Raw genomic sequence first — 115,343 nt, 5'->3', positions numbered from 1 at the left:
GTCAACGGCCTCTGGTATCCGCTGAAAAACCCGGGAGATATCATTCATCAGGATGAGATCCTTGGCGAGATCCGGGATTATGAAGGCAATGTTCAGGAAATCTGCCGTGCTGATATGGATGGCGTGATCCTTTACCAGGTATCCAGTCTTCAGGTTGTGGAAGGCGGCCCTGTGATCACCTACGGAAATATTGTGCGCGAAAAAGATGAGCGAAAAACAAGGATCGCCCAGTACTGGACAAAACGAAGTGACAGTTTCCTGGAACAGAGAAGAGCTGAGCTTCACAGTGAACTTGCAGGCAGATGGCTTATCGAGCTTAAGAAACACCTGCCTGAGAAAAAGAATCTTAAGATCCTGGATGTGGGATGCGGAACAGGATTTTTTACCATTCTTCTTGCAAAAGAGGGTCACGATGTAACCGGTATCGACCTGACACCGGATATGATTGCCCATGCAAAAGAGCTTGCGGAGGAAGAGAACACGGTCTGCCGGTTTGCAGTGATGGATGCTGAGAATCCGGATTTTCCGGATGAGGAATTTGACGTGATCGTATCCCGAAATCTGACCTGGACGCTGCCGGATGCAGAGCATGCTTACCAGGAGTGGTTCCGTGTGCTGAAACCAGGCGGAGTGATGATCAATCTGGATGCCAACTACGGTGCAGCAGATTTTGCAGATACTGCGGATCTTCCGGAAAACCATGCACATCATCAGATCCAGGATGATCTGATGCAGGAGTGTGAAGACATCAAACGCCAGCTTCCCATCAGCTCGTTCCTTCGCCCTGCCTGGGATCTGGAAACTCTGGGACGCATGGGAGTCGAGGAGTTTTCTTTTGACCTGGGAATCAGTAAACGTATTTATATAGAAAAAGATGAGTTTTACAATCCTACCCCGATGTTCCTGATTTTTGCGAAGAAACAGGGGTAGAAATATGCTGAATATCAAACAGATTCAGTATTTTGCAGCCTGTGCCAAAACAGGTTCTTTCAGCCAGGCTGCAGAGATACTTTTTACCACCCAGTCCAATGTAAGCAAGGTGATCCGCTCCATGGAGGATGACATGCGGACTCAGCTGTTTGTCCGCCATGCAAAAGGTATCGAGCTGACTCCGGAGGGAGAGCGTGCATATGGTCATGTGCAGAAGATCCTGGAAAATATGAATGAATTGGAAATGCAGCAGCAGCCTCTTGCAAAAAGCAGTCTGAGTGTATGCTTTCATCCCAGTTCCTGGTTTGCGGATACTTTTGTAGAATATTATGAAACACACAAAAAGGACGATCTCCATTATCAGGTTTATGCAGCAGATACACATGAGATCGTAAGAAGAGTGAAATCGCGCCAGGATGATATGGGCTTCGCTTATGTGATGCAGAACCAGCTGGCAGCCTTTCAGTATTTTCTGTTACGGAATTATCTGGAATTTGAACCACTGACTGAGACGGAGGTAAATATATATACCGGGGAAAAAAATTCAGTGTCAGAGGTGGGAGAGTTTAAGATGTCCCAGCTGAGACTGATACAGAGATTCCCGGATGAATTTTCATCGGATAATTATCGGAATCTTGTGGGGGAAAACGGACATTCCGCAGTGGAAGCAGAGATGGTAGTGGTGACCAACAGTGACTATATCGTAGAACGTCTTCTGGGTTCCGGCGAGCTGTGCAATATAAGTGGAGCGGATCTTTCAGGTCGTGATCCCGGGTATTCCAGAGTGAAGTATACATTTCCGGGAGAAGGCCAGAGACTTGTTTATGGATGTATCAGAAGACGAGGTGAGACACTTAGTGACCAGGGAAAAGATTTCCTGGAATTTGTAAAGGGAAGATTTTAAACGTTATAAGCTGCAATAAAAATAAAGAAAAGACCAGCCGGGATTTTTCTGTGCAGAATAAGATTCTGCTGCAGGAAGATGCCGGCTGTTTTGTGTTTAACGGTATGGAATAAGAAAATTGGAATGCACATCTATGCCAAACCCGACTGACCCAATATCCCCATACCGGGGTTGTTCAAATATCATTAGATGATAAAATAATATCAACAGCACAATCCGCGTGCTGCATATTAAACACTGTAATGCACACAACCTCCGCGCACTCCTGTTTGTGCATGCAAATGTTTTGTCGAATAATAACACGACCCTTTCAAAAGCAGTTATGGTTTTTGATACCATAACTGCTTTTGAAATATGAACGCAAATCGCAAAGCGATTGCGTTCATGAGCATGCAGCAGAATGGAATGCGAATATCTGTCTCGCATGTAAGTAATGGGACGTGGGAAAGGGAAATTATGAACAAAGAAAATAAGATAGGTGCCCGGATCCTGAAACGGATCATTTTGTTTGCAGTAGTTATGTTTCTGCTGTCTGTCGTGGTTTTCTGGATGGCAAGACTTGCGCCGGGAGATCCTCTGCAGTCCTTTTACGGGGATTCTCTTGAGATGATGACCAGTGAAGAGATAGCTGCTGCCAGGACAAGGCTGGGACTTGATCAGGGAATCGCAGTACAATATGTAAAATGGCTCACCAATGCAGTTCATGGAGAGTTCGGACTGTCCTTGAAGTACAGGCAGCCGGTCATGAATGTGATAAAACCGCTGATCGGGAATACTCTGGTATTGGGGGGAGTCGCCTATGTAGTGATCTTTACGCTGGCAATCCTGATCGCAATATTCTGTACTCTTCATGAAGATCAGTGGATCGACCGTCTGATCTGTAAGATAGGAACAGTAGCCTTTTATGTGCCGGCTTTCTGGCTGGGGGTGGTACTGATACTGATCTTCAGCATAAATCTGGGATGGTTTCCGAGCAGTGGCGCTTATGATGTCGGAATGGCAGACAGCATTGGCAATCGTATCAGACATATGGTACTTCCGCTTGTGGTTATGATCTTAAGTCATCTGTGGTATTACGCATATATGATACGAAACAAATTTCTGGATGAGGTGCGGAAAGATTACGTATTGCTTGCCAGGGCCAAAGGGCTTTCCAAAAGAAAAATTCTGTGGAAACACTGTCTCAGAAATGTAATGCCTACCATTGTAAGTATTATGGCGGTTTCAGTCCCTCACGTAACCGGTGGAACAGTGACGGTCGAGGCAGTATTCAATTATGCAGGTATTGGAAATCTGGCAGTGGAATCTGCCAAATATCATGACTATAATCTTCTGATGGTAGATGTGCTGATCACGGGCTTTATCGTATTTTTAAGCAGTTTTATTGCACAGACTGTTAATGAGGAGATTGATCCGAGAATGAAGGATTCAGAGGTGAGAGTATGGTAGATAACAGTATGATTTCCGAAGAAGAGCTTTTCCAGGTGGTAGGTCCTGGGTGGAAAACGTATGAAGTTCAAAAAAGAAAGAAAACATTCAGGGAAAAGCTGAAGGGAAAACCGGTTTTCTCCATGATTCTGCTGCTGATAGTTGTGTTGGGATGTGTATTTGCGAATCTTGTAGCAAATCATGATCCTTCAGGATTTTATCTCCGGAATCTGAATACACCGCCTGGAAGGGAATTTATTTTTGGAACGGATTCTCTTGGAAGAGATATCTACTCCCTGATCTGGTATGGAGGAAGAGTATCTCTGGTGATCGGAATTTCAGGAGCAGCGATCATTACTGTGATCGGTGTTACCTACGGATGCATCAGCGGAACGGCAGGACCAAAGGTTGATTCGGTTCTGATGCGATTTACGGAAATGTGTGGAAGCATTCCGACACTTCTTATGATACTGATCTTATCTGCTGTTTTTCAGGCAGATGATGTGATCAGCATTTCCGTTATCATTGGTATTACCGGATGGTTTGCACTGGCCCGTATCGTAAGAAGTGAAGTGCGGCAGATACGGAACAGCGATTATGTGATGTATGCAAGACTCTGCGGAGGAGGCTTTGGATATGTGATGTATTATCATCTGATACCGAATTTTGTTTCAGCGATCATGTTTGTGGTGATCTCATCTGTCAGCAGCTGTATCACTATGGAATCTACTTTAAGCTTTCTGGGACTGGGACTTCCGGCAGATGTAGTTTCCTGGGGAAGCATGCTTTCCCTGGCTAATAAAGCACTGATCATGAATACCTGGTGGGTGATCGTGATACCGGGAGTTTTTCTGGTGGTTACTCTGATGTGTATTACCAATGTGGGAAGCTTTGTAAGAAGCGAAGTGAATAATAAATACAGCAATCTCTGATGGAAAATGATATGTGGAATGGTGCCGGTATCTGACAGGATATGGATAAAGCCAGACGAAGTGTGGATAACCGGTTCGAAAATAAGGAAAGATGAGGAAAACAAAAATGAAAAAGAGAACAAGGAACAGTTACGGAAAGAAATGTGCAGCAGTAACGCTTGCGGCAGTGACAGCAGTATGTACAGGAGCTGTAACAGGGGGAACAGTAACTGCATTTGCAGCAGAAGAAAACAAAACACTGGTTTATGCAGGAGAGTCGGAAAGTACGATCAATCCGCTTCTGAACAATCATGATGAGCTTCCGGATCTTATTTTTTCCGGTCTGATGAAATATGATGCAAATGGAAAACCTGTAGAGGATCTTGCAGAGAGCTATACCTTTGATAAAGATACCAATACTTATACTTTTAAACTTCGTGATGGTGTGAAGTGGCATGACGGAGAAGCTTTTAATGCTGAAGATGTTGTATATACTTACAAAGAGCTTACAGAGGATGAAACTCTGGGTGCAAGCATTACCAGCAATTATCAGGATATCACAGATATCGAGGCACCGGATGATAAGACCGTAGTATTCACCCTTGACCAGTATGATGCGGCAATGCTGGATTATTTTACCATGGGAATCCTTCCGGAGCATCTTCTTGAAGGTGAAGATATAAATACAACATCTTTTAACCAGAATCCGGTAGGAACAGGACGTTATAAATTCGAAGACTGGGATGCCACAGGTGGAATGATCACATTGAAACGAAATGAAGACTACTATGGAAAAGTTCCGAATATTGAAACAGTAGTATACCGTACCGTATCTGATGAGACTACCAAGGCAACTATGCTCCAGTCCGGAGAAGCTGATCTTGCATGGCTGAATTCCAACTATGCTTCCCAGTTTAAGGACAAGGACGGATATAATTACTGGGAGTTCACAACAGCAGATTACCGTGGAGCTGCCATGGATATGAGCACGGATTTCTGGAAAGAAAACGGAGATTCCATTGGCGTTCTGAACTATGCACTGGATAAAGATTCCATTATCGCAGGTGTTCTGGCAGGTCAGGGAGAGCCGGCGTACAGCCCGATCCAGAGAAATCCTCTTGGAACTGACAAAGAAGCAAATATTTATTCCTATGATCTGGATACTTTTGCAAAGAAGATGGAAGAGCTTGGCTGGAAAAAAGGTGATGATGGCATCTATGAGAGAAACGGGCAGAAATTCCATTTCACTATTCAGGTCCGTGACTATGAAGAGGAGCGTGTGGATATTGCCAATGTTATGTCAGATATGCTGAAACAGGCTGGCGTGGAGATGGAAGTAAAACTGGTGACAAAATTTGACTGGGATGCAGGATATAATGGATTCCTTGCAGGCTATTCAACACAGTTTGATCCGGATATGGCATATGTAAATTTTGTGACAGATGCAAGTGGAAACAATATGCATTATTCCAATGCAGATGTCGACAAATATCTTGAAGAAGGACGTCACGGTGAAACAGAGGAAGCACGAAAAAAATCCTACGGTGAGTTTGAAAAGGCTTATGCGCAGGCACCTGGAATTCTTCTGGTAGCTTATCTTCAGGGTGATTATGTAGGTGTTTCCGGAATTTCCGGACTGGATACCACACGTGTTCTCGGACATCATTCCGTAGGCGTTATGTGGAATATTGAAGACTGGACTATTACAAAATAAGGGAAAAAATATGCAGGAAACCGTTTTGGAATTAAAAAACTATTCGGTAAGCTTTGACACACCGGACGGCGAGGTACAGGCCGTCCAGAATGTGGATCTTTCTGTGAAAAAAGGAGAGATTCTTTGTATCGTAGGTGAATCCGGATGCGGAAAAACAGTGATGTGCCGCAGTGTGATGAAACTGCTGCCGCCAAATGCCAGGGTGAAAAATGGAGAAATCCGGCTGTGCGGAGAAAACATTACAGATTATAAAAGAAAAAAGATGGAGAAGCTGTGCGGAAGCAAGGTAAGTATGGTGTTTCAGGATCCTATGCTGACTCTGAATCCTACGATCCCTGTCGGAAAACAGATCACAGAAGCGATCATCAAAAATCAGAAGGTATCCAGAGGTGATGCTGAAAAGAAAGCGATAGAAATGCTGAAGCTGGTAGGCATTTCAGATGCAGAGCAGCGATACGGACTTCAACCTCATTTTTTTTCAGGCGGAATGAGACAGAGATGTGTTCTTGCTATTGCGCTGGCATGTAATCCACAGATTTTGTTTGCGGATGAAGCTACCACAGCTCTGGATGTAACTGTGGAAGCCAAAATCCTGGATCTGCTTCTGGAAATTCGGGAAAAAACAGGAGTCAGCATCGTATTTGTATCACATGATCTGGGAGCTGTTGCAAGGATCGCAGACAGGGTTGCCGTAATGTATGCAGGAAAGATCGTTGAGATCGGAACAGCAGAAGAAGTTTATTATGATCCAAGACATCCGTATACATGGGGACTTCTTTCTTCCCTTCCATTTTTTACAAATGAAAAAGGTGTGTTGAATCCTATTCCGGGAATGCCGCCATCACTTCTGAATCCCCCACAGGGGGATGCTTTTGCTGTCCGGAATTCTCAGGCACTTGCCATTGATTATGAAAAAGAGCCGCCGATGTTTAAGGTCAGTGAAACTCATTATGCTGCGACATGGCTGTTGGATGAAAGAGCTCCGAAAGTAGAAAAACCTTCATTTCTGAAAAAAAGGCAGCAGGAGCCTTGCGCCTGTAGTCAGGATAACCGGACATGGGAAAAAGCAACGCCTGATTTAAAAAGAAAAGATTATGCGCAGAAGGAAATACTGATAGAAGCTAAAAATCTGAAACAATACTTCCGGGTTCGTTCAGATTATACTATACGGGCAGTAGATGATGTTTCTTTTGAAATCCGGGAAGGCGAGATCATGGCACTGGTTGGCGAGACCGGATGCGGAAAATCCACAACAGCCAGAACCCTGGCTGGAATTTATCACCCCACAGGTGGAGAACTCTTTTACAGGGGAGAGAAGCTTTCGGATAAAAAAAGTCCTTTCGGACTGAGGCGAACAGGTGACAACGATATCAGAAAACGGATGCAGGGAGAAATCCAGATGATTTTTCAGGATTCTGGTGCGGCTTTAAATCCAAGAATGAACATCCGGCAGATCATGCTGGAACCGATAAAGATCAGCCGAAGGATCAGGGATCGGGAGCTTCTGGAAAATAAGCTTCAGGAAATTCTGAAAGAAACCGGACTGGATGAAAGCATCCTTTCCAAAAGACCCGGAGAGCTTTCCGGAGGCCAGAGACAGAGAGTGGCGATCGGAAGAAGCCTTCTTATGGAGCCACGCCTTATTATTGCAGACGAACCAATTGCCTCTCTGGATATTTCCATTCAGGCGCAGATCGTTATGCTGTTTAAAAAGCTTCAGAAAGAAAAGAAGTTTTCATTTCTGTTTATCGCCCATGATCTGTCGATGGTGCGGTTTTTGAGTGATACAGTTGGTGTAATGAAAAACGGGAAATTGGTTGAGATGGCACCAACGGAGGAGCTTTTTGGAAATCCGTGTCATCCATATACAAGATCTTTGCTTTCGGCAATACATGTTCCGGATCCGGTGTCAGAGCGTGGACATGCACTGATCGAATACAATGAGATACAGAGTCAGGAAGAAAACTGGCTGGAAATATCACCGGGACACAGAGTACGAGGTGAAGTATACAATGGAGCAGAATGTTATTCATAAAAGGAATACATATACATGACAGAATGGAATATGCGGAATCCCCCCACGGGGGTTGTGACAGAGCAGGAGGTTTGTTAAACTTTTATTATCTGAACATTTAAAATGCGGAAAGGAAGAAAATGAGAAGATATATTTTTAAAAGACTTCTGCAGTTGATCCCGGTCCTGATCGGGATCACATTTCTGTCATTTGCCATGATGAGGCTGGCCGGTGGAGATGCAGTGACGTATATGTATGAAAATGCAGGCTCTTCAGTATCGCAGGAAATTATTGATAAGACAAAGGCGGAATATGGTCTTGATAAGCCGTTTCCTGTTCAATATGCAAACTGGTTTGCAGGGATGGTCACAGGTGATATGGGAGAGAGTTATGTTTCCCACAGAGATGTTTACGAAACTTTCACTTCAAAGCTTCCTGCAACGATCATGCTGACATTGTCATCTATCATTCTAACTGTTCTTCTTGCGGTTCCCCTTGGAATTTTATCTGCGGTGAAACATAATAAATGGATCGATTATGTGATCCGGTTCTTAAGCTTTGTGGGAAATTCCATGCCGAATTTTTTTGCGGCAATGGTTCTGATGTATTTTTTATCTGTTAAACTGGGAATTTTACCGGTAGTAACGAATTCTGATCTTGGGCAGAGCATCATTCTTCCTACACTGACGCTGGCTGTTTCTATGGCTGCCAAGTATACAAGGCAGGTACGTGCCACGGTTTTGGAAGAGCTGAACAAGCCGTATGTGATGGGGGCGAAGGCTCGGGGAATCAGAGGAAGCGTGATCATATGGAAAAGTGTTATGAAAGCATCAATGCTGACGATCATCACTCTTCTGGCCTTATCCATCGGAAATCTTCTGGGAGGAACAGCCATTGTAGAGAATATTTTTATGTGGGACGGAGTTGGAAAGCTGGCTGTAGATGCCATCAATATGCGAGATTATCCCATTATACAGGCTTATGTGGCATGGATGGCGGTTATCTATGTACTGGTAAATCTTGTGACAGATATCGTTTACCACTATCTTGATCCGAGAGTAAGGCTTGGAGGTGACAGAGCATGAGTGGAGAAAAAAAGATAACTGTCCGGAAACAGAAGATCAGGAAAAATCATACCAGGGCCAAACTGATATTTTTTCTGATACTGACTGCAGTACTTTTGCTGATCGCAGCGTTTGCAAAATATCTTTGCCCTTATGATCCTTATGCGCAGGATCTGACACTGGCACAGAAGGCACCATGCCCGGAGCATCTTCTGGGAACAGACCGTTATGGCAGAGATATGCTGTCAAGAGTGATTACAGGAAGTACTGTGAGTATTTACGGAACACTGATCCTGGTAGCTGTGATCACGGTTGTGGGAACTGTGATCGGAATTTTATGTGGCTGGAGAGGCGGAAAAACAGAGGCAGTCCTTATGCGTATTTCAGATCTTTTTCTTGCATTCCCGGGACTTGTTTTTGCACTGGCAGTAGCTGCTGTGCTGGGAGGAGGAATCCAGAATGCGATCATCGCCCTGGCTGTGATCAGCTGGCCGAAATTTGCAAGGCTTGCCAGAGGACTTACCCTGACACAGAAAGCTTCTCCGTATCTGATGGCAGCGAAGCTTTCCGGCAGCAGTACAGGAAAACTTCTGATAAAACATATTTTACCCAATATTGCAGGACCGATTCTTGTGACAGCAGTTCTTGATATCGGAACCATGATGATGGAGCTTGCAGGACTTTCCTTCCTGGGACTTGGAGTGAAGCCGCCAATGGCTGAGTGGGGAAGTATGATCAATGACGGAAGAAGTATGCTGCAGATCGCACCGTGGATGGTGCTGGCTCCGGGAGCCGCGATTTTTATTACAGTTATGATATTTAATCTGCTGGGCGATACAGTCCGGGATTATATGGATCCAAGAGAACGGAACAGAGGAAAATGACATCAGAGTAAAAGAAAGCGAGAGAGAAAAAATATGAAGAAAAAAATAATGGCAGCGACACTTGCGGCAATGCTGGTTATGGGCATGACAGGAGTGTCTGTAAATGCGAAAAGTGAAAATAAGGATAAAACAGAAGGGACAACTTTTGTTTACGGAACAACCGGATACAGTGAGGAGATGGGAGATGCAGGTTTGAACCCACATGATAATTATTCCGGCTGGAGCTGCCTGCGTTATGGTGTAGGTGAGACCTTGTTTAAATATAATGACAACATGGAGATCGAGCCGTGGCTTGCTACAGATTATGAATTTACAGATGATAATACTGTGAAAATTACGCTTCGTGATGGCGTGAAATTTTCCAGTGGCAGAGATATGGACGGAGAAGCAGTTAAAGAATGTCTGGATGATCTGATCGCGAATCACGACCGGGCACCGTCAGATATGAAGATTGACAAGATCGAGGCAGACGGAATGACGGTGACGATCCATACAACAGAAGCATGTCCTGCGATCATCAATTATCTTGGAGATCCATATGGGGCTATCATAGATATGGATTATGGTGTGCAGGGAGAAGGCGGTTCCGCCAATGTTGCAGGTACAGGACCTTTTATTGCAACAGAGGTTTCCCCTACAGAAATTAAGCTGGTGAAGAATGAAAACTACTGGGGCGGAGAGGTAAAGACTGATAATGTGATCGTGAAATCTTTTTCTGACGGAAGTGCACTGACAGCAGCTCTGCAGACAGGAGATATCCAGGGAACTTACGGACTTCAGTATGACAATTATGCCTTATTTGACGGAAATCCTGATTATCAGATCAGTTCTGTTGCAACAAGCCGCTGCTTTTTCGGTCAGTTTAATATGGAATCTGAACTGATGCAGGATAAGAATGTAAGGGAAGCCATAGAGATGGGAATCGATAAAGACGGCTTCTGTAACGTGATCATGGAGAATCGCGGCGTTCCGGCAGTGGGAGCTTTTCCGAGCAGCTTTTCTTATGGAAATGATGCAGTGAAAGCACCGTCCTATGATCCGGAAGAGGCAAAAAAACTTCTTGAGGAATCCGGATGGAAGGATACAGATGGTGATGGATATGCAGATAAGGATGGAAAAAAACTCTCTGTTACATGGCTGACTTATCCGACACGTCTGGAACAGCCGAAGCTTGCTGAATATGCACAGTCTACTTTAAAGGATATTGGAATTGAGGTTAATGTAAATAATACGGCAGATCATGCAACCTATGCGAAGAATGGAGATTTTGACGTATATGTAAGTTCTCTTACAACTGCACCGACCGGTGATCCGGAGTACTTTTTCACAAGCACAGTTGTATCCGGGGCAGCAAAAAATTATGGCAAATACAGTAACTCAAGTCTGGATGATATCATAGCAAAAATGCATGAGACCTTTGACACAGATGAGAGAGCAAAGCTTGCCATCGAAGCACAGCAGACGATTCTTGATGATGATGCGTATTTCTTTGTTTCTCATCTGAATATGGGACTGGTATCAAAAGCAAATGTGTCAGGGCTGACTGCACATCCATGTGATTATTATGAGATCACGGCAGATCTGGAAGTGAAATAACAGCTGGGAGATTTTAAATGGAAGCATTGCTGAAACTTGATCATGTGACGATCTGTTATAATGGAGAAACTGTTGTTCAGGATATAAATCTGGAACTGAATAAAGGAGAGATCCTTGGGGTGGTAGGTGAATCCGGAAGTGGAAAAAGTACTATTATTAAGGCTGTTATGGGACTTCTGGGAAATGAAGGCATGGTTACGGAAGGTGATATCTGGTACATGGGAAGGAATGTAGTGGATATGCCGGAAAAAGAACTCCGAACACTCCTGGGACCGGAGATTGCCATGGTTTTTCAGGATTCCGGTGCTGCGCTTTGCCCGATCCGTACAGTTGGTGATCAGATTTACGAAAGTATGCGGGAACATGAAAAGATCAGCCGCAGGGAATGTGAAGAACGTACAATAGAAATGATGGAAAAGATCGGGCTGAAGGATGGCAGGCGTGTCCTGAAGAGTTATCCTTTTGAACTGTCCGGTGGTATGAACCAGCGTGTGGGAATCTGTATTTCCATGCTGCAGCATCCATCTCTCCTGCTTGCAGATGAGCCGACCAGTGCCCTTGATGTGATCGTGCAGAAACAGGTTGTTGAGGAAATGCTGCTTCTGCGTCGGGAATATCATACAGCCATGATTGTTGTCACGCATAACATCGGAGTAGTTGGAAAAATGGCAGATAAGGTTCTGGTGCTGAAGAACGGCAAAGTGATGGAATACGGAGATACCAGGCAGATACTGGACGATCCGCAGGATCCTTATACAAAAGAGCTTATGAATTCTGTGCCGCGTCTGAACAGAGGCAAGCTGGAGAGCATTTGTACAGGCTGAAACAAGGAATGGAGAGAAGAAGTGGCAGAATATATACTGGAAGTACGTCATTTAAAAAAGAATTTTATATCAGGGAAAAAATCCTTTACAGCTGTGGAAGATGTGAGCTTTTTTCTGAAACAGGGAGAATGTCTTGGAATCGTAGGTGAGTCCGGATCAGGAAAAAGTACGGTTGCAAAGATGATCACTCATCTGACGGAACTGACCGGTGGAGAGATTTTTCTTCTGGGAAAAAATATTACACAGGTAAAGGGAAAAGAACTGCGGGAAACGTACAGAGAAATTCAGATGGTATTCCAGACTCCGGGAGAATCCTTTGATCCAAGATGTACACTTGGGGATGGAATAGGGGAAAGTCTCCGGAATATGGGGATAAATAAGAAAGAAACTAGGAAACATGTGGAAAATCTTCTTATTAAATATGGACTGAGTGCAGATTATGCAGACCGGTATCCTCATCAGGTCAGTGGTGGAGAATGTCAGAGAGCAGCCATTGCAAGAGCCCTGGCTGTGGAGCCGAAAATTCTGATCTGTGATGAAGCCACCAGTGCTCTTGATGTGACTGTACAGAAACAGATTATGGAGCTTCTCATAAAGCTGAAAAAAGAAAAGAATCTGGCGTTTATTTTTATCTGCCACGACCTGGCTCTTGTTCAGATGTTCTGCGACCGGGTGATCGTGATGCACGACGGACATGTAGAGGAAGAAGGAACACCGGAGGAAATCATTGAGAGGCCGAAGACGGAGTATACGGAGAGGCTGATCGAGTCGGTGTTGTGAGACGTTGAAATTAATTTTCAGTGAGAAGTATATTGCTCTGCCTCAAAGCACATGCTATAATGCCAACAGGCAAAAGAAAGAATAAGTCTGGCAAAGACGAAAGAATGAAGCCCTCAGTAGTGTGAATACTGGGGGCTTTTCGATATCTGGCTATTTACCTCACCTTCTCTCGCTGCCGGGTTTCGGATGGACAACATTGTCAGTATATTACAGTTCACGACAAACTGGATTATAAAAAAAGCCTGAGGTTGAACGTTGACGCATTTTCATTCAGCCGATATAATTAAAGAAATATTGATTTTAAAAGATTGTATTAGTTTCAGGAGGAAATATACATGGCAGAGAATTTACAGATCAGACTGGCGCATCCAGAAGAAGCAGACAGGCTGGCCGAGATCGAGGCAATCTGTTTCCCGCCGGCGGAAGCAGCAAGCCATGAGGATGTAGTGAACCGTATGGGAGCATTCCCGGAGAATTTTGTGGTAGCAGTGAAAGATGATAAGATTGTAGGATTTATCAACGGAGGGACCACAGATAAACCGGTACTTCCGGATGAATTTTATCACGACATCACACTTCATAAGAAAGACGGAGAGATCCAGACTGTATTTGGACTGAACGTGATCCCGGAATACCGTCATCAGGGAATTGCCGGAGAACTTGTGGAATACTTCAAGGATCTTGCGAAAGAACGTGGAAAAAAAGCTCTTATCCTTACCTGCAAGGAGCATATGATCCCGTTTTATGAAAGCCACGGAATGAAGAAACTGGGAGTTGCAGATTCCTGCCATGGTGGAGCCACCTGGTACGATATGCAGATCTGGTTCTGAGAAATAATAAGATAACCTGAGAGAAAAAACTGCTGCCGGGAATGCAGCAGATAAACAGAAAACCAGAGGGAAAGTAAATGAGAATACGAATGTACAATGTAGGATTCGGAGACTGTTTCTGCATCCGCGACAGAAAAGGCAGCCTGCTTGTGGATTTCGGTGCAGTTAACAGTAAGATCGAGGGAAGACCGCGAAGGGAAGTTTTTGATGTGATCATCTCAGACCTTACCACCATCCGCAAAAAAAATCTCCTTCTCACACATTTTCATCCGGATCACGTATCCGGGCTTCTTTATATGATGCGGTACAGGAGAGATGCCTACGAATTTGAAAAAATTTATCTCCCGGATGTATTTTCTGATCCGGAAATGAAATATACACTGACACTGCTTCTCCTTGCAGATGTCACGAAAAAAGCCAGTCTGCCGGGAAGACGTGTCAGTCTTTTGGCCCTGGCAGAAGCACTTTGCGCCAGAAAAGTAAAGATCGATCTTCTGTCAAGAGGATCGGAGTTTGAAGGGAAATATACAGCCCTCTGGCCGGATGTGAAAATGGTGAACAGAGAAACTGAGGATGTATTTAACTCTCTGATCGAAGATAATGAAAAAGCCATGACTGAGCTTGTGAATATCGCAGAGGAAGTACGTCAGCTGTTTATGTCTATGACTGTGGATGAAAACGGGGCAGACAACCTGGGGGCAGAGAAAGAAGCTGTAGATGCAGCTGCGAATGGAACAGTTGGAGCTGAAACTGCAAGCACAGCAGGAACAGGAGTAAAATCAGCAGTTAAATCAGCTGAGCAGGAAGATATTGAGAATTCACAGAAAGAAACCCAGCGCCGTTTAAGACCAGAGAAATTAGAAAAGAAATTCCGCGAACTTCAGGTCACACCGGAATTTCAGACACTTCTGGAATGTGCAGAAAAACAGGGTCATCTTTTACGCCAGTTCCGCCACAAAATCAGCCTTGCATTCCAGAACACAAGTGACAGCGAACTGAACCTTCTGTTTACCGGAGATGTGCAGCCACAGTATATGAAGATGATCGTGGAAGATTACGATGGAAAGATCCCTCTCCACGAGCATTACTGGTGCATCAAGGTACCTCATCACGGAACAGAATCACACTTCTTTGATTTCAGCAGATTTTCCCCGGAAAATATGATGATCCCAAATGGAGCCTACTACGATAACAGCAAGAAAAAATCCAAGAATCAGCGTACATCCATGCAGTACGGCGGCCTGTTTTATATTAATGATGCACACATGTACTGTTCCAACTGTGACTGCTGCGACAGCTATGAAAATGGCTGCTCCTGTCGTGAATATGACGTAATTTCACCATCTTATTACAAAGACATCTAAGTTTAAAAAGTGCTCTTTCAGAGAAAAATAAATCTCTTAAAGATGATTTCCAACATTCAATTATCCACGTATCCTGTTGAAAAAAGGAGATGGATTACGAATGAAAGACGGATTATTAGGTGATACGATCCGCAGAGCACGAATGGATAACAAGATGACTCAGGAACAGCTTGCAGAAGCGATCAACATCAGCCCTACACATATGAAACACATCGAAAGCGAACACAGAAAGCCATCCGTAGAAGTACTCTTTTTACTGGCAGATGTCCTGAACTTTTCCATGGATGCCATGCTCATGGAGAAACAATCCGATGAACATGCGAAACGCGTAAACGAGATGAATCTTATGATGAACAAATGCACAGACGTGGAACTGGATGTATTTCTGGCTGCGCTGCGTGAGATGATGAAGCATAAGCGTTAGAGTCAGGAAGCAATAAAGGCTAAAAATGAGAAAAGCCACGACAATCTCTGAGTATTGAGACGGTCGTGGCTTTTTGTGCCTGCTTTGTTACTGTTTACTCTGTTCTTCGTAACTTGCTTCGCGGAATATTACCAGTGAACGGTAACAAAATGTCAGGAGAAATATAGATACATACTGATTATAGTTGTGAAAACAAAAAGAAAATAGTAAAATTATAGAAAAATTACAGGAGGTATTCGGATGAAGAAGAAAACAATAGCAGTATTTATGACTATTTTATTGAGTTGTCAGCCTGCTTCGGCTTATGCAGCAGAAATAGCATATGATTTTTGTGATTCACCGGAAAGCACAGTGACAGATGATGTGAATATCTGGTCAGATGGTGATGAAGAGGAGCTGTTTTCCGAAGGAGATGTGGTTGATGTGCCGCAGGCCAAGGCGTCCGGAAACTGTGGAACAGGTGTGAACTGGAATCTGGATACAGACGGAACGCTTACGATCAGCGGTTCCGGACAGATGGAAGATGGGTTTGGAGAATCTTTTCTTCCAAGTTATTATCAAAATGCAGTAAAAAAAGTAATCATACAAAATGGAATTACGAGAATCGGAGGGGCTGCATTTTTTGGACTTACGAATCTGAAGGAAGTAACGATTCCTGAAAGTGTTACAAGCATTGGATATCAGGCTTTTTCAGGATGTGGAATGTCAACTATTTTGATTCCGGCATCTGTTACAACTATTGAGGAAGGTGCGATTAACAGCAACTCATTGACAGCAATAGCTGTAAGTGACAAAAACAAAAATTTCACTTCAGTAGACGGAGTGCTTTTCAGTAAAGATAAAACAGAATTAGTAGCATATCCCGGTGGAAAATCAGCAGCAAGCTATGCAATACCAGAAGGAACAAAAAAGATTGGGATTATGGCATTTTTTGAATTAAATTATCCGAAGTCCATTATAGTTCCTGCAAGTGTAGAATATATAGGCGAGCAGGGATTCGGGTACATGGGGAAAAAGCTGGAAAGCATATATTTTAAAGGAAATGCGCCTGTGTTTGACAATAATTCTTACAGCGATGTGTTCAGTTATACTACAACAACTGCGTATTATCCCGAGAATAACAGTACCTGGACAGCCAGTTCCTTTATAGGAAGCAATGTAACATGGAAAACCTGGAAAGTGTCGGGAAATCCGATACCGAAACCAACAGAAAAACCGGATATATTAGATTTGACAAATGAAACATTATCCAGCTGTTCAGGATCTAAAGTTGGTCATATGTGGGAACTGGAATCCGGAACAACGAAATATTATAAATGCCGATTCTGCAATACAGAAAAAAGTCTGATGAATGCAGCTGGTGATGTAAGGGCTATGGGAATCTGCGGTGAGCATTGCTATTGGTCAGTAGATCAGAAGGGCGTATTAAGAATCTGGGGATCAGGAGATATGTTTATCTATGGAACGCCCAACAGTTCAAAAAGTTACAGCAAGGGAGAGATGGGGCTGGGAATTGCTCCGTGGATGAAATACTGGACTAAAGAAATAAATTCTATAAAAGTAGAAAGCGGGGTTACAGGTATTTCAGATGGAGCATTTGCCTGCGTGGATCTGGATAGCAGCACTCCTTTTTCCTATGAAAAAAAATTTACAGATATTTCATTTACAGACACAATTGAGAAAATTGGATATAAGGTATTTTGGGGTGTATGTTATGATAATCTGACCATTCCTAAAAGTGTGAAAGCATGGACAGAAGATGTCCTGAGTGCATCAAATATAGATACAGTTACCTTTGCGGAGGGAATTCGCGAGATACATAAAATCGGTTCAAATAATGTGAGAAAATTTGTTTTGCCATCAAGTGTTACTTCTCTTGAAGATAAAGCTTTTATGGGCAGTGGTTCATTGGAAGAGATTAATCTGCCATATGGCATTACAGAGATACCGCAGCTGGCTTTTTCCGGCTGTAAAAAATTAAAAAGTATTACAATTCCGTCCAGTGTAACGAAAATTGGCCAGGAGGCTTTTGGAAACTGTGATACTTTAACTACAGTTACTATTCCATCAGGGGTTACAGCCTTAGCATTTCGGACATTCTTTCAGTGCAAAAACCTGGAAAGTGTTACTATTCCGGAAAGTGTAACTGTACTGAATTATTTCAATGTTTTATGTGATAAACTGAAAGATATTTACTATCAGGGAAGCGAAGCTTCATGGAAAAAAGTTACGATTTATGGGACAGAATACTTAGATAAGGTAAAAGTTCATTATGCAAAACCAACGGCGACACCAACAGCAACGCCGAAGCCAACAGCAACGCCGAAGCCAACAGCAACGCCAAAGCCGACGGTGACACCAACAGCTACACCAAGGCCAACAGCGACACCGAAACCAACGGCGACACCGACACCGCAGCCAACAGTAACAGCTACACCAAAACCAACCGCAACACCAGCCCTTCCAACAGGCAAATTCACCGTTAAACTTTCGGCAGCTACAGTAGCCTATAACGGTAAAACACAGACTCCATCCATTACAGTAACCTACAAGGGCAAGAAGCTTTCCGGCAAATACTATACAGTGAAATGTACCAATAATAAAAATATAGGTACAGCATCAGTTACTGTAACCGGAAAGGGAAATTACAAGAAGTGCTCCGGAAAAGCAACCTTCAAAATTGTGTTAAAGAAAAGTACTTTATCCAGCTTGAAAACAGGTAAAAAGTCAGCAACACTCAGCTGGAAAACAATAACAGGAAGTACCGGCTATCAGATCCAGTACAGCACAAGTAAAAACTTTTCCAAAGCTAAAACTGTAAAAATAGCAGGTGCAGGAAAACGTTCCACAACGATCAAAAAACTGACATCAAAGAAAACATATTATGTGAGAATCCGGGCATATAAGATTGTAAATAAAAAAACAGTATATGGCGCATGGTCAGTCAGTAAGAAAGTTGTTGTAAAATAGAAAAAAAGTAAACAGACGAGAAAAAGCAGAAGCAGAAGCTTTTCCCAGACGGGGAATCAGCTCCTGCTTTTTGCTATGCTTTCTGTAAAGGACTTCAGAAGGAATTTGTCTGATTACAATGTGGCAGATGATTTCATGACAGACAGTATAAGAATGAATTGTTATTTGCGAAAAAAACAGCTATACTAAAAACGTAACTTCTCAATAAATTTCAGAAAACATGGAAGGAGAAAATAATTTATGAGAAAAAGAAAAAATGTGTTTATTACTGTTTTGGCTGTCATTATGGCTGTATTTGCCATGTCTGTAAGTGTCTGTGCGGCACAGAAGAATCCGCTCAGTCAGATGCCGAAAAAGACCAGCACTGTATTCAGATCAGCGGCGACAGGAATGGGATGTGATTTTTTCACACCGGAGTATACAACAAAGGTGAAAATAACCGCGAAGAGCTATAACACAAAAGTAGTAACAGTAAAGACTTATGCATTTACCAGAAACGGTAAAAGCTTTGCAGGATATGAGACAACACCGAAAGGACCGGGAAGTACCCAAATTAAAGTTACAGTTAAAATCGGATCAAAATCATATACAAGAACATGCCGCTATACAGTCTATAAATGGGAAAATCCATTAAAGACATTAAAAATCGGTTCTAAAGCTTATACTGCCAAACTGAACAGATCAGGAACTGCTGTACTGCCGAAAAACTCACTTAATGGAAAATTTACATATAAACTAAATCCGAATTATAAACTGGAATCCATTTACTGCTATAACAAAAAAGGTGTAGTTACAAACATAAAAAACGGAAAAAATCTTCCGAAAGGTACCAACAGAATAATGATGCGAATGAAATCCAGAAAGAATAATAATTTTTACAATGTGCTTGTTTATGTAGCACAGCCATAATATCGGCCTGAACTGAACGTAAAAAATAACCTGGCAATACGCCGGAGATGGAAGGAAAAGAATAAAAATGAAGAAAAAATTTATAGCTATCGTTCTGACAGCAATGCTCGGTGCAGAACCATGCAGCATGGTTTATGCAGAAGAAATTTTTGCAGATAAATCCGTGGAAAATGATAATACAGCAGAAGTGAAAGTAACAGAAGAAACGGAGACAGAACAACCGGAGGCAGAGCAGGAAGAAACAACAGAAGAAAACGAAAGCGATGTGCAGGCGAATGAAACAGATGCTTCAGATGCAGATGAGATCGAAATGCAGGAGTCTGAAATAGCACCAGAAGAATTATCCGAAGAGCTGTCAGAAGGTGATGTTTTCAGTGCAGGAGATTCGGAGGCAGAGATAGAAGAAGTCAGTATTGTATCTGAGCCGAACAAGAAAGAATATGACTATGGAACTGTTAAATCTGCCAGTGACTTTGACCTGACAGGTCTTGTAATCAGAATATCCTACAGTGATGGAAAAGAGGAAACACTGAGCTTCACCAGAGATAAAGAAGAAAAAAGCGATTCCAGAGGAAATACATTTTATCCGCTGATCTATTTTGATGAAGAGGATGGGGGAAATGACGGAGATCTGGGAGAGTATGATTTTGTTATCGTAAGTGAAGAAGAGGGGGAAGTTGCATCTTCTGAGCTCAGTATAGTTCTTTCTGCTGCTACCCCTCATCTGGAAAATAAAGGAAAGGGTGTTTATTCCAGAACAGTTGGAGCAGAAACATATACTAAATTTATTCCGGAAGCAGACGGGGAATATATTGTAAGAAGAACTTTTACAGAAGATTCACAAAAATCCACTTTAAAAGAAGAGATTTATGATTCTGAATTTAACAGAATAGATGTAGTAAACTATGATACAGGCAGTGTAAAACTGAAAAAAGGAAATGTATATTACATAAAACCATTCAGACTTAAAAATACAGTTACAGCAGAATATGTATGGCCCATAAAATCAGTGGCACTGCAGGGAAAATTCAAAACAGCGGTTTTTTATACACCGGTGAATTTCTGGAGCAGTGGAAAGAATAAATATACGCTTGAAAAAGCACCGTGGCACGGACAGAAACTGAAGATCACATATACCAATGGTGAAACAGAAAGCGTTGATATCTATAAATCAAATCATTACGGACAGTATATCAATGCGTATATTAATTATTCCGGCAGCAAAAAATCCCCGGAAGCAGGAACTTATGATGTACATTTCAGGCTGGGTGAATCTGGTGCAGAAGCTGTATTGAAAAAAGGCATTCAGGTAAAAAATCTGTCACAGATGCCGGCAATCGTCGGTAAAGGAACGAAAGTAATGCCAGTTACAGGCTCCATTGTATACAGCTGCCTGAAAACTACAAGTGCCGGCAAATATACTATTAAATGCAAGGATTGGGACAGCTATTCATATCTTACAGTTTCACAGCTGAAGAACGGAGAGCTGAAACAGATCCTTTCAGTTGAAAACGGAAAAAGCTGTACTCTGAAAGCAAACAGTGTTTACTATATCGGGCTGAATATCCACAGTGGTGTGATGAGTCTTGATAATATGACATTTTCGGTATCACAGGGAACTGCTAAAACGCAGATAAGCAAAACAAAGATAACAGTTGGAACATTATCCTATACAGGAACTAATGTAAAACCGGCGGTAACAGTTAAAAATGGAAAGAAAACATTACGTCAGGGTGCTGATTATACAATTTCATACAACAAAGCTTCAAAAATCGGAACAGCAGTGAAAGTCACGATCACCGGAAAAGGCAGCTATACCGGCAAGATAGCTAAAACAGTTTACATTGTCCCGGCAAGATCGACGGTATCTTCTGCAATCGGTGGAAAGAAAAGACTTACGGTTTCTTTCAAAAAAGCGACAGGAGCAAGTGGCTATCAGATCGCATATTCAACCAGTCAGAACAGAGGTTATAAATATACATATCTGAACAGCAAAATCTTCAGAAAAACAATAACCGGTCTCAGCAGTGGAAAAAAATATTATGTCAAAGTAAGGGCATATAAAACTGTCAATGGCAAAAAATATTATGGAAATTACAGTGCGGTAAAATCTGTGAAAGTGAAATGATATAGTATATTTGACAAAAAACAGGGAGGAAAAGCTTTGAAGCAGATCGCAGATTTACACATACATTCCAGATATTCCATGGCAACAAGCAAAGACGGGACACCTGAGATGCTGGATCTCTGGGCACGGAAAAAGGGGATTACGGTTCTTGGAACAGGAGATATGACACATCCTGTATGGCGGCAGGAACTGAAGGAGAAGCTGGTTTCGGCCGAACAGGGATTGTTCCGCCTGAAGGACGAGTTTGTTTTGCCGGAGGCGGCACGTTATCCCGGAATTGCGCCAAGATTTGTGCTGTCGGGTGAGATCAGTTCTATCTATAAAAAAGGCGGAAAAACCCGGAAGGTGCACAGCCTGATCCTGCTTCCCGGATTTAAAGAGGCAGATGCTTTTGCCGCGAGGCTGGAAAAAATCGGAAATATCCATTCTGACGGAAGGCCCATTCTGGGCTTTCCCTGCCATGATCTTCTGGAAATGATGCTGGAAGTCAGCGAGGAGGGGATGTATATTCCTGCGCATATCTGGACACCGCATTTTTCACTGTTTGGAGCGAAGTCAGGATTTGATACCATAGAGGAGTGTTTTGAAGAACTGACACCTTATATTCATGCACTGGAAACGGGGTTGTCCTCAGATCCCGCGATGAACTGGCAGATTTCTGCACTGGACGGATATCAGCTGGTGTCCCATTCGGATGCACATTCGCCATCCAGACTTGGAAGGGAAGCGAATCTTATGGATATAGAGCTTTCCTATCAGGGACTTTGGAATGCGGTGCAGAAAGGTGAGGGGCTTGAGGGAACGATCGAGTTTTTTCCGGAGGAAGGAAAATATCATTTCGACGGACACCGGAAATGCGGCGTATGTTTAAGTCCGAAAGAAGCAGAGAAATATCAAGGAATCTGTCCTGTGTGTGGAAAGAAACTGACCATGGGTGTGGATCACAGGATTCTGCAGTTATCCGACCGTGATGAGGGTGCTTTTGCCATGCCGGAAAGTGGCCGTCCGTATGAAAGCCTGGTTCCTTTGCCGGAAGTGATATCAGCCTGTGTGGGATTTTCCACAGCAAGCAAAAAAGTTCAGAGACAGTATGAGATGCTTCTCGAAAATCTGGGTGCGGAATTCCGGATTTTGAGAGAAATTCCGTTGGAAGATATCAGGCTTACAGGCGGTGATGTTCTGGCAGAGGGAATCCGGCGGCTGAGAAAGGGAGAAGTTATACGGAAGCCGGGATTTGACGGGGAATACGGAAAAATAGAGCTGTTTTAAAGGAACGGGAAAAAATATGAAAGAAAAAATCGGCATCATATCAGACACTCACGGCCTTCTGCGGCCTGAGGTGCTGGAAATTTTAAAAGACTGCAAATATATTCTTCATGCAGGAGATGTAAATAAAGATGAGATCCTGGATGTACTGCGCAATATGGGGAATCTTTATGTTGTCAGAGGAAACAATGACAAGGACTGGGCGGAAAATCTCCGTATCAGTTTAAGCTTTACCATTGGCGGTGTGAAATTTTTTATGGTTCATAATAAAAAAGATGTAGCCTGGGAGCTTGGAGATACTCAGGTGGTGATTTTCGGACATACACATAAATATTTTGAGAAGATAATAGATGACCGTCTGTGGCTGAATCCGGGCAGCTGCGGACGAAGCCGTTTCGGAGGGGAAGTCACAATGGCTGTGATGACCGTGGAGGACGGACACTATCAGATGGAAAAGATTATTTTGGCGGAAAATTCCAGGAAATGATCAGAACCCTGTTTATGGATCCTTTTGTGCAGATATGTTTCTGTAGATTACTGGAACACGCTGATGTATAAAAGGTTTTTTTGTATTTTATGGGATACAATCCTTGTAATTTAGGATTTGTAGCGTATAATTAGAAAACGTTTAAACCCAAAGTGGTCTTACCACTTTTGAGAAATTTGTCTGAGCGCAGACTGTGAGGTGACTGCGTTCATGAGTATGCAGTAAAGCAAAATGTGAATATGCGCTTTACATGAATCAGGAGGGACGCAACATGAAGTACGTGCAGCAGTTCAGCATCATCCTGCTGATTTCCGTCATTGGAGAATTACTGAAAACCTTTCTTCCACTTCCGGTACCGGCCAGTGTTTATGGACTGATCATTATGCTGGTGGCACTGCTTACAGGCATTCTGAAGCTGGATCAGGTGAAAGGTGCGGCAGATTTTCTGGTTGAGATCATGCCGGTAATGTTTGTACCGGCAGGTGCGGGGCTGATTACAGCCTGGAGCACTCTGAAACCGATCTGTGTACCGGTTCTTATCATGACGTTTATCAGCACGGTGATCGTAATGGTCGTAACAGGAAAAGTAACGCAGGGAGTGATCCGAATGGGAAAGAGAGGAACTGAAAAATGATGGAATTTATAAAAAACTCCGCATTTTTCGGAGCGATGATAAGCCTGATCGCTTACGAGATTGGTCTTATCCTGAAAAAGAAATTCAAAATGGCGATTTTTAATCCTCTTTTAATTTCGATCATCTGTGTTATCGGAGTGCTTGTGATTTTTCATATTGATTACAATGATTATAATGAAGGCGGCAAATATATCAGCTATCTGCTGACACCGGCAACGGTATGTCTGGCAGTGCCTCTTTATGAGCAGATTCATCTGCTGAAAAAAAATCTCAAGGCAGTTGCAGCCGGGATCATCTCAGGAACGCTGGCGGGACTTTGCAGCGTCCTGCTTATGTCAAAGCTGTTCGGATTCAATCATCAGGAATATGTTACCATGCTTCCGAAATCCATCACAACAGCCATTGGAATGGGCGTTTCCGAGGAACTTGGCGGTATCGTGACTATCACAGTTGCCGTGATCATCATCACAGGAGTCCTGGGAAATATGATCGCAGAGGTTGTTTATAAAATCGCAAAGATCGAGGAGCCGATCGCAAGGGGTCTTGGACTTGGAACATCTGCCCATGCCATCGGAACTGCCAAAGCCATGGAGCTTGGTCCTGTAGAAGGAGCCATGAGCAGTCTTGCTATTGCAGTTGCCGGTCTTCTTACCGTTGTAGGTGCATCGGTGTTTGCCGGAATGATGTGAGCACAGATCATGAAAGGATTGTGTTCATGAGTATGTAGCAGTAAGAAGTGTGAATTTTTGTTTTATATGTTAAATCCATAGAAAAAAATATGTGAAAGGTCTGTCGTCTGTGGCAGGCTTTTTTCTTTTTGACCAAATAAATCGCGAAGGAGGTTTTTGCCGCCTGACTGAAAAACGAACATATTTTTGTGCAAAATAAACAAATGTTCGGAAAAACAATATTCGTACCGTTTTATTGTACTGAGCATGCGCTATAATACCAATATACAGAAAATATGTTCGGAAAATATGTTCGAAAAAAATCACGAGCCGGACATATAACAGGGAGGAAGGATCTTATGTGGAATACAGAGAATAGCAGGAAGATAGCACTGGCAGAGGGAAGATATGTGGAGACAGGTGACAGTCATTACAGGAAGAAGAAACTTTCTTCCGGAATGGCTATGATACTGGGAGCACTTCTCACAATAGAGATCATGATTGGAGGGGCAATGCTTTTTAATTTTGATTTCCGGGGAGCTGATATCGTTGCCGTTGTACTTGCATTCATGGTATTATATTTTGCAGTAGTAGCTTCGCTGACAGATAAGTAGAACAGGAGGAATGCAGATGCCCAGGGTTTTTAACCAGAAAATAAAAATTTTATATCTGATGCGTGTTTTTCTGGAGAGAACCGATGAAGAACATCCTATGTCTGTGAAGGATTTGATCATTTATCTGAACAGTCTGGGAATCAGTGCAGAGCGTAAGACTATATATGATGATATTGAGACATTGCGGAATTTCGGCATGGATATCCTGAACCGGAGGGAGAAGCCGGCCGGCTTTTATCTGGCCAGCAGGGAATTTGAGCTTCCGGAACTGAAGCTTCTGGTAGATGCCGTGCAGTCCTCGCGATTTATTACCAGTGGTAAATCACGTCAGCTGATCGGGAAGCTGGAGAGTCTTGCCAGCGTGTATGAGGCCAGACAGCTTCGAAGACAGGTCTTTGTGGAGAACAGGGTCAAGACCATGAATGAGAGCGTGTATTATAATATTGATGAGATCCACAGGGCACTTACCGATAACAGGCAGATATCTTTTCAGTACTGTGAATGGACAGTGGAGAAAGAACTGCGGCTTAAGAAGAACGGTGATCGGTATTGTGTCAGTCCGTGGGGACTTGTCTGGCAGAATGAGAATTATTATCTTGTAGCTTATGATGAGAAATGCGAAACAGTGAAGCATTACCGTGTAGACAAGATCCTGCAGATCCGAATTGAGGAGGCTTCACGTAATGGTCGGGATATTTTTGAGAATTATGATGTAGGAGAACTGACATCCAGAACCTTCGGGATGTTTGGCGGCAGAGAGGAAACCATATGTCTTGAAGCACACAACCGTCTGGTGGGAGTTGTGCTGGACCGTTTCGGAAGAGACATTATGATACAGAGGAAGGATCATGAACATTTCAAAACGCTGGTTCGTGTAAACGTCAGTAGTCAGTTTTTCGGCTGGATAGCCAGTCTTGGACCGGATGCAGTGATCGCGTCACCGGATCGTGTGCGCGATGAGTACCGGGAATTTCTTGAGAAAAGTCTTTCTAATTACAAATGATAAATAATATTTACTTGATGAGGAATCTGCATATTATAGTGATTCAGGAAATTTTACCCTGAATCAGCAGATTTTCATAGAAATTATCTCTAAAAAAAGATATTAAAACAGACAAAAATGAGAAAAATCATATAATAACCGTATTTGAAATACAAAATTAATATGGAGAGCATGTCTAAAAAAGATAATAGACATTGCGATGTTTAAGTGCTATAATGCTTTCGTCTCTTAGAAGGGAATAAATTTTGCCATTTCAGGCAGATTATGGACGGTGAAGATATGACTGTAAAAGCAAGAATGCTGAAGCTTCTGGAGCAGCACGAGAATGAACTGATATCCGGAGAAGCGGCAGCAGCAGAACTGAACTGCACAAGAGCGGCCATCTGGAAAGCTGTGAAATCCCTTCGGGAAGAGGGATACACCATAGAAGCAGGACCAAACAAAGGCTATGTGCTTTGCGGCGGCAGCCGGTTATCTGAAGAAGGGATCCGGCTTTATCTCAATCATCCAGATGCTTCTGTAAAGATATACAGGGAACTGGATTCTACGAACAGAGCAGCCAAGGAGGCTGCATTTTCAGGAGAAGCAGGGCATGGCGCACTGATACTGGCGCGTCAGCAGAAAAATGGAAGAGGCCGGAGAGGCCGGAGTTTTTATTCCCCTGAAAATGCAGGACTGTATATGAGTATCGTTCTAAGACCGGAGCGAACGCTGAAGGAAGGACTCCTGATCACTACAGCAGCGGCAACTGCAGTTTACCGGGCTGTGAAGAAGATCTGTGGAATCGACCTCGGGATTAAATGGGTTAATGACCTGTATCTTCATGATAAGAAGGTGTGTGGGATACTGACAGAGGCTGTTACAGACTTTGAGAGTGGAAACATTGAGTTTGCTGTTGTGGGGATCGGCCTGAATCTGTATATACCGGAAGACGGTTTTCCGGAAGAGATACAGGGAACAGCAGGAGCATTGTTTGGAGGCAGGAAGGAAGCAGAACATATAAACTGCAGTCTTCTTGTTGCAGAAATTGTCAACCAGCTTCTTATGGAAGCAGAAACTCCGGAACTTTCCAGAGAATATACAGAAAATAATATCATTCCTGGAAATATGATCGTGATCACTGACGGAACGCGTACACGGGAAGCTTATGCAAAGACGATTGCTTCTGATGGAAGGCTGCTCGTTAGAGAACAGGATGGTTCAGAAACCCTGCTTTCTTATGGAGAAGTATCTGTGCGCAGGAAACCGGAAGAAGATCAGTCAAATTAATTGTTTATTTTGTATAAAAAAAAGATTCTTTTTTGTACAAAACAGGCAAAAATAATATTGACATTCTGGAAATGCGGAGTAAAATAAAGTCAACTACAAGGCGTGGTCATACCAATTATAAAAAGATGCGATCAGCGCCAAGAGAAAAGGAGGGAGAAAAACGGGAGATTTATCAAGTACACTGGCAGAAGAGCTGAACAGTAAGACAGCCTTTACCATTCCTGTGTTTGGTGGAATACCGATTGCAGAATGTGTAGTAGTCACATGGGTCATTATGGCGGTTCTTGTGATCCTGTCTCTGATTCTGGTTCGGAATCTCAGTGTGGAAAATCCGGGTAAGAAGCAGTTACTTCTTGAGTCCGGAGTAAGTTTTCTTCAGGATTTCTTTATGGGAATTCTTGGAGAAGAAGGCAAACAGTATGTGCCTTATTTGATGTCAACCGTAATTTTCATCGGAATAGCCAATATCGCAGGCGTGTTTGGATTTACACCACCTACCAAGGATATGAATGTGACCATTGCGCTGGCGCTTATGAGCATTATTCTGATCGAGTATGCAGGCTTTCATAAGAAAGGCCTGAAGGGCTTCTTGAAAAGCTTTGCGGAGCCGGTTCCGATCATGCTTCCAATCAACATCCTGGAAATCGCGATCAGACCTACATCTCTCTGCATGCGGTTGTTTGGTAATGTTCTGGGAAGCTTCGTAGTTATGAAGCTGCTGGAGTTTGTTTGTCCGGCTATTCTTCCCATACCATTCAGTCTGTATTTTGATTTCTTCGACGGATTCATACAGGCGTATGTATTTGTATTCTTAACATCCTTGTTCATCAAGGAAGCAATTGAGTAATCAGGCATTAAAAATGAAAAAAATTGTATTTTACAGGAGGAAAAAACTATGTTAATCGCAATTGGTGCAGCTATCGCAGTTCTTACAGGTATCGGAGCAGGTATTGGTATCGGTCTTGCAACATCTAAGGCAGTAGAAGCTATCGCAAGACAGCCGGAGGCAGAGAGCAAGATCAGTAAAGCACTTCTTCTTGGATGTGCTCTTGCAGAGGCAACAGCTATTTACGGTTTCGTAATCGGTCTTCTGATCATTATCATGCTTGGCTAATAGGTAAAGACGAGATACTAATTCAGGATTAAGAGAGGCAGGTGGACCAGGTGATTAAAATTGATATCAACCTTGTCTTTACTATTATAAACCTGATCGTTCTTTATCTTTTAATGAAAAAGTTCCTGTTCGGCCCAATCATCGGTGTCATGGAGAAGAGAAAAGCCATGATCGATGAGCAGTTTGCTTCAGCAGAAAAAACAACAACTGAAGCAAACCAGCTGAAAGGACAGTATGAGGATGCACTGAAATCTGCGAAGGAAGAATCCTTCAACATTGTAGAGCAGGCTAAGGACGAGGCAAAAGTACAGGCAGACAGCATCGTGAAGAGAGCTAATGATCAGGCTGGCGAGATTCTTGAGAAAGCAAGAAGAGACATCAGTACTGAGCAGGAAGCTGCTATGAAAGCGATGGAAGGCAAGGTAGCTGAGCTGGCTATGGATGCAGCATCCAGAATCATGGGAAAAAAGAACGACGAAGCACAGGATATGTCCCTATATGACCAGTTTTTAGAAGGAGCAGGTGATCCTCATGACAGAGACGTCCATTAATTATGCAAAAGCATTATACGGTCTTTCTGTCCCTGAGGAGGCAATCTGTGAAACCGAAAAGATTTTTGAGAATACCCCTGAAATAGGAAAAATGCTTGAAAATCCCCTGGTTTCTCTCAAAGAAAAAGAACAGGTAATAGAGCGGGTTTTCCCGCAGGAAATGAAGAATTTTCTTAAAGTAACCTGCAAGTATCAGAAGATAGACAGCATTCAGGAGATCATCGAGGCTTATGATGCTTACAGCCGGGAACAGAAAGGAATTCTCAAGGCAGAGCTTCTTTATGTGACATGTCCTACCGAAGCGCAGGAAGATAAGATGAAGGAGTTTCTCCGTAACCAGTTTTCTGCCAGCGAAGTAGAGCTTACCCTTACAGAGGACAAGAATCTCGTAGGCGGATTTGTTCTGCGGGCAGGAGATCGTGAGTACGACTGGAGCCTCATCGGACGTTATAAGAAACTGAAACAGAAATTAACCCGGAGGTGAAATTGAATTGAGTGCAATAAATCCAGATGAAATCATTTCGATTCTCAAGGAAGAAATAAAGAACTATGACGAAATCAGCAAGGACCAGGAAGTAGGCACCGTCATCTCCGTGGGAGATGGTATCGCAACTGTTTATGGCATTGATCATGCCATGTACGGTGAGGTCGTGACCTTCGAGAATGGTCTGAAAGGTATGGTACAGGATGTTCGTGCCAACAGCATGGGATGTATTCTTTTCGGAAAGGATACAGGAATCAAGGAAGGCACCAAGGTTGCCAGAACTGGCAAACAGGCAGGTATTCCGGTAGGTGATAAATTTATCGGAAGAATTGTGAACGCACTTGGTGAGCCTATTGATGGAAAGGGAGAGATCGAGGCGGAGGAATACCGGCCAATCGAGAACCCGGCTCCTGGAATCATTGACCGTAAATCTGTAACTGTACCGATGGAAACAGGAATCCTTTCCATTGATTCCATGTTCCCGATTGGCCGTGGACAGCGAGAGCTGATCATCGGCGACAGACAGACAGGTAAAACTTCTATTGCAACAGATACGATCATCAACCAGAAAGGTAAAGATGTAATCTGTATCTATGTTGCTATCGGACAGAAAGCTTCTACCGTTGCAAAGGTAGTTTCCAATCTTGAAAAATATGGTGCAATGGAGTATACAACAGTATTCTCTGCAACAGCCAGTGACTGTGCACCTCTTCAGTACATCGCTCCTTATGCAGGTACTGCTCTTGCAGAGTATTTCATGTATCAGGGTAAAGACGTACTGATCGTATATGATGATCTTTCCAAGCATGCAGTGGCATATCGTGCATTGTCACTTCTGCTTGAGCGTTCTCCGGGACGTGAGGCATATCCTGGTGACGTATTCTACCTCCATTCCAGACTTCTGGAGCGTTCCAGTCGTCTGAGTGAAGCGGCAGGCGGTGGATCCATCACGGCACTTCCGATCATCGAGACACAGGCTGGTGATGTATCTGCATACATTCCTACTAACGTAATTTCCATCACAGACGGTCAGATTTTCCTGGAGAGTGATCTGTTCTTCTCAGGTATGCGTCCGGCAGTTAATGTTGGTCTTTCCGTATCCCGTGTTGGTGGTGCCGCACAGACCAAGGCTATGAAGAAAGCTTCCGGTAGTGTACGTATCGATCTGGCACAGTACAGAGAGATGGAAGTGTTCACTCAGTTCAGTTCTGATCTGGATGAGGCCACAACTGCACAGCTGAAATACGGAAGTTGTCTGATGGAGCTTCTGAAACAGCCACTTTGCAGTCCGTTAAGTCTTCATCAGCAGGTAATTACTCTCTGTGTTGCGACTCACAAGCTGATGGTAGATGTAGAAAAGAAAGAGATCAAGAAATATCAGAAAGATCTTCTGGAGTACTTTGATAATGTATATCCTGAGATCGGCAAAGAGATCGAGACTACAAAGCAGCTCTCTGATGAGCTTGTAGAGAAAATCGTAAAGGCGGCAGAAGAATTCAGAGATAAGAGCAGGTAGGTGTTGATATGGCAAATGCAAAAGAAATACAGACTCGTATGAAAAGCATTCAGGACACCATGAAGATCACCAATGCGATGTACATGATTTCTTCTTCCAAGATGCAGAAGGCGAAGAAGATCCTGCAGGACACAGAACCATATTTCTATAATATGCAGGCTGCCATTGCCAGAATCCTCCGTCATATGCCGGATATCCAGCATCCTTTCTTCAGTGAACGTCATCTTGTTCCGAAGGACGAAAGGAAGATAGGTACCATTGTCATTACAGGCGATAAAGGTATGGCTGGTGCATACAATCATAATGTACAGAAAATGACAGAAGATTTCATGGAAGAAGTACCGGGACATCATAAACTGTATGTCTTGGGTATGGTAGGGCGTCAGTATTTCGGCAAGAGAGATGTGGACATGGACGGCAGTTTCCACTATACTGTGCAGAAACCGACCATGCACAGAGCACGCCTTATCACTGAAGAGATCGTACGAGCATTTCTGGAAAGAGAGCTGGATGAGATTCACATTGTTTATACACAGATGCAGAATGCAATGGCAATGGAGAATGTGAATATGCAGCTTTTACCGCTGAAAAAAGCTGATTTTAAAATGGGTCAGGTTCCGGCAGATATCTATCAGGAGGAGATTGTGTTATCTCCGTCTGCAGATGTGCTCCTGGATACTATGATTCCGAACTACCTTACAGGTGTGATTTATGGATGTCTTGTAGAGGCATATGCCAGTGAGAACAATGCGAGAATGACAGCAATGCAGTCCTCTACAGATAATGCGAAAGCGATGCTGAAGGATCTTTCCATTCAGTACAACCGTGCACGTCAGGCTGCGATCACGCAGGAAATCACAGAGGTTATCAGCGGTGCTAAAGCACAAAAAAGGAAGTGATGACTATGAATAAAGGTAAGATTGTACAGGTTATGGGACCTGTTGTAGACGTTGTTTTTGAAGATGGACAGCTTCCGGATATCAAGGATGCCCTTGAAGTCGAGAACAACGGTAAGAGATGCGTTATGGAGGTGTCCCAGCACCTTGGAAATAATATCGTACGCTGCATCATGCTGGGAGCCAGCGAAGGTCTGCAGCGAGACAGAGAAGTAACAGCTACCGGAAGCGGTATTAAGGTTCCGGTTGGAGATAAAACACTGGGTCGTCTGTTCAACGTTCTTGGAGATACCGTAGATGGCGGTGATTCCCTGGACGGTGAAGAGCATTGGGTCATCCATCGTGATCCGCCTTCATTCGAAGAGCAGAAACCGGCTGTAGAGATCCTGGAAACAGGTATCAAGGTTATCGACCTTCTTGCACCATATGCCAAAGGTGGTAAGATCGGTCTGTTCGGTGGTGCCGGTGTTGGTAAGACAGTTCTTATTCAGGAGCTGATTCAGAACATCGCAACTGAGCATGGCGGATATTCTATTTTTACCGGTGTCGGAGAGCGTTCCCGTGAAGGTAATGACCTTTGGACCGAGATGAAAGAATCAGGCGTTCTCGAGAAGACAGCCTTAGTGTTCGGACAGATGAATGAGCCGCCAGGAGCACGTATGCGTGTTGCCGAGACAGGACTTACTATGGCAGAGTATTTCCGTGATCAGGAGCACAGAGATGTACTTCTTTTCATTGATAATATTTTCCGTTTTGTACAGGCAGGATCTGAGGTTTCCGCTCTGCTTGGTCGTATGCCGTCCGCAGTAGGATATCAGCCTACACTGGCAACTGAGATGGGTGAGCTTCAGGAACGAATCGCATCCACCAAGGAAGGATCTGTTACATCTGTACAGGCTGTATATGTACCGGCCGATGACTTAACTGACCCGGCTCCGGCAACAACATTCGCCCATCTGGATGCAACAACCGTTCTTTCACGTAAGATCGTTGAGCAGGGTATTTATCCGGCTGTAGACCCACTTGAGTCTACTTCCCGTATCCTGGAGGCAGATATTGTCGGTGAGGAACATTACGAAGTAGCACGTAGAGTACAGGAGATTCTTCAGAAATATAAAGAGCTGCAGGACATCATTGCTATTCTTGGTATGGAAGAGCTCTCAGAGGAAGATAAGCAGACTGTATTCCGTGCAAGAAAAATCCAGAAATTCCTTTCTCAGCCGTTCCATGTAGCTGAGAACTTCACCGGTATCAAAGGTAAATACGTACCACTGAAAGAGACGATTCGTGGATTTAAGGCGATCATTGACGGTGAGATGGATAATTATCCGGAGAATGCATTCTTTAATGTTGGAACCATTGATGACGTAATTGCAAAAGCAAAAGCCGAGGAGAACCGGCAGTAAGGAGCGGCTATGAGTGAGACATTTGGCCTGGAAATCTATGCCAGCAATAAACTGGCTTATGCAGGACGTGCCCAAAAGCTTATCATCCCGGCAGTGGATGGTGAGCAGGGATTTCTTGCTCATCATGCAAATGTCGTAGCAGCCATCATTCCCGGTGAGATGCGTTTTGAGGATGCAGAAGGCAATGAGCACGTTTTTGCAGTGAGCAGCGGTTTTGTTGAGATGATCAATAACCGTGCCAAGCTGTTCTGCCTCAGCGTAGAGAGCCCGGAGGAGATTGATATCCGCCGTGCCCAGGAAGCCAAGGAGCGTGCAGAAGAGCAGCTTCGTCAGAAGCAGAGCATCCAGGAGTATCATATGAACCAGATGGCTCTTGCGAGAGCGATGACACGTCTTAAAGTAACACATAAGCAGTAAAAAATATATTACAGAAAGCACCTGTTGAATAGTAAAATAAACGTAGATCATAAGTTGGTTACGTTTATGACCATGTGACAGAGCGGAATGAGAACAGCCGCTTTGTACAGAGAATATTCAAAAGGTGCTTTTTTATTATACTGATATAAAAAAGCCAGAGTATGCAAAGAAAAAGGAGGAGAAATAATGAAGAAAGGAAGAGCAAAAAAATTACTGGGTATCTGTATATTTCTTATGGGTTTCATGATCTTTTCCGTACTGCCAGTGCAGGCGGCAGCACCCAGGATGTATACAATTCAGCCGGGAAAAACCTGGACAAGGTATGATATCACCGGCGATGGAAAGAAAGACAAGATTAAGGTTGTCCGGAAAAAAAGTCAGTATGATGGGTGCTGGAACGGTGCAGATATTTATGTAAATAATACAAAAGTCTGTGCAATAAATAAAGCTTTTATGGATATGTCCATTCGTATTATTACATTATCTAATGGAAAACCTTTCCTGTGTCTGAGAGGTGGTACGGATAATGATATCAGTGTATTCCACGGACTTTATCAGTACCGTAACGGAAAAATCGTTCAGGTTGTAAATTTCATTAATGAAACATATGGACGACCGGTAAATGAAGCGAAAATTTACCTGAGTGGTAATACAGTTCGTGTAAGAACGGAGGCTATGTCATATTCTCTTGGATATTGTACAACAGAATTTACGTACAAATATCAGAAAGGAACATTACTTCGTACATCCAATTACGGAAAATATATAAAACTTAATGCTGCTAATAAGAGAACAGGACTTTTTGCAGCGGCAAAGAACATACAGGCGTACACAACTCCCACTTCCGGAAGTAAAGCATTTGTGATCCGCAAGAATACTGGCGTGAAAATTCTGAATTTCTGGACCGCTGGGAATAAGATGTATATCCGTGTAAAAAATGGTTCCAAAACAGGCTGGATCAAAGCAGTAACATTTAAGGAATCACAGGGCTATGCAGGGTCACCGCAGTTTTCCAGGGTTATGTATACAGGCTGATGAAAATAAAAAGATCCGTTGTCGGGAGACTTCGGATCTTTTTTTGAAGTTACTGATTATTCAGAGGGAGAGGTATCTTCCTTATTTTCGGAAAGGACAGTATTTTCAGAAGGAATACTATTTTCAGAAGAAATATTGTCCTGAGAAGAAAAGGTCTCAGGATTTTTTTCAGCAGCTTCTGAATTATCATCAGGGGAAGCTATTTGCTGATATGGACGGTACGGTTCCCAATAATGCTCATCTTTATTTTTTTCTTCCTCCAGTTTCTTTTTTTGTTGAGTGAGCAGATAAATACCTGCAGCAATGATACCGATAGCAATGGCAATCTGAGGAAGACTGTTGCAGATATTGTATACATAGTCTTCCAGATCATACGGTACAATGAGGTACAGAAGACTTGTGAAACGACTCCACAGGATACAGATACCAAACAGGATCAGGATCCAGGCAGTTGTATTTCGATGCTTCTGTAAGAATTTTCCGATATCACCGGAAAACTGATCCATGTGAAGAATGTAATTATCATCTACAGAATAAAATTCTTCTTCTGACAGTGACTTCAGATTATGGACATTGAAAAAACTGTAGAACCATATCACAGGGAGAAACATGGCCAGCCATCCAAGGCCGGTAATGGAAGCCAGCGCAATTGCTCCCCAGAACAGCAGCATAATACTGATTCCCTGTTTTTTGAATCCCATATACATTTCTCCGGCACCGGGGATCAGGGAAAAGATAAATACCCAGAAACCATGTTTTTGTTTTTTCATATATTTACTTGCCTCCGTTTATAATTTTATTCGTAAGATCACTCAGATTATCACTGATATTCTGAGAATTTTCACTGAGCTGGGAACCTACCTTCCTGGAAAGCTGGCTCAGATTGAAACCAATGTCAAGGGATGAAGATATCTTAGCTTTTGTTTCCGGTGAAGTATGAAGAGCTGTAAAATCTGTCTGTGATACAGAAAAAAGCATGATCAGCGCAAGACCCATACCCACTGCAGTACGTAAGCCTGTGCAGAGAAGCTTCATCCAGTAAGCAGTTTCATGTATTTTTCTGGAAGTTTGTACTTCAGGAGAAGCTGCTTTTTTCAGAATTTTATCCTGAAGATAGGCAGGAGCATGTTCAGAAGAAGTTTCTTCATCCTGAAGCAGCTGTTCCAGGCAGAAATCACATTGATCTATATGTTCCAGAAAATGGATCATTTCGTCTGTATTCATAGTCCCATCTTGAAATTTCTGTAATTCATCCTGTGGTATATGCATCTAATCACTCCTTTCCAACAGTGCCTTCAGCATAGATCTTGCACGGTAGATCTGAGTCTGGACTGTCTTTGTATTTTTATTTTGTGAAGCTGCAATCTCGGCTGCAGTTTTTTCTTCACAGAAATGAGCGGTGGCCACTTCTCTGTAGGGACTTTTCAGATCGGAACAAAGCTGTCGGATCCGATTCTGGAAATCTTTGTCCAGACAGGCCTCTTCTGGGGAGAATTCTTTATCACGGAGCTGTTCAAAATAAGTATCCTCTGTGGGAATGGTACGTCTGCCGGCAGCCTTCAGGTGATCCAGGCATTTTCGAACTGCGATTTTGCTGAGCCAGGCTTTTTCGTAGGTACCGTCAAAACGGGAGAGATTTTTGTAGGCGGAAAGAAAAACATCCTGTGTCAGATCTTCGGCGTCAAACGGATTGCCCACCGATTTCAGACAAATGGAAAATATTAAATTTTGGTATGTATGTATCAGATATTCCAGATATTCTTCCCGTGTAATGTGATCAGCTCCTTTCTCATCCCGTTCACTTATTATAACGCGTAAGACAGGGATAAAACTTCATTTTTTAAAAGCAATTTTTGAAAAAATTGGAATTCTTATAGCAGGGAGCCCCAAATTGGTCTATACTATAAAACGTCAAAGCAGAGATGCAGAAAGGATGGGACAGATGACAGAGACAAAACGTTTATATTATGAAGATGTATATAAAAAAGAATTCACAGCTAAAGTCCTGGAGTGCAGAGAAGCGAAAAAAGGTTTTCACATTATTTTGGACGAAAGTGCTTTTTATCCGGAAGGTGGCGGACAGCCAAGTGACATCGGATATCTGGGCGATGTGAAAGTAAAGGAAGTTCACGAAAAAGACGGGGAGCTTCTTCATTATACAGATAAGCCGTTAGAGGTGGGAGCTGAAGTTCAGGGACAGATCGACTGGGCAAGAAGATTTGACCTGATGCAGCAGCATTCCGGTGAGCATATGGTCAGCGGTCTGATCCATGAGGCTTATGGATATGATAATGTAGGATTTCATATGGGAAGTGACACCATTACTGTAGATCTGAACGGTCCGCTGGATGAGGCACAGCTTGCTGAGATTGAACGAAAAACAAATGAGAAGATATGGGAAGATTCTGAGGTGAAAATTCTTTATCCTACTTCGGAAGAACTGGAAAAGATTGATTACAGAAGCAAAAAAGAGCTTACAGGGCAGGTGCGTATCGTAGAATTTCCAGGTGCGGATATCTGTGCATGCTGCGGAACCCATGTGACACATACCGGAGAGATCGGCATGGTGAAGCTTCTTTCTGTGGAAAAATTCCGCGAAGGAGTCCGTATTGAAATGATCTGTGGAAAACGTGTTCTGGATTACCTCAATATGGTTAATGAACAGAATCATCAGATCTCAGTGAAACTTTCTGCGAAAATTGATAAAACCGCACAGGCAGTAGAGCGTCTTCAGGATGAAAACTTCCGTCTGAAAGGACAGGTCAATCAGTTTGTGGATGATATGTGCCGTAAAGAAGCGGAACGTTATGCAGGAAGCGGAAGTGTTCTGTTATTCGTAGACGGAATGGACAATGATGGAGTGCGTAAACTAGCAGATGCCGTGACACAGACATGTCAGGGTTGCTGTGCAGTATTTTCCAAAAATCCGGATGGAAGCTATAAGTACGCAATGGGCGAAAAAGATGGCGATCTCCGTCAGTTTACAAAAGAAATGAATACGAAATTAAACGGACGCGGAGGCGGTAAGCCATTCTTCGTACAGGGGTCCGTACAGGCAGCGGAGGAAGAGATCAGAAGATTTTTTGAGCAGTGATAAAAATGTTTGGAGAATGTCATGCACATATATTTCTCAATGGCTATGATTACCGAAAAGCTGTTGAGACACAGAAAAACGGACCGCAGGACGAGCTGATCCGTGCTCATCTTGAGGAATACCGGAAGCGTGGAATCCGTTTTGTAAGAGACGGAGGGGATCATTACGGTGTGTCAAAGCGGACTGCCAGACTGGCTCCGGAATATGGAATTGACTATCGCACACCGGTTTTTGCTATTTATAAAGAAGGTCATTACGGGAAGATCGTTGGAAAAAGCTTCTCAGACATGAAGGAATATCACAGAAGAGTTCTGGAAGCTGCCGCTGAAGGTGCGGATTTTATCAAGATCATGACTACAGGGCTTCTGGATTTTGAAGATCATGGAAGGATAACGGGAACTCCGCTTTCTGTTGAAGAAGTAAAAGAAATGGTACATATTGCTCATGAAGAAGGGTTTGCCGTGATGAGCCATACCAATGGTTCTTATGGTGTACAGGCAGCAGTGGAGGCTGGCGTTGACAGCATTGAACACGGAAATTATATGGATGATGAGACGATTTCCATGCTGGCAGACAGCGAGAGTGTGTGGGTGCCTACACTTGTAACGGTGAGAAATCTTAAAGGCTGCGGAAGATTTGAAGATACGATCCTTACTTCTGTTATCAGGACAGGTGCGCAGAATCTGAAGAAAGCTTTTGAGAAAAAAATCCATGTGGCAGTGGGAAGTGATGCCGGTGCATACCAGGTTCTTCACGGACAGGGTGTGCAGGATGAATGCAGAGCTTTTTTTGACATACTGGGTGATACACCGGAGGTACGAAGCTGGATGGAAGACGGGGAAAAAAGGATCCGGACCATCTTCCGTCACGGGTCTTCGAATTTAATACAGGAATAAATATTGGAGGTGCGTGATTTCGCAGGGTTAAAAGTAACCCGGAGGTCCGCACCTTCTTCCATTCCGCTGGTGGAAAGATCCTGGGCGTTTTCGCGGTCGCAGAGGATTTTTACTCCATCGTAAGTCTGGATCAGGACAGTATTGGCCGTTGTTCCAAGAATAGTTCCGGTTACAGTGGAAGAGATATTGCGGACAGAAAGTGTATCCGGATCTTCTCCTGTAACGCCGCGGATTTTCATTCCGCTGGTGGATTCTCCATTGAAATTCCCTGTGTAAGTAATGTTTACATAAGCTCCGGGAGCAATTCCACCTTTGAAATATACGGGAACAGAAGAAACAGGAACATTCAGTTCTGTATTTGCGGTCTGGGGAACAACAGTTATGGTATTGGTGCTGACACTTACAATTCTGGCCCGGAGATGCTGCTCTTTTTTCTTCGGCTCCGGCGAAGGGGTCGGAGTAGGCTCAGGAACTTTCATGGGATCTACATCAGAGACGCTGATTACTTTTGTGAAGCTTCCGTCATACTGTTTGGTGTCTATCTGGGATGAGCCTATGAATTTTCCACGGAAGTGAACATAAACCCACCGGCCTGCTTTGATGCCTTTTTTATAATACTGTTTTACGCCTGTTACCGGGAAGGTGACGGTATTACCTTTTTCTGTTACCATGACAAGAGCGTTGGCTGTAAGACGTTTTATTTTGCCTTTCAGGGTGCGGTCTTCCAGAGGAGTTTCATTGTGATACTGATCGGTTACTTTGATGGGAGCAATCGTGCTGATGTCAGTTCCGGAAAGCTGTCCCTCATAGATTATGCTTACATTATCACTGAGTACAATGCCATATTTACATTCAAGCCGTGTTTGTGAAACATCAAATGTATAAGTTTCTCCGTTACTGGAAATGGTAAGGTGGCTTCCGTCAAAATTCTGCAGAGAACCGGAAAGTTCATCCATATAGACACGGTCGTCCTGGGAAGAATTTCGGGTTTCCTGCTGTGCAGAAACAGAATCTGCTGCATCTGAAATTTTGTCCTGAAGAGAAATAATATGATCATCAGCGTGATCGTTGCTGCAGCCGCCCACAAAAAGGGAAATGCCGAGAATTATACATGCAGCAGACAGTTTTTTCATTTGTGTCCTCCGACCCTGGAATAACGGTCAGTCCTGTTTTTCTGTAAGATCTGGGGGCTCCGGCGTGAAATCAAAAATCTGCCGGAAAGAATCCCACTGCTCACGGCTGTCTATTCCATGGTTGATCAGACCCGTGCACTCAGTACAGGCATTGGTATCCAGATAATTTTTATATTGAATATGATAGGGATTTTTTGTATTTTTTTCCTGTGGATCTTTCATATGATCATTCTCCTTATATTTGATAAGGAGTAGTGTATGAAGACAGGAAGAATATTATGTAAGATAAAAGTATTATAGCAAAAAGAAATTTGAATTTCTACAGGGAGTTGGGGAAAAATCCCCACAATCCCTGACTTACTGAAAACGCGTTCCCACAGGCTGGACGCGGAACCAATATGTGTAAAAATACCGGAATCCAAGCGAAGCGTAAAGTTTTTCAGCGGAATCATTATTTTTGACCACCTGGAGGTAAGCGTGGCTGGCACCTCTTTTTTTGCCTTCTTTGAGAAGTCCGGATACGATCTGACGGGCGTAGCCTCTGCGGCGGTAATCTTCACGCACATGAATAGCATAGATGCCGATATGATCACGATCCAGAATTCCAAGACCGGTGGCAATAATCTGGCCGTTTTTTGTAATAGAAGCGCAGACTGTTTCCTTGAGGATAGCGCGGTACATAGAAGGAACAACGGTTCTGTGGACCGGATTTGTAGTTCCTTTCAGATCAAACAGGCTGCGGATCCAGAAATCAGGGATTTCATTGGTAAAAAGAACGTCTGTGACAGGCGTATCCAGAACTGCTTTGTCCAGGTCTACAGTCATAACGTTGGTTACGTGCTGTACGGAATATCCACGGTTTTCCAGCATATAGTCGAAGTCCGGGGATACGAGAGGGCTGATCTTGAAGATGGCAGGTGTTCCCAGACGTTTGTAAACATCTTCACAGTAGGGGATTTTTTCCCTCCAGGGAAGAGTGGAGGTTCCGAATTGCTCCACGCTGTTGGTTCTGTGTGTATAAAAATAAGAAAAACGGAGGATCCAGCCATCGTAAAGCTCCATCTTGTGAGAGGGCCAGGCATTCAGAGACATATCCTCGATTTTTTTGATTGCTGTTTCCATATTTAAAACCTTTCTGTGATTGATGAATAAATTTTTTCAGCAAGGAACTGATGTCCCAGGGGTGTAAGGTGAATACCGTCGATGGTTATGGCATCCATCCCGACCCGGGAGGCTTCCTTTATCAGAGCATCCTGCAGAGGGACAAAAACGGCTCTGTATTTTTTACTGATTTTCAGAATCTGACCGGACATCTGCGTAAGAAGCGGCATCCAGGAGATGTAGCATTGCGGCCATGGGAAGATAAACGGTTCCAGAACAAAGAGCTTCCGTGTCGATGGTGAAGGAGTTGTGTGCTGTATTGCAGAGAGATTACGGATCAGTATTTCATATCGCACAGAAAATTCCTTCATGAGAGTCTGCTGCTGTTGGGGAGTACGGCGGGTGTTCATCATGATACCAATATCATTGATTCCGATAAGAACAGTGACAATATCCGGATCACAGGCAGTTATCCAGCCATCAATATTGTGGAGAAGCTTCTCGAGGGTAAAACCATCAATACCTTTATTCTCTATGGAAAAATGTCTGCCAGCAGCATGCAGCAGGACTGAAAGCTGTTTTACATATCCATTACCCAGCGGATCAGGAGAAAAAAGACGGCCGCAATCAGTAATACTGTCACCGAGGCACAGAAGATGAGTCATGGCAATTCCTTCTTTCTTGTGTTTTGATAGTAGCACTAACAACCACCGCGGTCAAGCATGAGAAATCCCTGAAAATGGGTAAAAAACGAATAAACATGAAAAACGTGAAAATTTTTAAAAAAAATTAAAAAAAGTACTTGCATTTTGAAAGAAAGTGTTATATACTAACGAAGTCGGTTGAGGGAAACAACAAATAACGAAATCAAGCGACACAAAAATATGAATATGGCCAGTTGGTCAAGGGGCTAAGACGCCGCCCTCTCACGGCGGAAACACGGGTTCGATTCCCGTACTGGCTATTAACTGAAAGCAGTTAGAATTTTATTCTGACTGTTTTTTTGTTGTTTCGAAAGAGATAAAAAACATAGGTGTCATCAAAAGTGTAATACAGATATTTGTGTTACTTTGGTATGGTCGGAATTTGTCGAACGAAAATGCTGGACAAAGCATTTGCAGAGTCCTATAATAAAGCTCACCAGAGGTCTTCTGGTATCGATCACCGCCAGGTCAGGCGGGAATTTCCACTATTATTTATTATAATTGAGGTATGTTTTTGGGTGAAAGGGGGCGCGTATGTCTTTTTATACGATTTTACCTGTGGTTATCTCCGCAATGGCTGTCTGGATGGACTTTAGAGAGGCATCTGTGGACAATGGATGGATTCTTTTTTCCTTTGTAACAGGGTTTCTGATCCAGATTACCGAAAGAGGACTGAAAGGCGGAGCCATATTCCTGACTGGCGTAGCAGTTCCGGTTATCCTGTTAGGGATTCTGTTTGTGTTCCGGATGCTTGGAGCTGGTGATATTAAGCTTTTGTGTGCTTTGGGCGGGATTATGGGACCGCGGACAGTTACAGAATGTATCTTTTATTCTCTGCTTGCAGGTGCAGGCATTTCTCTGGCAATTCTTATTTCTACAGGCGGTATCCGCCAGCGATTCCTTTATTTCTATCAGTATATGAATGAATTTTACTGTACAGGTGAAATGCGCCCTTATTACAGAAAGGGGACAGGCTTTCCGGAGAATTTTCATTTCACAGTACCGATATTCTTGAGCGCAATGCTTTATGCAGGAGGTGTGTATTGAAGAAAAACATATTTGCAGTCTGTGATCTGGAAGTAGATTATGCCTTCAATTTCATGGATTATCTGAACCAGAAAAAGAATCTTCCTTTTGAGATTCAGGCATTTACTACAGCGGAGAGTCTGCTGGCCTATGGAAAAGAAAACCATATTGAGTTGCTGCTGATTTCTGACAAGGCCATGCGGAAGGAGATCCGTGAGCTTGGAATTGGCAAGATTATTATTCTTTCGGAGGGAGTTCACCCGCCGGAATTGGATCAGTATTCAAGTGTGTATAAATATCAGTCATCCTCCGATGTAATAAGAGAAGTAATGGCCTGCTATGGAGAGGAAAAGGCATTAAATCCAGTGGCTTTTCCTGTGCTGAAAAGGACGATGGAGGTTATCGGCGTTTATTCACCTCTTGGCAGATGTCTGAAAACCTCTTTTGCACTTGCTCTGGGACAGATCCTGGCTAAGGACAAGGCTGTTCTTTATCTGAATCTTGAAGAATATTCAGGATTTGAGGAACTGCTTGGTAAGAAATTTCCTACGAATCTCAGTGATCTTTTTTACTATGTGAGACAGGGAAATGAGAATCTTATCCATCGTATGAACGGGATGATCCAGACGGTAAATAATCTGGATTTTGTGCCGCCGGTAAGGACTCCATCGGATATCCGGACTGTGTGTTGGGAAGACTGGGAGCAGCTTTTACAGGAGATTACTTTGCACAGTTCCTATGAGGTGTTGATCCTGGATATGGGAAGTGGTATAGACGAGAATTTTCAGCTGCTGGATCTATGTGGGAAAATTTATATGCCAGTTCTTAAAGATGCCGTATCTGTGTGTAAAATGACTCAGTTCGAAAATCTTCTGCGTATCTGGAACAAAGATAAGATTCTGGAAAAAACCGAAAAACTGCATCTTCCTTTTCATATGGACAGCATATCTTCGGAATCTTATGTGGAACAGCTGGTGTGGAGTGAACTTGGCGATTACATACGGAAGCTTCTGAGAAAGGAGTATTCATGAACAGAGAAAAATTCCGGAAGCTCCATGATCTGCTTATGGGACAGCTGGATGTTTCCAGGGAATTATCTGATGAGGAAATCCTGGAGGTGATCGATGATCTGATATTAAATCAGGTAAGAGAAGAATTTTTTTCGCTGAAAGAAAAAGTGGATCTCCGGCAGGAACTGTTCTGTTCTGTGCGAAAGCTGGATGTATTGCAGGAGCTTATTGAGGACGAAAGTGTAACGGAGATCATGGTTAACGGACCTGATGCTATTTTTGTGGAAAGAGCCGGTAAGCTGGCCAGGTGGAACAAGGTTTTTACATCCAGAGAGAAGCTGGAAGATGTGATCCAGCAGATCGTAGGACGATGTAATCGCGTTGTAAACGAATCGTCACCAATCGTTGATGCAAGGCTGGAGAACGGGGCACGTGTCAATGCTGTAGTCTATCCGGTAGCTTTGAATGGGCCGATCCTCACGATACGGCGTTTCCCGGATGATCCGATCACAATGGAGAAACTGATTTCCCTGGGAAGTATTACCTGGGAATGTGCAGACTTTCTGAAAAAACTGGTGCAGGCCAGATATTCCATGGTAATCGGCGGAGGAACCGGAAGTGGAAAAACTACTTTTCTTGGAGCTGTTGCAGAATATATTCCAAAAGATGAACGGCTGATAACGATCGAGGATAATGCTGAACTGAAAATCAGAGGAATTGATAACCTGGTGTGTTTGGAAGCGAAAATGGCCAATATGGCAGGAGCAGCTTCTGTAACAATACGTGATCTGATCAAATCGGCCTTGAGAATGCGACCGGATCGGATAATCGTTGGAGAAGTCCGCGGCGGGGAAACCGTAGATATGCTGCAGAGTTTAAATACAGGTCATGATGGCAGTCTTTCCACACTTCATGCCAACAGCAGCCGGGATATGCTTTCCAGAATTGAGACCATGACTTTGATGGGGATTGACCTTCCGTTGGAAGCAATACGAAGGCAGATTGCGTCAGGTGTGGACATTCTGGTACATCTTGGAAGGATGCGTGATAAAAGCAGAAAGCTTCTGGAAATCACAGAGGTATGTGGGTTTGAGAATGGAGAGATCCAGACACATCCACTGTATCGTTGGGAAGAAGAAAACGGGCTTGTAAAGGCAGGAGAACTTTTACATTGTGAAAAATTGGAACGGGCAGGAATTAAGTTATGAAAGAACGGAAAGGAAAAAATCAAAGATGGGAATTTACGAGGAAAGATTACAGGACGTATCATTTTACGGCGAAGGAGATTGTAAGATATCTTCTGGAGGGAGCTGCCGTATGCGCTGCAGCCGATTATCTGTTTTATCAGAATATTCTGGCACTGCTGTTTATGATTCCGGTATCAGTGCTGTATCTGAAGATGCAGAAAAAGAAATGTATTGCCAGACAAAAGCGGGAGCTGAATTACCAGTTCCGGGATGCGCTGACCGCTATGAATGTAGCAGTTCAGGCAGGATATTCAGCGGAAAATGCAGTGCGGGCCAGTGTAAAGGATCTGGGAAGACTCTACGAGAACGGAAGTGATATTCTGGATGAATTTCGATATATTGAGAGCCAGATCCGCTTAAGTGTTCCGGTAGAAGATTTATTTATAGATCTTGGAAAACGAAGTGGTGTGGAGGATATCGAGAATTTTGCGGCAGTGTTTTATACAGCGAAACGGACAGGTGGAGATATGACACAGGTAATTCAGAAAGTAGCCAGAATGCTGGGCGATAAGATTGAAGTAAAAAAAGAGATCGAGGCAACACTGGCTGCAAAAAAATCAGAACAGATGGTTATGAGCATAATGCCGGCAGGTATTATCTGCTATCTGAAGCTGACTTCTCCGGGTTTTATGGATGTACTGTATGGAAATCTTTTTGGAATCTGTGCCATGACAGTATGTATGGTAATTTATGGATTTTCCTACTGGCTTGGCGTAAAAATCGTAGATATAGAAGTGTAGGTGTTGATGATGTGGGTACATATTGTGATATTTATGTTGATTCTGGGAGCTTTTCTTGCGGGAAAGCTGGGGCGGCTGCCTCCGTGGGCTGACAATGCAGAGGGACAGAAGCTTTTTGTACTGGTAGCACTTGCCGGAAATATCATAGGAATGCTTCTGACATTTCAGAGTGGCGGTGGTACGGTGTATTCATCCGGATACCGTATGGAAAAAGAGGAGACAGGTGCTTATGAAGAGAAATTTATGGTATCTGTAGACGGAAAAAAATCCGGTTCTCTGTATGTGCAGGTACCGGAAAAAGAGACGGAAGAATCGGGCGAAGAGCCGGAAACAAAAAAAGAACTGAGTGAGGAGCAGCAGCGCGAGAAAGAACTGCAGGATATGATCGTACAGTACAACCAGAAAAAGAATGATCCTGAGTATTATTATCTACCGGATGAATGGAACGGCAGACATCTGGAATGGCAGCAGCCAAAAGACACTACGGGAAGTCTGATCTCAGGGTTGGGACTGATTGCGGCGGCAGTGCTGGTGATCGCAAAAAAACGGGAAGAACAGAATGTTCAGATAAAACGAAGAGAACAGATGTTGATGGATTATCCGGGGCTGATCATGAAATTTACACTTCTTGTGCAGGCAGGCTTAACTGCAAAAAAGGCATTTCAGAAAATTGCCTTAGATTACGGAAAGAGAGAAGATGAAGGAAAACGTGCAGCTTATGAAGAAATCCGGACAGCATGTTATGAGATGGACAGCGGGATTTCTGAAGCAGAGGCCTATCGGAGATTTGGAGAGCGATGTGGGCAGGTGAAATATAAAACCTTGTCAACGCTTCTGATTCAGAATCTTCAAAAAGGAAGCCGGTATCTGTCCGATCTGCTGGAAAAAGAGGCTGTAGAAGCCTGGGAGGAAAGAAAAAGAAAAGCAAGAGTACTGGGGGAGGCAGCTGCGACGAAACTTCTTCTGCCAATGATCCTGATGCTTCTTGTAGTAATGGCTGTGATCATGCTTCCGGCCGGTCTTTCCTTTTACAGTGGAACATAACTGTTAAAGAGCATGGAAATGTGAGGTGACAAATGAAAAATCTGTGGAAATATATGAAAGAGTTTGCGATGGAAGAGGATGCAGTAGGAGTTGTGGAGATTATCCTGATTCTGGTGGTTCTGATCAGTCTGGTCGTCATCTTTAAGGAACAGCTCACATCTCTCGTAAAAAAGATCCTCTCAAAAATCACAAAACAGAGCAATGCGATCTGACAAGACTAAAAAACGGTAAGTTCTGATCTGCCGTTTTGGAAAGGAGAAGTACCCCTTGGCGAAAAAACTCAAAAAAGGCAGTATTACCATTTTTCTGGCTCTGATCCTGAGCCTCATACTTTCTCTTGTATGCGCCAGTATTGAATCTGTGCGGATGGCAGCTGCCAGAACCCAGATAATCAACAGTATGGATATCGGACTTTACTCTCTGTTCGGACAGTATGACAGGAATCTTCTGGAAGATTATGATCTGTTTGCTTTGTATGCGGGTGGAAAAGAAGAACCGGATATGGCATCAGTGTATGATAATTTTCAGTCTTATATGAAACCTGTATTAAAACAGAACAGTCAGAAACTTACTCTTCTTCAGGGGGGATTTAACGGATATCAGCTGTTGACAGATGGAAATGGAGAAGTTTTTTATCAGCAGGCTGTGAAAACTATGAAAGAGACTCTGGGGAGCCAGGGGGTACAGGTCCTTCTTCGTAAATTGAAAGATCAGCAGAAGAAAACTGATGAAGCAGAGAAAAAAGGGCAGCAGGCAGAGAATGGAGGAACATTAAAATCTTATGATTCTGAAATTTCTGACGCTGCACAAAAAAGTGAGGAAGCAGAAAAAGAACAGCAAAATCAGACAGATTCGGGTGAACCTGGAGATGGAGGAGATGCAGATGATTTTACAGGTGGTATAAATACAGAGGTGGAGAATCCAATTCCTGTTATTCGCAAAGTACGAAAAATGGGACTGCTGGATCTTGTAGTTCCGGCAGAGAAGGGAATTTCTGATTCTTCTGTTAATAAAAAATACCTGGCATCAGGCAGAAAACTACAAACGGGCCTGGAAATGGATACTAATATACAATCCGATAGTTCGTATACGTCTGGAATACTTTTTGATCAGTATCTTCTTAACAAACTTGGAAATTATACAAAGCCAGCTTCGTCAGGCCTGAAATATCAGGTGGAGTATATTCTTGGTGGAAAAAATAATGACAGGGAAAATCTGAAATCGGTTGCTGCGAAACTTCTTCTGATCAGACAGGGAGTAAACATGGCCTATCTTATTTCAGATGGAGGAAAGAGGATTCAGATAGAGACACTTTCCCTGGCTATTGCATCCGGTTTTCTGGTTCCGCCGGCAGCAGTTGTGATAGAGGCGGCATTGATATTCTGTTGGGCATTTGCAGAGAGTATTCTGGATGTGAGAGAACTTTTTGCAGGAGGCCATGTACCGCTTGTAAAAACTGCATCTGACTGGCAGCTGTCTCTGAGTAATCTGTCCAATATTCTGGACAGTTTGGATTCTTCAAGAAAGGATTCGGGAGCCGGTATGTCTTATGAAGATTATCTTCGGATAATGCTTATGACAACAGGAAAACATCAGCAGGTTACGAGAGGAATGGATATGATCGAATGCACGATCAGAGATAAAGGAAACAGACCGCAGTTCCAGATGGATCACTGCATCGTTGCTCTTGAAGCATCAGCAGATGTGAGGGCAAATAAAAAGAAGATATTTACAGTTACAAGACGATATGCTTATGAGTAGCAAAGAGAGGTGCGCAGGGATGCTTTTTCAGAAAGAAAAGAATGATAGTAATCAGATAGACAGACTGGATCAAAAAAGAGAAAGGCGCTCTCCGAGAAGAAGATATTTCCTGTTTCCCCCGATAATCAGGAATCTGCTTTCTGGAAAAGTATCCCTGTGTACCTTTCAAAATAAGCTGAAAAAGGCAAGTCTTACAGTTGAGGCTGCTCTGGTACTTCCGCTTTTCTTTTTCGGAGTGATCACTTTGCTGTCCTTTATGGATATTTATAAAATTCAGACAGAGCATCTGACAAAGCTCTGCCAGAATGCAAAGGAAGCAGGAATGTACGCGTACGGAGCAGGAGGTTCAACAACGGACAATATTATACTGCCGGATGTGTATAGCTATCAGCCTGTGGGCGGACTGATTCCTCTTCCGAAAATCTGGTTTCATAACACTGTGAAAGTTCATGCATGGACAGGTGTTCAATATGAAAATGAAAAGAATGAAACTGCAAATCAGCCTATGGTGTATGTAACAGAATCAGGAACCGTCTATCACAGGAAACTTGGATGCAGTTACCTGAATCTTTCTGTACAGCAGATTTCCGGGGCAGTTGTAAAAACAATGAAAAATACTTATGGTGAGAAATATCAGGCCTGTGAACTATGCAGTCGTGGACAGGAACCGGCAGGCGTAGTGTATATAACGAAAAAAAGTAACCGCTACCATAACAGGGAGAATTGCAGCGGGTTGAAAAGATCTGTACGTATGGTAAAGGAATCAGAAGTTTCCGGTGAAATGAGTGCCTGCGGACGGTGTGGCTGAGAGGAGATGCAGACAATATGAGCAGCAGTGAATTATGTATGGTGGTATTTCTGGGAATTAATACATGGACAGATATTCGAAAGAGGGAGATTTGTCTTCCAGTGTTTTTAATGTTTCTCGCAGGTGGGATTTTGTGGAGAATAAAAGCTGGAACTGTGTATCCGGAGGGAATATTTTCTCTGGGAATTGGAGTTGTAGCAGCAATAGCATCTGTACTGAGCAGAGGAAAAGTGGGTATGGGAGATGGAGTGATGATCTTTGCCATGGGTTCGGTACTAAATGCAGGAGAATTAATGGAGATTCTTTGCCTGTCATTTCTTTTGTGTGGAATTTATGCAGGACTTCAGTTATGTGTATTAAAAAAGAAACGTAATACAGAAATACCATTTGTTCCGTTTTTATTGGTGGGTTATCTGGGAGGAATTCTCACATAGTGAACCTGTTTAATGGTATTCCCACCTGAGAAAAGAGGTGCACCTGCATATCAACAACAAAACAGGCGGGCAGATCTGATATTGATGCCGGGATGCCTTAATAATCGAGGTGACTGTAACAAGATTTCATTACTATCTGTGCCGACGACTTGGCGGCTGAATGGAGATTTTTATGAGAAAGATTAAAAGAGGAAGTTTTACAGTGGAAGCGGCACTTCTGATGCCTGTAATTTTTCTGGTACTGATGGGACTTTTGTATCTGAATTTTTATGTACATAACAGAGCGTGGCTGACTGCAGCTGCTTATGAAGCAGCAGTCAGCGGAAGCATGGAAGGATACAGTAAAAATGGAAATAGCTATGAAAAAGCAGATAATCAGGGAAGAATGTTGGGAAGTGCAGGGCTGCCAGGTGGCGAAAACCTTCGTATGCAGATAAGTACAGGTAAAAGCGTACAGGTGACATATCGGATGGAGATACCGGCAGGCTTTCTGGGACTGAAATGGAAAATAAAAGCAACGGGGAAAGCAGTACCTTTGCGTCCGGTCGGATGGATACGAAAAGTAAAGAGTTCCAGGGATGCGGTGGAAGAGGTGAGGCAGTAAAATGAAATCAGAGTATAAAAGAGATATGAACCATAATTACCTGATCCTGACTGGAGAAGATGTAATTGATACAGATTCCTATCAGGTAAGAATGATCGTGGCTAATGTAGTTCCGGATCTTCTTCAGTGCAGGATACAGGGAATAGATGGGAAATTTATGGTGTATTATGATGTGACCTCCAGACATTCGCTTACTGCACTTTTTGAAGACAGAAAACTGGGGATAGAAGAACTGCAGGTGATTCTTGGAGGGTTTATACAGGTGATGGAAGAAATGTCAGAGTATCTTTTAAATCCCTGCCAGCTGATTCTGGAACCGGAATATATTTATATGGATTCAGAAAAGAAAAATGTTCGTTTCTGTTATCTTCCGGGATTTCATGGAGAAGTACAGAAACAGTTTCAGAATCTTGCGGAGTATTTTCTGCCAAAACTGGATCATGAGGACGGAAAAGCGGTTATGCTGGGATATGGGGTATATCGCAGGGCTTTGGAGGATAGTTTTCACCTGGAGCATATCAAAGAAGAACTGTATAAAGTACGGGAAGGCAAGGAGTCCGATTTTATGGATTATGAAAAGAAAATAGTACAGCAGTCGGAGAAGATAGATTCCGGAAAAGAAGAACAGCAGAAGGAATTATGGGAGAGTGGCAGCTGGGAAAGAGAAAACAATGTAAATTCAGAAAAGAAAACACAAAAAAGGAGGAGCGAGAAGAAAGATAAAACTAAGAAAACAAAAGATGTCAAAATATGGAAATCCGTGGCTGGATTTGCAGGAGCACTTTTGATTTTACTTGGTATTACAACAGGAATGGCTGGAGGATATCTTCCACGGGTAAGTACAGAAATTCTTCTTGGAGTGATTCTGTTGTTAATGGTACTGGGAATGTTAGTGTATATTTTATTAAAAAAAGTTTCAGGAAACGAACAGAAAAAGAGCGATATAGAAGAAAAGGTACAAAGTACTGGTGAACGATATAACAGACAAAAAGAAATGATGTTGCAGACTTGCGAAGCAGGCGAAAAGAAAAACAGGATGGAAGAAGCAGCTGTCGTCGGAGAAGGTATTACAGAAAAGAGGAATCCTGTAAGTGAAAAGTTAACAAAGGATGTAGAGAAAAGAAAGAAAACAGAAGAAGTTTCGGAGGGATTTGGTGAGACGGTGGTTCTTTCTTCAGGGGCAGTAAAAGGTCCGGCCACACTGGTGAGCAGGGAACCAGGAGAACTTGCCACGATCTATCTGGATCAGGATATCACTGTAATAGGAAAACTGAAGACTGCAGCAGATGCAGTTATCAATGTTCCCACGGTAAGCCGTATTCATGCAAAAATAAGAAGAAGGGATGGTGAGTATTATCTGACAGATCTGAATTCCAGAAATGGAACATCTGTAAACGGACAGATGTTGAAAACAGGAGAAGACTATTTCTTAAAAGATGAAGACGAAGTAGATTTTGCACAGGCGCGTTATATTTTTTTGAAATAGAAGAGAGAAAATAGAGCTGTTTTGTCGTATTATATAAGAGACACAGGTTGTGCAAAAATCCAAAATCTGTTAAAATGTCCAAAAATCTGTTAATTATCAGAAATGGAAAAGAGGATTTAAGTGGAAGAAATAAAAAAAGAGCCTGTGACTGTATTACTGATTCTGTTAAATACACTGATCTTTCTAATCGTAGAATTCACCGGTGGCTCAGAAAACGGACAGCATATGCTGGAATGCGGAGCTGCCTATGCGCCTCTGATCCTGGAACAGGGACAGTGGTATCGAGTTTTTTCAAGCATGTTTCTACATTTTGGGGCACCCCATCTTATTAATAATATGCTGGTTTTGTTTGTACTTGGACAGCGGTTGGAACCAGCTGTTGGCAGACTGAGATTTTTACTGATTTATATTGCAGGAGGTCTGGGTGGTAATTTTATTTCTCTGTTCTGGGATATGCGTACAGGCGATTATTCTGTATCAGCAGGTGCATCCGGGGCTGTTTTTGCAGTTATGGGAGGTATGATCTATGTGATCATCCGGCACAGGGGAAGAGTTGCAGACCTTACTATGAAACAAATGCTTATCATGGCCGCATTCTCTCTTTATTTTGGCTTTGCAAGTGAAGGTGTAGATAATGCGGCGCATGCAGGTGGTCTACTGTGTGGTTTTCTGGCAGCGGTAATATTTTATCATCCAAGAAAAATATGGAAAACAGTTCCCTGATCTGGGGTGCTTTCAGCAGAGATAGAACCATGATGTGCTTCAACGATCTGTTTTACAACAGGAAGGCCCAGTCCGGTTCCGGATTCTTTGGTTGTGAAAAAGGGTTGAAAAATAGTTGCCTGATCTTCCGGTGAGATTCCGCATCCGTTGTCCTGAATATCGATGGCGATGCCGTGATTTTTCGAATAGGCGGATACAGTTATTTTTCCACCAGGAACAGGAACTGCTTCCCAGGCATTCTTCAGAAGATTAATCATCATCTGTCGGATTTTGATCTGATCGAGCATCATTACAGGAAGAGAATCCGGGATATCTGACTCCAGTGTGATTTCGAGGTAGTCCAGAGTAGGTTTGACAGAAGAGAGAATCGTTTTCAGATAGGCACAGGTGTCTGTGGCTTTGGGTGTGATACGGTTTGCATTGTTAAATGCGGAAAGCTCATCAAGAAGATCTCTGACATAGTCAAGATTATCTATGACATCGTCCCATTGTTTATATTCCTGTACTTCAGGATGAGCAGCTGCGATCATCTGAAGCTCACTGTTGATGAGCGTTATAGGATTTCGGATCTCATGAGAAAATTTCGAAAGAGTATAATGGAATTCATTTTTTAATTTGTCAACTGTATTATCGTTGCACATATTATCACCTCGAAAAAATATTAACATCAGAAATTTTAAATATCAACAAGAACAGTATTGAAAAAATCGAGAAAATACGACAAAATAAGGATAACCAGAAATCTATTTTCAGAAGAGGAGGATACAGAAATGGGAGACTGTATATTTTGTAAAATAGCGAACGGAGAGATTCCGTCAGCAACACTTTATGAGGACGAAGAATTTCGTGTGATTCTGGATCTTGGACCTGCGAGTAAGGGACATTCTCTGATTTTGCCGAAGAAGCACGCTGCCAATATTTATGAACTGCCGGAAGAGACTGCTGGAAAAGTTATGATACTTGCAAAAAAAATGGCTGGGAAGCTGACAGATGCACTGAACTGTGATGGTTTCAACATTGTTCAGAATAACGGAGAGATTGCAGGACAGACAGTATTTCATTTTCATATGCATCTGATTCCGCGATATGAGGGAGATGGTGTAGGTCTGACCTGGAAACCGGGACAGCTCAGCGATGAGGATAAGGAAGAAATCCTGAATAAAGTAAAAGAGTAACTGTAAATTTACCAAAGAGAAAAAATGAACGAAATTGAATATGAAGAATTTTATTTGAAATATCGTCAAATAGCTAAATCATATGCATATGGAATTCTGGAGGATTGGTATCTGGCGGATGATATCAGTCAGGAAGTACTTTATAAAATGTACACCATAAGAAATGATCTGGATCTCGAAAATGAAAAAATGCTATATGCGCTGATCCGGAGAGCTGCTGTAAACAAAGCTCTGGATTATAAAAAGAAATCCAGCACAAAACATGAATTCTCCTGTCACGATGATGAGACTGCATCGGTTCTGGATCGGAGAATTCATGTGAATGCAGAAGATCAGATATTGAGGCAGGAAGAAAATAAATTTATGCATATGATACTGGAAAGATTTCGCGCTGAACAGCCAATTAATTATGAAATTCTGATTCAGACAAAGTTTATGAATGTTCCTGTTGAAACAGTGGCAGAAGAGTTCGGACTGACAAAGAGTGGTGTGAATAACAGGATCTATAAGGCGAAACGCTGGTTGAAAGAAGAGTATGAGAAAACTTATGAATAAAAGAAAACTCTGCCAGCTCCCAAATGGGCAGTGGCAGAGTCTTTCATACAGGAATATTAATATTGCTGTCAGGAGCGGGCACATTCTTCAATAAGATCTGTGATCTTACGGATGGAGTCTACGTGACCGTTTCCTGCCATGGCATCAATATATTTCTGGCGGTCTGTATAAAGCTGGCGGATAGTATCCAGAAGCTTGGCTTCTGTGATTTCTTCTTCCTCAAGAACCATGCTGAATCCCTGACGTTCAAATGAACGTGCGTTAAGAATCTGGTCACCTCGGCTGGCTTTTGCTGAAAGGGGAATCAGAAGATTTGGTTTATGGAGTTCGCTGATCTCACAGATTGCATTGGCACCTGCACGGGAGATTACGATGTCGGCAAGAGCAAACAGATCCGGAAGTTCATCTTTGATATATTCATACTGAACGTAACCGGCAGTTCCGTTTAAACTTTCATCGGTTTTTCCTTTTCCACAGAGGTGCACAACCTGGAATTCTTTCAGAAGGTCAGGAAGGATCTTGCGGATATTGTCATTGACGGAAGCTGCTCCAAGGCTGCCGCCAATAACCATAAGAACAGGTTTGTCAGCATTGAAACCACAGAATTTACGACCGGCTTCTGCATTTCCGGAAAGGAGTTCCTGACGAATTGGAGTTCCGGTAAGAACAGCCTTATTAGCAGGAAGATTGGATACTGTCTCCGGGAAATTGCAGCATATTTTTGTTGCGGAAGAGAGGCAGAGCTTGTTGGCAAGACCAGGAGTCATATCAGACTCATGAATAAGTGCCGGAATTTTCAAACGGCTGGCTGCGATTACAACAGGAACCGTAACAAAGCCTCCTTTTGAAAAAACAACATCCGGTTTCAGCTGTTTCAGAATTTTTCTGGCCTGGCTGAATCCTTTCAGTACGCGGAATGGATCGGAGAAATTCTTGAGATCAAAATAACGTCTCAGTTTTCCTGATGAAATTCCGTAATAAGGGATACCAAGCTCTTCAATGAGCTTTTTCTCGATTCCTTCATAGGAACCGATATAGGAAATTTTATAACCAAGCTCCTGGAGTCTTGGAATCAAAGCAATATTAGGGGTTACATGGCCGGCAGTACCACCGCCGGTAAGTACGATGTGTTTCATTTGGATTCCTCCTGAATAGTCATATACTATCATTAAATATGAACTCTAAAGAGGAAATTGTCAAGAAAAGATGGGTTTACAGGTGAAAAATAATGGGAAATTTCAGCGATGAAGAACTGAAAAAATGGTTGACTGAGGAATATAATAAAGAAATTGATGAAATGGAAAAAATTATGTTTCCAGATGGCAATATTCCTGAGGATGGTGAAACCGAAGAAGAAGCCAGAGCTGCATATGCAAGGCTTGTAGAGAGACTGAAAGCAGATGGCATTTATGAAGAAGAAAATGTCAGTGAGAAAGCTGATAATCATAGAAAAATTAACGAAAAGGCAGAAGAACCGGAGAAGGTAAAAATTGTTTATCTTCCTGCAAAACCTGAAAAAAGAAATAGGCTTGCCCGTGTAGCGGCAGTGATGTTGGTATGCGCTGCCGGAGTATTTGCAGCGAGTATGACTAGCCAGGCTAATAGAAGTTATTTTATTGATTCCGTGAAGCTTTGGACTGGGAATGATACTAGTATTAGTGTGGATAATGAGGTAACAAATGAAGAATTGGCTGTTGATCAAGTTGAGAGAGATGCAATTGATAATATAAAAACGAAATTAAATTCAGATTCAGTACCTAAATTTATGTATAGACCAGAAGGTTTTGAATTTAAAGATTATAAAGTAAGTAGTGATGCAGGTTATGCTTGGTTGGAGTATAATTATAAAAATACAATTGTTAGTGTATATATGAATAATTATAACGATGATAGGAAAAGTAGTAATCAATTTTTGGATGGAAAAGTATTAGATATTATAAATAAAGAGGATGATGAAATTGAAATAACGATAATTAAAGTCAGAGATAAAAAAGACAAGAAAGAGAGTTATGCAGCCTATTGGAAGATGAATGATATATTTTATCAAATTAGTGGAAAAATGAAAAAACAGGAGTTTTTAAAATTGATTGATAATATGTATTTTTAAAGAGAAAAAAATATATTTATTTCGTATTAATATAGTAAGTTAACTGGAAAGCGAGGAACAAGTATGAAAGAAAAAGGAAAAAAATTAGTTAAAGTTATCTGCATGATAATTTGTCTTAGTCTTGTGAATTTCATTCCTGTAATGGCTGATAATACAATTACTGATTTGGAAACGGAGGCAGATTTTGCAGAAGATACTACGTATAGTGTTTTACGAGGAAATAATCTCAATTTTGGAACAACTACAGTAAAAAAGTTAGCCAGCAATAAAGTATTGGTATCAGGAATAACACAATGCCATCATAATTGCGCTACAGTGTATTTAAATTTGTATCTGGAGCGAAAAGTAAATGGTACTTATTCTACATATAAAAATTGGACCTTTACAGCGTCAAATGTAAGTAATTTGACCAAAGACATTACAGTGATTGTTCCAAAGGGTTACTACTATCGTGTTCGCGGCTATCATGCGGCTAAAGACGGTAGCAAAGAGTCTGTAAGAACAGTAACCAAAGGCGTTTTAGTCAAGTAATCAAGTAAAGCTCATCACCATCCCAGCGATGCCCAAACCCCCATTAAAAAAATCCAGTAAACTTACATTACCATCGCTGGGAAATCTTAAAAAAATCTGAAAAATAAAACAATTCTAATCGAATTTTACAATCTCCGTTAATTCTAAGAGAAATCAATACAAAAAATCATATATATCTCACAAAAAGACTATTAAAAATCACGAAATTCATGTATAATAAATACAATAAAATAACAGTTAATAAACGAAATATCTATCATTTGCTTTCATAGTTGTAAATAGACGGACAAAAGGGGGCTTGTTCATGAAGATAATGTTTATCGGTGCAACGCATGAGGTGACCGGAAGTTGTTATTATCTGGAAGCTGCAGGAAGGAAATTTCTGGTGGATTATGGTATGGAGCAGGGACCGGATTATTATGAGAACAAGGATCTGCCTATAGCTCCGGGAGATCTGGATTTTGTACTTCTAACACATGCGCATATGGATCATTCCGGAAATCTTCCGGCATTATATGCCAAAGGATATCAGGGACCAATCTATGCAACAGAAGCAACCTGTAATCTTTGTGATATTATGCTTCGTGACAGTGCGCATATCCAGATGTTTGAGGCTGAATGGCGAAACCGTAAGGGGCGAAGGGAAGGTAAACCGGAATTTATTCCTGCATACACAATGGAAGATGCCATGGGGGTTCTGCGTAATTTTGTCAGATGTCCTTATGATAAGATTATTAAACCTGCGGAAGGAATTGAAGTACGTTTCGTGGATGCCGGTCATCTTCTCGGTTCCAGCAGTATTGAGATTTGGATGACAGAAGACGATAAGACAGAGAAAATTGTATTCTCAGGAGATATCGGAAACGTAAATCAGCCGCTGATCAAGGATCCTGTATATATTAAAGAAGCAGATTACGTTGTTATGGAATCCACGTATGGTGACAGAAGCCATGGAGAACGTCCGGATTATCCGGTGATGCTGGCTGAGATTATCCAGAGAACTTTTGACAGAGGCGGAAGTCTGGTAATCCCGTCTTTTGCAGTGGGCAGAACTCAGGAGATGCTTTATTTTATACGGCAGATCAAGGAACAGGGGCTTATCCACGGGCACGATGGTTTTACAGTATATGTAGATAGTCCGCTTGCTAATGAAGCTACTACGATTTTCAGTGAGAATGCGTATACCTGTTATGATGAGGAAGCGATGGATCTTCTGAAAAAGGGAATCAATCCGTTGTTTTTTCAGGGCCTGAAGACATCTGTTACAACGGATGATTCCAGAGCTATCAACTTTGATGCAGATTGCAAGGTTATTATTTCCGCAAGTGGCATGTGTGATGCCGGACGTATTAAGCATCATCTGAAGCATAATCTGTGGAATCCTAAGAATACAGTACTTTTTGTTGGATATCAGGCAATTGGAACCCCTGGCCGTGCTCTTCTGGAAGGTGCAACGGAAATGAAACTGTTTGGTGAAACTGTTCAGGTAGCTGCTGAGATATGTAAAATGCCGGGAATCAGCGGTCATGCAGATGTGAACGGACTGCTGGACTGGGCCAGAGCATTTGATAATAAGCCGAAGCATGTGTTTGTTACACATGGTGACGATACAGTGACAGAAGTTTTTGCACAGAGACTGAAAGAAGATCTGGGATATGATGCTACAGCACCATTCAGTGGAACGGAGTATGATCTTCTTGAGAATAAATGTATCCATGAGGCTCCGGGAATCCGTATTGTCAGGGCTACGGCATCTCCGAAAGCAAGTCGTGCTACACGTGCATACGAGAAGCTTCTTGCAATGGGCCGCCGTCTGATGACAGTGATACGCAAGAATGAAGGCTGCCCGAATAAAGATCTGGACCGTTTTGCAAGAGACATACAGTCGCTGTGCGATAAATGGGACAGAGATGATATCTAAATAAAAAGAGCACACTGTCAGGGATTATTCGCTGACAGTGTGCCCGAAATATTACAAGGAATTCTCTTAATTCTCTCCAATAGCCTCGCGGATAGCCTTAGCGAGCTGATCCGGACATGAAGTTGGCTTGAAACCGCAGCGGATACCTTCCAGACGGCTGATAACCTCATCTGCATCCATACCTTCTGCAAGCTGAGCGACACCCTGGGTATTTCCGGAGCAGCCGCCTGTGAATTTTATGTTGTGAACTTTCTTATTATCATCGATCTCGAACTCAATTCCCTGAGCGCAGACACCTTTTGTCTTATAAACCATTCTATTTACCTCCATTTTGATATTTATTAATACGATATACGTTACTGTTCACTCCGTTCTCAGCAACACGCTTCGCGATGCACAGAATTTATGCTTATCGCATAAATTCGCGCGGCATGTCTCGGGTTTTCTGTGACCTTCGTTCACAAAAAACACCTCGCGGGATATTACCAGTGAACAGTAACCGATATACGTCAATGATTATATCATCTCCGAAAAAAAGTTTCCATAAAAAATAAAATTTGTTATAATGAACGTTGTAGAAAAAGAAAATGAGATGCCAGAAAGAAAATTTTAGCCCATCTGGTACTATAACATACAGGCAGAAAGAGAGGATTTGACAATTATGAAATGCGTTGGAATCATAGGTGCAATGGAACAGGAAGTTGCCAGACTGAAAGAGGTCATGGAGAATGTAAAGATCACAACAAGAGCAGGAATGGATTTTTATGAGGGTATTCTGGAAGACAAGAAGGTAGTTGTAGTACAGTCCGGAATCGGTAAGGTAAATGCAGGTATGTGTACACAGATTCTTGCAGATCTTTTCCAGGTTGAGGCTGTGATCAATACAGGTATTGCAGGAAGTCTGAATAATGATATCAATATTGGTGATATTGTTCTTTCCACAGATGTACTTCACCATGACATGGATGCGACAGGTTTTGGTTATCCCAAGGGACAGATTCCACAGATGAAAGAGTTTTCCTTCCAGGCCGATGAGGGTCTTCGTAAGATCGCTCATGAGGTGTGTGCAGAGGTAAATCCGGAGATCCAGGTATTTGAAGGCAGAATCGCTTCCGGAGACCAGTTTGTATGTGATCAGGGAGTGAAAGATAATATTGTAAAAGAGTTCAGCGCATATGCAGTTGAGATGGAAGGCGCAGCGATCGGACAGGCAGCAGCACTTAATGGGATTCCGTTTCTGATCATCCGTGCGATTTCAGATAAAGCTGATAACAGTGCAAATATGGATTACCCTGCTTTTGAGAAACTTGCCATTGAGCACAGTGTCCGTCTGACTCAGGGAATGCTGAAACGTATGGCTTAAGGCCGGATAAAAGAAGCACCGTCATATTTCTGCTGCATATACTGTAAGAGATAACAGTGAGAGGACAGCAGAATAGTTATGCTTTATCAAGAGTTTTATCCGTTTTATGCTGCACAGGGAAATCCTGGTTTTTATAATGAAGAGAGAGAGCAGGAAAGAGAATTTGACCTGATGAAATCTTATTATCCGGATACAGCCAGAAAGATCCAGGAGAAAGCAGAAGCACAGTGCCAGCTTCTGGATTATGAAGGCAGCCGGCTTTATGATGAATGTCCGGATCGTTTCATGCTGTATCATATATGCAGCCAGGTAAAAGAAGAAATATCTTCTGACACCAGTGCGCAGGAGATGCCAGGAAGTTTTCTGGACGATCTGATCGAAGTGCTAGTCTACCAGGAGATTTCCAGAAGACGGTGCAGACGGCGCAGATGCAGACAATGTCGCGTGTTATGACAGATTCTGCTAACATCTGTCCATATACAGGAAAATAGAAAATGAATATAATGGGAATATGATGAAAACAATAAGGGAATTTTTAGAAGAACAAATTAATGAACAGCTGATCCAGGCTGTTTTAAGCGGCCGCAGGACTGGCGAAGGCCCTTCAAAGGTGAAGCTTCGTCCTGTGGAGCTGAAAGGAAAGATTTGCTACCAGGCCTCTATGACAGAAGGCCCTAAGGTTTATCATAAGAATTATTCAAGAGAAGAGATTATTGATTATCTGGAGAGCTCCATGGAGGAATTTCGTCAGCTGCAGACAACAGGACGCAGACAGGACGGAAGCATTCTTATCAGTAAAAAAGGCAAGGCAACCATTAAGACGAAGCACCACGAAGCTGTACAGAATGCGAAGATCGCTCCGCATAATCGTGTGAAGCAGTATATTCTGAAAGAAGGAACTGCAGCTCCGTTTCTGGTAGATCTGGGAGTTATGACAAAAGATGGAAAGATTGTAGCTTCCAGGTATGATAAATTCCGCCAGATTAACCGTTTTCTGGAATTTATCCGTGATATTCTTCCGAAACTTCCGAAAGACAGGGAGATCACTATCCTGGATTTTGGCTGCGGGAAATCTTACCTGACTTTTGCAATGTACTATTACCTCCGGGAGCTGGAGGGATTTGATGTGAATATCATAGGCCTTGACCTGAAGGAAGATGTGATCCGTCACTGCAGTGAGCTGGCCAGATCTTACGGCTATGAGAAGCTTCATTTTTATCAGGGAGATATTGCCGGTTATGAAGGCGTATCTTCTGTAGATATGGTTGTTACGCTTCATGCCTGCGATACAGCTACTGATTTTGCTCTGGCAAAGGCTGTGGAATGGGGAGCACAGGTGATTTTGTCCGTTCCATGCTGCCAGCATGAACTGAACAGACAGATCAGAAATGATGTGCTGCAGCCTGTTATGCGCTACGGTATCCTGAAAGAGAGGATGGCAGCGCTGATCACAGATGGTTTTCGGGCAGAACTTCTTGAGAGTAAAGGTTATGAGACTCAGCTTCTGGAATTTATTGATATGGAACATACACCTAAGAACATTCTGATCCGTGCAGTAAAAACCGGAAAGAAAAAGAGCAGAGACAGTTTTGCTGAGTCTATGAAAGCACTTCATGTAAATCCTACTCTGGATCGTCTTCTTTATCCGGAAGAGTCGATCTCACAGAAGGGAGAATGACATGAAGAAGATCATATGCAAAGGAGCAGTATTACTGGTGCTTTTCGTAGTGGTTGTGGCTGGAAGTTCTCTTCTTATGAATAGCCAGTCTACAGATAACCGCTCGGATATGAACGATGCTACGCTTCCGGAAGTCATGGTAAAAATTGGAAGTACCCAGGCAAATAAGATGTATGGCTATAAACAGGCTATGCAGACAGACTTTATGCGAGGCAGTATTACACCGCTGGATACGACCAAGAAGCTGACTTTTGAGATTAATCCTTATGCGGATTCTGTGACAGGACTTGCTTATGAGGTACGTACTTCTGACGGCAGCAAAGTCATGGAGAACCGTAAGATCAAGAATCTTACAAAGGAAGAGAATGGTTATCTGAGTGCAGAGATCGAGATTGGAAGTGACCTGAGAATGAACCAGGAATATTCCATGCAGATCACTTTGGATACCAGCGAAGGTGAGGTTTATTACTATACAAGAGTTGTTTCCAGAACTCAGCTGAATACAGAATCTTATCTGCAGTTTGTAAAAACGTTCTCTGCCAATTGTCTGGATAAAGAGAAGGCCGATAAACTGACAGGTTATCTGGAGGCAGAAGATACCTCCGGTGGAACCAATTTCAATAATATTACTATTAATTCCGGACTTTCCAATATCAGCTGGGGTTCACTTGCTCCGAAGCTCTATATGGAAGGTGTGCCGCTGATTGATGATATTAATGAGACAACTGCCAGTATTACACTGAACTATCAGGTTTCGGCAGAGGATGATGAGGGAGAAACAGAAATCTATGATGTTACGGAATTCTATCGTATGCGTTACACAGAAACCAGGATCATGCTGCTTGATTTCAAGCGTTCCGCTACGAAAGTTTTCGATCCGTCACAGACAGTTGTTTCAGATGCGGGACTTCTTCTTGGAGTCAGGGACAAAAATGTAACCTATTCTGCGAACAGTGATGGAACGATCGTAGTTTTTGAGCAGGATGGAGATCTGTGGTCCTATGCGCCGGCCGGTGGTAAGATCACCAGAATTTTCAGTTTCCGTAAAGAAGAAAACAACGATTCCAGATATGTGCGTAATGAACATGACATCAAGATCATTCGAGTGGCAGATAATGGAGATGTGGATTTTGTGTTATATGGATACATGAACAGAGGAATCCATGAAGGATACAGCGGTGTCTGTGTTTACCATTATAACAGTGACCGGAATGTGGTTGAGGAGAAGGTTTTCATACCAAGCACAGAATCCTACGAATTTCTGAAGGAAGATCTTGGAACTCTTACTTATGTAAATAAAGATAATCAGCTGTTCTTGCTTTTCGCGCAGAAGCTGTATCAGGTAAATATAGAGGAAGGAACTTCTGAGATTCTTGAGGAAGGTATCAAGCAGAACTGTTTTGTGGTTTCTGACACGAAAGCTCATGCAGCATGGCTTATAACATCAGGTGATGATGAAGGAAAGATCAGAGAGATTGAGTTCGATTCCCTGAAGACAAGGGATATTGCCCCTGAAAGCGGACAGAAGCTCCGTGCACTTGGATTCATGAACGAAGATTTTATTTATGGAATTGTTGCAGATGGAGATATCCTCACAGATGAGAATGGTCATGAGAAAGAGGGAATCAGTACTTTCCGTATTGAAAGTTTTGAAGGAAAACTGAAAAAAGAATACCATCAGGACGGGCTTTACATTACAAATGTAACGGTTGGTACAACAATGATGGAATTCGAACTTTCTGCAAAATCCGGAAATACTTATACAGCCCAGAAGAAAGACAATATCATGAACAATAAGAAGGTATCCGGAAGTCAGATAGATGTGGCTTTGATTACAACAAACCGGGCAGGAACGCTGATTCGTCTCACGATAGGCCAAAAGCCGGAAACAGATGATCCACTTCTTGTTTATTCCAAGATCGAGAGTATGGAGGATGTCTCTGTAACGTTGGATACAACGGTTCCGCAGGGTGAACTTTATTATGTTTATGCTTATGGATCTCTGGATTGTATCTATACAGATCCGGCAGCAGCTGTGAAACGTGCTGACGATCAGACCGGTGTTGTACTTAACCGTGCACAGCAGTATGTCTGGGAGAGGGGAAATAAGAAAACGAAGATCCAGCTTAATATAGAAGATGTACCGGAGATCATCCGCACAGCGAACTGGAAGAAACAGGAACTTCAGGATGGACTTGGCGATGCGGGAACTGTAATTGATCTTACAGGCTGCAGCCTTGATAATGTTCTTTACGAGGTAAGCGCGCAGCGTCCGGTAATTGCAAAAACAGGGGATAATTCAAGTGTTGTGATCGTAGGCTATGATGAATACAACACATATCTTTATGATCCGTCAACAGGGCAGACAAGCCCATATGGAATGAATGACAGCACGGCATTGTTTGAGAGTGCAGGAAATGTATTTTTGACCTATATAGAAAACGTTACAGAGTAACGGGGATCCTGTGATCCGGGTATGGATAATGGGATGAAGCAAAGACAGCGAAACGGAATTATCCGTTTAGCATAAAAGGCGGACAGGCTGAATACCTGTCTGCCGAAGCAAAAGCGCGACAGGAAAGGGGAAAATGCAATGTTAAGTGAAAGTATCAAAAAACTGGTGCAGTATGGAGTAGAAAGAGGAATCACACCGGAGTGTGAGAGAATCTATACGACGAATCTTCTTCTGGATGTTTTTGGTGAAAGTGAGTATACAGAACCGGAAACAGAGTATGCTAAAATTGACTTGGAAGAAGTATTGAATGAGCTTCTGGATGAAGCTGTAAAGAGGGGAATTATAGAGGACAGTGTTGTATACAGAGATCTTTTTGATACAAAACTTATGAATTGTCTGATGCCCCGTCCGGCACAGGTTCAGAAAGAGTTCTGGGATGCTTATAAGGAAGACCCGGAGAAGGCTACCGATTATTTTTATAAGCTGAGCCAGGACAGTAACTATATCAGACGCTACCGCGTTAAAAAAGACCAGAAGTGGACAGTTGACAGTGAGTATGGTAAGATTGACATCACCATCAACCTTTCCAAACCGGAGAAAGACCCGAAGGCGATTGCTGCTGCTAAGCTTGTAAAATCCAGCAGTTATCCGAAATGCCTGCTTTGTCCGGAGAATGAAGGTTATGCAGGAAGAGTCAATCATCCGGCGAGAGAGAACCACAGGATCATTCCGATCACTGTTAATGACAGTCCGTGGGGATTCCAGTATTCACCGTATGTTTACTATAATGAGCATTGTATTGTGTTCAACAGCCAGCATACACCAATGAAAATCGAGAGAAATACATTTGTGAAACTGTTTGATTTCGTAAAACTGTTTCCACATTATTTCCTGGGCTCCAATGCAGACCTTCCGATCGTAGGCGGATCAATCTTAAGCCATGATCATTTCCAGGGTGGTCATTATACATTTGCCATGGCCAAGGCTGAGATTGAGAAACATGTGACGATTCCGGGATATGAAGATGTAGAAGCCGGTATTGTGAAATGGCCTCTTTCTGTTCTGCGTATCCGCAGCAAAGATGAGAAGAGACTGATCGATCTGGCAACGCATGTACTGGCGAACTGGAGAAGCTACACAGATGAGGCAGCATTTATTTTTGCAGAGACAGACGGAGAGCCGCATAATACAATTACGCCGATCGCACGTAAAGTCGGAGATACTTTTGAGCTGGATCTGACATTGCGTAATAACATTACAACAGAAGAGAACCCGCTGGGTGTTTATCATCCACATGCATGCTATCACCATATTAAGAAAGAGAACATCGGACTTATCGAGGTTATGGGTCTGGCTGTTCTTCCGGCACGTCTGAAAGAGGAGCTGGAGCTTCTGGAAGAGTACATCTTAAGTGGCAGAGATGTCGCTTCCAATGAAAAAATCGAGAAGCATGCGGCATGGGTTGCAGAATTTCTGCCGAAATATGAGAAACTTGACAAAAATAATATCCAGGAAGTTCTCCGCAGGGAAGTTGGAAACGTATTTGTTCATGTTCTGGAGGATGCCGGCGTTTATAAATGTACACCAGAGGGCAGGGATGCATTTATGAGATTTATCAACACTCTGTAAGGCTTCAGAGGCAGACCGGTAATCTGATATCTCCGGCTGTGGCAGCCGGAAAGAGAATTTCCTGTATGAAACATGACAGATGTATATTTCAGGAGGAGCATTTATATGAAGAAAACAGAAAGAACCGGAAAAGCCTTTCGTATAAAATGGCTTTTGCTGGCGGTTGTTGCAATGGCACTGATCTTTATGCCGGCAGCTTCACAGAAGGTATCTGCAAGCAAGCTTGTATATACAGTGAAGTTCAATAACAACTCTGGCACCAGTACAAGCAAGACGTATACGTCACTGACAAGAAATGTTACGCTGAATACCAGGATCAAGCTTCCGGCAGTTCCGAAAGCTGTAGGCTATCAGAGTCTTGGATGGACCACGACCAAGGGAAGCAGCAAGGTGGTATATAAAGCCGGAGCCAGAGTGAAAGTCAAAAAAGATATGAAACTCTATGCTGTCCGGAGAAAGAGTAAATATTATACAGTAAGCTTTTATCTTGGAAATGGAAGCAGCAATGCTGCATATAAGAAGCTTCAGAAAAAAGTAGAAGAAGGTACGTACTATACATTGCCGTCAGTTCCAACAAGAACAGGTTATGTAAACCTTGGATGGTCCACCAGTGTAAACGGTAAGACATCTACAGCGAAGAAGGCCGGGACCAAGATCAAGATTGCCGGAAATATCAAGTATTATGCAGTACAGATGCAGTCGGTAAGTGTGAAGCTCTGTAAGGCAAACGGAACAGTATGGAAGACAGTTACTCTTGGAAAGGGCGGTTATCTGAAACTTCCTTCAGCATCTAACAGTACAGGATATACGTTTATGGGATGGGCCAAAACCAAACGGAGCGGATCTTCGGCAGCACCGGATTATGAAGCAGGAGAGCTTTTGAAGATCAGCAAGACTACTACGCTGTACGCAACAGTGTTTAATCGTGCCACTGAGAAGGATATCAGTTCAGAAACAATGGCGCGTCCGGCGATCAACATGAAGTACAGCAAGGTGATTTTTGTCGGAGATTCCCGTACAGTGGGAATGAATGCAACGCTGAACAAACAGATGAGCAGTTCTGTTACCAGCGGAGTTTCATTTATTGCCAGCGCAGGACAGGGATTAAGCTGGTTCAAGAGTGAGGGATATTCACAGCTTCTGAAAGAAATCAATAAGACGGAAGGTACACTTCCGATTGCGGTCGTCTTTAACCTGGGTGTGAATGATATGGCTAATGTAAGCAATTATGTAAGCTATATGACAGATATTGCATCAACGCTGAAGAGCAAAAACTGCAAGCTTTTCTATATGTCAGTGAATCCTCTGAACAGTACCATGATCGCAAAGGCAGGAAAAGGTGCCCGCACAGAGGCACAGGTGCGGGAATTTAACAGCAAGATCCATTCCGGTCTTTCTTTAAATTACAAATACATTGATACTTACAATGTGCTGATGAAAACAGGGTATGGAACCAATGCTTCCTATGTTGGTACAGACAGAGATTCAGATGACGGACTTCATTATACAACCAGGACCTACAAGAGAATCTACTATTACAGTGTGATATATCTCAATACGGGAAGTATCAACCAGATTTACTATTAAAAGAACAAAAGATTCCGCATGTCGGCACATTTTCCGGCATGCGGGATTTTTTATATCACAGGAATTATACCAGGGCAGCTAATTCCTTCCAATTACTCCTTGCGCGAACCATAAGAATAGTCTATACTTAATTCGATACGGACATTTATATGTCCGAAGGGACGGGAAATCCTGAATTATGAGGAATGAGGTATAGATTATGAAACTGACAACAGTTAAAGAGATTTACAGAAACCGTGAACAGTATCTTGATAAAGAGATCACAGTAGGCGGCTGGGTGCGCAGCGTTCGTGATTCCAAGGCATTTGGTTTTATCGTGCTTCATGATGGAAGTTTTTTTGAAACTCTTCAGATCGTATATCATGATAACATGGAGAATTTTGCAGAGGTTTCCAAATTAAATGTAGGTGCAGCCATTATCGTTAAAGGAACACTGGTAGCAACACCGCAGGCGAAACAGCCATTTGAGATTCAGGCATCAGAAGTATTTGTAGAGGGAGGTTCTGCTCCGGATTATCCGCTTCAGAAGAAACGCCACAGTCTTGAATATTTAAGAACTATGACACATTTAAGACCGAGAACAAACACTTTCCAGGCAGTATTCCGTGTACGTTCTCTCTGTGCATATGCGATTCATAAATTCTTCCAGGAGAGAGATTTTGTCTATGTGCATACACCACTGATCACAGGAAGTGACTGTGAGGGCGCAGGAGAAATGTTCCAGGTAACAACACTGGATCCTAAGAACATACCGATGACAGAGGATGGAAAAGTAGATTATTCTCAGGACTTCTTCGGAAAAGAGACTAATCTTACAGTAAGCGGTCAGCTCAACGGTGAGACATTTGCACAGGCATTCCGCAATATCTACACATTCGGACCAACTTTCCGTGCAGAGAACTCCAATACAACACGACATGCAGCTGAGTTCTGGATGATCGAGCCGGAGTGTGCATTTGCAGATATTCAGGATGCTATGGAGCTTGCAGAAGCTATGCTGAAATATGTGATCCGTTACGTTCTTGAGAATGCACCGGAGGAGATAAATTTCTTCAATTCCTTCGTAGACAAGGGACTTCTTGACAGACTGAACCATGTGCTGAACTCTGAGTTTGCACATGTAACATACACAGAGGCTGTTGAAATCCTTGAGAAAAACAACGATAAATTTGATTACAAGGTATTCTGGGGTTGCGACCTTCAGACAGAGCATGAGCGTTATCTGACAGAGCAGATCTATAAGAGACCTGTATTTGTTACTGATTATCCGAAAGAGATCAAGGCCTTCTATATGAAACTCAACGAAGATGGTAAGACTGTAGCAGCTATGGACTGTCTTGTACCGGGAATCGGAGAGATCATCGGAGGAAGCCAGAGAGAGGATGACTACGGTAAACTGAAAGCACGTATGGACGAGCTTGGACTGAAACCGGAAGATTACGATTTCTATCTGGATCTTCGTAAATACGGTTCTACCCGTCATTCAGGATTCGGACTTGGATTTGAGAGATGCGTAATGTATCTTACAGGAATGGGCAACATCCGTGACGTGATCCCGTTCCCGAGAACTGTAAAGAACTGCGATCTTTAATCTGCTCTGATATCAGCAGCATGAACATTTTGTGCTGTAAGCGGCAGAGCTGAAGAACAGGTTCTGTAACACTGATTTTGAGTAATACACAACAAGGGAGAACATTATGAGATTTATTCATCTTGCAGACGTGCACCTGGGAGCTGTTCCTGACAGGGGATGCCCATGGAGCAAAGAGCGGGAGGAAGAAATCTGGAATACTTTCCGCCGGGTTATTGCGGGCATCCGCCAAGACCCGGTGGATTTGCTATTTATATCCGGAGATCTGTTCCACCGCCAGCCGCTAATGAGAGAACTTAAAGAAGTAAATTATCTGTTTTCCACCATCCCGGATACAAGGGTATATCTTATGGCCGGAAACCATGATTTTATCAGCAGGGATTCTTTTTATAATACATTTGAATGGAATCCCAACGTCACATTCTTTAAGAACAGAGAGCTTACTTACGTTAAAGATTCGAAACTGGATGTTTATGTATACGGACTCAGCTATTATGACAGGGAAATAAAAGAGGGGCTTTATGACAAAGCATCTCCGATCCAGGAGGAAGGCATTCACATTCTTCTTGCACACGGCGGGGATGAGAAGCATATACCGCTCAGTGCTGCATCTCTGGCAGCAGCAGGATTTGATTACATAGCACTTGGACACATTCATAAACCACAGATCCTCATCAGGGATCAGGCCGCTTTTTCAGGGGCACTGGAACCGATAGACAGAAATGATACAGGTGATCATGGATACATGGAAGGAAGGCTTATAAATGGCAGAATCCGTACGGAATTTGTGCCTTTTGCATGCCGTTCCTATCAGCAGCTGATACTGACACTTCACGAGGAAACCACGCAGATATCGCTGGAAGAAGCTGTGAAATCGCATATATTTCGCAGAGGCGGAAGAAATATCTACCGTATTATCCTTCAGGGAATGCGGTCACCGGATCTTCTGCTGATCCCGGAAAAACTGAAAAATCTGGGAAACATCACAGATGTGATCGATGAATCCTGGCCAGCCTATGATCTTTCGGAGCTTTACAAACGTTACAGCGGTACGCTGATCGGTGATTATATCGGTTATTTTCTCTCAAAGGGAGAATTGGATACTGTAGAAAAAAAAGCTCTGTATTACGGCTTGCAGGCTCTTCTGGAGACTGGAAGCAGGAGATGACAGGGAAAGGCGGAAGACAGGATAACGGTTGCTGTTCACAGGAGGATTGCTGAAAAAATGGTCATCAGACGTTTGAAAATAAAAAATTTCGGTAAAATACGGGATAAGGATGTGGTACTTTCTCCGGGACTGAACGTGCTCTATGGAGAGAATGAAAGCGGTAAAACAACGACACATACATTTATCCGTTCCATGCTTTACGGAGTGCGCAGGCTCCGCGGCAAAGCGGCGCAGAACGATACATATACGAAATATGAGCCCTGGGAGAATCCGGTTGAGTATGGTGGAATCATGTGGTTTACATCCGGCGGAAAGAATTATCGTCTTACCAGAAATTTTTATAAAGAAAAAAAATTCGGAGAACTTCTCTGTGAGGATGACGGAAGCCTTGTGGATGCAGAACAGGGGGCTTTGGAGGCCATTCTCGGAAATGTAAGTGAAGCTGTTTATGACAATACGGTTTCAGTAGCACAGCTTAAGAGTGTTACAGGCCGTGATCTTGTGCGGGAGCTGCAGAATTATATGGCCAGCTATCAGGGAGCAGGAGACAGTTCCATTGATATGGGCAGAGCTATGCAGATGCTTAAGATGTCAAGAAAAGGTTATATGACAGAATCTGCCCGCAGAAAGAAAGAACTGGAAAAAGAGCGGGAAAAGATTTCTTCCAATATGGATTATATCCGAAAAGAGATCCGGGAACTGGATGAGAAGCGGAATAAAGTAACGCAGCAGCAGGATGGAATGAATATGGGAACCCGGGACAGAAGTGCTGAAGATCTGCTGGATCTGCGTATTGACAGGGTAAAAAAGAGACGGGAAGCGACAGATGCTGTACTTGCTGTGGCAGTAATTGGAGGAATTGCAGGTACTGGCTGTCTGGCGGCTTTTTCCAGCTATGTGATCTTAAGTGTCCTGGCCGGCGTTGCAGCTGCGGCAGTCAGCGTTGCGGCGTTGTTTTTCCGTACAAGGCTTAGCCGTGAGCTGAACAAGCGTGAGCGGCAGAGAGAACGCTGGCTTTCCAGACATGATGAACTTACCTGGAGCAGAAACAATCTGAATCAGGATTATGAGGAGAAATATACGGCTCTTTCCAATCTTCAGGCTGAGCTTGCTGAGTGTGAGGAGAATACCGAAGTAATGACGCCGGAGGAAACGGAGATACAGGCACTTAATATGGCGATGGAAACCATAGAGGCTCTTTCCGGAAATATCACGGATCAGGTCGGGGACAGGCTGAAGCACCGTACTTCGCAGATCCTAAGTGAGATCACCGGCGGCAAATATAAAGAAGTGATCATGGACGAGGAGCTTCATATTTTTGTTAATACAGGAGAACGGACAGTTCCGGCCGGAAGACTGAGCAGAGGAACTCTGGAGCAGATATATTTTGCACTGCGTATGGCAGCAGGAGAGCTTTTTTGCAGGGAAGAAGCTTTTCCGGTGATCCTGGATGATGTGTTTGGAATGTATGATGAAGAACGTCTGGCCTCTGTGCTTCGATGGCTTGATAAAGAAAACAGACAGGTGATCATAAGCACCTGCCATAAAAGAGAGATGGAGATCCTGGATAAAGAGGGAATTTCATATCAGAAAATATTGCTGCAGGTATGATCAGTGCGTTAAAATGCCCCGGTTTTCAGCGAGTGCGGATTACGAATATCCGTCCGAACAGAGAACCGGGGTATTTTTGTTATAGCTTTATTGTATTTCAGGTGGAAAATTATTTCTCATACTGGCTCATGTAGTTGTTTACACAGCGTTTGATTCTGTCTACCGGGTTGAGAAGGTGGCTGATAGATGTATCATGATTCAGTGTATCAATGATCAGCGCAATATACTTGCTCATGTCACAGCTGATGTAATACGGTTTCTCAAGAAGCTCCGGTGACTGGTAAACCAGGTTGGTTGTGAGGAGCTTGTCAAAGTAACCTTTCTTATGAGCTTCATCGAATTTCTCAAGTCCGTCTGTGAAGAATCCGAAAGTGGAGCAAATGTAAACTTTGCCGGCACCTTTCTCTTTAAGGAGAGAAGCAATTTTAATGATGGTATCGCCAGAAGAGATCATATCATCGATGAGGATCATGTCTTTGCCCTCAAGCTTCGGTCCAAGGAACTCATATGCAGCGATCGGATGGCGGCCGTTTACATATCTTGAGTAGTCGAGACGCTTGTAATACATACCCATATCAACACCAAGTACGTTGGCAAGATAGATGGCACGGCTCATGCTTCCCTCATCCGGGCTGATGGTCATGAAATGATCTTTGTCAATATGAAGCCCCTCTTCGTTGTTAAGAAGAGCTTTGATAAACTGATAGGATGGCTGTACAGTTTCGAATCCGTGGAGCGGAGTAGCGTTCTGTACACGGGAATCATGTGCATCGAAAGTGATGATGTTCTCAACTCCCATATCGATCAGTTCATGAAGTGCATTGGCACAGTCAAGAGACTCTCTTCCGACACGTTTGTCCTGGCGGCTCTCATAAAGATATGGCATGATTACGTTAACTCTGCGGGCTTTTCCGCCGATGGCAGCAATGACACGCTTCATATCCTGGAAGTGATCATCCGGAGACATGAGGTTGGTGTAAGGTCCGATCGGATAGGACAGGCTATAGTTAGTCACATCTACCATAACATAGATATCGTCACCGCGGACGGATTCGTTGATGGTACACTTGGCTTCACCGGAACCGAAACGAGGATTCTTGGCTTCAATAATGTAGGAATCGCGTTTGTATCCCTCGAATGCGAAAGAATCCATTCCCGGATACTGTCTCTCGACACGCCATTTAACCAGCCAGTCATTCACCTTACTGCCTAATGTGCTGCAGCTCTGAAGGGGAATCAGTCCAAGTCTTCCTACCGGAAGTGTGGAAAAATCTTTTGTAGTTACCAGTGCCATTTTAATTTCCTCCTAAAAAAATTTTCTGTATACGGATGTCTTTCCCGATCAGTGAGATCATCTGATAGTTGCTTGCGATTCGGGAAAAAGTTCTCTCGGAATAGGTATCCGAGAAATTTTTGAGCGTCAGATTCGTGGAAATGATCGTAGATTTCCTGCGCATGATACGCTCATTGAGACAGAGAAAAAGCTGCGAGGACACAAAGCTGTTGGTAAGCTCCGTTCCAAGGTCATCAATGATAAGAAGGTCGCAGTCATAGATCAGTTCTTCATCCGTGCCTGTATCTTTTCTGGAAAAAGAATTCGCAGCCATCATATCAAAGAGGTCATAGGCTGAAAAATACAGGACGCAGTGGGTGGATCTGAGAAGCTCCCGCGCGATGCAGTGTGAGAGAAAGGTTTTTCCCACGCCGGTATCGCCATACAAAAACAGATTTTCGAATTTGTGATCGAAGTCCTGCACAAAACGCTGTGCAGTGTCGTAGGCCCGTCTGGCTGTATCCAGGGCAGACAGTCCCGTGGCTTCGTTTTTTATTGTAGCAGAATAATAGTCAAATGAAAAGCTGTCAAAATTCTCTTTTTCAAGAATTTCGTTAAGATTAGACTGCGCATAAAGCAGTTCAATCTCAGCTTTCCTGAAACAGGTGCATTTTTTGCTGCCAATATAGCCGGTATCCTGGCAGAGCGGGCAGGTGTAGGGCATCTCCAGATAATCCCCGGGAAAACCGTTGGCAACGAGAAGAGTGATCCTTTCATCGGAAAGCTCCTGGATGGCTGCTTTCAGATCAGAAGTTCCCTTTTCCCTGCCGCTTAAAAGCCGCCGTACTTTGTCAGCACTTAAAGTAGCGACCTCGTCGTCAATCTCCTTAAGACGGGGAATCTTCGCATAAGCCCGGGAAGTGTGCTCCTCCAGGATACGGTGGTTCTGGGCCTGACGGCGGCTGTATTCTCTCATTATAGTATCATACTGAAAATTCTGTAAAGGCATAAAAAGCTCCTTATTGATAAAGCTTACTGATTATTTAAAAGACGTTTCTCATACTCTGCGAAATCATAGTCTCTCTGATGGAAATTATTGAAACGGTTATTCGCCTGCGGCTGTTTAGCCGGTTGTTTCCGATGGGAAACGGATTTCTCAAGCTGACGTTTCTTATGCTCTGCATCCAGTAGCCGGATATCTTCCAGAGTATGTACGTTTTTCTTTTTCCAACCGGACAGGATCTTATCTGCGTACTGGAAGCTTGGCTGCCCTGTTGTGAGGACTGTCCGGCTGCAGGCTTCCTGGATCAGCTCCAGATCAAAGCCGTAAGTCTTGCGCCAGGTATCAATGTAAGAAATCTCGTTCTCCACAGGATTCCGTCCGCTGATGCCCATTGCTTTCAGGATCGTGTAATAATCCCTGGAAAAACGGGAGCTTGCCTCGCGGGCCATTTCCACAGTTGTGACTCCGTCACTGAACCAGGCAAGGGCAACCGTTTCAATGTATCGTATACTCTTGCGTCCTCTGGAGACACAGTATTCCACAAGATATTCGATAAGATCCGCTGACATTTTAAGTTCATCATAAAAGTAAAGGATTTTCTGTATTTCCGTAGGTGTCAGCGTCTTGCAGAGATATTGCTCGGTGATGTAGAGAAGCTGACTGACCTCCTCGTTCTGTTTGAGCTCTTTTACCCGGTCAGGAGTGAGACGGCTGGTTGCATTCGCATTCGTCTGCGCGGAGGTAGCAGAACCGGAGGCAGCAGAAACAGAATCTGTTCCGACAGCAGAAGCAAATGCAGAAGCTGTTCCGCCGGAAAATGCTCCCTCACTGGAAACACTGCTCTCAAGCTGCCCGGCATCACCAGGTTCCAGAAGGGTGATGCCGGACAGCTGCTGGTCTGCTGTGTAAGTCAGGGAGATCAGCTTCTCGGCTTCCCAGTATTTCAGTGCGCGGGAAATGTCTCTGTCTGTACAGAGAAGACGATCTGCCATATCCTCCAGATTAAAAGAAGAAGGAGCTGCAGATACCACCCGGAGAAGGTAGATATATACCTTCACAAATTCTCCGTTGGCACGAGGCATGAAGTTGTCAATAAAACGGTTGGAAAGAACCGTAACCTCCGTTTCGGAGGAATTTTTAAGAGAAATCAGGCTCATGATCTGCGCTCACCTTTCTTTTTAATATATTGACAGCGATTTGGAATCTATAGCACTCCCGGCAGCTGTCACGTAAATTACAGCGGACATAAAAAGTCCGCCATGCTAATGAGGATTATAGCACAACCACTTTTAAATGAGAATAGTTTATTTTCACAGGAGCTATCCACCAATCCACATGTGGAAAATGTGGATAGTGTGGATAATTTTGAGGATAACATTATTGGAAACTTGAATAAACCACGATTTTATAAGAAAATTGCGGTATTTGCAGAAATATGTTGTCGAGTTATGTCAAGTGGGTTATGCACAAAAAAATCCACATGCCGGGCACCTCTGGAATGTGCATAAGCATGTGGATAATGTGGATAACTATTTTCCGAGGATGTGTTCTCCAATATTTACAACGTCTCCCGCGCCCATAGTTATCAACAAATCACCATGTGCACAACTTTTTAAAAGAAAGCTCTCGATCTCATCGAAAGTCGGGAAATATTCACAAGGGGTTCCCAGTTCCTGGATCTGTTTCTGGAGATCCTGGGAGGAAATGCCAAGGTCATCCGTCTCACGTGCTGCGTAGATATCAGCAAGAACTACGTGGTCAGCAAGAGTCAGGGCTCTGGCAAATTCAGGAAGCAGAGCCTTGGTACGTGTGTAAGTATGCGGCTGGAATACGCACCATACTTTCTGATGAGGATAATTCTTCGCTGCGTGAAGAGTTGCCTCGATCTCTGTTGGATGATGTGCGTAGTCATCAATAATGGTAACGCCTCCGATTTCGCCCTTATACTGGAAACGGCGGTCTGTACCTGTAAAGCTTCCAAGTCCTTTAACGATCACCTCATCAGGAAGGTTGAGAAGACGTCCTACGGCGATGGATGCAAGTGCATTGGATACATTGTGGATACCCGGTACACGGAGATAGTAGCTGCCGATTTTTTTGCCCTGGAAAAGGACGGAGAAAGAAGGATGTCCGTATTTATCCCAGGTGATATCTGTGGCTGTGTAATCAGCATCGTTCTCAAGGCCATAGGTAAGTACCTGACATGGGAGGTCACGGGTGATCGTTTCATATTCCGGGGTGTCCGCGTTGATGATCAGCGTTCCGTCAGTCGGAAGAAGCTCTGCAAACCTGCGGAAGGAGTGGCGGATATCATCAATGTCCTTGAAAAAATCAAGATGATCTGCATCCATGTTCAGGATCACGCTGATCTTCGGGAAAAAGCTGAGAAAGCTGTTGGTGTACTCACATGCTTCAGTGACAAAAGTCTCAGAATTTCCAACACGGATATTGCCGTGGATGGCAGGAAGGATACCGCCAACACTGATGGTAGGATCGCAGTCACCCTCAAGAAGGATGTGGGAAACCATGGAAGTTGTGGTTGTTTTGCCATGGGTACCGGAAATCGCAATCGGTGTGTCGTAGTTGCGCATGATCTGTCCAAGAAGCTCTGCACGTGTGAGCATTGGAAGACCTTTCTCCCTGGCGCAGGCGAATTCAGGGTTGTCCGGATGGATGGCTGCTGTGTATACAACAACATCTACATCATCCTTGATATTGGAAGCGCGCTGTCCATAGTAAATCACTGCACCGCGCTCCTCCAGTGTGCGGGTAAGCGGGCTGGCTTTTGCATCGGAGCCGGAGATCCTGAAATTCTCTTCAAGAAGGATCTCTGCAAGGCCGCTCATGCTGATGCCGCCGATTCCGATAAAATGAATGTGAAGCGGTTTGTGAAAGTCTATCTGATACATAATAATCTCCTTATATATATGTGTTGTTTTCGGGATTCTCTGATCTGTTTTATTATACCGCGTCCGGAATCAATTGAAAAGTGGTACTTTCGGAGAAAAAAGTGGTTTTGCGCGGATTATAAAAGTAGCCAGAAAATATCGTCGAAAAATGTTGAAATTTACCAGAAGAACAGAAAAAATGATTAGTCAGACCAATTTATAGTATACAATAGCGATAAAAAAAATAAAATGTAGACAAAATAATTGTAAAAAATGTTCACTAATACGGTAAAGTATGCTATAATTAAATAATCATAACATACAAGAGGTGATCGCATGATTAAGAAAGAGATGATTGCCATGCTCTTGGCCGGTGGGCAAGGCAGCAGGTTAGGAGTTTTGACAGAAAAAGTTGCAAAGCCGGCAGTCGCTTTTGGTGGTAAATATCGTATTATCGATTTTCCACTGAGCAATTGTATTAACTCAGGAATTGACACAGTGGGTGTGCTGACACAGTACCAGCCACTACGTCTGAATACACATATCGGCATCGGTATTCCGTGGGATCTGGACCGCAATGAAGGCGGTGTCACAGTCCTGCCGCCGTACGAGAAGAGCACAAGCAGTGAATGGTACACAGGAACTGCCAATGCAATTTATCAGAACCTGGCGTATATGGAGCAGTATAATCCGGATTATGTACTGATTCTTTCCGGAGACCATATCTATAAGATGGATTACGAAGTAATGCTGGATTTCCACAAGGCGAACAAGGCAGATATCACGATTGCATGTATGCCGGTTCCTATTGAGGAAGCCAGCCGTTTTGGTATTATGGTAACTGATGAGAGCAACCGTATTACCGAGTTCGAGGAGAAGCCGGAGCATCCAAGCAGCAACCTGGCATCCATGGGTATTTATATTTTCTCATGGCCGGTTCTGAAAGAAGCACTGCTCGCACTGAAAGATCAGAATGGATGCGATTTCGGTAAACATATCCTTCCGTATTGCAAGGAAAAAGATCAGCGTCTTTTTGCCTATGAATACAATGGCTACTGGAAAGATGTCGGAACTCTTGGTTCTTACTGGGAAGCTAATATGGAGCTGATCGATATCATTCCGGAATTTAATCTTTACGAGGAATTCTGGAGGATCTATACCAAGGGAGATGTAGTTCCGCCGCAGTACATTGCTGCAGAGGCAGTTGTGGACAAGTGTATCATAGGTGAGGGAACTGAGATTTATGGTGAAGTACATAATTCTGTTATCGGTCCTAATGTAACCATCGGCAAGGGAAGTGTGATCCGTGATTCCATTATCATGAAGAACACTGCAGTTGGAGAGAATGTTGTTATGGATAAAGCGATTGTAGCTGAGGATGTATCCATCGGAAACAACGTTGTGATCGGCTGCGGTGAGGAAGCACCGAATGTTCTGAAGCCGGCAGTGTATTCCTTTGGCCTTGCTGCTATCGGAGAGAACAGCGTGATTCCGGATAATGTGAAGATCGGTAAGAATACCGCTATCTCAGGCGTTACAACAAAAGATGACTACCCTGACGGAGAACTGGCAGGTGGCCAGGTAATTGCAGCAAAGGACGGTGGGAAAGAATGAGAGCGATAGGTATTATTTTGGCAGGCGGTAACAATAACCGCATGAGAGAATTATCAAACAAGAGAGCGATAGCAGCTATGCCTATTGCAGGAAGCTATCGCGCAATTGACTTTGCTTTAAGCAACATGGCGAATTCACACATTCAGAAGGTTGCTGTTCTGACACAGTACAATGCCCGTTCCCTGAATGAGCATTTAAGCTCTTCCAAATGGTGGGATTTCGGAAGAAAGCAGGGAGGTCTTTATGTTTTCACTCCGACTATTACCAAGGACAACAGCTTATGGTATCAGGGAACTGCAGATGCGATCTATCAGAATCTTACATTCCTGAAGAACAGTCATGAACCGTATGTTGTGATCGCTTCCGGCGATGGAATCTACAAACTGGATTACAATAAAGTTCTGGAATACCATATTGCGAAACGGGCAGATGTTACAGTTGTATGCACTACCTGTCAGGATCAGAGCCAGGTTGAGAGATTTGGCGTGCTTCGCATGAATGAAGACTGCAGGATCGAGGAATTTGAGGAGAAACCAATCGTTTCTTCTTATAATACTGTATCTACAGGTATTTATGTTATCCGAAGAAGACAGCTGATCGAGTTGATCGAGCGTGCTGCTCAGGAAGGAAGACATGATTTTGTAAATGATATTCTCATCAGATATAAGAATCTCAAGAGAATTTATGGCTATAAGATCGATACTTACTGGAACAATATTTCCACAGCAGAGGCTTATTATCAGACAAATATGGATTTCCTGAAACCGGAGATCCGCAATTATTTCTTTAAACAGGAGCCAGGGATCAAGACAAAGATCGCAGATGTGCCGCCGGCTAAATATAATCCGGGTGCAGATGTGAAGAACAGTCTGATCTCCAGCGGATGCATCATTAACGGTACAGTGGAGAATTCTGTCCTGTTCCGTGATGTATTTGTAGGCAATAACTGTGTTATTAAAAACTCTGTGATTCTTAATGACGTATACCTTGGAGATAATACGCATATCGAGAACTGCATTGTTGAGAGCCGGGATACGATCCGGGCGAATTCATATTACTGCGGCGAAGAAGGAGAAGTGAAGATCGTCGTGGAGAAAAACGAACGCTACGTATTATAAATTGCAGAAATTCAGAAATTCCCGCAGATACGTTAGGCGGTATGAAAGGGGCAAGTAGCATGAATATTACAGATGTACGTGTGAGGAAGGTAGCAAAAGAAGGGAAGATGAAGGCCGTTGTGTCTGTCACAATAGATGACGAGTTTGTAGTACATGACATTAAGGTTATCGAAGGTGAGAAAGGCCTGTTTATCGCAATGCCAAGCCGTAAGGCCAGTGACGGGGAATACCGTGACATTGCACACCCGATCAATTCTGCTACCAGAGAGCGAATCCAGACTATCATCCTGGACAAGTATCAGGAAGTGATGGCTGAGGAAGCTGAAGGAGAGGTTCTGGAGGCCGCAGAATAAAACGGCTATGGGTTTGACAGCGGGGAAAGATCCGCCTGACTGACGACGTGGGAATTGAAACTGCGTAGGATTATTTTAACCGAATCAAGTAAGTCCCCTGCTTCAATTGCGAGGAGCAATAAGCAGTGGGTGGGACTTACTTGTATCAGGAGGGGTACAAGCCCCTCCTGATAAACTGCGGAGCAGTTATTCGGTTATGAGCAAGTAGCGAAAGCGGATTGCGAATATCCGATTGACAAGAAGCTGCTGCTTTGCGGGGAAACCTGTGAGGCGGCAGTTTTTTTACGTCATAGGAAATTACTCCGTAGCGCAGGATTCTTTCTTATTAATGGTGGGAATATCTTAAAAATTACAGAAACATATTTTGTAATAATTTTATAATATAAACTTACTTCTACAATGAGATTTCATGGTGCTGGAAAACTAAATATTACGTACTTGTTACAAAAATAAAATAAAAATGTTGCTTTTTATGAAAAATATGTTATACTAGTACCCATGAAAGGACGAAAGGTGTTTATATGAAGAATAGAAAAGTTTTCACATTACTGCTTACAGGTATGCTTTCATTTTCCATGGGAAGCAACGTATACGCATCCAGTACAGAAGCCGCGATCGCAGATGCACAGGCACAGAAACAGGCCGCTGAAGAAGGTCTTGCACAGGTACAGAGCAGCATCGGCAGTCTGGAGAGCAAGAAGCAGGAGCTGGAGAGCTATCTGGCCGATTTAAACGCACAGTATGAGGATCTTACCAACAGCATCTCTGAGCTAAGTATTCAGGCTGCTGAGAAGGAAGATGAATTAAATAAAGTAAAGACAGAACTTAAGAAAGCGAAGAAAGCTTCCGCAGACCAGTATGAGTCCATGAAGCTTCGAATCGCATATATGTATGAGAATGCAGGATCATCTGCTCTGGCAACCCTGCTTTCCTCTGAGAGCCTGGCAGAGTTTCTGAACCGCGCAGAGAATGCGATCCAGATTTCTACATACGACAGGAATATGCTGGATAAATATGTAAGCCTTCAGGAGAACATTCAGGAGAATGAGGAGAAGGTTGAGAAAGAGTCAGCAGAGATCGATAATCTGATGACAGAGCGTGCGGCTAAACAGCAGGAAGTACAGTCTATGGCTGCAAGTACAAGTGATGATATCAGCTCTTATGTAAATCAGATCAGTGCCAGCCAGGAAGAGGCTCAGCAGCTGATGGCAGATATCAGCAACGCAGACAGTAATATTACTGCACTTGTTCAGCAGGCAGAAGAAGAGAAGGCTGCAGAGGAGAAGGCAAGAGCTGAGGCCGCAGCAGAGGTTGAGAGACAGGCTGCAGCAGAAGCAGCTGAGGAAGCACAGAATACAGAGTCTGATTCTGACAGCTCCGGTGATTCAGAGGATGATTACGGATATGATCCGGATGAGGATACAACAGAGTCTTCCAGCAGCTCTACAAGTTCTGATGTTGTTGTAGAGGAAGAAGAGGATGAGGAAGATGATGTTCAGTGCGGAAATTCAGAGGATGAGAGCAGTGAAGATAGTTCTTCTGAGGGATCTTCTTATGATGAGTCCGAGGATACATCTTCAGAGGAGAGTTCTTCCGATGAGGCAGCTGATACATCAGCAGATACTTCCTCAGATTCCGGCTCTTCCAGCCAGGGAACATATCTTGGCAACTTTACACTGACTGCATACTGTAACTGTGCACAGTGCTGCGGTACAGCAGGTAATCTGACAGCCAGCGGTACAGTTCCGACAGCAGGACGTACAGTAGCCATGGCAGGAGTTCCTTTTGGAACTAAGCTTCTGATCAATGGAACTGTTTATACAGTAGAGGATCTTGGAACTCCTTACGGACATGTAGATATCTACTGCGGAAGCCATTCAGAGGCATTAAGCTTTGGACTTCAGTCCGCAGATGTATATCAGGTAGGCTGATAAGCGGGGAAAACAGTTCGGATATTGAGAATATGAGAAATGATAACAGCGTTATGGGATCATATGTGTTGATGATCCTGTGACGCTGTTTTTTGCGTAAAATCATGAAAGGATTGTATTTATGAATGTTTGATAATGTAATGAAGCGATAAATGTCTATATGTGATAGAGAAACGAATGTGGATTATGAATATTCGTTTGATATGCAATGTGCGGTTGAAATACAGAATTATGGTTTATACGAAAATCCCACTCTGTAATAGGGTGTTATATCCTGGCTTACAGAGTGGGAAAATTTTTTATAAATATGGTGTACCTGGAATTTCAGGATAAGTTCCCATACCGATCAGAAGCTCGAGACCGGTCTGGCGGCCTTCCAGCACGGCAGCTTTTACTGCACTGGCGTCACCGGAGATGGCAATGATCACCTCGTTGGAATGGCTGGTCCCAATATTCGGAGTCATGTATTTCGTAATAGAAACAGCGGCAGATTTTATAGCATTGTCAGCCATAACAAGACCGATAGCAGCAGGGGAACCGGCCATAAATCCGAAAGCTTCGCCCAGCGGCGTGCCAAAAGCCTTATGGATCGCAGGGCCTGCGCTTGCGGAAAAAGCAAATTCCAGATGACCGGATTCGCTGATGTAAACCTCACCAGCATATTTATTGGTAAGCTCTAATGCCAGGGAAATGGCATGACGCACATCGGAAACATCATTTCCTCCAAGTACAATGTAGTTGCCGTGACCGCCCCATCCCTTAGTATCTCTTGGAAGCTCAATGGAAAGAACCTCCGTGTTGGTAGCTTTGACTGCGTCATCAATAGCTGTGATCTGACCGGCAGCGCCTGTACGGGAGCTGAAAAGTCCCAGACAGTGATATTTCGTGCCAATGTTCATCTCCTTAAGCAGAGAATCGTCAACTCCGGAGATTACAAGACCGATCGTGTCAAGGACCGCAGTTCCTACGAATTCAGTTCGTGTGCAGCTGGTACTGATATTTTGGATATCCTGTATATTCATGTGGAAAATCCCCCTTTTTGCTGAAAAAATCGTTAATTTTAGTATAACATTGGACGTGGGGATTTGAAAGCGGAAATTAGAAATAAGCAGATATCATGTTTTACATAATGAACTGCCTGAATTTTATTTGTCAAAGTGAATGATACGGCACCCTGGTAAATTTGATGAAAAATGTAAACTGTAAAATATAAATGCGTTGACAATCGGGACGACGTGTGTTAAATTGTTAACAGCTAAAAACGGATATCATCAGAGAAAAGATGAGATGATCTTCAGCAGCGGAAAGCAGCAAAGGAAAGAGAGGATAAGATTATTATGACAACAGCGGCAGCAACCAGAAGCAAGACATACGATCTTGTTTATATTGCAGTTTTTGCAGTAGTTATGGCAGTCTGCTCATGGATTTCCATTCCGGCGCAGGTACCGTTTACCCTGCAGACATTCGGAGTATTCATGGCAGTAGGCGTACTTGGAGGTAAAAGAGGAACGATGGCAGTTCTGGTTTACGTTCTTCTTGGTGCAGTAGGAGTTCCTGTTTTTGCAGGATTTTCCGGAGGAATCGGAGCTCTTCTCGGAAATTCCGGAGGATATATCATCGGATTTATTTTCTCTGCACTTGTGATGTGGGCATTTGAGAAATTCCTGGGAAGAAAACCGGTAGTTCAGATTATTTCCATGATTGTTGGTCTGATCGTATGCTACGCATTTGGGACAGCATGGTTTATGGTTGCTTATACAAGAAGCACTGGTGCAGTAGGTCTGATGGCAGTTCTCGGATGGTGCGTATTCCCGTTTATCATTCCGGATCTGATCAAGATCGCACTGGCTTATGTTTTATCAGGAAAGGTACGTAAATATGCAAGATAAGAGCATGGCTTCGGCATATGCTTCTGATGAGGGCACAGAGGAAAATGCGATTCCCCTGCGCCCTCATCATGGTATGTGCCTGGCTTATTTCAAAGGTGAAGGGTATAGTAACGGTTTTACCGCCCATATGGCAGAGATGCTGGAGATTTTTTTGTCAGGAAGAAAGATAAGGCTGCATGTAGATACAGATGAAATCTGTTCAGCCTGTCCAAATAACTGCGGAGGCCACTGTACACCAGGCGGTAAGGTTGTGGAGTACGATCAGGCAGTGCTGGATCGCTGTGGATTTGAGGCTGGTCAGGTTCTGGAGTTCAAAGAATTTACACATCAGGTTCAGAAAAAAATCCTCGCGACAGATGGCAGGAAGGAAATCTGCGGAAACTGCCAGTGGAACAGCATCTGCGAAGAGCAGAAGAGCCGTTGGGCATAGAAAAACTGCTTCGGGTCTGCGAAAATGCACGCCCGAAGCAGGAAAAAAGAAAAAATTCGATTTTTTTGAAATTTTTTAATTTTTTCTATTGACAAACCAATAAAACTCTAATATAATAGCTCTTGCAGTTGAGCAACACACAAACAACTGAAAACAAAATATCGAAGCGTGGCTCAGTTTGGTAGAGCGCTGCGTTCGGGACGCAGAGGTCGCAGGTTCAAATCCTGTCGCTTCGACTAAAGCTTTGAGAATCCCTTGATTGAGGGGTTCTTTTTTGTTTGTGAAAAATAAGAGAACGTAAGTTTGTGTTACCTTGTGTTGCCTCAATGAGAAAAGAAAGGAGAATCTTCTACATTTGTCAGGAAAAAATAAAGGTAAAGGAAAATAAGAGATCAGATATATCCGATAGAAAGTTACATATCTGAGAAACAGGGAGAATATTTTGTTTATAATTTGCAGGTGCAGTGTAGCTGAAATGCAAGGAATGATTTCCCACAATCTTCATATATATTAACGAAGCCGAATTACCGGAGGGACACGCGTTGGCCGGATATCAGCGTTTTGTTGCGTATGTGTACGAGTATCGTAAAGGGAAAAAAGATGGCAGCAGTGGTTATGTGAGAGTGGAAGCCATGGACCGAAAGTGTCGGATGGAGGTTCACCTGCGCTGTGTGGGATTGGAGCCTGGAAGCCGGTGCAGGGTGTATGGCTTTGTGCGGCGGGAAGGGCTGTTGGACGGAATTCTGATCGGGAGCTGTGTTACAGGGCAGGAGCGGATCGAGTGTATGCTGGAGACGGATGCAGGGGATATTGGAGGCATGGGGAAAAGTCTTCAGGATCTTGGCGGAATGCTGCTGATCTCGGATGCCGGAGGATTCTGGGGAACTGAATGGGACGATCAGCCAATCCGGCCGGAGAATTTCCAGGAGTGGAAAAAGGAGAACGAGACTGAGAGTCAGAATAAGAGTAGCGGAGAAAATTCAGAATCGGCAGCAGAGCCTAAGATTATGATTGCAGAAGAGATCCGGGAAGAAGGTGTGGAAAGTTCACAGCGGTTGGATATGGAAGTACCGGAGCTATCCCGGTCTGGTACTGCGCATATGGATGTAAGACCGGCAGAATCAGGTTCAGGGACAGCGGGATCTGGTTCTGATCAATCGGGAATGCACCCGCCAAAATCGGATTCAAATCTATTGGGGATGATGCGTTCACCAGTACAGGGACAAAATTATCCGGGGCAAGGGCAGCCGGAGTCAATGTCAAACCATCCGGGTCCCAGGCCGTCCGAACCAGAACCGAATGCACTGGGAATGAGACCACCCGAACCAGACTCAAAGCGTTCAGGTCCACGACCGCCGCAGCCAGGGCCAAATCACCCGAATCCGGGCTCGAGACCACCCCGACCACTTCCGGGCATATCTTGTGATGTACCTTTCAACGACGGTCAGTTCACAGACTGCCGGAAGATCAAACCATCCGATTGTTCCGTTTTATGTAAACAAAACGGCTGCTTCTGCAACAACCGTTTTGTCATATATGGATATCAGAATTTCGGGCATCTTCTGCTATGCAGGAATCACCGGGGGCAGTACATACTGGGAGTTCCCGGCGAGTACAGCCAGCAGGAACGGTTTATGGCCAATATGTTTGGATTTCCCTACTTTAAGGAATGTCAGGATATTCATACTTCAGGTGGAAAGGGTGGATACTGGTACTGCTTTATCAACGTCTGATCGAAAAGTTTTCATATATACGAGTAAGCAGATCGTTTTGCAGATCTGCAGCTTACAGATCCATACCTCGAATTTCGACTACCGGGATTGTCTCAAGGAGGATATCCCGGTAGTTTTTCATTTCTTCTTCGGAGCAGGCAGAGAATCCCGGCATAAGAACTCCGTCGGAATCCCGGTAAGCCTGGAGATAATAAGCTTTTGCACTGCTTAGCCACTGACTGATCTCCTGAAAATCTTTTTCAGAATGAAGCTCACGTACAACAGTAGTACGAAATTCATAATCAAGATCTCCGTTCAGCAGCCATCCGGCAGTTTCACGGATCGCGTCCAGATCAACATTCACGCCGGTAAGCATATGATAGTTGGAAGGACAGGCCTTGATATCCATTGCGACCCTGTCAATGAGGCCGTCTGCTGCGAGATTTTTTACCACAGAGGGACGTGACCCGTTGGTATCAAGTTTCACATCATAACCAAGATTTTTGATCTCGTGAAGAAAATCCGGAAGTCCGTCAGAAAGCGTCGGTTCGCCTCCGGACACGCACACACCGTCCAGAATTCCCTTCCTTTTTTTTAGAAAAGCCAGAATTTCCTCCTGGGAATATTCAGGCTGGCTTCCTGGTTCCACTACCAGAGCCCCATTCTGGCAAAAAGGACAGCGGAAATTGCAGCCGCCCAGGAATATGGTGCAGGCCACCCGGCCCGGATAATCCAGTAAAGTTGTTTTGTTAAATCCGCATATTTTCATAAGTAAACTCCTCTCGTTTATAATATAAGATCAATCAAATCAGGTAATTCTCGATAATATCAGTATAAGCATACCTCAGCACACAAAAAGCTGCAATGTTATATTGGGATTTTACAAGTGATTGCGAAACGTCACCAAACCACGTATAATTTATCCAGATATTACCCGAAATAAACGAGTCTCCCGGGAAATAAACAATAAACGAAAGGACACGACATGGCAGAATACACATTGCTGAGAAAACTGGAAGTGCTGTGGGGAATTCCCATTTTTTATACGGACGAAACCGGAAAAGATGTCCGGGGAGTTGGCGTATTTTCTGAAAAACAGAATCCTCTGACTATATCGGGGGAACTGGTCAATGCCCTGATCTGTCAGGCAAAAGAACAGGATGTACCGGCCATCTGTAAGGTTTTTGGCAAGATCTATTTTTTCTGTGTTCAGAGCGAACAGGAATACTATCTGTCAGGTCCCGTATGCGTGGAACAGCTCAGTTACGTGGAAATACACCAGTTTTACAAGAAATATCATATGCCTGCTAAGGAGGAACGTCATCCGGATCAGATGACTTTGAACAGAATGCTGAATTTTGTAAGCTTCCTGTATGAACTTCTGGAGGGAAAAGACGTTCAGTCGGACAAGCTTATGGAAAAAAATAATCTTATTGTGGAAAAAGAAGTTCGGGAAGAGAATGACACAGTCCGCATCGAACTGGACAAACCGGACGGAACAGCCTTCCATCACACATACATGGAAGAGCGCTATGTAATGGACTGCATCCGTGAGGGAAACGTGGAAGAGATCAATGAACGTGCTTCCGGTCTCTTTGAAAAAGCAGGAATTCTTTCAAAGAATCGATTTAATGATCAGAGAAATCTGGCCATTGTAACCACAACGATGGCTACCAGGGAGGCTATTGCAGGAGGCGTTTCACCGGCAGATGCCTATCGTCTCAGCGATTACCTGATCAATCAGATCGACCGGTGTCAGAAAATCGAAGAGATCACAGAACTGAACAGAAGATCTATTTATAAATTTACAAAACTGGTGGCTGATACCAGAAAAACGAGAAGTTTTTCCAGCTACACAGAGCAGTGCAAAGATTATATTTCACAGAATTACCACCACAAGATCTACATGGAGGACATTGCAGAAGCGATCGGGATCAGCCAGGGGCATCTGTCCCGGGTCTTCCGTCAGGATACCGGAGAAAAAATCCAGGACTACATTCTGAAATTCCGGATAAAAAGAGCTGCCAATCTTCTGAAGTATTCCGATGCCACCCTGTCAGAGATCAGTGACTATGTATGCTTTAACTCCCAGAGCCATTTTGGCAGCGTATTCAAAGAATATATGAAGATGACCCCAGGACAGTACCGTGAGAAATATAAACGCAAGGAATTTTATTCCTGAATAAGTTTATAAAAATATTAGAAATATGTTGAAAAAATGATAAATACATCAAAAATATGATAACAAAAACGGGAACTCTTTGCTTATAATATGCTTGTCGTTGAGACATACCTGATTGATCCGTCAGGAACAGGGCGCGCAGAAAAAATTTACATGTTCCGGAGTGGATCGTTATATCAACATAAAAAAGTGGAGGAAAGAAATGCAAAAGTTAAAACACGAACCGGCATATTATGAAACGACAAAGTTCAAATGGAGACAGCGTATCGGTTTTGGTATCAGTGATTATGCTTGTAATCTTGCATACCTTCTTGCCAATACATACCTTCTCTTCTATTACACAAACTGCGCGGGACTTGCAGCTGGAGCTGTTGGATTTATGTTTGTTGTAACAAAATTCATCGATGCTTTCACAGACTACATGGTAGGTGCAATGATCGACCGTACAGATACAAAAATGGGACGTTACCGTCCATGGATGCTTTACGGAGCACCGGTCCTTGCAGTAGGTATGGTTCTTCTGTTTTCCGTTCCGACAGGATGGAGCGCAGGTGCAAAGCTTGCATGGGCATACGTAACTTACGTCATTTTCTCATTTGGTTACACTCTGGTAAACATTCCGATGGCACCGATCGTATCTTCTCTGTCAGCATCCGCAACAGAGCGTACCAAGATTTCTACAACACGTACTGTATTTTCAAACCTTGGATCACTGACATCTTCCCTGTTCGTGCTTCCGATGGTATACTTCTTCTCCGGCTCCAAAGATGCAACTGGTGCAGCGCTGGCTACCGGATACCGTAACACAAACATTGTACTTGGAATCATCGTTATCATCATCATGGCAATCTGTGTATTCTCTATCGTAGAGATCAACCCGCCGACAAAGTCAGCAGGAAAGAGTTCTCTGATCAAGGATATCGGAAGTCTTGTAAAAAATAAATATTACCTCATGTTCCTTGGCGAGGTATTTTTCCTTTTCCTTGGATATCTTTCCATGTACGGAGCAATGCAGTACTATTATACTTACATTGTTGGTGATGTAAGCGGAATGTCACTGGCACTTACTTTACTTACCTTACTTGCAATCCCGACTATGATCCTTGCAGCTTATCTCAATGGTAAGGGAATTGCCAAGATCAAGCTGATCCAGTTTGGAGCGATCGTAGATATCGTTGGATATGCGATCCTGTTCTTCACATCTGACGGAACAATCGCAACAGCAGCACTTGGACTGATCGGACTTGGATTCGGTTTCCGTTCCAGTATGTTCTTTTCCATGATGCCTGATATCTTTGACTATACAGAGTGGCAGGTAGGAAGAAACCTTGGCGGAACACAGAATGCAATCCAGGGATTCGTAAATAAGGTTTCCTCAGCAGCAGCATCAGCTATCGTATCTGCGTTTCTTGTATGGGGTAACTACGATGCGGCAAAACTTGACAAGGCAATTGCAGACGGTGTAGATATTGCAACAAAATTTCCGCAGACCCACACAGCGATCAATTTCGCATTCGGTGGTCTTGCACTGGTATCTACAGTAATGGCTGTAGTTGTACTTCTTCCGTACGATCTGGATAAGAAATATCCGCAGATCCGTGCAGAGCTGAACCAGCGGAATAAAGAAAACGCATAAATTAAAATCGAACAAAAAAAGAAAAAATAAGGAGCATCGAAAGGTGCTCCTTTCGATTATCAGAACATCTATTTTATACAAGGAGGAAAATAATATGTGGAATTACGCCTATACAGTACCGGAAAACAAAAAAGTAAGGGTGATCGTACATACAGACTGCAAAAACGAGGCAGATGACCAGTATGCAGTAGCACATCATCTCATGACACCAAGATTCGACGTAAAAGGCCTTGTTGCAGGTCATTTCTGGAAAAACCCGCAGCAGTACGGCGAGCTTGGTACTGCACAGGCAAGCTACGATGAGATCATCAAAGTTATGGATCTTATGGGACTTAAGGACCAGTATCCGGTAAAGCTTGGTGCACCGCGTGCCCTTGAGGATGAGCATACACCAATCGATTCCGAGGGTGCAAGATTCATTATCGAGGAAGCGATGAAAGACGATAAGAGACCGTTATACATCGCATGCCAGGGAGCAATCACAGACGTTGCATCCGCACTTCTGATGAAACCGGAGATCGCAGAGCGAATGACCGTGATCTGGATCGGCGGAGCTGACTATCCAAAGGGAGGATTTGAGTTCAATCTGATGATGGATATCAACGCTGCAAACGTGGTATTCTCCTCCAAAGTGCCGGTATGGCAGGTACCGATGAGCCTTTACAAAGTGATGGCTGTTTCTCTTGCAGAGCTTCAGCTGAAGGTACGCCCATGTGGAAAGATCGGAAAATATCTTTTTGAGCAGCTGGTGGATTTCAATCATGTAGCAGCCAAGTACGAAATGGACTGGCCACAGGGCGAGATCTGGGGACTTGGTGATCAGGGAACCATTGCCGTTCTGATGGAAGAACTGGAAAAGGTAAGCTACGATATGGTACCTGCACCAAGAATTGCAGAGGATATGACATACATCCATGGTAAGGACAACCGTGAGATCCGTGTTTACAAATATCTGGATGCAAGACTGACACTGGAAGATTTCTTTGCAAAGCTTGCGTTGAATTTTGGTGATGAGAAATAAAGTTTGAGGTAAAATGAAAATGAAAAATTATCTGGTTTTTGATGCAGGCGGAACATTTACGAAATACGCGTTAATGGACGAAAATGCGGAAATTCTTGAAAAAGATAAGGTTCCCACACCAGACTATCATACAAAGACAAAAGAGGACTATTATGCAGTTCTGGACAGTGTTGTGGAGAAATACAAAAACCGCATTGAAGGTATTGCCATCAGCATGCCTGGTATGCTGGACAACAGGAATGGATATTGTGTAACAGCAGGATATCTTGCATATCTTGCAGGAAGTACTGTTGGCACAGAGCTTTCCCAGCGTTACGGAATTCCGGTTTCCGTGGAAAATGATGGAAAATGTGCAGCACTTGCCGAGTTCTGGAGAGGAAGTCTTAAGGGCTGTACAAATGGGGCTGTTATTGTTATCGGAACCGGTGTTGCAGGCGGGATCATCCTCAACGGAAAGCTTTTCCGCGGAAATCATTTCACCGCAGGCGAATACAGCTATATATGCACAGAGGCGAAGAATCCGGCAGAGATGGACAGCTACTGGGGAATGATCAGTGGTGCGGAAGGACTTGCAAAGACTGTTGCAAAGCATACAGGAGAGGACTGGCAGATTTACGACGGATTGAAGATATTTGGTCTGGCAAATGAAGGTGTTGAGAAAGTTCTGGCAGGTCTGAGAGAGTTTACAGACCGTCTTGCAGTACAGATCTATAACCTGAATATTTATCTGGATCTGGACATCATTGCTATTGGCGGAGGCATCAGCCAGCAGCCGCTTCTGCATGAATATCTTCAGAAGAGCCTGGATGAAGTAATGAAGAATATTCCACTGCGAAAGATAACACCATATGTTCCGGAGCCGAAGATCACAAACTGTCAATTCTACAATGACGCAAATTTAATAGGTGCTTTATATCACTTCATGAACAAATAAGCGGTTATTCCGCTTATTTGTTCATGAGGAAGTAGCGAAGCGGATTCCGAATGTCCGCTTACAGATGATAAGCGGTTATTCCACTTATCTGTTCATGAGGAAGTAGCGAAGCGGATTCCGAATGTCCGCTTGAATATATTACATAAGGAGGATTCCAGAATGTCATTTCCAAAGAATTTTTTATGGGGTGGCGCAGTTGCTGCCAACCAGTGCGAGGGTGCATACAACGAAGATGGAAAGGGTTTATGCACACAGGATGTAACACCACACGGAATCGTAGGCCCCAGAACGGAAGAGCCTACACCGGATAACATGAAACTTATCGGAATCGATTTTTATCATCGTTATAAAGAAGATGTGAAATTATTTGCGGAGATGGGTTTTAAAGTATTCCGTACATCTATTGCATGGAGCCGAATTTTCCCTAATGGCGATGAGGAGACACCAAACGAAAAAGGTCTTCAGTTTTATGATGATCTTTTTGACGAATGCCATAAATACGGAATCGAGCCACTGGTCACAATCTCCCATTATGAGACCCCGCTTCATCTTGCAAAAACCTACGATGGCTGGGTAAACAGAAAGATGATCGGTTTCTACGAGAGATATGTGAGAACTATTTTTGCAAGATACGGCAAGAAGGTTAAATACTGGCTGACCTTCAATGAGATCAACTCTGTTCTCCATGAGCCGTTTTTAAGTGGTGGTATTTATACAGAGAAAGACAAGCTTTCCCAGCAGGATCTCTATCAGGCCGTGCATCATGAGCTGGTCGCAAGTGCCCTTGCTACAAAGATCGGACATGAGATGATACCGGATGCAAAGATCGGCTGCATGATCTTAAGCATGCCTACCTATCCTCTGACACCATGCCCAGACGATGTGATCAGGACTATGGAGAGCGTTCACAAGAACGATTTCTTTGGTGATGTACATGTCCGCGGATATTATCCTGGATATATGAAACGTTATTTCCGTGAAAATAACATTGAGATCAAATTTGAGCCAGGCGATGAGGAAATCCTCAAAAATACAGTAGATTTCGTTTCCTTCAGCTATTACATGAGCATCTGTGAGACAGCAGACCCGGCGCAGGCAAAAGGAAAGGGTAATCTTATGGGCGGTGTTCCGAACCCATATCTGGAAGCATCTGAATGGGGATGGCAGATCGATCCGCAGGGTCTTCGCTATGTGCTGAACTACTACTGGGATCGTTACCAGAAACCGCTGTTCATCGTTGAGAACGGACTGGGCGCTGTAGACAAGCTGGTTGAGAAGGACGGCGTTATGACAGTCGAGGATGACTACCGTATCGACTACCTTCAGAAACATCTTCTTCAGGTTGAAGAGGCTGCCAGGGACGGCGTAGATGTTATGGGCTACACATCCTGGGGATGCATTGATCTTGTCAGTGCATCTACAGCAGAGCTGAAAAAACGCTACGGCTACATCTATGTGGACCGCAACGATGACGGAACAGGTACACTGAACCGTTATAAGAAGAAATCCTTCTACTGGTATAAAGACGTGATCGCTACCAATGGAGAGTCACTTCATAAATAATTTCACTGCTTGACTTTGCAGAAAAAAACAGATATAATGCAAACATTGACGCAGACAATGGAGTTCGCGAGAGCTTCCGTTGTCTGCGTTTTTTTATTGGACTAAATTAGCGAAGACTAACAGGCGGAAAAGGAGGAAGAAACAATGAGACTTACCCCGAAGGAACAGGAAAAACTCATGCTCCATATGGCCGGAAATCTGGCGAAGGAGAGGAAGGAACGCGGACTGAAACTGAATTATGTGGAAGCATTGGCTTATATCAGCTCTGAGCTTCTGGAGCTGGCTCGTGACGGAAAAACTGTTGTAGAGCTGATGCAGCTTGGAACCAGGATCCTCACAAAAGGTGATGTGATGGATGGTGTGGCAGATATGCTTGGTGAAGTACAGGTTGAGGCAACATTTCCTGACGGAACAAAGCTTGTGACTGTACATAACCCGATTCAGTAAGGAGGAATTGACATGAAGATTGGCGAAATCATTCCCGCAGACAGAGAGATCGTACTTAATGAAGGGAAAAAGACCACAAAGATCATGGTTGCCAACAAAGGTGACCGTCCTGTACAGGTAGGCTCTCATTTTCATTTTTTCGAAGTAAACAAATGCCTCTCTTTTGACCGTGAGGCTGCATATGGTTATCATCTGGATATTCCGTCCGGTACTTCTGACCGCTTTGAGCCGGGAGAAGAAAAAGAAGTGCAGCTGACTGAGATGGGCGGCAGAAAACGCGTATTTGGTCTGAATGACCTGACAAGAGCAAGAGCAGCAGAGGACACGAAAAAGGCCTCCATGGAAAAGGCAGCATTAAAGGGATTCTTATAAGGAGGGACACAAATGAGCGTAAAAATTTCCGGTGAAAAATATGCAATGATGTACGGCCCTACAACTGGTGACAAAGTAAGACTTGCAGACACCAGCCTTGTAGTGGAGGTTGAGAAAGATTACACCACATATGGCGATGAAGTAAAATTCGGCGGCGGTAAAACTATCCGTGACGGAATGGGACAGTCTGTAAAAACCTGCAGCTGTGACGGTGATCTGGATCTTGTTATCACCAATGCCCTGATCGTAGATACCACAGGAATCATCAAGGCAGATATCGGAATCAAAGATGGAAAGATCGCAGGAATCGGTAAAGCGGGAAACCCGGATATCATGGATGGGGTGACACCTGGAATGACTGTCGGAGCATCCACAGAGGCACTGGCAGGAGAAAGAATGATCGTTACAGCCGGCGGTATTGATACCCATATCCATTTCATCAGTCCTCAGCAGATCGACTGTGCACTGTACAGCGGTGTTACAACCATGATCGGAGGAGGAACAGGCCCTGCAGACGGAACCAATGCAACTACCTGTACACCTGGCCCATGGAATCTTCGTATGATGCTGAAGGCAGCAGAAGAATATCCTATGAACCTTGGATTCCTTGGAAAAGGAAACTGCTCCGATGAGGCTCCGCTGATCGAGCAGGTAAAAGCCGGTGCCATGGGTCTGAAGATCCATGAGGACTGGGGTGCAACACCGGCAGTTATCGATCATTGCCTGAATGTTGCAGATGAGTATGATGTACAGGTTGCCATTCATACAGATACTCTGAATGAGGGTGGATGTGTGGAAGATACACTTGCAGCTATTGGTGGAAGAACGATCCATACATATCATACAGAAGGTGCAGGCGGCGGACATGCACCGGATATCATCCGCGCCGCAGCAGCAGGAAATGTTCTGCCGTCTTCGACCAATCCTACCATGCCATATACAGTAAATACACTGGATGAGCATCTGGACATGCTGATGGTATGCCATCATCTGGATAAAAAAATTCCGGAGGATGTGGCTTTTGCAGATTCCCGTATCCGCCCTGAGACTATTGCAGCAGAGGATGTCCTTCATGACATGGGAATTTTCAGCATGATGAGTTCCGACTCCCAGGCTATGGGCCGTGTTGGTGAGGTGATCACACGTACCTGGCAGACAGCCAGCAAAATGAAGGATGAGCGTGGTGCCCTTCCGGAAGATGAAGGTAAAGGAAATGACAATTTCCGAGTAAAACGCTACATTGCAAAATATACCATCAATCCTGCTATCACACATGGAATTTCCGGCTATGTAGGCTCTGTTGAGAAAGGAAAATTCGCAGATCTTGTTCTGTGGAATCCGGCATTTTTCGGAGCAAAACCGGATATTATCATCAAAGGCGGCATGATCATTGCATCCAAGATGGGTGATGCCAACGCATCCATTCCGACTACACAGCCGGTAATGTATCAGCCGATGTTTGCAGCGCATGGAAAAGCAAAGAACGAAGCGTGTCTTACCTTTGTTTCCCAGGCTGCATATGAGGCTGGAATCAAAGAAGCCTATGGCCTGGAAAAAACAGTGGTTCCTGTAAAGGGATGCAGAACTATCGCTAAGAAGGACATGGTATTTAATAACCGTACACCGAAGATCACGGTGGATCCGGAGACATACGAGGTAACAGTAGACGGGGAGACAATTACATCCAGACCTGCGGAAAAGCTTCCGCTTACACAGCTCTACAATCTGTTCTGAAAAAATATAACACGCAATATCTGTCCGGGCAGACAGACTTTAACCGAATCAAGTAAGTCCCCTGCTTCAATTGCGAGGAGCAATAAGCAGTGGGTGGGACTTACTTGTATCAGGAGGGGTACAAGCCCCTCCTGATAAACTGCGGAGCAGTTATTCGGTTATGAGCAAGTAGCGAAAGCGGATTGCGAATATCCGATTGACTATAGGGAGGAAAACAGATGTTAGGAGTATGCCTTTTATTCGTAGGAATCGTTCTGATCAATAATGGAATGTGCACCTTATATAACGTAGATGGAAAATCCACAGCTGTCATGAATATTTTTACTGGTGGACTTTCGCTGTTTATTAATTTTGTGAATCTGGTACAGGGAAACTATTATGCAGCAGGAACAGGACTTCTGTTCTGCTTCACTTACTTGTTTGTAGCTTTTTCTAAGATACTGAAACTGAGTCCGATCCCGTTTGCATGGTTTTCCACATTTGTGGCTGTCAATGCAGTGGTATTTGGAACTATTGAAGGATTTCTGGGAAGCAAAACACTGGGGATCACACCGGATATCCGCTGGGCAGGAATCTGGTATCTCTGGGCGATTCTCTGGGGAACTGCCTTTGTAGAAGATATCATGGGAAAAAAGCTCGGAAAATTTGTTCCGGTGCTTCAGGTGATCGAAGGCGTAATTACGGCCTGGGTGCCGGGAGTGATGCTGCTCCTTGGAGTATGGTAAGAATAGAGGAGAAAATATATGCTTTGTGAAAAAATTCTGGGAAAACTAAAGGATTTTGATCTGACCGGAAAAACGGTGGAATATGTGGATGTTGAGTGGCATGAAGCATTTAAAAAGATCCACAGAAAAACTACAGACAGTGGCCGGGAGGTAGGAATCCGGCTGGATGATTCTGTGCTTACAAGAGGACTTTTTCAGGATGATGTGATCTATTCGGATGAAAGTCTGGTGATCGCAGTAAATACACCACCCTGCGAAGTGATAGAGGTATCTCTGAAGCCGGGGCACGAGAAATATGTGGCAAAAGTCTGCTACGAGATCGGAAACCGCCATGCACCGCTTTTCTGGGGAGATCAGGAAAATACATTTATTACGATCTACAATGAGCCGATGATGGTCATGCTGGAAAAGCTTCACGGTGTAAAGGCAGAGAAAAAGACGGTGAAGCTGGATTTTGACCGCAGGATCTCAGCTGCCATCCATAATCATCATCACTGAGGAATTTATATGGATAAAATAAAAGAAATCCGCCGTTTTTTTCTTCTGCAGGTAAATGATGCGCTTTTTCCCATAGGAGGCTACTCACATTCTCAGGGACTGGAAACCTATATCCAGCAGGGTATTGTGCACGATGAAAAAACAGCGGAAGACTATATCAGAAGAAAACTGAAATTGAACCTGGCCTGCACCGATCTTCTTGGAGTACGTCTGGCTTACGAGTATGCACTGAAGGAAAATGTGGCGGCACTGGATAATTTGGAGGAGCTCCTTGGGGCATCTAGGATCCCCATGGAGCAGAGGGAAGCATCCAGAAAAATGGGATCCCGTTTTACAAAGACAATCTGTAAACTGCCCCAGGAAAATATTCCCATGGAAAAAAGGGAAATCTTTGAAGAATATCTGGAAGCCCGGAGGGGGAAGCCTGTAAGCCATTGCTGCGCATATGGGGTTTTTTGTGCAGCAATGGGAATCGAAGAAGAGGAAACCCTGTATCATTATCTCTATGCCCAGACCTCTGCAATGGTGACAAACTGTGTAAAAACCATTCCGCTGAGTCAGAGCGCAGGGCAGAAGCTTCTCTGCGGATGTTATGAAGAGTTTGAAAATATACTGTCCTATATTTTGGACTGTACGGAAGATGATCTTTGTCTGTCGGCACCAGGATTCGATATTCGGGGAATCCAGCACGAGAAGCTTTATTCCAGACTTTATATGTCGTAAACAGAGAGGAGTAATTTTTTATGTCATATGTAAAAATCGGTGTTGCCGGACCGGTAGGTTCCGGTAAAACAGCTTTGATCGAGGCTTTGTCAAGAAAAATGGCAAAAGATTACAGCATTGGTGTTATCACGAATGACATTTACACCAAAGAAGATGCTCAGTTTCTTGCAAAAAACAGTGTACTTCCGGTAGAGCGCATTATTGGCGTGGAGACAGGAGGATGTCCTCATACTGCTATCCGTGAGGATGCGTCCATGAATCTTGAGGCTGTAGATGAGATGATGGAGCGTTTTCCGGATATCCAGATCCTTTTTATTGAGAGCGGCGGAGATAACCTTTCTGCTACATTCAGTCCGGAGCTTGTAGATGCTACGATCTTTGTTATTGATGTGGCTGAGGGAGACAAGATCCCGCGAAAGGGCGGCCCTGGAATCACAAGGTCAGATCTTCTGGTGATCAACAAGATTGATCTTGCACCTTATGTAGGCGCAAGTCTTGAAGTTATGGATCGGGATTCCAGAAAAATGAGAGGAGAAAGACCATTTGTTTTCACAAATATCCGTGGTGATGAACAGGTAGATACTGTTGTGGAATGGATCAAAAAAAATGTGCTTCTGGAAGACATGTAGGAAAGGCGGGCTGATCTTTGACAGAAAATAAATTCGGAAAACTTTCCAGATTGTCTCTGAAAACCGGCATCAGAGAAGGAAAAACCATCGTGGAAGATGTGGCTTTTACAGCCCCCTATAAGATCATGAATCCTTTTCCGAAGAAAAACGGCGGGATCTCTGTTATGCCGCTTTGTGCTTCAGCGGGGATCATGGAAGGAGACAGGCAGGAGTTTGATTTTTTTGTGGCAGAAGGAACGGAGCTGGAATTTCTGTCCCAGTCCTTTGATAAAGTCCACAGGATGAAAGATGGGGAAGCTATCCGCCATGTAAAGGCGAAGGTGGAGAAAAATGCGGTTTTTTATTATTATCCGCAGCCGGTGATTCCCTATGCCCAGTCTGCTTTTGACAGCACCATGGAATTTGATCTGGCAGATGAAAGCTCCGGACTTTTTCTGCTGGAGATCATCTCCTGTGGAAGAAAGGCTTCTGCTGAGCGGTTTTTGTATCGTAAATTTGCCTCCAGGGTAAATATCAGACGTGCCGGGAGACTGATCTATCGCGATAATACCCGCTATGAGCCTGATAAAATGGACATGGAAGGGCTTGGCATGTATGAAGGATATACGCACATGGCCAATATTTTTCTGAGTGGACCGGTCTGCGATATGCAGGAAAAAATATGGGAAGTTCTTGAAAATGAGAAGGAATGTGCCGGCGGTGTAACACAGCTGGTTCATGGAGATCTTGCTGTCCGTATTCTGGGACATCGGGCACAGAAGCTGCAGGAAACAGCAGAGGAAATAAAGGCGATTTTTGAAGAGAATAATTAGGATGAATTGCAGACGCTGCGGGAATTACTATGAGAAATTCCTGCGGTGTTTTTTTATGTCAGGGGTAATATGACTTTGCTGTGCGGCAGGAGCGTTGAGCAGTGAAAAAAATGAAATCAAGAGAATGAAGAGAGCATTTGGAGGCAGATTGACACCGAATACGAGGAAAGATATAATCGAATGGATAAATGTATGAAATACCATAAACACAGGAGGAACGAACGTGACAGACCAGGAACGTTTTATGAAAGAGGCGATACGCCAGGCGAAAAAAGCCCGCGCATTGGAAGAAGTGCCTATTGGCTGTGTGATCGTATACGAAGGCAAGATCATAGCCAGGGGCTACAACCGCCGCAATACAGATAAGAATACCCTATCCCATGCAGAACTCAATGCTATCCGCAAAGCCAGCAAAAAGCTGGGCGACTGGCGGCTGGAGGGCTGCACCATGTATGTGACCCTGGAGCCCTGCCAGATGTGCTCCGGAGCTCTTGTACAGTCCAGAATTGATGAAGTAGTGATCGGCTGCATGAACCCGAAAGCAGGATGCGCAGGCTCTGTTATGAATCTTTTGCAGATCGAAGGTTTCAATCATCAGGTAAAGATCACAGAAGGCGTTCTTGAAGAAGAATGCTCTGAAATGCTTTCCGCGTTTTTTAGGGAACTGAGGGAAAAAAAGAAGCAGGCAAAAATTTTGAAAAAACAGGAAGCAGAGCGCCTTGTCGGGCAGCAGATGCAGGAAGGACAGGTGTAGCAGATATTTTCTCTTGACAGAATTACAGGGAAATATCAAAATAAAATCATAAATGAGATTCCGGAGAAAGGGGTTTCATTCAGATAAAACGAGAGCTGTCCGGATTGGAGCAGCAGAAATGGAGGATCACATAATGGAACTTGAAGTTTTAAGAAAAGATATGGTAGCAGCAATGAAGGCTAAGGATAAGGTAACTAAGGAAGCAGTTTCTGCATTGATCGCAGCAGTGAAGAAAGTTGCCATTGATGAGGGATGCCGTGATGACATCAAGGGTGATCTGGTAGACAGAGTTATCCTGAAAGAGCTGAAGACAGCCAAAGAGCAGATCGATACATGCCCTGCAGACCGTACAGACCTGAAAGAAGAGTATCAGGCAAGATATGACATCATTGCAAAATATGCTCCGAAGCAGATGGATGAAGCTGAGATCAAAGCTTATATCGAAGAGAAATTTGCAGATGTTCTTGCAACAGGAAACAAGGGCCAGATCATGAAAGCAGTCATGGGCGACCTGAAAGGCAAGGCGGACGGCAAGCTGATCAACCAGGTAGTTGCTGGCTATTGTAAATAATTAACCAAATTAAGGAAGTTCCTGGATTTAGCTGCAAATATTTGCTTGATCCAGTAAGACTTATCATGTATGCAGAAAACCGCCGTATGATATCAGAAGTATACGGCGGTTTTTGTATGCATGATTTTTGAAGAGGCAAATAAAAAATCCCGCCGGATCAGTCATAAATGACGAACCCGGCGGGAATGCTGTTTATATAGAGATCATTATAATCTTTATTTACGCGCGCCGCACCTCGGAATGGTCTCACAGACGTTACCTCTACAGTTAACTCAGCCCAGGCACCCTCACGGCACACAAGAGCTTCTGCTTAGTGCTGCTGCATTCCTGCCCTGACACGGTTCACAGATTCCTGTTGCGTAAGACCCAAACGTCAACGCCACTTATAGAGGGCTGCTCCACAAGATACAAGCCTCAGATTGGCATCACCCCTGCTGTAGCGGATTGCAGGTACAGGGCACCGCTATCTCCCCGGCTGCGCGGAATTTAATTATAGACTCTTAAACCGGATTTGTCAAGGCGCGATACATGGAAAAAAATAAAAAAGGAGCTCCCCGTCGCTAAGAGGGGAGCTCCTGAAAAAAATACAGATTCAGTATAAATGTGCAGGTTTTGTAAGGATGACAGGATCAGCTGAGATCAATATAGCAGTTCTGTGAACCACCGGTCTTGGTATTGGTCAGATTAACTGAAATATAGCCAGTCTGTTTTGCTGCGAGAGTTCCGGCGTGAAGAGTAACGGAAGAAACACCTTTGTTGCTGTAAATATTGCGGGAAATACCAGTTTTTTTGTTGTAGTAATAAATAGACTCGATCTTCCAGCCGCTTGCAGCAGTACATTTGATAAGGGCGTTGCTTTGAGCTTTTTTGATCCGAAGGTTGGAAGCAGAGCTGTTTTTGCTGAATCTTGATGCAAGATTTCCAACGCCTGTTACGGTAAGGCTCTTGAGCGGGTTGGTGTATGGAAGAACCTTTACTGTGGTGGAGTAGGTTTTGCGTCCAACCTTGTACTGAATCTTGGCAGTTCCGGTCTTGAGCATATTGTAACCGATTCTGTAAGTGTGGTTAGAATAGGAATAAGCTTTAGCTCCTTTTGCGAAGTATTCGGTACGGCCGCTGGATACATCTTTGGTAAGGCTTTCAAGGGAAACGACAGACTTTCCGGAAATAACCTTAATGTTGGATTTTGAAATGCTTGATTTACTTGGAACATTGTAAAGCTGGATAACACCATATGCATAATAGTTTGATTTGGCACCCATGTAGGAAACCTGAGTCTTCGGTGGAACGAAACTGGAATCTGCACTTGCAGTAAATGGTGTGATGGCGCAGATCATAGCTGCAGCCAGTAAAGCGCAGGATAATTTCTTGAAAATATTTTTCATACAATTTCTCCTTCCTCTGAGATAAATTTTGATAAAAAATGGTAAACCTGCAAAACTTACTGATAGCTATATTTTACGACCGGAAGCAAATAAAGTCAACAAATATACTCTGTATTTCCAGGCTTTTTTGGCTATTGTATGCGGACTGAAAATGCTTTATAATATTATAATGTGTAAAGCTCTGTAAGAAGAGAAAGCAATGGAGCTGTTTTGCAGGAAAAGATCCGCAGAAATGCCGGTTTACTGTAACGGACAGCAACAAATAAAATGTGCACATAAGAGAGCACAGAATGGAGGACGCTATGATTAAAAGAATCGGCCTGCTGACAAGCGGCGGTGACTGTCAGGCACTGAATGCGACCATGAGAGGCGTTGTAAAAGGACTGAGCAACAGCGTTGAGAACCTCGAGGTATACGGATTTGATGATGGCTACAAGGGACTGATCTACGGGAAATACCGTATGCTCACAGCTAAGGATTTTTCCGGAATCCTGACACAGGGCGGTACCATCCTGGGAACATCCAGACAGCCGTTTAAACTGATGCGTGTACCGGATGAGAAGGGGCTGGATAAGGTTGAGGCCATGAAACAGACTTATTATAAGCTCTGTCTCGACTGTCTCGTGATCCTCGGTGGAAACGGCACACAGAAAACAGCCAATCTTCTCCGTGAAGAGGGACTGAATATCATCCATCTTCCGAAGACCATTGATAACGATATCTGGGGCACAGACATGACATTCGGTTTCCAGAGTGCACTGGAGATTGCAACCAATGCCATTGACTGCATCCATACAACAGCAGCATCCCACGGACGCGTATTTATCGTTGAGATCATGGGACACAAGGTAGGAAGCCTTACACTGAATGCTGGTGTTGCAGGTGGCGCAGACGTTATCCTGATCCCGGAGATCCCATACGATATCAACAAGGTTGCAGAAGCTATCCAGAAACGCAACAAGGCAGGCAAGCGTTTTACCATTCTTGCAGTAGCTGAGGGAGCCATTTCCAAAGAAGATGCGGAGCTTCCGAAGAAGAAATACAAAGAGAAACTGACAGAGAGAGTGAAGAAATATCCGTCTGTATCCTATGAGATCGCAGATCAGATCCAGGCAGTAACCGGAAGTGAGGTACGTATCACAGTTCCGGGACATATGCAGCGAGGCGGAGAACCATGTGCATATGACCGCGTTCTTTCTACAAGGATCGGTGCAGGCGCAGCACAGGCTATCATGGATGAGGAATATGGTATCATGATCGGTGTTATCAACGGAAAGATCAAACGTGTTCCTCTTGCTGAATGTGCAGGCAAGCTGAAGATGGTATCACCGAAAGATCAGCTTGTAAAAGCAGCCAAACAGATTGGAATCAGTTTTGGTGATTAATTATAAGTCATATGGCCGCCGCGGAAGTCTTTCCGCGGCGACTGTGGCGAAGAGAAGGAGTGTTTTATGAGTTATACTGCTCTTTACCGTAAATTTCGTCCTGATAATTTCGACGATGTAAAAGGCCAGGATCATATCGTGACAACACTGACCAACCAGATCAAGGCCAACCGTATTGGACACGCATACCTGTTCTGCGGAACCAGAGGTACCGGTAAGACTACGGTTGCGAAGATCCTAGCGAAGGCAGTAAACTGCGAACATCCTGTAAATGGCAGTCCCTGCAATGAATGTGCCATGTGCAAGGCCATCCAGGCAGGAACCGCTATGAATGTGATCGAGATTGATGCCGCATCCAACAATGGTGTTGACAACATCCGTGAGATCCGCGAGGAGGTAGCCTACCGTCCTACAGAGGGGAAATACAAGGTTTACATCATCGACGAGGTGCATATGCTCTCAACAGGAGCATTTAACGCTCTTCTGAAAACACTGGAAGAGCCGCCCTCCTATGTTATTTTTATTCTTGCGACAACAGAAGCACATAAGATCCCGATCACCATTTTATCCAGATGTCAGCGTTATGATTTCCATAGGATTTCTATTGACACCATAGCAGCCAGGCTTTCCGAACTTCTGAAAGCAGAGGGGGTGGAAGCAGAGGAGAAGGCAGTGCGCTATGTGGCAAAAAAAGGCGACGGTTCCATGCGAGATGCCTTAAGTCTTCTGGATCAGTGCATCTCTTTTTATCTGGGACAGGTTCTTACCTATGATAAAGTCCTGGATGTACTGGGAGCTGTAGATACCGAGGTATTCAGCAAGCTTCTCCGAAAAGTTCTCGGAGGAGATGTGACAGGTTCCATCCATGTGCTGGAGGATCTGATCACAGGAGGTCGTGAGCTTGGACAGTTTGTGACGGATTTTACCTGGTATATGCGTAATCTCCTCCTTGTAAAAACTTCCGGGAATCCGGAAGATGCGATCGATGTTTCTTCTGAAAATCTGAAGCTTCTTAAGGAAGAGAGTGAGATGACAGATGTGGAGACACTGATGCGGTATATCCGTATTTTTTCTGATCTGTCAAACCAGATCCGTTTTGCAAGTCAGAAGAGAGTACTGGTGGAGATCGCACTGATCAAGCTTTGCAGGCCGGCTATGGAGACCAATCTGGACTCCGTTCTGGACCGTATCCGTGTTCTGGAGAAACAGATCGAAGAACGTCCTGTTCAGCAGGTGATCGTCCGCGATGGCGGTGACGGAGCAGCACAGGAACCGGGAATGGCAGCAGGCAGTGCAGTGCAGAGTCAGCAGCCGGCACCACAGAAAGCAGCACCGGAGGATCTTCAGAAGATCGTTGCAGGATGGCGTGCCATTGTGGGGCAGACAACAGGACTTTTTAAACAGTCACTGCAGAGAGCAATCCCCAAGTATAACGGAGAGACCGGAGATCCCGTACTTTTTGTGGAATTTCAGGATTTTCTGGGACAGAATTATGTGGATAATCCGGAAGCCCAGCAGGAGCTTCAGGACATTATCGCAGCCCGCACAGGGAAAAAAGTTGAGATACATATGCTGGTAGCCAATAAACATCAGCATACCAATCTCGCACAGATCACAGTAGACGATGCACTCCGGGAGAACATCCATATGGATATCGTAGTGGAAGAAGACCCGGACGACGAAGTATAAATTAAAAAAATCAGGAGGACTTTTTTATGGCAAAAAGAGGTGGATTCCCAGGTATGGGTATGCCGGGGAATATGAACAATCTAATGAAGCAGGCGCAGAAAATGCAGCGCCAGATGGAAGAGAACCAGAAGGCTCTCGAGGAAAAAGAATTCACAGCAACAGTAGGCGGCGGAGCTGTTTCCGTTACTGTTTCCGGAAAACGTGAAGTAACAAAAGTTACACTTTCCGAGGAAGCTGTAGATCCGGATGATATCGAGATGCTTGAGGATATGATTGCAGCAGCAACCAACGAAGCTCTTCGTCAGGTTGAGTCTGAGTCTGCGGCAGTTATGTCTAAACTTACAGGTGGTCTTGGAGGACTGGGCGGAGGCCTTCCTTTCTGATGGAATATTACAGCAGCCATATCAATAAACTTATTGAGCAGCTATCCCATCTTCCGGGAATCGGAGCCAAATCCGCACAGCGTCTTGCGTTTCATATCATGAACATGCCGAAAGACCAGGTGGAGCAGCTGACTTCTTCCATCACGGATGCAAGGCAGAATGTTCAGTACTGCAAATGCTGCTACACACTGACAGATCAGGAACTTTGTCCCATCTGTGCCAATCCGAAACGTGATCACAGCACCATCATGGTAGTTGAGAACACAAGAGATCTGGCAGCCTACGAAAAAACCGGAAAATTTGACGGTGTTTACCATGTGCTTCATGGTGCGATCTCCCCGATGCTGGGAATCGGACCGGATGATATCAAGCTGAAAGAGCTGATGACACGTCTTCAGGGAGATGTAAAGGAAGTGATCGTGGCGACCAACTCAAGTCTTGAAGGCGAGACAACAGCGATGTATATCAGTAAGCTGATCAAGCCCACAGGGATCAAGGTCAGCCGTATTGCCAGTGGAGTTCCGGTGGGCGGCGACCTGGAATACATTGATGAAGTGACACTTCTCCGTGCACTTGAGGGAAGAGTGGAACTTTAAACGAATGAGGAATCCGAATATACGACTGACTGAGGCGGTATTTTCGTGCCGGAGGAGGTGAGACGGTGGCTAAAAAGAAAACAACTTCTTCAGACGTGGCAGCGCGTGCCGGGGTTTCCCAGGCAACCGTATCCATGGTCCTGAACCGGAAATATAATGTTTCTTTTTCCAGGGAAACGGTGGAACGTGTAGAGCAGGCGGCAAGAGATCTGGGCTATGAGCTGCCGGGGCGCCGGAAGCGGAAAGACAGCCCGAAAGAAAAACTGATCGTTGTTTTCTGTCCTACGCTCACAAGCCCCTACTATGTACTGCTCCTTCAGGGTATTGAAGCCGTGGCAAATGAACAGGGCTACGGAGTGTTTATCTGCAATACCCAGAGAGATGCCGGACTGGAAGAGAAATATCTCCGGATGATGCAGACCATGCAGCCCTGTGGGATCATCTATACCTGCAATCCTCATCCTGATTTTCAGCATCAGGTGGAAAAGATTGCAAAAGAGACCCCTTTGGTCATCATCAGCAATAAAGAAAAAACTACCACAGTGGATGCCATTAATCAGGATAATTCCGTAGTGGGAAAAATGATGGCCAGACATCTTCTGGATCTTGGACATACAGACGTGGCTTTTATCACGCCGCCTCTTACCAAACGGCAGTGGCAGCGCTCCAAAAGAGTAGAAGGCTTTGTACGCGAATTCGAGAAAGAAGGAAAAAAAGATCATGTGATCATCAAGGCGGCAGATGAATCCAATGACAGAAAGATCCCCCGTATGGATTCCGAGTATGCCATGGGATATGATCTGACCATGGAACTTCTCAATGAAGGAAAAAAATTCACAGCGATTGCAGGCCAGAATGATATGATGGCCATCGGAGCCATTGATGCGCTCCGTGAGATGCGCCTTCATGTGCCAAAAGATGTTTCTGTTATCGGCTGTGATAATATTTTTTATTCCGGTATCCAAAGAATTTCGCTGACGACTATCGATCATTTTGTTGCGCTGAAAGGCCGTGATGCCTGCGATATCGTTATCCGGAAGATTGATATGAATGATAAATTTTATTTTGATGAAAGACCTGCAAGTCTTTACAATATTGAGTATACTCCGAAGCTGATCATGCGCCGGACAACGGGGTATGCAAAGGTGGATTGAGATAGGTCTGCCGTCAGAAAAATAAATAATGGCGCATAAATTATTAATAATAATATATAGAGAGACTTCCGCAAGTACATTTAATTGTAAAAGTTAAAAAAACCGATATTTACAGCAATGTGTGAGGTTTTGGAAAATGAATGTAAGCTGTTATGGGTGAAAAAATTGACAGGCTCTGTTAATAAAACATAACTTTATTAATAAAATATTTATTAATAAAAAATAAGAGCCTTGACCCTCACAATGAGTTTGTTATAATGAAATCATCAAGAAAAAGAACGAACGTAAACAGGAGGAAAAAACAATGAAATTTTTTATCGACACAGCTAAAGTAGAGGATATCAGAGAAGCTAATGACATGGGAGTTATTTGTGGTGTTACAACCAACCCGTCCCTTATTGCAAAAGAGGGAAGAGACTTCAACGAAGTAATCAAAGAGATCACAACTATCGTTGACGGACCGATCAGCGGTGAGGTTAAAGCTACAACAACAGATGCTGAGGGCATGATCCGTGAGGGACGTGAGATCGCAGCGATCCATCCGAACATGGTTGTTAAGATTCCGATGACAACAGAAGGACTGAAAGCGGTTAAAGTACTTTCTTCTGAGGGAATCAAGACAAACGTTACTCTGATCTTTTCCGCTAACCAGGCACTTCTTGCAGCAAGAGCAGGTGCTACATATGTATCTCCGTTCCTTGGAAGACTGGACGACATTTCTACAGATGGTGTTGAGCTGATCCAGCAGATCGCTGAGATGTTTGCGGTTGCAGATATCCCGACAGAGATCATTGCAGCAAGTGTTCGTCATCCAATGCACGTAACAGCATGTGCACTTGCAGGTGCTGACATCGCTACTGTACCGTTCAAGGTAATTGAGCAGATGACACATCATCCGCTGACAGATGCCGGTATCGCTAAATTCCAGGCTGACTACAAAGCAGTATTCGGTGAGTAATTAACTGGAAGCTCTTTTATATATAAACACTCCGGCATGACCGGAGCACCAAAAAAGGAGACATTTATAACATGGATAAGTTAGAACTTCAGAAAGTTGCCAACGAAGTCCGCAAGGATATCGTAACAGCAGTCCATGCAGCAAAGGCCGGACATCCGGGTGGATCCCTTTCTGCAGCAGATGTGTTTACTTACTTATATTTCGAGGAGATGAACATCGACCCGAAGGATCCTAAGAAAGCAGACCGTGACCGTTTTGTTCTTTCTAAAGGACATACAGCACCAGGACTTTACTCTGTACTTGCAGAGAGAGGATACTTCCCGAAAGAAGACCTGAAAACACTTCGTCATCTTGGTTCCTACCTTCAGGGACATCCGGATATGAAACATATCCCGGGCGTTGATATGTCAAGCGGTTCCCTTGGACAGGGGATCTCTGCAGCAGTAGGTATGGCTCTTTCCGCTAAACTGAGCAATGATGATTATCGTGTATATACATTGCTTGGAGATGGTGAGATTGAGGAAGGACAGGTATGGGAGGCTGCTATGTTTGCAGGATTCCGTAAACTGGACAACCTGGTTGTGATCGTGGACAATAACGGACTTCAGATCGACGGTGATATTGCAGATGTATGCTCCCCGTACCCGATTGACAAGAAATTCGAAGCTTTCAATTTCCATGTGATCAATGTTGCTGACGGCAACGATATGGATCAGCTGAAAGCTGCTTTTGATGAGGCAAGAGCTACCAAAGGTATGCCCACAGCTATCATCATGAAGACCGTAAAAGGCAAGGGCGTTTCCTACATGGAAAACGCAGTAGGCTGGCACGGAAAGGCTCCGAATGACGAGCAGTATGCACAGGCAATGGAAGATCTGGAGAAGGTAGGTGAAGCGTTATGTCAGAAGTAAAGAAAATCGCAACAAGAGCAAGCTACGGCAGTGCCCTTGTAGAATTAGGTAAAAAACACGAGAATCTTATCGTTCTGGACGCTGACCTTGCTGCAGCTACACAGACAGGTATGTTCAAGAAAGAATTTCCGGAGCGTCACATTGACTGCGGTATCGCAGAGTGCAATATGATGGGTATTGCGGCAGGAATTGCTTCCACAGGCAAGGTTCCTTTTGCAAGTACATTTGCTATGTTTGCAGCCGGACGTGCTTATGAGCAGGTTCGCAACTCCATCGGATATCCGAAGCTTAATGTAAAGATCGGAGCAACTCATGGCGGTATTTCCGTAGGTGAGGACGGTGCCACACATCAGTGCCTTGAGGACTTTGCACTTATGAGAGTAATTCCTGGAATGGTTGTTGCAAGCCCGTCTGATGATATCGAGGCTAAGGCTATGGTTGAGGCCGCTTATGAGCATCAGGGACCGGTATACATGAGATTTGGACGTCTTGCAGTTCCGGTTATCAATGACAGACCAGATTATAAATTTGAGCTTGGTAAAGGTATCGTTCTCCGCGAGGGAAAAGATCTTACCATCATCGCAAACGGACTTTGCGTTGCTCCTGCTCTTGAGGCAGCTGAGAAGCTTGCAGCAGACGGAATCGATGCAAAAGTTATCAATATCCACACCATTAAACCTCTTGATGAGGAGCTTGTTGTTGCAGCTGCCAAAGAAACAGGCAAGGTTGTAACTGTTGAGGAGCACTCCATCATTGGCGGTCTTGGCGGAGCTGTCTGCGAGTGCCTGGCTGAGAAGGCTCCTGTACCGGTTAAACGTATCGGAATCCATGATGTATTCGGTGAGTCCGGTCCGGCAGCAGAGCTTCTTCATAAATATGGTCTTGATGCAGATGGCATCTACAGCCAGATTAAAGACTTTGCATAAAATCGCGAAGTGATTTTATACATGTAGCGAAAGCGGAATGAGAAGCTCCGCTTTGTAAATCAACAGGAGATTATATCTGTCTCTGCGGGAAGGATCTTTAAAATTCCTTCGGCAATGGCATCTGCCAGTGCTACTACGGTGGAGAGCCGTGTTGTCTGCAGAGTGAGATGTTCCAGCATTCCGGCAATGTTCACAATGCCTGTGATGTGGATATCTCCAACAGGCGGAAGGTTTTTCTGAACACCAGCACCTGGGTACAGTGCACCATTTCCAATGGTCACATAGCCCAGGTGCTTTTTTTGTCCAAGAGAAGCATCGATAGCAATGACCAGGGCATGAGGGTGGAGCTGTCCGATAAGCCTGGAGCATTTTTCCAGATTCAGGGCATGTACCGGGTCGGAGAGCGTTCCGTAGACAAAGATCCGCGGACTTTCGTGGGGGTGAAGCAGGTGTCCTATATATGGGCCTAAGCAATCGCCGGTGATCCGGTCACTGCCAATGCATAAAAAAACAATCTCAGTCCATTTTTTTGGACAGTGAAGAATGCATTTTTTTAAAAGATATGCAATTTCTCCGGAAGAACCGGTTTTATTTGAATCAATGTAAAAAGCCATGGGGAACCTCGATTCTTTTCTTTTCCCTTCATCTTATCCCGAAAATGGAAAAAATATGCACGTTGCAGAATCTGTCGGTAAATTATGGGAAAAGCATCTTACATTATGATAAATTCCGCGTTTTTCCTGTGCTATGCTGTTATCTGAAGGGGTGATATAAGATGATAGAGGTCATTTATAAGGAGGAAACAGCAGAGCAGGATGGAGTGCAGGAAACTTTTTCCATGCCGAGAAACGTCCGGCAGATCGGACTTGCCAACGGAAATTACAGAATTTATGTGGAGGATTATGTATATACATTTCTGAAGCGGCTGTCGGAAGAGGAGAAAGAGCAGGGAAAAGTAGCTATTCTCACAGGTGAGATCAAATGGACAGAGGATATGATCTGTGTTTTTGTAAAAGGAGCACTGGCTGCAGACGAGATGGAAGCCACGGTGGAACATATTGATTTTTCAGAAGAGATATGGCAGAGACTGCAGGAAAACAAAGAAAAATATTTTCCGGATCAGGAAATTGTTGGATGGTTCTTTGCACAGCATCAGTCGGCTGTGGAGATCACGGATCTGCTGGTGAAAACACATTTAAGGTATTTTGGAGGGGAAAAGATCCTGATACTGATGGAACCGGTGGAACGTGATGAGGCATTTTTCCGTTATGATGGCGGAACGATGGTGAAGGTAGAGGGCTATTACATTTATTATGAAAAAAATTCTCAGATGCAGACGTATATGATCGAAAGAAATCAGAACGCCGGACCGGAAACATCTGAGAAAGTAGAGGATAAAGCTGTCCGGAATTTTCGCAAGATCATAGACAGCAAAAAGCCGGAGGAACGGGAGGAGGAAAAGACTTCCGTTTTTTCTTATGCAGCGACGGTGTGTCTGGCCCTGGCAGTGCTGGCAACCGGAGTGGCATTTTTTCAGAACCGGCAGAACAGCTCCGGGATTCCGGAAGATGCTGCAACTGCGTCTGCAGTGATCGCACAGGAGACACCGGAAGTAACTGTGGCAGTACAAAACAGTACAGATGAAAAGCCTGCCGGCGAGGTGGCTCCTGTACCGGAAAAGTCAGTATCGATCGTACCGATAACTGCCGCAGTAACCCTGAAAGATGACAGGCCGGCTGCCGCGGAGACACCTGCTGATGCCGGAAAAAATGATATTACACGGACACCGGCACCATCTGTAACAGAAAAGGCTCAGAAATCTGCAGAGGATAATTCAAGAAGTTCAGGAGCGAAAAAAAATCAGAAAAGTTACCCGGAGAAGAAATCTGAGAAAAATATAAATGAAGACAAAGACACAGATAAAGATCAGAATGCACAGCAGAATACCCGGCAGACAGCAGAAACAGCAGCATCAGCAGAGAATACACATTCGACATATGTGATACGGCCAGGAGATACTTTGTACCAGATCAGTCTGCGATGCTATGGAAACGCGGGAGCTATGGAGGAAATCTGCAAATTGAACGGAATTTCTGCTGACGAAATTATTTATCCCGGGCAGGTAATTGTTTTACCCTGACTGAATGTGCTATAATAACTGGAAAACCAGTTTACAATCAATGATAAGGTAAGGGATACAGTTGTGAATATCATAAAAAAACTTCAAAAGAAACAAAAGCGTAAAAAGCTGATAAAGCAGAAAGCCAGGCTGGCTCAGGAACAGGCTGACAGAAGCAGTGTTTACCGTGGAAAGAATTCGCATCGCCGCAGGATTTCAGGTAGAGGAAAAAAAGCGATCACAGTTGTGGCGGTGATAGCGGCAGTATGCCTCGTTTTTCTCTATGTTGAGAAGCGGAGCTACCATAGTTATAAAGTGCTGAATACCAGTGAACAGGAAGATGTTGTTTCTACTCAATATGTAGAGATGGATGGTGATATCCTGAGATACAGTCCGGATGGAGTGTCTGTGGTTGACAGCAGTATGAATACAGTGTGGAATGAAACCTATACCATGCAGAATCCTATTGCAGATGTTAACGGAAGCAGGGCAGTTATTGCAGACAGTGAGGGAACATCTCTTTATATCTGCGATAAGAAAGGTGTTACAGGAACTGTTACAACATCCTATTCCATTGTAAAAGTGCGTGTTGCAGCCAATGGAATGGTAGCCGCGATCCTTGACAATGATGAAAATACCTGGATCAATTTTTACAATTCAGACGGAAGCCTGGTAGCAGAAAACCTTACGAAGATAGATGATCCGGGATATCCGATGGATGTTGCTGTTTCTGATAATGGCGTGATGATGGTAACATTCCAGTATGTAGATGGAAGCAAGACTACCAGCTATGTTGCTTTTTATAATTATGGAGATGTAGGACAGAACGAGGATGATAGGATCGTGAGCGGTTACACTTATGAAAATGTGGTGATTCCGCAGGTTGAATGCATCAGTGAAAGTCAGTACATTGCTCTGCGGGATGATGGATTTTCTACTTATCAGGGAAATCAGATTCCCAAAGAGGTAAAAACTATCAATGTAAAACAGGAGATCGTAAGCACATTTTTTGATGATCAGAGGATCGGACTGGTATTTAAGAACAATAGTAAAGATAGTGAATATACAATGGAAGTCTATAGCATGAACGGTCAGTTAAAATTCCGGAAGAATTTTAATGTTGCATACAGCACCATCAAAATGAGCGATGGTAACATAATCATGTACAACAGTTCTCAGATCTGCGTGATGAACAGTCGCGGCGTGCAGAAATATATGGGAAGTGTGGATGGAACGATCCGAGATTTCTTCAAGATCGGCTGGAATAAGTATCTTATGGTGATGGACAACGGAGTTAGCACTATCAAATTCAGTTAAGGAGGCAGATATGAGCTGGACATGGCTTGGACTGGCTGTGCTTGTACTGCTTGCCTTTTCCATGGTTGACGGATACAGGCGCGGCTTCATAAAGGAAGTAGTGTCGGTGGTACTCGTTCTGTTGTCTGTTGTGGTGGTATGGCTGATCAACCCATATGTGAATACGTTTATCCGGGAAAATACATCTGTTTATGAAAAGATCCAGGATGTCAGTGGAGCTTTTGTGGAATCTCTGACAGATGGGGAGACTGTAGTGGACGGAGAACAGCAGAATGAACTGATCAGCGGTATGAATCTTCCTGGATTGCTGCAGAACGGAATTGCAGATAATAATACGGCAGCAGTGTATCAGTCCCTTGCGGTAAATACATTCGGAGAGTATGTTTCGCATTATCTTGCTAACATAGCGGTGAACTGTCTTTCTTTTCTGGTGTCTTATATACTGGCATCGGTGCTGATTCATGTGTTTGCTTATGCACTGGATCTTCTGGCGAGACTTCCGGTGCTGTGTGGGATAAATAAAATGGCAGGAGCATTGGTTGGCGGAGGAAAATGTATTATTTTCATATGGGTGGCAATGCTTGTAGTGACAATACTCTGCAATACGAAAATAGGACAGGAAGGGTTAAGGCTGATCAGAGGAGATACAGTATTAAACTTTCTCTACGACAAAAATATCTTTATACGAATCTTTGCAGGAATAAACCGCATTCTGCAGACATGATCCTACCGGATTTCCGGGAAAATCGTGCCTGCGGAGTGCGGTTTTTGGCTGAAAAACACATTTTTTGGAAAAAAATGGATTTTTAGTAAAAAATATGTTGACAGCTATTTGAAAAGATGATATCCTAACAGAGTTGTTGGGAACAAATTGTTTTTGAAAAAATGATAACAATATCATCTTTCAGAAAAAATAAAAAAGTTGTTGACAAAAGACAGAAGATATGATAAAGTATCCAAGTCGTCAACGAAACGACAACAAAATCTTAACTCAAAAATGTTTGAAAAAAACTTAAAAAAGTGCTTGACAAACGAAAAGAGATGAGATAGAATAAACGAGCTGTCTGAGAGACAGACACAACAAACCTTGATAACTAAACAGTGAAACACATACGATTCTCGAAAATTTCTTTACATTTATTTAAAGAACGGTTTGAACAAACCAAAAGCAGTAAAAACGAGAGATAGCCAAACGGTTGTCTTGAGTAAATGAATCAAACATTTTATCAGAGAGTTTGATCCTGGCTCAGGATGAACGCTGGCGGCGTGCTTAACACATGCAAGTCGAACGGGAATTATTTTATTGAAACTTCGGTCGATATAGATTTTTCTAGTGGCGGACGGGTGAGTAACGCGTGGGTAACCTGCCTTATACAGGGGGATAACAGTCAGAAATGGCTGCTAATACCGCATAAGCGCACAGAGCTGCATGGCTCCGTGTGAAAAACTCCGGTGGTATAAGATGGACCCGCGTTGGATTAGCTTGTTGGTG

110 protein-coding genes, 2 tRNA genes, 1 rRNA gene, 1 other RNA gene and 2 pseudogenes (1 of these 116 running past the window's edge) are annotated in these 115,343 nt (G+C 43.7%); 97 read left to right on the top strand and 19 right to left on the bottom strand.

Annotation, left to right across the window (positions count from 1 at the left end; genetic code table 11):
- The 33 genes and pseudogenes from HFM85_RS09305 to HFM85_RS09145 form a co-directional block, all read left to right on the top strand.
- Nucleotides 1-930, top strand: partial view of a methyltransferase domain-containing protein gene (locus HFM85_RS09305; RefSeq protein WP_173737949.1) — the 3' end only. It extends 1,512 nt beyond the left edge of the window; 930 of the gene's 2,442 nt are visible here — the last part of the coding sequence; its start codon lies off the left edge, out of view; its stop codon occupies nt 928-930.
- 4 nt (nt 931-934) lie between these two features.
- The gene (locus HFM85_RS09300) at nt 935-1,834 is read left to right on the top strand and encodes a LysR family transcriptional regulator (RefSeq protein WP_173737948.1); all 900 of its coding nucleotides are present in this window, start codon (nt 935-937) and stop codon (nt 1,832-1,834) included.
- 456 nt (nt 1,835-2,290) lie between these two features.
- Nucleotides 2,291-3,283 carry an ABC transporter permease gene (locus HFM85_RS09295; protein ID WP_173737947.1) on the top strand — a complete coding sequence of 331 codons (993 nt, stop codon included), beginning with the start codon at nt 2,291-2,293 and terminating at the stop codon, nt 3,281-3,283.
- Nucleotides 3,277-4,194: an ABC transporter permease gene (locus tag HFM85_RS09290; protein WP_173737946.1), complete on the top strand. Its 918-nt coding sequence runs from the start codon at nt 3,277-3,279 to the stop codon at nt 4,192-4,194. The genes HFM85_RS09295 and HFM85_RS09290 overlap by 7 nt, the downstream gene beginning before the upstream one ends.
- A gap of 106 nt (nt 4,195-4,300) precedes the next feature.
- Entirely contained in the window at nt 4,301-5,887 is a 1,587-nt protein-coding gene (locus HFM85_RS09285) for an ABC transporter substrate-binding protein (protein ID WP_173737945.1), read from the top strand.
- A 25-nt stretch (nt 5,888-5,912) separates the two neighbouring features.
- Entirely contained in the window at nt 5,913-7,922 is a 2,010-nt protein-coding gene (locus HFM85_RS09280; protein WP_243873849.1) for a dipeptide ABC transporter ATP-binding protein, read from the top strand.
- Between the two features lie 119 nt (nt 7,923-8,041).
- On the top strand, nt 8,042-8,986 hold the full coding sequence (gene nikB / locus HFM85_RS09275; RefSeq protein ID WP_173737943.1) for a nickel ABC transporter permease: 945 nt from the start codon (nt 8,042-8,044) through the stop codon (nt 8,984-8,986).
- Entirely contained in the window at nt 8,983-9,849 is an 867-nt protein-coding gene (gene nikC / locus HFM85_RS09270) for a nickel transporter permease (RefSeq protein WP_173737942.1), read from the top strand. Before nikB ends, nikC begins: the two co-directional genes overlap by 4 nt.
- Nucleotides 9,850-9,882: 33 nt before the next feature.
- Nucleotides 9,883-11,445, top strand: a complete 1,563-nt coding sequence (locus HFM85_RS09265) for an ABC transporter substrate-binding protein (protein WP_173737941.1) — start codon at nt 9,883-9,885, stop codon at nt 11,443-11,445.
- A gap of 17 nt (nt 11,446-11,462) precedes the next feature.
- The gene (locus tag HFM85_RS09260; RefSeq protein ID WP_173737940.1) at nt 11,463-12,269 is read left to right on the top strand and encodes an ABC transporter ATP-binding protein; all 807 of its coding nucleotides are present in this window, start codon (nt 11,463-11,465) and stop codon (nt 12,267-12,269) included.
- 21 nt (nt 12,270-12,290) lie between these two features.
- Nucleotides 12,291-13,049 carry an ABC transporter ATP-binding protein gene (locus tag HFM85_RS09255; protein ID WP_173737939.1) on the top strand — a complete coding sequence of 253 codons (759 nt, stop codon included), beginning with the start codon at nt 12,291-12,293 and terminating at the stop codon, nt 13,047-13,049.
- 335 nt (nt 13,050-13,384) lie between these two features.
- Nucleotides 13,385-13,879: a GNAT family N-acetyltransferase gene (locus tag HFM85_RS09250; protein WP_173737938.1), complete on the top strand. Its 495-nt coding sequence runs from the start codon at nt 13,385-13,387 to the stop codon at nt 13,877-13,879.
- A gap of 77 nt (nt 13,880-13,956) precedes the next feature.
- Complete coding sequence (locus HFM85_RS09245) at nt 13,957-15,243, top strand: MBL fold metallo-hydrolase (RefSeq protein ID WP_243251416.1); 1,287 nt, start codon at nt 13,957-13,959, stop codon at nt 15,241-15,243.
- A gap of 100 nt (nt 15,244-15,343) precedes the next feature.
- Nucleotides 15,344-15,667: a helix-turn-helix domain-containing protein gene (locus HFM85_RS09240; protein ID WP_173737937.1), complete on the top strand. Its 324-nt coding sequence runs from the start codon at nt 15,344-15,346 to the stop codon at nt 15,665-15,667.
- A gap of 240 nt (nt 15,668-15,907) precedes the next feature.
- Nucleotides 15,908-18,637, top strand: a complete 2,730-nt coding sequence (locus HFM85_RS09235; protein WP_173737936.1) for a fibronectin type III domain-containing protein — start codon at nt 15,908-15,910, stop codon at nt 18,635-18,637.
- A 240-nt stretch (nt 18,638-18,877) separates the two neighbouring features.
- Complete coding sequence (locus HFM85_RS09230) at nt 18,878-19,546, top strand: hypothetical protein (protein ID WP_173737935.1); 669 nt, start codon at nt 18,878-18,880, stop codon at nt 19,544-19,546.
- 67 nt (nt 19,547-19,613) lie between these two features.
- The gene (locus HFM85_RS09225; RefSeq protein ID WP_173737934.1) at nt 19,614-21,674 is read left to right on the top strand and encodes a hypothetical protein; all 2,061 of its coding nucleotides are present in this window, start codon (nt 19,614-19,616) and stop codon (nt 21,672-21,674) included.
- A gap of 78 nt (nt 21,675-21,752) precedes the next feature.
- Nucleotides 21,753-22,940: pseudogene (locus HFM85_RS09220) on the top strand (endonuclease Q family protein); the annotation flags it as partial.
- 19 nt (nt 22,941-22,959) lie between these two features.
- Nucleotides 22,960-23,427: a metallophosphoesterase family protein gene (locus HFM85_RS09215; RefSeq protein WP_173737933.1), complete on the top strand. Its 468-nt coding sequence runs from the start codon at nt 22,960-22,962 to the stop codon at nt 23,425-23,427.
- Between the two features lie 271 nt (nt 23,428-23,698).
- Nucleotides 23,699-24,061, top strand: a complete 363-nt coding sequence (locus tag HFM85_RS09210) for a CidA/LrgA family protein (protein ID WP_173737932.1) — start codon at nt 23,699-23,701, stop codon at nt 24,059-24,061.
- Nucleotides 24,058-24,750: an LrgB family protein gene (locus HFM85_RS09205; protein ID WP_173737931.1), complete on the top strand. Its 693-nt coding sequence runs from the start codon at nt 24,058-24,060 to the stop codon at nt 24,748-24,750. The genes HFM85_RS09210 and HFM85_RS09205 overlap by 4 nt, the downstream gene beginning before the upstream one ends.
- Before the next feature lie 338 nt (nt 24,751-25,088).
- The gene (locus tag HFM85_RS09200; protein ID WP_173737930.1) at nt 25,089-25,343 is read left to right on the top strand and encodes a hypothetical protein; all 255 of its coding nucleotides are present in this window, start codon (nt 25,089-25,091) and stop codon (nt 25,341-25,343) included.
- A gap of 16 nt (nt 25,344-25,359) precedes the next feature.
- A complete protein-coding gene (locus HFM85_RS09195; protein ID WP_173737929.1) occupies nt 25,360-26,346 on the top strand; it encodes a helix-turn-helix transcriptional regulator in 987 nt (328 codons plus the stop codon).
- Between the two features lie 264 nt (nt 26,347-26,610).
- On the top strand, nt 26,611-27,615 hold the full coding sequence (locus HFM85_RS09190; protein ID WP_330594821.1) for a biotin--[acetyl-CoA-carboxylase] ligase: 1,005 nt from the start codon (nt 26,611-26,613) through the stop codon (nt 27,613-27,615).
- Nucleotides 27,616-27,796: 181 nt separating this feature from the next.
- Nucleotides 27,797-28,462: a F0F1 ATP synthase subunit A gene (locus tag HFM85_RS09185; RefSeq protein ID WP_179976586.1), complete on the top strand. Its 666-nt coding sequence runs from the start codon at nt 27,797-27,799 to the stop codon at nt 28,460-28,462.
- Between the two features lie 48 nt (nt 28,463-28,510).
- Nucleotides 28,511-28,729, top strand: coding sequence for an ATP synthase F0 subunit C (gene atpE / locus HFM85_RS09180; RefSeq protein WP_021652814.1), 219 nt, complete (start codon nt 28,511-28,513; stop codon nt 28,727-28,729).
- 50 nt (nt 28,730-28,779) lie between these two features.
- Nucleotides 28,780-29,280 (top strand): F0F1 ATP synthase subunit B, encoded by a 501-nt coding sequence (atpF, locus tag HFM85_RS09175; RefSeq protein WP_173737928.1) that lies wholly within the window; start codon nt 28,780-28,782, stop codon nt 29,278-29,280.
- Nucleotides 29,261-29,764 (top strand): ATP synthase F1 subunit delta, encoded by a 504-nt coding sequence (gene atpH, locus HFM85_RS09170; RefSeq protein WP_173737927.1) that lies wholly within the window; start codon nt 29,261-29,263, stop codon nt 29,762-29,764. The genes atpF and atpH overlap by 20 nt, the downstream gene beginning before the upstream one ends.
- Before the next feature lie 7 nt (nt 29,765-29,771).
- Nucleotides 29,772-31,280, top strand: coding sequence for a F0F1 ATP synthase subunit alpha (gene atpA, locus HFM85_RS09165; protein WP_173737926.1), 1,509 nt, complete (start codon nt 29,772-29,774; stop codon nt 31,278-31,280).
- 8 nt (nt 31,281-31,288) lie between these two features.
- Nucleotides 31,289-32,179, top strand: a complete 891-nt coding sequence (atpG, locus tag HFM85_RS09160) for an ATP synthase F1 subunit gamma (protein ID WP_173737925.1) — start codon at nt 31,289-31,291, stop codon at nt 32,177-32,179.
- A 5-nt stretch (nt 32,180-32,184) separates the two neighbouring features.
- On the top strand, nt 32,185-33,582 hold the full coding sequence (gene atpD / locus HFM85_RS09155; protein ID WP_173737924.1) for a F0F1 ATP synthase subunit beta: 1,398 nt from the start codon (nt 32,185-32,187) through the stop codon (nt 33,580-33,582).
- Between the two features lie 9 nt (nt 33,583-33,591).
- Nucleotides 33,592-33,999 carry an ATP synthase F1 subunit epsilon gene (gene atpC / locus HFM85_RS09150; protein ID WP_173737923.1) on the top strand — a complete coding sequence of 136 codons (408 nt, stop codon included), beginning with the start codon at nt 33,592-33,594 and terminating at the stop codon, nt 33,997-33,999.
- A 186-nt stretch (nt 34,000-34,185) separates the two neighbouring features.
- Nucleotides 34,186-35,034: a hypothetical protein gene (locus tag HFM85_RS09145; RefSeq protein WP_173737922.1), complete on the top strand. Its 849-nt coding sequence runs from the start codon at nt 34,186-34,188 to the stop codon at nt 35,032-35,034.
- 56 nt (nt 35,035-35,090) lie between these two features.
- Here HFM85_RS09145 and HFM85_RS09140 read toward each other — a convergent pair whose 3' ends face one another.
- From HFM85_RS09140 to HFM85_RS09130, 3 genes are read right to left on the bottom strand one after another with little or no spacing between them, the layout of a single operon-like run.
- Entirely contained in the window at nt 35,091-35,804 is a 714-nt protein-coding gene (locus HFM85_RS09140) for a hypothetical protein (protein ID WP_173737921.1), read from the bottom strand.
- A 4-nt stretch (nt 35,805-35,808) separates the two neighbouring features.
- Nucleotides 35,809-36,303, bottom strand: a complete 495-nt coding sequence (locus HFM85_RS09135; RefSeq protein ID WP_173737920.1) for an anti-sigma factor — start codon at nt 36,301-36,303, stop codon at nt 35,809-35,811.
- Nucleotides 36,304-36,732, bottom strand: a complete 429-nt coding sequence (locus tag HFM85_RS09130) for an RNA polymerase sigma factor (RefSeq protein WP_408609589.1) — start codon at nt 36,730-36,732, stop codon at nt 36,304-36,306. It lies immediately after the preceding gene.
- A gap of 244 nt (nt 36,733-36,976) precedes the next feature.
- On the opposite strand from HFM85_RS09130, the gene HFM85_RS09125 reads away from it, so the two are divergent.
- Nucleotides 36,977-38,128, top strand: a complete 1,152-nt coding sequence (locus tag HFM85_RS09125; RefSeq protein WP_173737919.1) for an alanyl-tRNA editing protein — start codon at nt 36,977-36,979, stop codon at nt 38,126-38,128.
- Between the two features lie 5 nt (nt 38,129-38,133).
- A complete protein-coding gene (locus tag HFM85_RS09120) occupies nt 38,134-39,024 on the top strand; it encodes an amidohydrolase family protein (protein ID WP_173737918.1) in 891 nt (296 codons plus the stop codon).
- Here the strand turns inward: HFM85_RS09120 and HFM85_RS09115 are convergent.
- The 4 genes from HFM85_RS09115 to HFM85_RS09100 form a co-directional block, all read right to left on the bottom strand.
- Nucleotides 38,994-40,157 (bottom strand): hypothetical protein, encoded by a 1,164-nt coding sequence (locus HFM85_RS09115; protein ID WP_173737917.1) that lies wholly within the window; start codon nt 40,155-40,157, stop codon nt 38,994-38,996. The two genes, HFM85_RS09120 and HFM85_RS09115, sit on opposite strands and share 31 nt — an antisense overlap.
- Before the next feature lie 27 nt (nt 40,158-40,184).
- On the bottom strand, nt 40,185-40,379 hold the full coding sequence (locus HFM85_RS09110) for a hypothetical protein (protein ID WP_173737916.1): 195 nt from the start codon (nt 40,377-40,379) through the stop codon (nt 40,185-40,187).
- 135 nt (nt 40,380-40,514) lie between these two features.
- On the bottom strand, nt 40,515-41,279 hold the full coding sequence (locus tag HFM85_RS09105) for a GNAT family N-acetyltransferase (RefSeq protein ID WP_173737915.1): 765 nt from the start codon (nt 41,277-41,279) through the stop codon (nt 40,515-40,517).
- Between the two features lie 2 nt (nt 41,280-41,281).
- On the bottom strand, nt 41,282-41,959 hold the full coding sequence (locus HFM85_RS09100) for an SGNH/GDSL hydrolase family protein (RefSeq protein ID WP_173737914.1): 678 nt from the start codon (nt 41,957-41,959) through the stop codon (nt 41,282-41,284).
- 191 nt (nt 41,960-42,150) lie between these two features.
- On the opposite strand from HFM85_RS09100, the gene HFM85_RS09095 reads away from it, so the two are divergent.
- From HFM85_RS09095 to HFM85_RS09035, 13 genes are all read left to right on the top strand, one after another.
- A tRNA-Glu gene (locus HFM85_RS09095) sits at nt 42,151-42,222 on the top strand.
- Nucleotides 42,223-42,496: 274 nt separating this feature from the next.
- Complete coding sequence (locus tag HFM85_RS09090) at nt 42,497-43,009, top strand: prepilin peptidase (protein ID WP_173737913.1); 513 nt, start codon at nt 42,497-42,499, stop codon at nt 43,007-43,009.
- On the top strand, nt 43,006-44,019 hold the full coding sequence (locus tag HFM85_RS09085; protein ID WP_173737912.1) for a P-loop NTPase family protein: 1,014 nt from the start codon (nt 43,006-43,008) through the stop codon (nt 44,017-44,019). The genes HFM85_RS09090 and HFM85_RS09085 overlap by 4 nt, the downstream gene beginning before the upstream one ends.
- Nucleotides 44,016-45,206 carry a CpaF family protein gene (locus HFM85_RS09080; protein ID WP_173737911.1) on the top strand — a complete coding sequence of 397 codons (1,191 nt, stop codon included), beginning with the start codon at nt 44,016-44,018 and terminating at the stop codon, nt 45,204-45,206. The genes HFM85_RS09085 and HFM85_RS09080 overlap by 4 nt, the downstream gene beginning before the upstream one ends.
- Nucleotides 45,203-45,985: a type II secretion system F family protein gene (locus HFM85_RS09075; protein WP_173737910.1), complete on the top strand. Its 783-nt coding sequence runs from the start codon at nt 45,203-45,205 to the stop codon at nt 45,983-45,985. Before HFM85_RS09080 ends, HFM85_RS09075 begins: the two co-directional genes overlap by 4 nt.
- 6 nt (nt 45,986-45,991) lie before the next feature.
- Nucleotides 45,992-47,029 carry a type II secretion system F family protein gene (locus HFM85_RS09070; protein ID WP_243251423.1) on the top strand — a complete coding sequence of 346 codons (1,038 nt, stop codon included), beginning with the start codon at nt 45,992-45,994 and terminating at the stop codon, nt 47,027-47,029.
- 32 nt (nt 47,030-47,061) lie between these two features.
- On the top strand, nt 47,062-47,241 hold the full coding sequence (locus tag HFM85_RS09065; protein ID WP_173737909.1) for a Flp1 family type IVb pilin: 180 nt from the start codon (nt 47,062-47,064) through the stop codon (nt 47,239-47,241).
- 55 nt (nt 47,242-47,296) lie between these two features.
- Nucleotides 47,297-48,790: a DUF5702 domain-containing protein gene (locus tag HFM85_RS09060; protein WP_173737908.1), complete on the top strand. Its 1,494-nt coding sequence runs from the start codon at nt 47,297-47,299 to the stop codon at nt 48,788-48,790.
- Nucleotides 48,791-48,809: 19 nt separating this feature from the next.
- Nucleotides 48,810-49,598, top strand: coding sequence for a hypothetical protein (locus HFM85_RS09055; RefSeq protein WP_173737907.1), 789 nt, complete (start codon nt 48,810-48,812; stop codon nt 49,596-49,598).
- Between the two features lie 17 nt (nt 49,599-49,615).
- Nucleotides 49,616-50,032, top strand: coding sequence for a prepilin peptidase (locus HFM85_RS09050; protein ID WP_173737906.1), 417 nt, complete (start codon nt 49,616-49,618; stop codon nt 50,030-50,032).
- A gap of 172 nt (nt 50,033-50,204) precedes the next feature.
- On the top strand, nt 50,205-50,636 hold the full coding sequence (locus HFM85_RS09045) for a TadE family protein (RefSeq protein WP_173737905.1): 432 nt from the start codon (nt 50,205-50,207) through the stop codon (nt 50,634-50,636).
- Nucleotide 50,637: 1 nt separating this feature from the next.
- Nucleotides 50,638-52,122, top strand: coding sequence for a DUF6382 domain-containing protein (locus tag HFM85_RS09040; protein ID WP_173737904.1), 1,485 nt, complete (start codon nt 50,638-50,640; stop codon nt 52,120-52,122).
- Nucleotides 52,123-52,242: 120 nt separating this feature from the next.
- Nucleotides 52,243-52,845: a rhomboid family intramembrane serine protease gene (locus HFM85_RS09035; RefSeq protein WP_330594818.1), complete on the top strand. Its 603-nt coding sequence runs from the start codon at nt 52,243-52,245 to the stop codon at nt 52,843-52,845.
- On the opposite strand, the gene HFM85_RS09030 is transcribed toward HFM85_RS09035, so the two are convergent.
- Nucleotides 52,812-53,486, bottom strand: coding sequence for a sensor histidine kinase (locus tag HFM85_RS09030; RefSeq protein WP_173737903.1), 675 nt, complete (start codon nt 53,484-53,486; stop codon nt 52,812-52,814). The genes HFM85_RS09035 and HFM85_RS09030 overlap by 34 nt on opposite strands.
- Nucleotides 53,487-53,615: 129 nt before the next feature.
- Here HFM85_RS09030 and HFM85_RS09025 point away from each other — a divergent pair, with 129 nt between their 5' ends.
- Entirely contained in the window at nt 53,616-54,020 is a 405-nt protein-coding gene (locus tag HFM85_RS09025) for an HIT family protein (RefSeq protein ID WP_173737902.1), read from the top strand.
- A 24-nt stretch (nt 54,021-54,044) separates the two neighbouring features.
- Nucleotides 54,045-54,575, top strand: coding sequence for an RNA polymerase sigma factor (locus HFM85_RS09020; RefSeq protein ID WP_173737901.1), 531 nt, complete (start codon nt 54,045-54,047; stop codon nt 54,573-54,575).
- A gap of 68 nt (nt 54,576-54,643) precedes the next feature.
- On the opposite strand, the gene HFM85_RS09015 is transcribed toward HFM85_RS09020, so the two are convergent.
- On the bottom strand, nt 54,644-55,711 hold the full coding sequence (locus HFM85_RS09015) for an undecaprenyldiphospho-muramoylpentapeptide beta-N-acetylglucosaminyltransferase (RefSeq protein ID WP_173737900.1): 1,068 nt from the start codon (nt 55,709-55,711) through the stop codon (nt 54,644-54,646).
- Between the two features lie 92 nt (nt 55,712-55,803).
- On the opposite strand from HFM85_RS09015, the gene HFM85_RS09010 reads away from it, so the two are divergent.
- The 3 genes from HFM85_RS09010 (at nt 55,804) to HFM85_RS09000 (ending at nt 59,134) form a co-directional block, all read left to right on the top strand.
- Nucleotides 55,804-56,682 (top strand): DUF4367 domain-containing protein, encoded by an 879-nt coding sequence (locus tag HFM85_RS09010; protein ID WP_173737899.1) that lies wholly within the window; start codon nt 55,804-55,806, stop codon nt 56,680-56,682.
- 63 nt (nt 56,683-56,745) lie between these two features.
- A complete protein-coding gene (locus HFM85_RS09005; RefSeq protein ID WP_173737898.1) occupies nt 56,746-57,213 on the top strand; it encodes a DUF6147 family protein in 468 nt (155 codons plus the stop codon).
- Nucleotides 57,214-57,517: 304 nt separating this feature from the next.
- Complete coding sequence (locus HFM85_RS09000) at nt 57,518-59,134, top strand: MBL fold metallo-hydrolase RNA specificity domain-containing protein (protein WP_173737897.1); 1,617 nt, start codon at nt 57,518-57,520, stop codon at nt 59,132-59,134.
- Nucleotides 59,135-59,200: 66 nt separating this feature from the next.
- Here HFM85_RS09000 and HFM85_RS08995 read toward each other — a convergent pair whose 3' ends face one another.
- Nucleotides 59,201-59,449: a TIGR03905 family TSCPD domain-containing protein gene (locus tag HFM85_RS08995; protein ID WP_173737896.1), complete on the bottom strand. Its 249-nt coding sequence runs from the start codon at nt 59,447-59,449 to the stop codon at nt 59,201-59,203.
- A 346-nt stretch (nt 59,450-59,795) separates the two neighbouring features.
- Between HFM85_RS08995 and HFM85_RS08990 the strand changes: the two genes are divergently transcribed.
- The 9 genes from HFM85_RS08990 (at nt 59,796) to HFM85_RS08950 (ending at nt 72,216) form a co-directional block, all read left to right on the top strand.
- A complete protein-coding gene (locus HFM85_RS08990; protein ID WP_173737895.1) occupies nt 59,796-60,497 on the top strand; it encodes a 5'-methylthioadenosine/adenosylhomocysteine nucleosidase in 702 nt (233 codons plus the stop codon).
- Nucleotides 60,498-60,575: 78 nt separating this feature from the next.
- Nucleotides 60,576-60,950, top strand: coding sequence for a hypothetical protein (locus HFM85_RS08985; RefSeq protein ID WP_173737894.1), 375 nt, complete (start codon nt 60,576-60,578; stop codon nt 60,948-60,950).
- Between the two features lie 61 nt (nt 60,951-61,011).
- A complete protein-coding gene (locus HFM85_RS08980) occupies nt 61,012-62,175 on the top strand; it encodes a class I SAM-dependent methyltransferase (RefSeq protein WP_173737969.1) in 1,164 nt (387 codons plus the stop codon).
- A gap of 1 nt (nt 62,176) precedes the next feature.
- Complete coding sequence (locus tag HFM85_RS08975) at nt 62,177-64,630, top strand: cysteine peptidase family C39 domain-containing protein (RefSeq protein ID WP_173737893.1); 2,454 nt, start codon at nt 62,177-62,179, stop codon at nt 64,628-64,630.
- A 138-nt stretch (nt 64,631-64,768) separates the two neighbouring features.
- A complete protein-coding gene (gene galT / locus HFM85_RS08970; RefSeq protein WP_173737892.1) occupies nt 64,769-66,259 on the top strand; it encodes a UDP-glucose--hexose-1-phosphate uridylyltransferase in 1,491 nt (496 codons plus the stop codon).
- A gap of 105 nt (nt 66,260-66,364) precedes the next feature.
- Nucleotides 66,365-67,846 carry an InlB B-repeat-containing protein gene (locus tag HFM85_RS08965; RefSeq protein WP_173737891.1) on the top strand — a complete coding sequence of 494 codons (1,482 nt, stop codon included), beginning with the start codon at nt 66,365-66,367 and terminating at the stop codon, nt 67,844-67,846.
- A gap of 199 nt (nt 67,847-68,045) precedes the next feature.
- Nucleotides 68,046-69,437 (top strand): asparagine--tRNA ligase, encoded by a 1,392-nt coding sequence (asnS, locus tag HFM85_RS08960; protein WP_173737890.1) that lies wholly within the window; start codon nt 68,046-68,048, stop codon nt 69,435-69,437.
- 106 nt (nt 69,438-69,543) lie between these two features.
- Nucleotides 69,544-70,605: a metallophosphoesterase family protein gene (locus HFM85_RS08955; RefSeq protein ID WP_173737889.1), complete on the top strand. Its 1,062-nt coding sequence runs from the start codon at nt 69,544-69,546 to the stop codon at nt 70,603-70,605.
- A gap of 57 nt (nt 70,606-70,662) precedes the next feature.
- Complete coding sequence (locus tag HFM85_RS08950) at nt 70,663-72,216, top strand: ATP-binding protein (protein WP_173737888.1); 1,554 nt, start codon at nt 70,663-70,665, stop codon at nt 72,214-72,216.
- Between the two features lie 109 nt (nt 72,217-72,325).
- Here HFM85_RS08950 and HFM85_RS08945 read toward each other — a convergent pair whose 3' ends face one another.
- The 4 genes from HFM85_RS08945 to murC all read right to left on the bottom strand — a co-directional run bounded on the left by HFM85_RS08945 (nt 72,326) and on the right by murC (nt 77,401).
- On the bottom strand, nt 72,326-73,510 hold the full coding sequence (locus HFM85_RS08945) for a ribose-phosphate pyrophosphokinase (protein WP_173737887.1): 1,185 nt from the start codon (nt 73,508-73,510) through the stop codon (nt 72,326-72,328).
- 1 nt (nt 73,511) lies between these two features.
- Nucleotides 73,512-74,498 carry an ATP-binding protein gene (locus tag HFM85_RS08940; RefSeq protein WP_173737886.1) on the bottom strand — a complete coding sequence of 329 codons (987 nt, stop codon included), beginning with the start codon at nt 74,496-74,498 and terminating at the stop codon, nt 73,512-73,514.
- A gap of 23 nt (nt 74,499-74,521) precedes the next feature.
- Entirely contained in the window at nt 74,522-75,649 is a 1,128-nt protein-coding gene (locus HFM85_RS08935; RefSeq protein ID WP_173737885.1) for a DnaD domain protein, read from the bottom strand.
- 372 nt (nt 75,650-76,021) lie between these two features.
- Nucleotides 76,022-77,401: a UDP-N-acetylmuramate--L-alanine ligase gene (gene murC / locus HFM85_RS08930; protein WP_173737884.1), complete on the bottom strand. Its 1,380-nt coding sequence runs from the start codon at nt 77,399-77,401 to the stop codon at nt 76,022-76,024.
- Between the two features lie 315 nt (nt 77,402-77,716).
- Between murC and HFM85_RS08925 the strand changes: the two genes are divergently transcribed.
- From HFM85_RS08925 to HFM85_RS08910, 4 genes are all read left to right on the top strand, one after another.
- Entirely contained in the window at nt 77,717-78,994 is a 1,278-nt protein-coding gene (locus HFM85_RS08925; RefSeq protein ID WP_173737883.1) for a glucose-1-phosphate adenylyltransferase, read from the top strand.
- Nucleotides 78,991-80,112, top strand: a complete 1,122-nt coding sequence (glgD, locus tag HFM85_RS08920) for a glucose-1-phosphate adenylyltransferase subunit GlgD (protein WP_173737882.1) — start codon at nt 78,991-78,993, stop codon at nt 80,110-80,112. Before HFM85_RS08925 ends, glgD begins: the two co-directional genes overlap by 4 nt.
- Before the next feature lie 59 nt (nt 80,113-80,171).
- Nucleotides 80,172-80,465 carry a septation regulator SpoVG gene (gene spoVG, locus HFM85_RS08915; protein WP_119239840.1) on the top strand — a complete coding sequence of 98 codons (294 nt, stop codon included), beginning with the start codon at nt 80,172-80,174 and terminating at the stop codon, nt 80,463-80,465.
- Between the two features lie 521 nt (nt 80,466-80,986).
- Complete coding sequence (locus HFM85_RS08910; RefSeq protein WP_173737881.1) at nt 80,987-82,396, top strand: PcsB-like coiled-coil domain-containing protein; 1,410 nt, start codon at nt 80,987-80,989, stop codon at nt 82,394-82,396.
- Between the two features lie 299 nt (nt 82,397-82,695).
- On the opposite strand, the gene pduB is transcribed toward HFM85_RS08910, so the two are convergent.
- Nucleotides 82,696-83,418, bottom strand: coding sequence for a microcompartment protein PduB (pduB, locus tag HFM85_RS08905; protein ID WP_173737880.1), 723 nt, complete (start codon nt 83,416-83,418; stop codon nt 82,696-82,698).
- 315 nt (nt 83,419-83,733) lie between these two features.
- Here pduB and HFM85_RS08900 point away from each other — a divergent pair, with 315 nt between their 5' ends.
- From HFM85_RS08900 to HFM85_RS08885, 4 genes are all read left to right on the top strand, one after another.
- On the top strand, nt 83,734-84,285 hold the full coding sequence (locus tag HFM85_RS08900; protein WP_173737879.1) for a biotin transporter BioY: 552 nt from the start codon (nt 83,734-83,736) through the stop codon (nt 84,283-84,285).
- On the top strand, nt 84,275-84,715 hold the full coding sequence (locus HFM85_RS08895) for a DUF1284 domain-containing protein (RefSeq protein ID WP_173737878.1): 441 nt from the start codon (nt 84,275-84,277) through the stop codon (nt 84,713-84,715). The genes HFM85_RS08900 and HFM85_RS08895 overlap by 11 nt, the downstream gene beginning before the upstream one ends.
- A gap of 162 nt (nt 84,716-84,877) precedes the next feature.
- Nucleotides 84,878-84,951 (top strand) — tRNA-Pro (locus HFM85_RS08890).
- Between the two features lie 306 nt (nt 84,952-85,257).
- Nucleotides 85,258-86,448 carry a DUF6128 domain-containing protein gene (locus HFM85_RS08885; RefSeq protein ID WP_173737877.1) on the top strand — a complete coding sequence of 397 codons (1,191 nt, stop codon included), beginning with the start codon at nt 85,258-85,260 and terminating at the stop codon, nt 86,446-86,448.
- A 52-nt stretch (nt 86,449-86,500) separates the two neighbouring features.
- Here HFM85_RS08885 and HFM85_RS08880 read toward each other — a convergent pair whose 3' ends face one another.
- On the bottom strand, nt 86,501-87,196 hold the full coding sequence (locus HFM85_RS08880) for an anaerobic ribonucleoside-triphosphate reductase activating protein (RefSeq protein WP_173737876.1): 696 nt from the start codon (nt 87,194-87,196) through the stop codon (nt 86,501-86,503).
- A gap of 216 nt (nt 87,197-87,412) precedes the next feature.
- Between HFM85_RS08880 and HFM85_RS08875 the strand changes: the two genes are divergently transcribed.
- The 15 genes from HFM85_RS08875 to HFM85_RS08810 all read left to right on the top strand — a co-directional run bounded on the left by HFM85_RS08875 (nt 87,413) and on the right by HFM85_RS08810 (nt 101,028).
- Entirely contained in the window at nt 87,413-88,609 is a 1,197-nt protein-coding gene (locus HFM85_RS08875; RefSeq protein WP_173737875.1) for a helix-turn-helix transcriptional regulator, read from the top strand.
- 202 nt (nt 88,610-88,811) lie between these two features.
- Nucleotides 88,812-90,245 (top strand): MFS transporter, encoded by a 1,434-nt coding sequence (locus HFM85_RS08870; protein WP_173737874.1) that lies wholly within the window; start codon nt 88,812-88,814, stop codon nt 90,243-90,245.
- Between the two features lie 94 nt (nt 90,246-90,339).
- Nucleotides 90,340-91,266, top strand: a complete 927-nt coding sequence (locus HFM85_RS08865) for a nucleoside hydrolase (RefSeq protein ID WP_173737873.1) — start codon at nt 90,340-90,342, stop codon at nt 91,264-91,266.
- 19 nt (nt 91,267-91,285) lie between these two features.
- Nucleotides 91,286-92,200 carry an ROK family protein gene (locus HFM85_RS08860; protein ID WP_173737872.1) on the top strand — a complete coding sequence of 305 codons (915 nt, stop codon included), beginning with the start codon at nt 91,286-91,288 and terminating at the stop codon, nt 92,198-92,200.
- A gap of 159 nt (nt 92,201-92,359) precedes the next feature.
- Nucleotides 92,360-93,763 (top strand): glycoside hydrolase family 1 protein, encoded by a 1,404-nt coding sequence (locus HFM85_RS08855; protein WP_173737871.1) that lies wholly within the window; start codon nt 92,360-92,362, stop codon nt 93,761-93,763.
- A gap of 144 nt (nt 93,764-93,907) precedes the next feature.
- Nucleotides 93,908-94,210, top strand: coding sequence for an urease subunit gamma (ureA, locus tag HFM85_RS16255; protein WP_173757458.1), 303 nt, complete (start codon nt 93,908-93,910; stop codon nt 94,208-94,210).
- A gap of 12 nt (nt 94,211-94,222) precedes the next feature.
- Entirely contained in the window at nt 94,223-94,582 is a 360-nt protein-coding gene (gene ureB / locus HFM85_RS16250; RefSeq protein WP_243873845.1) for an urease subunit beta, read from the top strand.
- 12 nt (nt 94,583-94,594) lie between these two features.
- A complete protein-coding gene (gene ureB / locus HFM85_RS08845; RefSeq protein ID WP_173737870.1) occupies nt 94,595-96,316 on the top strand; it encodes an urease subunit beta in 1,722 nt (573 codons plus the stop codon).
- A gap of 218 nt (nt 96,317-96,534) precedes the next feature.
- The gene (locus HFM85_RS08840; RefSeq protein WP_173737869.1) at nt 96,535-97,041 is read left to right on the top strand and encodes an AmiS/UreI family transporter; all 507 of its coding nucleotides are present in this window, start codon (nt 96,535-96,537) and stop codon (nt 97,039-97,041) included.
- 18 nt (nt 97,042-97,059) lie between these two features.
- A complete protein-coding gene (locus HFM85_RS08835; protein ID WP_173737868.1) occupies nt 97,060-97,539 on the top strand; it encodes an urease accessory protein UreE in 480 nt (159 codons plus the stop codon).
- A 9-nt stretch (nt 97,540-97,548) separates the two neighbouring features.
- Nucleotides 97,549-98,262 (top strand): urease accessory protein UreF, encoded by a 714-nt coding sequence (locus HFM85_RS08830; protein ID WP_173737867.1) that lies wholly within the window; start codon nt 97,549-97,551, stop codon nt 98,260-98,262.
- Between the two features lie 20 nt (nt 98,263-98,282).
- The gene (gene ureG / locus HFM85_RS08825) at nt 98,283-98,891 is read left to right on the top strand and encodes an urease accessory protein UreG (RefSeq protein ID WP_173737866.1); all 609 of its coding nucleotides are present in this window, start codon (nt 98,283-98,285) and stop codon (nt 98,889-98,891) included.
- Nucleotides 98,892-98,908: 17 nt separating this feature from the next.
- Entirely contained in the window at nt 98,909-99,703 is a 795-nt protein-coding gene (locus HFM85_RS08820; protein WP_173737865.1) for an urease accessory protein UreD, read from the top strand.
- Between the two features lie 223 nt (nt 99,704-99,926).
- Nucleotides 99,927-100,457, top strand: coding sequence for a tRNA adenosine(34) deaminase TadA (gene tadA, locus HFM85_RS08815; RefSeq protein ID WP_173737864.1), 531 nt, complete (start codon nt 99,927-99,929; stop codon nt 100,455-100,457).
- A gap of 133 nt (nt 100,458-100,590) precedes the next feature.
- On the top strand, nt 100,591-101,028 hold the full coding sequence (locus HFM85_RS08810) for a GatB/YqeY domain-containing protein (RefSeq protein WP_173737863.1): 438 nt from the start codon (nt 100,591-100,593) through the stop codon (nt 101,026-101,028).
- Between the two features lie 221 nt (nt 101,029-101,249).
- Here HFM85_RS08810 and ffs read toward each other — a convergent pair.
- Together ffs and HFM85_RS08800 are read right to left on the bottom strand one after the other, a co-directional pair.
- Nucleotides 101,250-101,511, bottom strand: an RNA gene (gene ffs, locus HFM85_RS08805) — signal recognition particle sRNA large type.
- Between the two features lie 146 nt (nt 101,512-101,657).
- Nucleotides 101,658-102,413, bottom strand: a complete 756-nt coding sequence (locus HFM85_RS08800; protein ID WP_173737862.1) for a hypothetical protein — start codon at nt 102,411-102,413, stop codon at nt 101,658-101,660.
- 302 nt (nt 102,414-102,715) lie between these two features.
- On the opposite strand from HFM85_RS08800, the gene HFM85_RS08795 reads away from it, so the two are divergent.
- The 8 genes and pseudogenes from HFM85_RS08795 to HFM85_RS08760 all read left to right on the top strand — a co-directional run bounded on the left by HFM85_RS08795 (nt 102,716) and on the right by HFM85_RS08760 (nt 110,415).
- A complete protein-coding gene (locus HFM85_RS08795; RefSeq protein WP_119240660.1) occupies nt 102,716-103,798 on the top strand; it encodes a 6-phosphofructokinase in 1,083 nt (360 codons plus the stop codon).
- A 66-nt stretch (nt 103,799-103,864) separates the two neighbouring features.
- Complete coding sequence (gene dnaX / locus HFM85_RS08790; RefSeq protein WP_173737861.1) at nt 103,865-105,487, top strand: DNA polymerase III subunit gamma/tau; 1,623 nt, start codon at nt 103,865-103,867, stop codon at nt 105,485-105,487.
- Nucleotides 105,488-105,513: 26 nt separating this feature from the next.
- The gene (locus HFM85_RS08785; protein ID WP_173737860.1) at nt 105,514-105,870 is read left to right on the top strand and encodes a YbaB/EbfC family nucleoid-associated protein; all 357 of its coding nucleotides are present in this window, start codon (nt 105,514-105,516) and stop codon (nt 105,868-105,870) included.
- Complete coding sequence (recR, locus tag HFM85_RS08780) at nt 105,870-106,466, top strand: recombination mediator RecR (protein WP_173737859.1); 597 nt, start codon at nt 105,870-105,872, stop codon at nt 106,464-106,466. Before HFM85_RS08785 ends, recR begins: the two co-directional genes overlap by 1 nt.
- Before the next feature lie 65 nt (nt 106,467-106,531).
- Nucleotides 106,532-107,620 (top strand): substrate-binding domain-containing protein, encoded by a 1,089-nt coding sequence (locus tag HFM85_RS08775; protein WP_173737858.1) that lies wholly within the window; start codon nt 106,532-106,534, stop codon nt 107,618-107,620.
- 304 nt (nt 107,621-107,924) lie between these two features.
- Nucleotides 107,925-108,578 (top strand): fructose-6-phosphate aldolase, encoded by a 654-nt coding sequence (gene fsa / locus HFM85_RS08770; RefSeq protein WP_015525668.1) that lies wholly within the window; start codon nt 107,925-107,927, stop codon nt 108,576-108,578.
- A gap of 53 nt (nt 108,579-108,631) precedes the next feature.
- Nucleotides 108,632-109,489, top strand: a pseudogene (locus tag HFM85_RS08765) (transketolase); the annotation flags it as partial.
- A complete protein-coding gene (locus HFM85_RS08760; RefSeq protein WP_173737857.1) occupies nt 109,477-110,415 on the top strand; it encodes a transketolase family protein in 939 nt (312 codons plus the stop codon). The pseudogene HFM85_RS08765 and the gene HFM85_RS08760, both read left to right, overlap by 13 nt.
- 59 nt (nt 110,416-110,474) lie before the next feature.
- Here the strand turns inward: HFM85_RS08760 and yyaC are convergent, their stop codons facing one another.
- Nucleotides 110,475-111,029: a spore protease YyaC gene (gene yyaC / locus HFM85_RS08755; protein ID WP_173737856.1), complete on the bottom strand. Its 555-nt coding sequence runs from the start codon at nt 111,027-111,029 to the stop codon at nt 110,475-110,477.
- A gap of 161 nt (nt 111,030-111,190) precedes the next feature.
- On the opposite strand from yyaC, the gene HFM85_RS08750 reads away from it, so the two are divergent.
- The 4 genes from HFM85_RS08750 to HFM85_RS08735 form a co-directional block, all read left to right on the top strand.
- Entirely contained in the window at nt 111,191-112,555 is a 1,365-nt protein-coding gene (locus HFM85_RS08750; RefSeq protein WP_173737855.1) for a LysM peptidoglycan-binding domain-containing protein, read from the top strand.
- A gap of 63 nt (nt 112,556-112,618) precedes the next feature.
- Nucleotides 112,619-113,851: a DUF5711 family protein gene (locus HFM85_RS08745; RefSeq protein ID WP_330594812.1), complete on the top strand. Its 1,233-nt coding sequence runs from the start codon at nt 112,619-112,621 to the stop codon at nt 113,849-113,851.
- Between the two features lie 10 nt (nt 113,852-113,861).
- The gene (locus HFM85_RS08740; protein WP_173737854.1) at nt 113,862-114,575 is read left to right on the top strand and encodes a CvpA family protein; all 714 of its coding nucleotides are present in this window, start codon (nt 113,862-113,864) and stop codon (nt 114,573-114,575) included.
- Between the two features lie 499 nt (nt 114,576-115,074).
- A 16S ribosomal RNA gene (locus HFM85_RS08735) occupies nt 115,075-115,343 on the top strand; the annotation flags it as partial.

The organism is Blautia schinkii (assembly GCF_013304825.1).
Classification (GTDB): Bacteria; Bacillota; Clostridia; order Lachnospirales; family Lachnospiraceae; genus Blautia_A; species Blautia_A schinkii_B.
The sequence above is the reverse complement of the archived record's forward strand: the minus strand, read 5'-3'. Positions and strand labels throughout refer to the sequence as shown.

What these genes read in the sequence shown, in the direction of transcription:
- HFM85_RS09300 (WP_173737948.1), top strand. Translation starts at nt 935, where the DNA reads ATGCTGAATATCAAACAGATTCAGTATTTTGCAGCCTGTGCCAAAACA.
- HFM85_RS09295 (WP_173737947.1), top strand. Translation starts at nt 2,291, where the DNA reads ATGAACAAAGAAAATAAGATAGGTGCCCGGATCCTGAAACGGATCATT.
- HFM85_RS09290 (WP_173737946.1), top strand. Translation starts at nt 3,277, where the DNA reads ATGGTAGATAACAGTATGATTTCCGAAGAAGAGCTTTTCCAGGTGGTA.
- HFM85_RS09285 (WP_173737945.1), top strand. Translation starts at nt 4,301, where the DNA reads ATGAAAAAGAGAACAAGGAACAGTTACGGAAAGAAATGTGCAGCAGTA.
- nikB (WP_173737943.1), top strand. Translation starts at nt 8,042, where the DNA reads ATGAGAAGATATATTTTTAAAAGACTTCTGCAGTTGATCCCGGTCCTG.
- nikC (WP_173737942.1), top strand. Translation starts at nt 8,983, where the DNA reads ATGAGTGGAGAAAAAAAGATAACTGTCCGGAAACAGAAGATCAGGAAA.
- HFM85_RS09265 (WP_173737941.1), top strand. Translation starts at nt 9,883, where the DNA reads ATGAAGAAAAAAATAATGGCAGCGACACTTGCGGCAATGCTGGTTATG.
- HFM85_RS09260 (WP_173737940.1), top strand. Translation starts at nt 11,463, where the DNA reads ATGGAAGCATTGCTGAAACTTGATCATGTGACGATCTGTTATAATGGA.
- HFM85_RS09250 (WP_173737938.1), top strand. Translation starts at nt 13,385, where the DNA reads ATGGCAGAGAATTTACAGATCAGACTGGCGCATCCAGAAGAAGCAGAC.
- HFM85_RS09245 (WP_243251416.1), top strand. Translation starts at nt 13,957, where the DNA reads ATGAGAATACGAATGTACAATGTAGGATTCGGAGACTGTTTCTGCATC.
- HFM85_RS09240 (WP_173737937.1), top strand. Translation starts at nt 15,344, where the DNA reads ATGAAAGACGGATTATTAGGTGATACGATCCGCAGAGCACGAATGGAT.
- HFM85_RS09235 (WP_173737936.1), top strand. Translation starts at nt 15,908, where the DNA reads ATGAAGAAGAAAACAATAGCAGTATTTATGACTATTTTATTGAGTTGT.
- HFM85_RS09230 (WP_173737935.1), top strand. Translation starts at nt 18,878, where the DNA reads ATGAGAAAAAGAAAAAATGTGTTTATTACTGTTTTGGCTGTCATTATG.
- HFM85_RS09225 (WP_173737934.1), top strand. Translation starts at nt 19,614, where the DNA reads ATGAAGAAAAAATTTATAGCTATCGTTCTGACAGCAATGCTCGGTGCA.
- HFM85_RS09215 (WP_173737933.1), top strand. Translation starts at nt 22,960, where the DNA reads ATGAAAGAAAAAATCGGCATCATATCAGACACTCACGGCCTTCTGCGG.
- HFM85_RS09210 (WP_173737932.1), top strand. Translation starts at nt 23,699, where the DNA reads ATGAAGTACGTGCAGCAGTTCAGCATCATCCTGCTGATTTCCGTCATT.
- HFM85_RS09205 (WP_173737931.1), top strand. Translation starts at nt 24,058, where the DNA reads ATGATGGAATTTATAAAAAACTCCGCATTTTTCGGAGCGATGATAAGC.
- HFM85_RS09200 (WP_173737930.1), top strand. Translation starts at nt 25,089, where the DNA reads ATGTGGAATACAGAGAATAGCAGGAAGATAGCACTGGCAGAGGGAAGA.
- HFM85_RS09195 (WP_173737929.1), top strand. Translation starts at nt 25,360, where the DNA reads ATGCCCAGGGTTTTTAACCAGAAAATAAAAATTTTATATCTGATGCGT.
- HFM85_RS09190 (WP_330594821.1), top strand. Translation starts at nt 26,611, where the DNA reads ATGGACGGTGAAGATATGACTGTAAAAGCAAGAATGCTGAAGCTTCTG.
- atpE (WP_021652814.1), top strand. Translation starts at nt 28,511, where the DNA reads ATGTTAATCGCAATTGGTGCAGCTATCGCAGTTCTTACAGGTATCGGA.
- atpH (WP_173737927.1), top strand. Translation starts at nt 29,261, where the DNA reads ATGACAGAGACGTCCATTAATTATGCAAAAGCATTATACGGTCTTTCT.
- atpG (WP_173737925.1), top strand. Translation starts at nt 31,289, where the DNA reads ATGGCAAATGCAAAAGAAATACAGACTCGTATGAAAAGCATTCAGGAC.
- atpD (WP_173737924.1), top strand. Translation starts at nt 32,185, where the DNA reads ATGAATAAAGGTAAGATTGTACAGGTTATGGGACCTGTTGTAGACGTT.
- atpC (WP_173737923.1), top strand. Translation starts at nt 33,592, where the DNA reads ATGAGTGAGACATTTGGCCTGGAAATCTATGCCAGCAATAAACTGGCT.
- HFM85_RS09145 (WP_173737922.1), top strand. Translation starts at nt 34,186, where the DNA reads ATGAAGAAAGGAAGAGCAAAAAAATTACTGGGTATCTGTATATTTCTT.
- HFM85_RS09140 (WP_173737921.1), bottom strand. Translation starts at nt 35,804, where the DNA reads ATGAAAAAACAAAAACATGGTTTCTGGGTATTTATCTTTTCCCTGATC.
- HFM85_RS09135 (WP_173737920.1), bottom strand. Translation starts at nt 36,303, where the DNA reads ATGCATATACCACAGGATGAATTACAGAAATTTCAAGATGGGACTATG.
- HFM85_RS09125 (WP_173737919.1), top strand. Translation starts at nt 36,977, where the DNA reads ATGACAGAGACAAAACGTTTATATTATGAAGATGTATATAAAAAAGAA.
- HFM85_RS09120 (WP_173737918.1), top strand. Translation starts at nt 38,134, where the DNA reads ATGTTTGGAGAATGTCATGCACATATATTTCTCAATGGCTATGATTAC.
- HFM85_RS09115 (WP_173737917.1), bottom strand. Translation starts at nt 40,157, where the DNA reads ATGAAAAAACTGTCTGCTGCATGTATAATTCTCGGCATTTCCCTTTTT.
- HFM85_RS09110 (WP_173737916.1), bottom strand. Translation starts at nt 40,379, where the DNA reads ATGAAAGATCCACAGGAAAAAAATACAAAAAATCCCTATCATATTCAA.
- HFM85_RS09105 (WP_173737915.1), bottom strand. Translation starts at nt 41,279, where the DNA reads ATGGAAACAGCAATCAAAAAAATCGAGGATATGTCTCTGAATGCCTGG.
- HFM85_RS09090 (WP_173737913.1), top strand. Translation starts at nt 42,497, where the DNA reads ATGTCTTTTTATACGATTTTACCTGTGGTTATCTCCGCAATGGCTGTC.
- HFM85_RS09080 (WP_173737911.1), top strand. Translation starts at nt 44,016, where the DNA reads ATGAACAGAGAAAAATTCCGGAAGCTCCATGATCTGCTTATGGGACAG.
- HFM85_RS09075 (WP_173737910.1), top strand. Translation starts at nt 45,203, where the DNA reads ATGAAAGAACGGAAAGGAAAAAATCAAAGATGGGAATTTACGAGGAAA.
- HFM85_RS09070 (WP_243251423.1), top strand. Translation starts at nt 45,992, where the DNA reads ATGATGTGGGTACATATTGTGATATTTATGTTGATTCTGGGAGCTTTT.
- HFM85_RS09065 (WP_173737909.1), top strand. Translation starts at nt 47,062, where the DNA reads ATGAAAAATCTGTGGAAATATATGAAAGAGTTTGCGATGGAAGAGGAT.
- HFM85_RS09055 (WP_173737907.1), top strand. Translation starts at nt 48,810, where the DNA reads ATGCTTTTTCAGAAAGAAAAGAATGATAGTAATCAGATAGACAGACTG.
- HFM85_RS09050 (WP_173737906.1), top strand. Translation starts at nt 49,616, where the DNA reads ATGAGCAGCAGTGAATTATGTATGGTGGTATTTCTGGGAATTAATACA.
- HFM85_RS09045 (WP_173737905.1), top strand. Translation starts at nt 50,205, where the DNA reads ATGAGAAAGATTAAAAGAGGAAGTTTTACAGTGGAAGCGGCACTTCTG.
- HFM85_RS09040 (WP_173737904.1), top strand. Translation starts at nt 50,638, where the DNA reads ATGAAATCAGAGTATAAAAGAGATATGAACCATAATTACCTGATCCTG.
- HFM85_RS09030 (WP_173737903.1), bottom strand. Translation starts at nt 53,486, where the DNA reads ATGTGCAACGATAATACAGTTGACAAATTAAAAAATGAATTCCATTAT.
- HFM85_RS09025 (WP_173737902.1), top strand. Translation starts at nt 53,616, where the DNA reads ATGGGAGACTGTATATTTTGTAAAATAGCGAACGGAGAGATTCCGTCA.
- HFM85_RS09020 (WP_173737901.1), top strand. Translation starts at nt 54,045, where the DNA reads ATGAACGAAATTGAATATGAAGAATTTTATTTGAAATATCGTCAAATA.
- HFM85_RS09015 (WP_173737900.1), bottom strand. Translation starts at nt 55,711, where the DNA reads ATGAAACACATCGTACTTACCGGCGGTGGTACTGCCGGCCATGTAACC.
- HFM85_RS09010 (WP_173737899.1), top strand. Translation starts at nt 55,804, where the DNA reads ATGGGAAATTTCAGCGATGAAGAACTGAAAAAATGGTTGACTGAGGAA.
- HFM85_RS09005 (WP_173737898.1), top strand. Translation starts at nt 56,746, where the DNA reads ATGAAAGAAAAAGGAAAAAAATTAGTTAAAGTTATCTGCATGATAATT.
- HFM85_RS09000 (WP_173737897.1), top strand. Translation starts at nt 57,518, where the DNA reads ATGAAGATAATGTTTATCGGTGCAACGCATGAGGTGACCGGAAGTTGT.
- HFM85_RS08995 (WP_173737896.1), bottom strand. Translation starts at nt 59,449, where the DNA reads ATGGTTTATAAGACAAAAGGTGTCTGCGCTCAGGGAATTGAGTTCGAG.
- HFM85_RS08990 (WP_173737895.1), top strand. Translation starts at nt 59,796, where the DNA reads ATGAAATGCGTTGGAATCATAGGTGCAATGGAACAGGAAGTTGCCAGA.
- HFM85_RS08985 (WP_173737894.1), top strand. Translation starts at nt 60,576, where the DNA reads ATGCTTTATCAAGAGTTTTATCCGTTTTATGCTGCACAGGGAAATCCT.
- HFM85_RS08980 (WP_173737969.1), top strand. Translation starts at nt 61,012, where the DNA reads ATGAAAACAATAAGGGAATTTTTAGAAGAACAAATTAATGAACAGCTG.
- HFM85_RS08975 (WP_173737893.1), top strand. Translation starts at nt 62,177, where the DNA reads ATGAAGAAGATCATATGCAAAGGAGCAGTATTACTGGTGCTTTTCGTA.
- galT (WP_173737892.1), top strand. Translation starts at nt 64,769, where the DNA reads ATGTTAAGTGAAAGTATCAAAAAACTGGTGCAGTATGGAGTAGAAAGA.
- HFM85_RS08965 (WP_173737891.1), top strand. Translation starts at nt 66,365, where the DNA reads ATGAAGAAAACAGAAAGAACCGGAAAAGCCTTTCGTATAAAATGGCTT.
- asnS (WP_173737890.1), top strand. Translation starts at nt 68,046, where the DNA reads ATGAAACTGACAACAGTTAAAGAGATTTACAGAAACCGTGAACAGTAT.
- HFM85_RS08955 (WP_173737889.1), top strand. Translation starts at nt 69,544, where the DNA reads ATGAGATTTATTCATCTTGCAGACGTGCACCTGGGAGCTGTTCCTGAC.
- HFM85_RS08950 (WP_173737888.1), top strand. Translation starts at nt 70,663, where the DNA reads ATGGTCATCAGACGTTTGAAAATAAAAAATTTCGGTAAAATACGGGAT.
- HFM85_RS08945 (WP_173737887.1), bottom strand. Translation starts at nt 73,510, where the DNA reads ATGGCACTGGTAACTACAAAAGATTTTTCCACACTTCCGGTAGGAAGA.
- HFM85_RS08940 (WP_173737886.1), bottom strand. Translation starts at nt 74,498, where the DNA reads ATGCCTTTACAGAATTTTCAGTATGATACTATAATGAGAGAATACAGC.
- HFM85_RS08935 (WP_173737885.1), bottom strand. Translation starts at nt 75,649, where the DNA reads ATGAGCCTGATTTCTCTTAAAAATTCCTCCGAAACGGAGGTTACGGTT.
- murC (WP_173737884.1), bottom strand. Translation starts at nt 77,401, where the DNA reads ATGTATCAGATAGACTTTCACAAACCGCTTCACATTCATTTTATCGGA.
- HFM85_RS08925 (WP_173737883.1), top strand. Translation starts at nt 77,717, where the DNA reads ATGATTAAGAAAGAGATGATTGCCATGCTCTTGGCCGGTGGGCAAGGC.
- glgD (WP_173737882.1), top strand. Translation starts at nt 78,991, where the DNA reads ATGAGAGCGATAGGTATTATTTTGGCAGGCGGTAACAATAACCGCATG.
- spoVG (WP_119239840.1), top strand. Translation starts at nt 80,172, where the DNA reads ATGAATATTACAGATGTACGTGTGAGGAAGGTAGCAAAAGAAGGGAAG.
- HFM85_RS08910 (WP_173737881.1), top strand. Translation starts at nt 80,987, where the DNA reads ATGAAGAATAGAAAAGTTTTCACATTACTGCTTACAGGTATGCTTTCA.
- pduB (WP_173737880.1), bottom strand. Translation starts at nt 83,418, where the DNA reads ATGAATATACAGGATATCCAAAATATCAGTACCAGCTGCACACGAACT.
- HFM85_RS08900 (WP_173737879.1), top strand. Translation starts at nt 83,734, where the DNA reads ATGACAACAGCGGCAGCAACCAGAAGCAAGACATACGATCTTGTTTAT.
- HFM85_RS08895 (WP_173737878.1), top strand. Translation starts at nt 84,275, where the DNA reads ATGCAAGATAAGAGCATGGCTTCGGCATATGCTTCTGATGAGGGCACA.
- HFM85_RS08880 (WP_173737876.1), bottom strand. Translation starts at nt 87,196, where the DNA reads ATGAAAATATGCGGATTTAACAAAACAACTTTACTGGATTATCCGGGC.
- HFM85_RS08875 (WP_173737875.1), top strand. Translation starts at nt 87,413, where the DNA reads ATGGCAGAATACACATTGCTGAGAAAACTGGAAGTGCTGTGGGGAATT.
- HFM85_RS08870 (WP_173737874.1), top strand. Translation starts at nt 88,812, where the DNA reads ATGCAAAAGTTAAAACACGAACCGGCATATTATGAAACGACAAAGTTC.
- HFM85_RS08865 (WP_173737873.1), top strand. Translation starts at nt 90,340, where the DNA reads ATGTGGAATTACGCCTATACAGTACCGGAAAACAAAAAAGTAAGGGTG.
- HFM85_RS08860 (WP_173737872.1), top strand. Translation starts at nt 91,286, where the DNA reads ATGAAAAATTATCTGGTTTTTGATGCAGGCGGAACATTTACGAAATAC.
- HFM85_RS08855 (WP_173737871.1), top strand. Translation starts at nt 92,360, where the DNA reads ATGTCATTTCCAAAGAATTTTTTATGGGGTGGCGCAGTTGCTGCCAAC.
- ureA (WP_173757458.1), top strand. Translation starts at nt 93,908, where the DNA reads ATGAGACTTACCCCGAAGGAACAGGAAAAACTCATGCTCCATATGGCC.
- ureB (WP_243873845.1), top strand. Translation starts at nt 94,223, where the DNA reads ATGAAGATTGGCGAAATCATTCCCGCAGACAGAGAGATCGTACTTAAT.
- ureB (WP_173737870.1), top strand. Translation starts at nt 94,595, where the DNA reads ATGAGCGTAAAAATTTCCGGTGAAAAATATGCAATGATGTACGGCCCT.
- HFM85_RS08840 (WP_173737869.1), top strand. Translation starts at nt 96,535, where the DNA reads ATGTTAGGAGTATGCCTTTTATTCGTAGGAATCGTTCTGATCAATAAT.
- HFM85_RS08835 (WP_173737868.1), top strand. Translation starts at nt 97,060, where the DNA reads ATGCTTTGTGAAAAAATTCTGGGAAAACTAAAGGATTTTGATCTGACC.
- HFM85_RS08830 (WP_173737867.1), top strand. Translation starts at nt 97,549, where the DNA reads ATGGATAAAATAAAAGAAATCCGCCGTTTTTTTCTTCTGCAGGTAAAT.
- ureG (WP_173737866.1), top strand. Translation starts at nt 98,283, where the DNA reads ATGTCATATGTAAAAATCGGTGTTGCCGGACCGGTAGGTTCCGGTAAA.
- HFM85_RS08810 (WP_173737863.1), top strand. Translation starts at nt 100,591, where the DNA reads ATGGAACTTGAAGTTTTAAGAAAAGATATGGTAGCAGCAATGAAGGCT.
- HFM85_RS08800 (WP_173737862.1), bottom strand. Translation starts at nt 102,413, where the DNA reads ATGAAAAATATTTTCAAGAAATTATCCTGCGCTTTACTGGCTGCAGCT.
- HFM85_RS08795 (WP_119240660.1), top strand. Translation starts at nt 102,716, where the DNA reads ATGATTAAAAGAATCGGCCTGCTGACAAGCGGCGGTGACTGTCAGGCA.
- dnaX (WP_173737861.1), top strand. Translation starts at nt 103,865, where the DNA reads ATGAGTTATACTGCTCTTTACCGTAAATTTCGTCCTGATAATTTCGAC.
- HFM85_RS08785 (WP_173737860.1), top strand. Translation starts at nt 105,514, where the DNA reads ATGGCAAAAAGAGGTGGATTCCCAGGTATGGGTATGCCGGGGAATATG.
- recR (WP_173737859.1), top strand. Translation starts at nt 105,870, where the DNA reads ATGGAATATTACAGCAGCCATATCAATAAACTTATTGAGCAGCTATCC.
- fsa (WP_015525668.1), top strand. Translation starts at nt 107,925, where the DNA reads ATGAAATTTTTTATCGACACAGCTAAAGTAGAGGATATCAGAGAAGCT.
- HFM85_RS08760 (WP_173737857.1), top strand. Translation starts at nt 109,477, where the DNA reads ATGTCAGAAGTAAAGAAAATCGCAACAAGAGCAAGCTACGGCAGTGCC.
- yyaC (WP_173737856.1), bottom strand. Translation starts at nt 111,029, where the DNA reads ATGGCTTTTTACATTGATTCAAATAAAACCGGTTCTTCCGGAGAAATT.
- HFM85_RS08750 (WP_173737855.1), top strand. Translation starts at nt 111,191, where the DNA reads ATGATAGAGGTCATTTATAAGGAGGAAACAGCAGAGCAGGATGGAGTG.
- HFM85_RS08740 (WP_173737854.1), top strand. Translation starts at nt 113,862, where the DNA reads ATGAGCTGGACATGGCTTGGACTGGCTGTGCTTGTACTGCTTGCCTTT.